The sequence below is a fragment of the Pseudomonas sp. 14P5.3.2 genome, assembly GCF_057799175.1.
In genome coordinates this window covers 1-90,855 of the sequence record NZ_JBYOKU010000025.1, presented here as the reverse complement: position 1 = coordinate 90,855, position 90,855 = coordinate 1, and the positions used below count along the sequence as shown (strand labels likewise).

At 60.9% G+C, this 90,855-nt stretch carries 71 protein-coding genes and 3 pseudogenes; 26 read left to right on the top strand and 48 right to left on the bottom strand.

The window, feature by feature from the left end; translation table 11 throughout:
- The 18 genes and pseudogenes from AC27VU_RS19695 to AC27VU_RS19610 all read right to left on the bottom strand — a co-directional run.
- Nucleotides 1–246: hypothetical protein (locus AC27VU_RS19695; protein ID WP_488724727.1), on the bottom strand; the 246-nt coding region annotated here is incomplete at its 3' end.
- A 680-nt stretch (nt 247–926) separates the two neighbouring features.
- Complete coding sequence (locus tag AC27VU_RS19690; protein WP_201137780.1) at nt 927–1,685, bottom strand: PIG-L deacetylase family protein; 759 nt, start codon at nt 1,683–1,685, stop codon at nt 927–929.
- A gap of 157 nt (nt 1,686–1,842) precedes the next feature.
- Nucleotides 1,843–2,529: a glycosyltransferase family 2 protein gene (locus AC27VU_RS19685; RefSeq protein WP_473019546.1), complete on the bottom strand. Its 687-nt coding sequence runs from the start codon at nt 2,527–2,529 to the stop codon at nt 1,843–1,845.
- Nucleotides 2,526–3,125 carry an SAM-dependent methyltransferase gene (locus AC27VU_RS19680; RefSeq protein WP_003224537.1) on the bottom strand — a complete coding sequence of 200 codons (600 nt, stop codon included), beginning with the start codon at nt 3,123–3,125 and terminating at the stop codon, nt 2,526–2,528. Before AC27VU_RS19680 ends, AC27VU_RS19685 begins: the two co-directional genes overlap by 4 nt.
- On the bottom strand, nt 3,122–3,895 hold the full coding sequence (locus tag AC27VU_RS19675) for a PIG-L deacetylase family protein (RefSeq protein ID WP_488724726.1): 774 nt from the start codon (nt 3,893–3,895) through the stop codon (nt 3,122–3,124). The genes AC27VU_RS19680 and AC27VU_RS19675 overlap by 4 nt, the downstream gene beginning before the upstream one ends.
- Nucleotides 3,892–4,890, bottom strand: a complete 999-nt coding sequence (locus AC27VU_RS19670; protein WP_488724725.1) for an acyl-CoA dehydrogenase — start codon at nt 4,888–4,890, stop codon at nt 3,892–3,894. The genes AC27VU_RS19675 and AC27VU_RS19670 overlap by 4 nt, the downstream gene beginning before the upstream one ends.
- Nucleotide 4,891: 1 nt before the next feature.
- Nucleotides 4,892–7,054 (bottom strand): glycogen debranching protein GlgX, encoded by a 2,163-nt coding sequence (gene glgX / locus AC27VU_RS19665; RefSeq protein WP_488724724.1) that lies wholly within the window; start codon nt 7,052–7,054, stop codon nt 4,892–4,894.
- Between the two features lie 249 nt (nt 7,055–7,303).
- Complete coding sequence (locus tag AC27VU_RS19660; RefSeq protein ID WP_488724723.1) at nt 7,304–7,627, bottom strand: DUF2934 domain-containing protein; 324 nt, start codon at nt 7,625–7,627, stop codon at nt 7,304–7,306.
- Between the two features lie 27 nt (nt 7,628–7,654).
- The gene (locus AC27VU_RS19655) at nt 7,655–10,423 is read right to left on the bottom strand and encodes a malto-oligosyltrehalose synthase (protein ID WP_488724722.1); all 2,769 of its coding nucleotides are present in this window, start codon (nt 10,421–10,423) and stop codon (nt 7,655–7,657) included.
- A complete protein-coding gene (gene malQ, locus AC27VU_RS19650; protein ID WP_103483311.1) occupies nt 10,420–12,498 on the bottom strand; it encodes a 4-alpha-glucanotransferase in 2,079 nt (692 codons plus the stop codon). The genes AC27VU_RS19655 and malQ overlap by 4 nt, the downstream gene beginning before the upstream one ends.
- Complete coding sequence (gene treZ / locus AC27VU_RS19645) at nt 12,495–14,297, bottom strand: malto-oligosyltrehalose trehalohydrolase (protein ID WP_488724721.1); 1,803 nt, start codon at nt 14,295–14,297, stop codon at nt 12,495–12,497. The genes malQ and treZ overlap by 4 nt, the downstream gene beginning before the upstream one ends.
- An 18-nt stretch (nt 14,298–14,315) precedes the next feature.
- Nucleotides 14,316–15,902, bottom strand: coding sequence for a glycogen synthase GlgA (gene glgA / locus AC27VU_RS19640; RefSeq protein WP_488724720.1), 1,587 nt, complete (start codon nt 15,900–15,902; stop codon nt 14,316–14,318).
- A gap of 601 nt (nt 15,903–16,503) precedes the next feature.
- A complete protein-coding gene (locus AC27VU_RS19635; RefSeq protein ID WP_488724719.1) occupies nt 16,504–17,457 on the bottom strand; it encodes a D-2-hydroxyacid dehydrogenase family protein in 954 nt (317 codons plus the stop codon).
- 13 nt (nt 17,458–17,470) lie between these two features.
- A complete protein-coding gene (locus tag AC27VU_RS19630) occupies nt 17,471–18,535 on the bottom strand; it encodes an alpha/beta fold hydrolase (RefSeq protein ID WP_003224556.1) in 1,065 nt (354 codons plus the stop codon).
- 86 nt (nt 18,536–18,621) lie between these two features.
- A complete protein-coding gene (locus tag AC27VU_RS19625; RefSeq protein ID WP_226499439.1) occupies nt 18,622–19,056 on the bottom strand; it encodes a YqaA family protein in 435 nt (144 codons plus the stop codon).
- Nucleotides 19,056–19,502 carry a DUF411 domain-containing protein gene (locus tag AC27VU_RS19620; protein ID WP_488724718.1) on the bottom strand — a complete coding sequence of 149 codons (447 nt, stop codon included), beginning with the start codon at nt 19,500–19,502 and terminating at the stop codon, nt 19,056–19,058. The genes AC27VU_RS19625 and AC27VU_RS19620 overlap by 1 nt, the downstream gene beginning before the upstream one ends.
- Before the next feature lie 328 nt (nt 19,503–19,830).
- Nucleotides 19,831–20,358 (bottom strand): annotated as a pseudogene (locus AC27VU_RS19615) (methyl-accepting chemotaxis protein); the annotation flags it as partial.
- 333 nt (nt 20,359–20,691) lie between these two features.
- Nucleotides 20,692–21,822: pseudogene (locus AC27VU_RS19610) on the bottom strand (HAMP domain-containing protein); the annotation flags it as partial.
- A 380-nt stretch (nt 21,823–22,202) separates the two neighbouring features.
- Here AC27VU_RS19610 and AC27VU_RS19605 point away from each other — a divergent pair.
- The gene (locus AC27VU_RS19605) at nt 22,203–22,730 is read left to right on the top strand and encodes a hypothetical protein (protein ID WP_003224565.1); all 528 of its coding nucleotides are present in this window, start codon (nt 22,203–22,205) and stop codon (nt 22,728–22,730) included.
- Nucleotides 22,731–22,778: 48 nt separating this feature from the next.
- Here the strand turns inward: AC27VU_RS19605 and AC27VU_RS19600 are convergent, their stop codons facing one another.
- Genes AC27VU_RS19600 through AC27VU_RS19580 form a run of 5 tightly spaced genes read right to left on the bottom strand, consistent with a single transcriptional unit; the run spans nt 22,779 to nt 29,840 of the window.
- Nucleotides 22,779–23,702, bottom strand: a complete 924-nt coding sequence (locus AC27VU_RS19600) for a GNAT family N-acetyltransferase (RefSeq protein ID WP_488724717.1) — start codon at nt 23,700–23,702, stop codon at nt 22,779–22,781.
- Complete coding sequence (locus AC27VU_RS19595; RefSeq protein WP_488724716.1) at nt 23,702–24,991, bottom strand: phenylacetate--CoA ligase family protein; 1,290 nt, start codon at nt 24,989–24,991, stop codon at nt 23,702–23,704. The genes AC27VU_RS19600 and AC27VU_RS19595 overlap by 1 nt, the downstream gene beginning before the upstream one ends.
- Nucleotides 24,992–25,039: 48 nt before the next feature.
- Complete coding sequence (locus AC27VU_RS19590; RefSeq protein ID WP_488724715.1) at nt 25,040–27,442, bottom strand: aldehyde dehydrogenase family protein; 2,403 nt, start codon at nt 27,440–27,442, stop codon at nt 25,040–25,042.
- Nucleotide 27,443: 1 nt separating this feature from the next.
- Entirely contained in the window at nt 27,444–28,574 is a 1,131-nt protein-coding gene (locus AC27VU_RS19585) for a LuxE/PaaK family acyltransferase (protein ID WP_488724714.1), read from the bottom strand.
- 9 nt (nt 28,575–28,583) lie between these two features.
- Complete coding sequence (locus tag AC27VU_RS19580; RefSeq protein WP_488724728.1) at nt 28,584–29,840, bottom strand: MFS transporter; 1,257 nt, start codon at nt 29,838–29,840, stop codon at nt 28,584–28,586.
- Nucleotides 29,841–30,394: 554 nt separating this feature from the next.
- Here AC27VU_RS19580 and AC27VU_RS19575 point away from each other — a divergent pair.
- Entirely contained in the window at nt 30,395–30,583 is a 189-nt protein-coding gene (locus AC27VU_RS19575; protein ID WP_003224577.1) for a hypothetical protein, read from the top strand.
- Nucleotides 30,584–30,601: 18 nt separating this feature from the next.
- On the opposite strand, the gene AC27VU_RS19570 is transcribed toward AC27VU_RS19575, so the two are convergent.
- Complete coding sequence (locus AC27VU_RS19570; RefSeq protein WP_045122427.1) at nt 30,602–30,979, bottom strand: fe2+ zn2+ uptake regulation protein; 378 nt, start codon at nt 30,977–30,979, stop codon at nt 30,602–30,604.
- 288 nt (nt 30,980–31,267) lie between these two features.
- Between AC27VU_RS19570 and pvdQ the strand changes: the two genes are divergently transcribed.
- A complete protein-coding gene (gene pvdQ, locus AC27VU_RS19565; RefSeq protein WP_488724713.1) occupies nt 31,268–33,613 on the top strand; it encodes a bifunctional acylase PvdQ in 2,346 nt (781 codons plus the stop codon).
- Between the two features lie 172 nt (nt 33,614–33,785).
- Nucleotides 33,786–36,458, top strand: coding sequence for a YncE family protein (locus AC27VU_RS19560; RefSeq protein ID WP_488724712.1), 2,673 nt, complete (start codon nt 33,786–33,788; stop codon nt 36,456–36,458).
- A gap of 131 nt (nt 36,459–36,589) precedes the next feature.
- Here AC27VU_RS19560 and AC27VU_RS19555 read toward each other — a convergent pair whose 3' ends face one another.
- Nucleotides 36,590–37,591: a FecR family protein gene (locus AC27VU_RS19555; RefSeq protein WP_488724711.1), complete on the bottom strand. Its 1,002-nt coding sequence runs from the start codon at nt 37,589–37,591 to the stop codon at nt 36,590–36,592.
- Nucleotides 37,592–37,743: 152 nt separating this feature from the next.
- Here AC27VU_RS19555 and AC27VU_RS19550 point away from each other — a divergent pair, with 152 nt between their 5' ends.
- On the top strand, nt 37,744–38,013 hold the full coding sequence (locus AC27VU_RS19550; protein WP_103483325.1) for a PepSY domain-containing protein: 270 nt from the start codon (nt 37,744–37,746) through the stop codon (nt 38,011–38,013).
- 55 nt (nt 38,014–38,068) lie between these two features.
- Here the strand turns inward: AC27VU_RS19550 and AC27VU_RS19545 are convergent, their stop codons facing one another.
- On the bottom strand, nt 38,069–42,871 hold the full coding sequence (locus AC27VU_RS19545) for a dermonecrotic toxin domain-containing protein (RefSeq protein WP_488724710.1): 4,803 nt from the start codon (nt 42,869–42,871) through the stop codon (nt 38,069–38,071).
- A 232-nt stretch (nt 42,872–43,103) separates the two neighbouring features.
- Between AC27VU_RS19545 and AC27VU_RS19540 the strand changes: the two genes are divergently transcribed.
- On the top strand, nt 43,104–44,141 hold the full coding sequence (locus tag AC27VU_RS19540; protein ID WP_262141369.1) for an Ldh family oxidoreductase: 1,038 nt from the start codon (nt 43,104–43,106) through the stop codon (nt 44,139–44,141).
- Nucleotides 44,142–44,307: 166 nt separating this feature from the next.
- Here the strand turns inward: AC27VU_RS19540 and AC27VU_RS19535 are convergent, their stop codons facing one another.
- Complete coding sequence (locus tag AC27VU_RS19535) at nt 44,308–44,625, bottom strand: ElaB/YgaM/YqjD family protein (RefSeq protein WP_003224594.1); 318 nt, start codon at nt 44,623–44,625, stop codon at nt 44,308–44,310.
- Nucleotides 44,626–44,778: 153 nt separating this feature from the next.
- Between AC27VU_RS19535 and AC27VU_RS19530 the strand changes: the two genes are divergently transcribed.
- Complete coding sequence (locus tag AC27VU_RS19530; protein WP_003224595.1) at nt 44,779–45,033, top strand: hypothetical protein; 255 nt, start codon at nt 44,779–44,781, stop codon at nt 45,031–45,033.
- 7 nt (nt 45,034–45,040) lie between these two features.
- Here the strand turns inward: AC27VU_RS19530 and AC27VU_RS19525 are convergent, their stop codons facing one another.
- The gene (locus AC27VU_RS19525; RefSeq protein ID WP_488724709.1) at nt 45,041–45,955 is read right to left on the bottom strand and encodes a LysR family transcriptional regulator; all 915 of its coding nucleotides are present in this window, start codon (nt 45,953–45,955) and stop codon (nt 45,041–45,043) included.
- 84 nt (nt 45,956–46,039) lie between these two features.
- On the opposite strand from AC27VU_RS19525, the gene AC27VU_RS19520 reads away from it, so the two are divergent.
- The gene (locus AC27VU_RS19520) at nt 46,040–46,963 is read left to right on the top strand and encodes a carbon-nitrogen hydrolase family protein (RefSeq protein WP_488724708.1); all 924 of its coding nucleotides are present in this window, start codon (nt 46,040–46,042) and stop codon (nt 46,961–46,963) included.
- Nucleotides 46,964–47,096: 133 nt separating this feature from the next.
- On the opposite strand, the gene AC27VU_RS19515 is transcribed toward AC27VU_RS19520, so the two are convergent.
- From AC27VU_RS19515 to AC27VU_RS19505, 3 genes are all read right to left on the bottom strand, one after another.
- Entirely contained in the window at nt 47,097–47,570 is a 474-nt protein-coding gene (locus tag AC27VU_RS19515; RefSeq protein WP_226499424.1) for an LEA/WHy family protein, read from the bottom strand.
- 65 nt (nt 47,571–47,635) lie between these two features.
- Nucleotides 47,636–49,102, bottom strand: a complete 1,467-nt coding sequence (locus AC27VU_RS19510) for a nucleobase:cation symporter-2 family protein (RefSeq protein ID WP_488724707.1) — start codon at nt 49,100–49,102, stop codon at nt 47,636–47,638.
- Nucleotides 49,103–49,375: 273 nt separating this feature from the next.
- Nucleotides 49,376–50,269 carry a LysR family transcriptional regulator gene (locus tag AC27VU_RS19505; RefSeq protein ID WP_473019568.1) on the bottom strand — a complete coding sequence of 298 codons (894 nt, stop codon included), beginning with the start codon at nt 50,267–50,269 and terminating at the stop codon, nt 49,376–49,378.
- Nucleotides 50,270–50,368: 99 nt separating this feature from the next.
- On the opposite strand from AC27VU_RS19505, the gene AC27VU_RS19500 reads away from it, so the two are divergent.
- From AC27VU_RS19500 to AC27VU_RS19485, 4 genes are all read left to right on the top strand, one after another.
- Nucleotides 50,369–51,460 carry a polyamine ABC transporter substrate-binding protein gene (locus tag AC27VU_RS19500; protein WP_488724706.1) on the top strand — a complete coding sequence of 364 codons (1,092 nt, stop codon included), beginning with the start codon at nt 50,369–50,371 and terminating at the stop codon, nt 51,458–51,460.
- 16 nt (nt 51,461–51,476) lie between these two features.
- A complete protein-coding gene (gene speB / locus AC27VU_RS19495; protein ID WP_488724705.1) occupies nt 51,477–52,436 on the top strand; it encodes an agmatinase in 960 nt (319 codons plus the stop codon).
- 399 nt (nt 52,437–52,835) lie between these two features.
- Nucleotides 52,836–53,954: a cell division protein ZapE gene (zapE, locus tag AC27VU_RS19490; RefSeq protein ID WP_003224608.1), complete on the top strand. Its 1,119-nt coding sequence runs from the start codon at nt 52,836–52,838 to the stop codon at nt 53,952–53,954.
- A gap of 174 nt (nt 53,955–54,128) precedes the next feature.
- The gene (locus AC27VU_RS19485) at nt 54,129–54,626 is read left to right on the top strand and encodes a GNAT family N-acetyltransferase (RefSeq protein ID WP_473019570.1); all 498 of its coding nucleotides are present in this window, start codon (nt 54,129–54,131) and stop codon (nt 54,624–54,626) included.
- Between the two features lie 83 nt (nt 54,627–54,709).
- On the opposite strand, the gene AC27VU_RS19480 is transcribed toward AC27VU_RS19485, so the two are convergent.
- Complete coding sequence (locus AC27VU_RS19480) at nt 54,710–54,919, bottom strand: hypothetical protein (RefSeq protein ID WP_488724704.1); 210 nt, start codon at nt 54,917–54,919, stop codon at nt 54,710–54,712.
- Between the two features lie 231 nt (nt 54,920–55,150).
- Between AC27VU_RS19480 and gorA the strand changes: the two genes are divergently transcribed.
- Nucleotides 55,151–56,509 (top strand): glutathione-disulfide reductase, encoded by a 1,359-nt coding sequence (gene gorA / locus AC27VU_RS19475; RefSeq protein WP_103521639.1) that lies wholly within the window; start codon nt 55,151–55,153, stop codon nt 56,507–56,509.
- On the opposite strand, the gene AC27VU_RS19470 is transcribed toward gorA, so the two are convergent.
- Complete coding sequence (locus AC27VU_RS19470; RefSeq protein WP_488724703.1) at nt 56,506–57,522, bottom strand: DNA-binding protein; 1,017 nt, start codon at nt 57,520–57,522, stop codon at nt 56,506–56,508. The two genes, gorA and AC27VU_RS19470, sit on opposite strands and share 4 nt — an antisense overlap.
- 177 nt (nt 57,523–57,699) lie before the next feature.
- On the opposite strand from AC27VU_RS19470, the gene AC27VU_RS19465 reads away from it, so the two are divergent.
- The 3 genes from AC27VU_RS19465 (at nt 57,700) to ahpF (ending at nt 61,033) form a co-directional block, all read left to right on the top strand.
- On the top strand, nt 57,700–58,638 hold the full coding sequence (locus AC27VU_RS19465) for a site-specific integrase (RefSeq protein WP_003224619.1): 939 nt from the start codon (nt 57,700–57,702) through the stop codon (nt 58,636–58,638).
- A gap of 136 nt (nt 58,639–58,774) precedes the next feature.
- Entirely contained in the window at nt 58,775–59,338 is a 564-nt protein-coding gene (gene ahpC, locus AC27VU_RS19460; protein ID WP_003224621.1) for an alkyl hydroperoxide reductase subunit C, read from the top strand.
- A 132-nt stretch (nt 59,339–59,470) separates the two neighbouring features.
- The gene (gene ahpF / locus AC27VU_RS19455; protein WP_488724702.1) at nt 59,471–61,033 is read left to right on the top strand and encodes an alkyl hydroperoxide reductase subunit F; all 1,563 of its coding nucleotides are present in this window, start codon (nt 59,471–59,473) and stop codon (nt 61,031–61,033) included.
- A gap of 179 nt (nt 61,034–61,212) precedes the next feature.
- Here ahpF and gloA read toward each other — a convergent pair whose 3' ends face one another.
- Entirely contained in the window at nt 61,213–61,734 is a 522-nt protein-coding gene (gloA, locus tag AC27VU_RS19450) for a lactoylglutathione lyase (protein WP_003224626.1), read from the bottom strand.
- Nucleotides 61,735–61,873: 139 nt separating this feature from the next.
- Here gloA and AC27VU_RS19445 point away from each other — a divergent pair, with 139 nt between their 5' ends.
- Complete coding sequence (locus tag AC27VU_RS19445) at nt 61,874–62,392, top strand: DUF4946 domain-containing protein (protein WP_045122752.1); 519 nt, start codon at nt 61,874–61,876, stop codon at nt 62,390–62,392.
- Nucleotides 62,393–62,609: 217 nt separating this feature from the next.
- Here AC27VU_RS19445 and AC27VU_RS19440 read toward each other — a convergent pair whose 3' ends face one another.
- The 3 genes from AC27VU_RS19440 to AC27VU_RS19430 form a co-directional block, all read right to left on the bottom strand.
- Complete coding sequence (locus AC27VU_RS19440) at nt 62,610–62,975, bottom strand: histone-like nucleoid-structuring protein, MvaT/MvaU family (RefSeq protein ID WP_003224630.1); 366 nt, start codon at nt 62,973–62,975, stop codon at nt 62,610–62,612.
- A gap of 234 nt (nt 62,976–63,209) precedes the next feature.
- Nucleotides 63,210–64,745, bottom strand: coding sequence for an EAL domain-containing protein (locus AC27VU_RS19435; RefSeq protein WP_488724701.1), 1,536 nt, complete (start codon nt 64,743–64,745; stop codon nt 63,210–63,212).
- A 117-nt stretch (nt 64,746–64,862) separates the two neighbouring features.
- Nucleotides 64,863–65,735 (bottom strand): LysR family transcriptional regulator, encoded by an 873-nt coding sequence (locus tag AC27VU_RS19430; protein WP_201137748.1) that lies wholly within the window; start codon nt 65,733–65,735, stop codon nt 64,863–64,865.
- Between the two features lie 78 nt (nt 65,736–65,813).
- Here AC27VU_RS19430 and AC27VU_RS19425 point away from each other — a divergent pair, with 78 nt between their 5' ends.
- Together AC27VU_RS19425 and hppD are read left to right on the top strand one after the other, a co-directional pair.
- Nucleotides 65,814–66,761, top strand: a complete 948-nt coding sequence (locus tag AC27VU_RS19425; protein WP_488724700.1) for a DMT family transporter — start codon at nt 65,814–65,816, stop codon at nt 66,759–66,761.
- A 245-nt stretch (nt 66,762–67,006) separates the two neighbouring features.
- Complete coding sequence (gene hppD, locus AC27VU_RS19420; RefSeq protein WP_488724699.1) at nt 67,007–68,083, top strand: 4-hydroxyphenylpyruvate dioxygenase; 1,077 nt, start codon at nt 67,007–67,009, stop codon at nt 68,081–68,083.
- Nucleotides 68,084–68,260: 177 nt separating this feature from the next.
- Here hppD and rarD read toward each other — a convergent pair whose 3' ends face one another.
- From rarD to AC27VU_RS19405, 3 genes are all read right to left on the bottom strand, one after another.
- A complete protein-coding gene (gene rarD / locus AC27VU_RS19415; RefSeq protein ID WP_262141355.1) occupies nt 68,261–69,142 on the bottom strand; it encodes an EamA family transporter RarD in 882 nt (293 codons plus the stop codon).
- A gap of 273 nt (nt 69,143–69,415) precedes the next feature.
- Nucleotides 69,416–70,429 (bottom strand): aldo/keto reductase, encoded by a 1,014-nt coding sequence (locus AC27VU_RS19410; protein ID WP_400505213.1) that lies wholly within the window; start codon nt 70,427–70,429, stop codon nt 69,416–69,418.
- A gap of 124 nt (nt 70,430–70,553) precedes the next feature.
- Nucleotides 70,554–71,864, bottom strand: coding sequence for an MFS transporter (locus AC27VU_RS19405; RefSeq protein ID WP_201137744.1), 1,311 nt, complete (start codon nt 71,862–71,864; stop codon nt 70,554–70,556).
- A 171-nt stretch (nt 71,865–72,035) separates the two neighbouring features.
- On the opposite strand from AC27VU_RS19405, the gene AC27VU_RS19400 reads away from it, so the two are divergent.
- The 5 genes and pseudogenes from AC27VU_RS19400 (at nt 72,036) to AC27VU_RS19380 (ending at nt 77,730) form a co-directional block, all read left to right on the top strand.
- Nucleotides 72,036–73,154, top strand: coding sequence for a sugar diacid recognition domain-containing protein (locus AC27VU_RS19400; protein WP_488724698.1), 1,119 nt, complete (start codon nt 72,036–72,038; stop codon nt 73,152–73,154).
- 225 nt (nt 73,155–73,379) lie between these two features.
- Nucleotides 73,380–74,522: a glycerate kinase gene (locus tag AC27VU_RS19395; RefSeq protein ID WP_003224644.1), complete on the top strand. Its 1,143-nt coding sequence runs from the start codon at nt 73,380–73,382 to the stop codon at nt 74,520–74,522.
- A gap of 353 nt (nt 74,523–74,875) precedes the next feature.
- Nucleotides 74,876–75,643 (top strand): annotated as a pseudogene (locus tag AC27VU_RS19390) (MCP four helix bundle domain-containing protein); the annotation flags it as partial.
- Nucleotides 75,638–76,501 carry a methyl-accepting chemotaxis protein gene (locus AC27VU_RS19385; protein WP_400496809.1) on the top strand — a complete coding sequence of 288 codons (864 nt, stop codon included), beginning with the start codon at nt 75,638–75,640 and terminating at the stop codon, nt 76,499–76,501. The pseudogene AC27VU_RS19390 and the gene AC27VU_RS19385, both read left to right, overlap by 6 nt.
- Nucleotides 76,502–76,542: 41 nt before the next feature.
- Nucleotides 76,543–77,730 (top strand): pyridoxal phosphate-dependent aminotransferase, encoded by a 1,188-nt coding sequence (locus tag AC27VU_RS19380; protein ID WP_488724697.1) that lies wholly within the window; start codon nt 76,543–76,545, stop codon nt 77,728–77,730.
- 143 nt (nt 77,731–77,873) lie between these two features.
- Here AC27VU_RS19380 and AC27VU_RS19375 read toward each other — a convergent pair whose 3' ends face one another.
- From AC27VU_RS19375 to AC27VU_RS19340, 8 genes are all read right to left on the bottom strand, one after another.
- Nucleotides 77,874–78,851, bottom strand: coding sequence for a 2-hydroxyacid dehydrogenase (locus AC27VU_RS19375; RefSeq protein ID WP_488724696.1), 978 nt, complete (start codon nt 78,849–78,851; stop codon nt 77,874–77,876).
- Between the two features lie 14 nt (nt 78,852–78,865).
- Nucleotides 78,866–80,164 (bottom strand): MFS transporter, encoded by a 1,299-nt coding sequence (locus tag AC27VU_RS19370; RefSeq protein WP_103521730.1) that lies wholly within the window; start codon nt 80,162–80,164, stop codon nt 78,866–78,868.
- Nucleotides 80,165–80,220: 56 nt separating this feature from the next.
- A complete protein-coding gene (locus AC27VU_RS19365) occupies nt 80,221–81,240 on the bottom strand; it encodes a sugar kinase (protein WP_488724695.1) in 1,020 nt (339 codons plus the stop codon).
- Nucleotides 81,233–82,015: a sugar phosphate isomerase/epimerase family protein gene (locus AC27VU_RS19360; protein ID WP_488724694.1), complete on the bottom strand. Its 783-nt coding sequence runs from the start codon at nt 82,013–82,015 to the stop codon at nt 81,233–81,235. Before AC27VU_RS19360 ends, AC27VU_RS19365 begins: the two co-directional genes overlap by 8 nt.
- Nucleotides 82,016–82,194: 179 nt before the next feature.
- On the bottom strand, nt 82,195–83,223 hold the full coding sequence (locus AC27VU_RS19355) for a LacI family DNA-binding transcriptional regulator (protein WP_488724693.1): 1,029 nt from the start codon (nt 83,221–83,223) through the stop codon (nt 82,195–82,197).
- A 166-nt stretch (nt 83,224–83,389) separates the two neighbouring features.
- Nucleotides 83,390–84,031 carry a DUF1345 domain-containing protein gene (locus AC27VU_RS19350; RefSeq protein WP_003224657.1) on the bottom strand — a complete coding sequence of 214 codons (642 nt, stop codon included), beginning with the start codon at nt 84,029–84,031 and terminating at the stop codon, nt 83,390–83,392.
- A gap of 176 nt (nt 84,032–84,207) precedes the next feature.
- A complete protein-coding gene (locus AC27VU_RS19345; RefSeq protein WP_488724692.1) occupies nt 84,208–87,306 on the bottom strand; it encodes a multidrug efflux RND transporter permease subunit in 3,099 nt (1,032 codons plus the stop codon).
- A gap of 15 nt (nt 87,307–87,321) precedes the next feature.
- A complete protein-coding gene (locus AC27VU_RS19340; RefSeq protein WP_488724691.1) occupies nt 87,322–88,479 on the bottom strand; it encodes an efflux RND transporter periplasmic adaptor subunit in 1,158 nt (385 codons plus the stop codon).
- 276 nt (nt 88,480–88,755) lie between these two features.
- On the opposite strand from AC27VU_RS19340, the gene AC27VU_RS19335 reads away from it, so the two are divergent.
- Together AC27VU_RS19335 and AC27VU_RS19330 are read left to right on the top strand one after the other, a co-directional pair.
- Complete coding sequence (locus tag AC27VU_RS19335) at nt 88,756–89,457, top strand: response regulator (protein WP_003224662.1); 702 nt, start codon at nt 88,756–88,758, stop codon at nt 89,455–89,457.
- A 4-nt stretch (nt 89,458–89,461) separates the two neighbouring features.
- Nucleotides 89,462–90,763, top strand: coding sequence for an ATP-binding protein (locus AC27VU_RS19330; RefSeq protein WP_488724690.1), 1,302 nt, complete (start codon nt 89,462–89,464; stop codon nt 90,761–90,763).
- Nucleotides 90,764–90,855 lie beyond the last annotated feature (92 nt).

Sequence of the window (90,855 nt, the reverse complement as noted above, 5' to 3'; positions counted from 1 at the left end):
CTCGAGTTCGCTCTTATTGATGATGGGACGCCCGTCGACCTCACGGCCATCGAGCAGCAGCTTGACGGTGTCGCCGATATCCTTTTTGGCCCAGGCGGGGATCAAGACAAGCATGCCGAGGTCAGGAAAGGCGAATACCGCCGCGCGGTTGATCCCCCACTGGCCGGAAGGCAGGAGGCGCCCGGGGACCCACGGGTCCAGCAGTGAATGGGGGGCAGAGATTCTCTTCTTGGGCTGAACGAGCATGGTCGGAACTCCGTGCGAACTGTCGGGAGACAAAGGGCGTGGAGTTATTCAGCGCTGAAGATGACGGCTCTGGCTACTGTCAGAAATTACAGGTAGGCGCTGTTTTCTGACGAGTGGTAAGGCACGGCCCGACGGATAAAAAGTCGCTTTCCGGCATCACTCGGCGCCTTCTGTGCGTGTCGTCGGCAGTGTCTGCAGGGCTTGAATGAGATGGTTGCCAGCCGTACCGGCCTCTTCGCGAGCAAGCCCGCTCCCACAGTTTTAACCGGGTGCTGCCGTAACTATTGGCTCAGCGCATATCGATGTGGGAGCGGGCTTGCTCGCGAAGGCGGTGTGCCAGCCAACACCTTAAGTGCCTGACACGACCTTTTCGCGAGCAAGCCCTTTCCCACAGTGTTAACCGGGTGTTGCCGTAGCCATTGGCTCAGCGCATATCGATGTGGGAGCGGGCTTGCTCGCGAATGCGTTGTGTCAGCCGACACCTTAAGTGCCTGACACGGCCTCTTCGCGAGTAAGCCCTTTCCCACAGTTTTAACCGGGTGCTGCCATAACTATTGGCTCAGCGCATGCCAATGTGGGAGCGGGCTTGCTCGCGAATGCGGTGTGCCAGCCGACACATTAAGTGCCTGACACGACCTTTTCGCGAGCAAGCCCGTTCCCACAGGGGGGAATGTATTTCTTCAGATGAGGACGATTTCGTAGGGCAAGCGCATCCGCTCGAGGATTACGCGTGGCAGCAGCGGCGCGATGCCGATCGCCGGTTCGCCTTTGAGCTGGCTGGCGTAGGCGTGGGTGGCGTGGCTTTTGCGCGCTACGGTCCAGGTGTCGAGTCGCAGTTTGCGCGCGCGTTCCCAGGGGATCAGGTTCTGATCGCGTTCCGGCCAGTGCCAGGCCCAGACTGGCACGTCATGGAAGGTCGCGCCGACTTGCGCTGCCGCTTTGGCACTGGCGCGGCCAACCGCTTCGTGGTCGTCAGTGCGATCGTCGCGCCAGGTGCTGAACACCACGTCGCCGGGACGCAGGTAGCGGGCGATGAAGTCGGTGAGGTCGGCCTCGCGGTCGAGCAGGGCGTTATCGGTAAACCCGCCGCGCACCCATTTCAGACTGTGCATCGGCAAGCCGAGACGGCGCAGGGCCTCGACGCTTTCCTGGGGACGGAACACGCTCAGGCGTTTTTCCGACCATTGCCGCGAGCCGGGATGACTGGCGCTGCCGTCGGTGATCGACAGCAATTGCAGCGGATGGCCGAGGCTGGCGAGCAGTTGCAGGAGCCCGCCGCAGGTCACCACTTCATCACCCGGATGCGGGGCGACGACGACGGCTCGGGCACCGGGGGGTACCAGACTGTGGGTATTGATGACGGGAATGTTGTCGAGCTGCGGGGCACTGTTCCATATCTGCGCCGGCAGCGGGTTTTCGCTGAGGAATAACGGTTTCATGGGTGTTACGTCCTTGTCGTCTCTGGCCCTCAGTCGTATCTGCACCGTGGAAAAGCAGGCGCGCTCGACCCGTGAAGGCGGATGGATTGCCGTGCGACGCTCCGAACCCTGGATTGCCGCGCAGCAGAGTATTGCTCATGCCAGCCGATTCGTCGCGTCACAGATCAATCTGATCCGCTTTTTTTTGGCCAAGCTGTGCCAGATTTCGCAGATAGTCACCAAATCCACCGCGTGCGCGACTGTCCAGACGGGCGCTGGTGCGCACTTGCGGGCGATGGCTCCAGGCGATGTCGGCACCGCACCGCTCCAGTCGCCGCACCAGTTGCACGTCCTCGTCGCAGGCCAGCGGCGGGAAGCCGCCCGCCCAGCGATAGGCGTCGGCACTGACCCCGAGGTTGGCGCCGTGGATGTGCCGGTGCCCGTCACGGGCCTGATAGTGACTGTGATAGCGGATTTGCGCGGCTTCGTCGAACGACTGATCCCAGTGTTCGACAGTCACCGTACCGCACACCGCGTCGGCGCCCAGCCCGAGCTGCGCCACCAGCCAGTCATCGGCCACCCGGCTGTCGGCGTCGGAGCAGGAGATCCAGCGCGCGCCGCGCTCCAGCAGGATCTGCGCGCCGGCGGCGCGGGCCTGGCCGACATTGCGTGCGTCGATGTGCAGGCTGCGCACCGGAAAGCGGTTGACGATCTGCGCCGAGCGGTCGGTGCAGCTGTCGAGCACCACCAGCACCTCGACCGGTTCGCCGGCCAGCAGCCCGTGTTTGCTGGCGCGCAGCGCTGCGCTCAGGCATTGCTCAAGCAGGTCTTCCTCGTTATGCGCCGGAATCAGAATACCGATCATCGCAGGCCCTCCAGTGCGGCCACCGAGCGCGGCTCGCGACTCCAGACTTCAAGGATGAAGTCCGCTTCCTGATGCAGCGCCAGACGCGGCAGCGGCAGTTGCTCATGAATCAGGTCATGCACCTGACGGGCATTGAGCGGGCAGCCGTCGATGGGCGGGCGCCAGTGGCAGGCCAGCAATTGCCCGTCAGCCGTCAGGGATTCACTGATGCGCCGGATCACTTCTGTCAGATCCTGGGCATCGAGGTAGTAGCCGATTTCGCTAAATACAATCAGGTCGAATTTTTCTTCTGGCCAGTCGCCGGGCAGGCGACTTTGGCGCACCTCGGCGTGGTCAAAAAGGCTCAATCGGGTACGCGCCAGATTCACCGCCGCACTGGCGGTGTCGCAACACAGCAGACGGTCACAGCGGCCAGCGAGTTCGGCGCTGAGTTCGCCATTGGCACAACCGGGTTCGAAGATCGCCCGATAATGTGCGCGGGGCAGGGCCGCGAGGGTGATCGCGCGTTTGCGCTGTTCGTACCAGCGCTCGCGGAACGCCCAGGGATCATCGTTGGCGCTGAACAGACCTTCGAAGTAACGATCATCGACGCTCATAGGAACACCACTTCAAACGGTTGCAGCAGACGATCCAGCACGTACGGCGCCAACACCGGTTGCAGCCCGGCTTGCGGGTCGCCTTCCAACTGGCTGGCGAACGCATGCACCGCGTGGCGTTTGCGCGCCACTTGCTCGGGTGACAACAGAATCTTGCGTGCGCGCTGCCACGGCACCGACGCGTCTTCGGGAGAGGCCCAGTGCCAGGTCCATACCGGCAATTCGTGGCAGGTGGCGCCGACCCGGCGTGCGGCTTCGATACTGGCGCGACCGGCGGCTTCGTGATCGCAGTGGCCGTCCTCGCACCAGGTGCTGAACACCACGTCGCCGGGGCGCAGGTGGCGTTCGATGAACGCGACCAGCGACGACTCATCAGCGGCGACCTGGCTATCAGTGAAACCGCCGCGCAGCCATTTCATCCGGTGCAGCGGCACGCCGAGGCGGCGCAGGGCTTCGGCCGATTCCTGCGGTCGCACCACGCTCAGGCGTTCCACCGGCCAGCGCTCGGAACCGGGATGACTGGCGCTGCCATCCGTGACCGAGATCAGTTGCAACTGACGCCCGGCGGCGGCCAGCAACTGCAACAGGCCGCCGCAGCCAAGCACTTCGTCATCCGGGTGCGGGGCGACTATCACCGCGCGGGCACCCGGAGGCACCAGACTGAGGACATCGACGCTGTCCAGCGCCGCCAGGTGCCGGGAGTGTTGCCATTGCAGCAGGGAAGTACCCTGGTGGCCGATGATCGGATCGGGTTTGTTCGCGGCATTCATAGCGTCCAGGCCTCCTCGGGGTGTTCGGCCAGCGACTGGCCGAGCGCGGCGAGGTCACGCTCGGCATGGCTCTGGCGCAGGAACACCGGCAGATCAGCGATCAGCCGGGCGAAGTGCCGATCCTTGCAGAACGGCCCGGCACCCAGCGCACGCCCGACGTCGCGCATCGCTTGCTCAGCGGATTGCTCGACCACTGCGCGGGCACGCCGCGCCAACAGTGCGGCATCGGCCTCGGGATGCGCATCAATGTGCAGGGCACTGAAACGCAGTACATTCGCCGCCGCGTACAGCGCCGCATCGACCGCCCCGAGATGGGCGAGGGCGTGCGGCTCCTGGCGTTGCGCGCAGTGTTGCCGCAGTGCTTCGGCGATCTGCCGCGCCGCGCCGTACCAGCACGCCGCGATGCCGATCCCGCCTTGCCAGAAGCCCGGACGATTCAGGTAGTCGCCGGGTTCGCCGATAGCCTGGGCTTCAGCGCCGTCGAATAACACTTCGACGCTGCCGGTGGCGCCCATGCCGACCGCTTGCCAGCCCTGATCGGTAATGGTCACGCCCGGTTGATCCAGCTCCACCGCGACCAGTTGCTGACGGTCTTCGGCGTCCCACGCGGTGAGCAGTGCATGGCTGAGCACCGCCGCTCCGGAGCACCAGGCCTTGCGCCCGTCGAGGCGCACCATGTGCCCGGCCGGTCGCACCTGCACCCGAGCCTGCGGTGGTTCAGCCGCCCACATGCCCCAGGTGCTGCCCGGGGTGGGCGAACCACCGAGTTGTTCGATGATCGCCAGTGCGTCGGTGTGGCCTTCGTAGAGTTTGCACAAGCCCAGATCATGCCCGCCGACTTCCGCCAGACGTTGAAAGCGCTCCAGCGTGCGGCCGCTGCCCGGTAACGGCAACTGATCCAGACCGGCCTCGACCAGCGCCCGCAGGCAATGGCCGAGTGCGGCGGTGTCGTGATAGTCCGGCGGGCGGCGCGCCAGATAACTGTGCAGGTCCATATCAGTCTTCTTCTTCGCGTTGCAGTTCGAACAGCAGCAGCGAACGGCCGGTGACCGAATACTCATGGCCGAAATCGAAGCGTTCCTGACCGCGAATCGATGGCTGATTGGTGTCGATCATGCAGGTCCAGAAACTGCCTTCCGGCACTTCCGGCAGGCTGAAGTTGACGATGTCATGGTGGGCGTTGACCACCAGCAGCAACGTCGCATCGGCACCCTTGCGGCGGATCCCGGTTTCCTGTGCGCGACCGTCGAGGAGCATGCCCAGGCAGCGGTTGTGCGCGTCGTGCCAGTGTTCGGTGGTCATCTCGGTGCCATCCGGCGCAAGCCAGGTGACGTCCTTGACGCCGATGTCCTCGTTGTACTCGCCGACCAGGAAACGCCCACGGCGCAGGATCGGATAGGCCATACGCAGCTTGATCAGGCGTTTGACGAATTTGAGCAGTGCCTTGCCGTCCTCGCTGAGATCCCAGTTGACCCAGCCGATCTCGCTGTCCTGGCAATAGGCGTTGTTGTTGCCGTCCTGGGTGCGGGCGAATTCATCGCCGGCAACGATCATCGGCGTGCCCTGCGACAGCAGCAGCGTGGCGAAGAAGTTGCGCATCTGCCGGTGGCGCAGTGCGTTGATCTCTGGATCGTCGGTCGGGCCTTCGACGCCGTGGTTCCACGACAGGTTGTTGTTGCTGCCGTCCTGGTTGTTTTCGTCGTTGGCCTCGTTGTGCTTGTCGTTGTACGACACCAGATCGTTGAGGGTGAAACCGTCGTGGGCGGTGATGAAATTCACCGACGAGTACGGCCGCCGTCCACGCTGATTGAACATCTCGCCGGACGCGGTCATGCGGCTGGCGAAGTCGGCTACCTGGCCGTCATCGCCTTTCCAGAACGCGCGCACGGTGTCGCGGAATTTGTCGTTCCACTCGACCCAGCCCGGCGGGAAGTTGCCGACCTGATAGCCACCGGGGCCGCAGTCCCAAGGCTCGGCGATCATTTTCACCTGACGCAGCACCGGGTCCTGACGGCAGGCGACGAGGAAGCTGTGACGCTCGTCGAAACCGTCGTGATAGCGCCCGAGAATGGTCGCCAGATCGAAGCGGAAACCGTCGACGTGCATCTCGCTGGCCCAGTAGCGCAGCGAGTCGGTGACCATCTGCAGCACACACGGGTGACTGAGGTCGAGGGTGTTGCCGGTGCCGGAATCGTTGATGTAGAAGCGCTTGTCGTCCGGCATCAGGCGGTAGTAAGAGGCGTTGTCGATGCCGCGCATCGACAGGGTCGGGCCTTGCTCGTTGCCCTCGGCGGTGTGGTTGTAGACCACGTCGAGGATCACTTCCAGATTGGCCTCGTGCAGGTGCGCGACCATCTCCTTGAATTCGGCGATCTTGCCGCTGGCCAGGTAACGCGGATCCGGGGCGAAGAAGGCGATGCTGTTGTAGCCCCAGTAGTTGGTCATGCCCTTGTGCAGCAGGTGCTGGTCGTTGACGAAGGCATGGATCGGCAGCAACTCCACACTCGAAACGCCGAGTTTGCGGATGTGCTCAAGCACGTCATCGACCATCAGACCGGCAAATGTACCGCGCACGTTCTCTGGCACCGAGGGGTGACGCATGCTGATGCCGCGTACGTGGGTTTCGTAAATGATCGTCTTGTCCCACGGCACGCTGACCCGATGGTCGTTGCCCCAGGTGTGCGCCGGGTCGATGACCTTGCACTTGGGCACGAACGGCGCGCTGTCACGTTCATCGAAGCTGAGGTCGGCGTCGGGATGGCCGATGGTGTAGCCGAACAACGCCTCGGACCATTTCAACTGGCCGACCAATTGTTTGGCGTAAGGGTCGATCAGCAGTTTGTTGTGGTTGAAGCGATGACCATTGGCCGGGTCATACGGGCCATAGACGCGGTAGCCGTAGATCAGCCCCGGATGGGCGTCGGGCAGATAGCCGTGGAAAATCTCGTCGGTGTATTCCGGCAGTTCGATACGTTCGAGTTCGACTTCACCGGCATCGTCGAAGATGCACAATTCGACCTTGGTGGCGTTGGCGGAAAACAGCGCAAAGTTCACCCCCAGACCATCCCAGGTTGCGCCGAGCGGGAAGGGCAGGCCTTCACGGATTCTCGATGGCTCAGCGTGCGCTGCGGGCTCGGCCTTTTTTTTTGGACTGGACATGATTGCTCCTGCAAAACGGGTTGGTTCGGATAACGGATCAACTGTGGGAACAGAATCTGTGGTGAGGGGATTTATCCCCGATGGGTCGCGCAGCGGCCCTGCGACTGCTTCGCAGCCGATCGGGGATGAATCCCCTCACCACAGACATCTCTCCCTGACAGGGGTTGTTTGGGGTTTCTTGAGGACGAGTTGGCCCTCGGTGGCGAGCGAACTCGCCACACGGTGATTCAGTTCAATATTCCGGGTGGGTCAGTTGGCCGGGGGCTTGCGTGGGGCGCGCGGCTTTTTCTCGGCGGGCTTTTCACCCGGCGGTACGACTTTGGCGGCACCGGCCGGTTTGGCTTTGGCCGCCGCCGCCGGAGGCTTCGGCTTGGCCGCCGGGGCCTTGCTGTCGGGGCCTTTGCCGGCGGCTTTGCTGCCAGCGGCTTTGGGCGACTTCTTCGGCGCCAGAGCCTCGGCTTCGGCCAGTTTGCGCGCCATTTCCCAATGACGCGCTTCATGACCTTCAGGTTTGCCCTCGGATTCCCAGATCTGATAGGCAAACTCGCGGATGCGTTTATCGTCGGTACTCATCGCAATGCTCCTGAACTGAACTCGTCGTTACGTAAAGAGTTGGATAAACAGATTGACCGGGAAATCCCCCAGCGCGGCGCTGACGTTCAGCTCCCTGTTTTTTGTGACTGCGCGGCTGTAAAAAAGTCCCTTCAGGTTTGTGTCAGAGGCGGCGAACGGTAAAACCACTCGCGTATCGCCCCAGCGCAGCGCATCCACCCGCGGCACGGCACTGTTTTCCAGCAACGTCGCGCAGCGGATCGGCACGATCACGATGGCGTAGTCGCCCTCGTGCTCACGGGCGAACGCGAGCACGTTGTGCGCCTGCTCGCCCAGCACCTCCAGGGCCTGATAGGTGCCCCGGCGAAACAGCTCGGCGTGTTCGGCGCGCAGGTTCAGCACTTGGGCGATCAACGCTTGCTTGATGCGCCCGTCACGCCAGTTCGCCAGCAGTTCCTCAAGCGGCGCGTGCCCGTCCAGGGCCTGCTCGCGCGCGGCGTAATCCACCGGCCGGCGGTTGTCCGGATCGACCAGGCTGAAGTCCCAGAACTCGTTGCCCTGATACAGATCCGGCACCCCCGGCACGGTCATACGCAGCAAGGTTTGCGCCAGACTGTTGAGGGCGCCGGCCGCAGCGATGCTGTTGACCGTCTTGCTCAGCGCGGCGCGCAGCAGCTCGCCTTCTGCACCGGTGAGCAGTCGTTGGGTGAACGTCTGCGCTGCGTTTTCGTAGGCCTCGTTGGGCGCACTCCAGCTGCTTTGCAGCTTGGCTTCGCGCAGGGCTTTCTGTTGCCACTGCCAGATGCGCTCGGCGTATTCGCTGAAACCTGATTGATCGTCGTCACGCAATTGCAGCGGCCAACTGCCCAGCAGCGCCTGATAAAGGATCAGTTCATCGCCGGACGACGGCACTTGATCATCGTCGCGCAACGGCCGGGCGAGGGCACGCCACAACTCGACCTGTTCGGCGTACCAGTGGCCGCGTTCGCTGAGTATCGCCAGGCGGGCGCGGGTGTCCTCGCCGCGTTTGTGATCGTGGGTCGCAGTGGCCAGCAGGTTGTCGGGGAACGCCGCCAGCCGTTGCTGATTGACCGCATGGAAGTCGCTGACCGGTGCGCTGAACTGCTCGGTGTTGTAGCCGACGTCATTGCGCGACAGCAGCACCGCCGAGCGATACAACGCGGTGTCCTCCACGGCTTTGGCCGCTGCCGGCGAAGTCAGTTGCTGGAAACGTACGCAGGCGTGCTTGAGGATCTTGCGCGAGCGCCCGCGCGGCTTGTGCCGCCAGGGCGTGCCACCGAGCCAGGCCGCCACGCAGTCGAGCACCGGCCAGTCGCCTTCGCCCAGCGTCTGCCGCGCGCCGTCCATGGCTTGCTGGAAGAATTGTTCATCCTGCGCCGAGCGACCGAGCGCGCTGATGTAAGTGCGATACACCGGGAAATGCACGATCAGCGCCTGCAACACCCGACGGATCGCGCCGAGGGTCAGGTCACGGGTCATCAGGTCGTCGCGCGCCACTTGCAGCAGCGCCTGGGCAACGCTTTCGCAGTCGCTGGCCAGCGAGCCGTTGAGGATCTGCTGGCGTGCCAGTTGCGCTTCTTCGATAAACGCCGCCGGGCGCTCGGTGCGCCGTTGCCACAGATCGCCGAGCACGTATTCACCGTCGGGATCATGTTGCAGCAACGACAGTTGATTCATGAACTCGTAACCGGTGCTGCCATCCACCGCCCAGTCGGTGCGCAGGGTTTCGCCGGCGCCGAGAATCTTCTCGACGTAGATCGGCAAGTGCCGGCCCGGCGCGAGAAAGTCGAGGCGTCGCCGCAGTTTTCGGCAGTAGCCACGCGGATCGGCGAGGCCGTCGATGTGGTCGATGCGCAAACCGTCGACCAGCCCCTCGCTAATCAGCTGGAAGATCTTGCCGTGGGTCGCTTCGAACACGGCCGGGCGTTCGACGCGCAAGCCGCCGAGTTCGTTGATGTCGAAAAAGCGCCGCCAGTTGATGTCATCCGCTGCGGTGCGCCAACTGGCGAGACGGTAGCTTTGGCGCTCGAGCAACTGGTGCAGCTTGTCGAAGCCTTCTGCGGTGGTGGAGTCGTAATGCGCGAGACTTTCCGTGATCGCGGCGAGGACCTGCGGATCGCTCGCCAGCTCTTTCAGTTCTTCCTTGAGCGGCATCGCCAACGCATGCGCGTCGGTCTGGTAGCTGAGAGTACTGAAACGATCGGCCAGGGATTTCAGCGCCTCGACTGGTTTTAACAGCTCGCCGTAGTCATTCGGGCAGATCGGGAAGTGGTGGTCGTAATGCTCGACGTGGAAGCGTCCTTGCTGCGCATCGAAGCGCAATTTCAGCGTGCCTTCCTGCAGGGCGATGCCGTAATCGCTGCCAAGAAACGGCAGCAGCAACTGGCCTTCCATCAACGGGTCCGGCGAGTGCCACTGGATGTCGAAGAACTCGCCGTAAGGACTCAGTCGGCCCCATTCCAGCAGATCGAGCCACCAGGGGTTATCGCTGCCGCCGACGGCCATGTGGTTGGAGACGATGTCGAGGATCAGCCCCATGTTGTGTTCGCGCAGGGTGCTGACCAGACGCCGCAGCGCCGGCTCGCCGCCGAGCTCCGGGTTGACTTGGGTCGGGTCGACCACGTCGTAGCCGTGTATCGAACCGGCGCGGGCCGCGAGCAGCGGCGAGGCATAAATGTGGCTGATGCCGAGGCGGGCAAAGTACGGCACCAGCGGCACTGCCTGTTCCAGGGTGAAGCCCTTGTGAAATTGCAGGCGCAGGGTCGCGCGCAGTGGCTGGATGAGCGTCTGGTTCATTGGTCACGCTCGGCAGCTTGCAGGCGCGCGCACGCCAGCAGTTCCAGACGCCGCGCAGCATCGACGCCATCGAGCAACGCTTCGCTGTTGCCAGGCAGGCGCCGCGACCAGTTCGGATGGCTGTCGATGGTACCGGGCAGGTTGGCCTGTTCGTCGATACCCAGCGCGTCCTCCAGCGGCAGCAGCACCAGCGGCGCGCGGGTATGACCGAGGAAGCGCACGCTGGCATCGACCACTTGATCGGCTTCGTGGGACTCTTCGCGAAAGTTTTGCGGGTCCTGACTCAGCGCACCGCGCAGGCCTTCGCGTTCCCGCTGACGATGACGGCGCCATTCGATTTCACCGTTGGCATCGACGAAGCCCAAACGCGAGTTCCAGTCGATGTCGCGGCCATGCCACCAGCCGTTGAGCGTCGGCAGGTCGTGGGTCGTGGTGGTCGCCAGGGCGTTATCCGGCCAGTCGAGAATCGGTTTGAAACGGGTGTTGTCCTGTTCGAACAGCAGCACACGCATGCCGAGTATCGAGCGCGCACTGAGTTTTTCCCGCAGGCCGTCGGGCACGGTGCCGAGGTCTTCACCGAGGACAATGGCCTGGTGCCGATGGGATTCGAGGGTCAACAGCCGCAACAGATCGTCAAACGGGTAATACAGATAAGCGCCATCGGCCGGTGCGGCGCCGTTGGGGATCACCCACAGGCGTTGCAGGCCCATCACATGGTCGATGCGCAGCCCGCCGGCATGGGCGAAGTTGGCGCGCAACATGTCGATGAAAGCGCGAAAGCCGTTGCGGATCAGGCCTTCGGGGGAGAACGCGGAAATCCCCCAACCCTGACCGGAGCGGTTGAGAATATCCGGCGGTGCACCGACGGTGAGTGAGGCAAGCAGTTCGTCCTGAAAGCTCCACGCCTGGCTGCCAGCGCCGTCGGCACCGACTGCCAGATCAGCGATCAGGCCGATGCGCATGCCGGCGCCGCGCGCAGCGGTTTGTGCACGCTCCAGGCAACGATGAATCAGCCATTGGCAAAAGGCGAAGTAGCCGATGCGCTCGGCGTATTCTTCGGCAAACGCTTCGAGGGCGGCGCCACGCGGTTCGTGCCAGTGCTCCGGCCACTGCCGCCAGTCGAGGCTTTCGCCACGGTCGGCACGCATTTCCTGAATGGCTTCGAAGCGGCAGTGATTTTCCAGCGCTTCACCACCGGCATGGCGGAAACTGGCGAAGTCGGCATGCAACGGATGCTCGCCCGCGACAAAACCGTCGTACAAGGCTTGCAGCAATTTGTACTTGGCATCGGCGGCGGCAGGCCAATCGATCAGTTTGAGGTCTTCCAGTTGCCTGAATTGCTCGGCCAGACCGCTGGCGTCGATCGCATCGCGCAACGCCCGTTCGCCAAGTATCGCGCCCGGTGCGGCATACAGGGAATTGAGGAACAGCCGGCTGGACGGCGAATAGGGGCTGTAGCGCCCGGTATCGGCGCTGAACATCGCATGCAACGGACTGATCGCCAGCGCATCGGCGCCGCGCTCGCCGGCCACCCGGGCCAGCTCTTCCAATGCCTGGGTGTCGCCGAAACCGCCGTCGCCGGGGCGGCGCAGACCGTACAGTTGCGCGCTCAGGCCCCACACACGGGGGATCGGATTGTCCACCGCATCGCCAACGCTGAAGCAACGCTCCGGCGCCACGGCCAAGGTGAAATACTGATCGGCGATGTGCACCTGTTGATAGCCGACCGGGATCAGCCCCGGCAGCACGGCTTCGGCGTCGAGCTTGAGGTTCAGCCGCGAGCCGTCTTCCAGATGGATTTCGCACGGGGTTTCAGGTTCGAAGTAGCGGGCCAGATCAACGCCGACGCCAACGTCTGCAGTCAGCAGGGGGGGCAGGTGGCGATCCTGCTGCACCTGTTGCAGTTGCAACAGGCTGGCGTCGATTTCCTGGGCGGTATTGGCCGGATGGCCCAGGCCGGTGAGGACATTGCGCAGTACTGCCGGGGCGACTTTCTGCGGACGGCCGTTGGCGTCGATCCAGTCGACGGCAAGGCCGGCGCGGCTTGCGAGTATTTCCAGTTGCGCATCGCTCATAGGCGCTCTCCATCCAGAGGTTGCAAGGGGGTTGCGGCCGTGAGGCTGACAAGCGCGCAATACGGGGCGAGGATGCCCGGTTCCGACAAATCGTCTGCAGGCGGCTGCTGAAACAACCACACGGCGTCGGTCTGTGCAGGGTTGACCACTGGCGTATCGCTGAGGTTCAGGTCAATTCGCAGCTGACTGCCATCGCCCAGGCGCCAGCGCGCAGTGACCGCGCCGAAGCCGAGCATGTGCGCGCCCAGCGCCTGGGTGCCGGACAGATTGGGAATGATGTATTGATGGCGCAATTGCAGCAGTTGCCGGTACAGCGCGAGGGTTTCCTGCTGTTTTGCGGTGCCGCTGCCAATCAGTCGGGGCTGCGAGGCATGGAAGGTCTCCTCGGCATTCGGGTCGGGGATCTGCTCGCGTTTATGCGGATCGGTAAACGCGGCGAACCCGGAAAACTCGTTGCGACGTCCCTCGCGCACCAATTCGGCGAGTTCGCCGTGGTGGCTGGTGAAGAACAGAAACGGTTGCTCGGCGGCGTATTCATCGCCCATGAACATCAGCGGGATCATCGGCGATAGCAGCAACAGCACCGTGGCAGCCCGCAGTGCCCGTGGATCGGCGAGGTGATGCAGGCGCTCACCGAAGGCACGGTTGCCGATCTGGTCGTGGTTCTGCAGGAACAGCACGAAAGCGGTGGAGGGCAGGTGTTCGCTGGGTTCGCCCCGGGGTTCGCCGTGGCGGGTGATATGGCCCTGGAACACGAAACCCTGGCTCAGACAGCGCGTCAGTTGTTCCGTAGGTTGCAGCGCGTAGTCGGCGTAATAGGCGTCGGTTTCGCCGGTCAGCAGCACATGCAAGGCGTTGTGGCCGTCATCGTTCCACTGCGCGTCGTAGTCGTATTCGAGCAGGCTCGACTGGTTGAGCTCGTTCTCCACGGTCAGCCAGACGTGGCGAGCCGGATCAGTCTGCTGACGAATACGCTGGGCGAGTTCGGGCAGGAAGTCCGGACTTTCTATCGCATGCACCGCGTCCAGACGCAGGCCATCGAAGCGATATTCAAACAGCCACATCAGCGCGTTTTCGATGAAGAACTCGCGAACTTCATCGCGGCGAAAATCGATTGCGGCGCCCCATGGGGTCTGTTTGTCTTCGCGGAAAAAGCCCTTGGCGTAGCGGCCAAGGAAATTGCCGTCGGGGCCGAAGTGGTTGTAGACCACGTCGAGAATCACCGCCAGACCATGGCCATGAGCGCTGTCGATCAGGTGCTTGAGTTGTTCCGGGGTGCCATAGGAGGCTTGCGGAGCGAAGGGCAACACGCCGTCGTAGCCCCAGTTGCGGGTGCCGGGGAATTGCGCCAGCGGCATCAATTCGATAGCGGTGATGCCCAGTTCGGCGAGGCGCGCCAGATGCTGTTCGACTTCGGCAAAGCCGCCGAGTGCGCCGACGTGCAACTCGTAAATCACCGCTTCGCTCCACGGCCGACCATTCCAGGTGGTGTGGCGCCATTGATAGGCCAGCGGATCGACCACCACGCTGTAGCGGTCAATGTCGCCGTCCTGAGCACGGGAGGCCGGGTCGGGCACCTCCAGTTCGCCATCGATGTTGAAGCGGTAACGGGTGCCCGCCGGGCACCGGGTCTTGATCACGAACCAGCCATCGGCCTGCGGCAACATCGGCAGCGACTGGCCATCTTCAAGTTCGACACTGACGTAAAACGCATCCGGTGCCCACAGCGCAAACTGAGTGTGTTCGGCGTCCTGCATGATCGCGCCGTGGGGCCAGTTTTCTTGGGTCCGTAACGGCATCGTGAAAAGCTCCGTGAGTTATTTGTGGCCGGCTTTACCCAGCGCCTTGGCGACCAGTTGTTCGTAGAGCTCGGCATAGGGTTCGACCGCTTTGCACCAGTTGAACGGCGCGGCCATCGCCCGGCAGCGCATGGCGTTGAGCAAGTCGGGGAAGGCGAATACCTTGAACGCGCGGCTCAGGGCTTCGCGGTAGCTGTCGGCCGTGGATTCGTCGAAGAGGAAACCGGTGACGCCATTCTCGATGGTGTCGGCCAAGCCGCCAGTGTTGCGCGCCACCGGCAGCGAGCCGAAACGCTGGGCGTACATCTGGCTCAGGCCGCAGGGTTCATAGCGCGAGGGCATCAACAGGAAATCGCTGCCGGCGAACATGCGCCGGGCGTCGGTCTCATTGAAGCCGATGCGCACGCCGATCTGCCCGGGGAAGCGCAGCGCCAGTTCGCGCATGGCCTGTTCTTCTTCCGGCTCGCCACGGCCGATGATCGCGATCTGGCCGCCGTTCTGCACGATGTACTCGGAGACTGCTTCAGTCAGGTCCAGGCCTTTCTGATAGACCAGGCGCGAGACCACGGCAAACAGCGGGCCAGTGGAGTCTTTCAAGCCAAACAGTTCACGCACATGGGCGGCGTTGACCGCTTTGCCTTCCCAGTCGCCGATGGCGAACGGCGCAAACAGGTGCGGATCAGTGGCCGCGTCCCAACTCTCGTCGATGCCGTTGGGAATGCCGCTGAGCAAGCCTTGCTGGGTCTTGGCGGCGAGAAAGCCATCCAGACCGCAGCCGAAATCCGGGGTGGTGATTTCCTGGGCGTAGGTGGCGCTGACCGTGGTGATGTGGCTCGAATAGGCCATGCCGGCCTTGAGGAACGACATTTTGCCGTAGAACTCCATGCCTTCCTGTTGCAGGGCATGGGTCGGGATGCCGAGTTCCGGGCACGAGCCGAGGCTGGTCACGCCTTGATAAGCCAGGTTGTGAATGGTGAACAGGGTCGGCGTGCGCTGCCCGCGCCAGTGCATATAAGCAGGGGCCAGGCCGGCCGGCCAGTCGTGGGCGTGCACCAGATCCGGGCACCAGTGAATTTGTGCGAGGTTGGCGGCGATGTCGGCAGCGGCCAGGCCCAGGCGGGCGAAACGAATATGATTGTCCGGCCAGTCGCGGCCGTTGTTGGCACCGTAGGGCGAACCTTCACGTTCATAGAGTTCAGGGCAGATCAGTACGTAGATCACCAGCCCGTCCGGCATGTCCATGCGGCCGATCTTGCACGGTGGCAACGCGGCATGGCCGCCGAGTTCGCCGATGATATGGATCGGGTTCTCGCTGTGCATCACCTGCGGATAACCGGGGATCAACACGCGCACATCGTGCAGGTGCGCCATGGCGCGGGGCAGGGCGGCGGAGACGTCACCCAGACCACCGGTCTTCACCAGATCGGCGATTTCCGAGGTCACGAACAACACTTTCTTCTTGTTGGGATTCTGGCTGGCGACCGGCGTCAGCGTTTTGGTGCCCGGGACGTTGATCGACCGGCTGCCGGGAAGACTCACCGTGCTCGATTCGCCAACCGCCTGCTGAGCACGCTCTCCCTGAATATCCAATGCCGCACTGATCATATGAATCTCCCGTCTCGTTGATCTGTTTCTTGTCTGGAACAAGCCATATCCATGGCCAAATCCTGTGGCCGGGCGCAAACGCGCCACGCATCGGTGAGCAAACGCTACCCAACACGCGCAAGCAGAATGGGTGAAGGGGGCGTTGCAAGGATTGCACCAGTCACGTTGCCCCTGTGTTGCAGATGACCAGCCGCTTCACGCAAAAGTTTCGACTTTTTTTACGTGCAGTGACCGACTGGTCTAACCCCGCGAAAATCAGTCTAGGCCAGATCCTAGAGCGGGCGAGAGCAAATGGGTAAATTGTTCGACAATCGGTTTGCAGGCATTGAAAGACGTGGTGTGCAGGGCTGAACGCACCGACGAAGTGCAGGTTTTTTTCTATGGAAGGGCCAAAACGGTGACTGGCCGGTCACGTTTCTGTGCTGGCGGGGAAGGAAGCTGCACTGTTGTGGTGCGGGCAGTTTGTTGATGTGTTGTCTATTAAGGCCCCTTCGCGAGCAAGCCCGCTCCCACAGTTGATTTGTGTACGACGCATTTCCAATGTGGGAGCGGGCTTGCTCGCGAAGGCGTCAGTCGGGCCACCGCCGTCCAGCAATGACGATCAGTTCAACAGGCGCAGCGGGCTTCCCGCCGCCCAAGCCTGAATATCCTCGATCATCTGCGAAAAGAACTGTTCATAGTTCTGCCGACTCACATACCCCACATGCGGCGTGGCCAGCACATTCTCCAGTGTGCGAAACGGGTGCAGTTCAGGCAGCGGCTCCTGATCGAACACATCCAGCGCCGCCCCGGCGATCTTGTGTTTCTGCAATGCCTTGATCAGCGCCGCTTCATCGACGATCGGCCCGCGCGCGGTATTGATCAGCAACGCGGTGTGTTTCATCCAGTCCAGCGCCTGCGCATCGACCAACCCGCGGCTGCGTTCGCTGAGTACCAGGTGCACCGAGAGCACGTCGGCCTGCTCGAACAATTCCTGCTTGCTGACGTAGGTCACGCCGGCCTGCTGCGCGCGCTCGGCGGTGAGGTTTTCGCTCCAGGCAATCACGCGCATGCCGAACACCTGACCGAATTGCGCGACCTTCTGGCCAATGCTGCCAAGACCGAGGATACCCAGGGTCTTGCCATGCAAGTCGCCGCCCAGCCCTTGCTGCCAGCCACCGGCGCGCAAGGAGTTGGCTTCATTCACCAGGTTGCGCGTGGCGGCCATGATCAGTGCCCAGGTCAGTTCCGGTGCCGCATGCTTGTAGCTGTCGGTGCCGCAGACCTTGATGCCGAGGCCGGCGGCCGCCTGCATATCCAGCGCCGCGTTGCGCATGCCGCCGGTGACCAGTAGCTTGAGGTTCGGCAGGCGCTGCAGCAGATCCTGGTCGAAACGCGTGCGCTCGCGCATCACGCAGATCACCTGGTACTTGCCCAGTCGTTCGGCCAGCACGGCGTTGTCCGCCGGGTAGTCATGCACGAAGCTGACTTCGCCGATGCTGTCGAGCACCGACCAGTCGACCACGCCCCGTGCCACGTCCTGCCAGTCATCGATTACTGCAATCTGCACCGCCATCAGCCTTACCTCATCAACGAACGGGATTGGAATTGTTCAGCCAGCCGAGCAAGGCCTGATGAAATTTTGCCGGTTCTTCCATCTGCGGCGCGTGGCCCAGGCCGGGGAATTCCACTAGCGTCGACTGTGGGATCAGCTTGGCGACCTGCTTGCCGAGCACGTCATAGTGACCGATTTTCGCCTTGACCTCGGGGGAAGCGAGATCCTTGCCAATGGCCGTGGTATCAGAGGTGCCGATCAGCAACAGGGTCGGCATCTTCAGGTCCTTGAACTCGTAGTACACCGGCTGGGTGAAAATCATGTCGTAGATCAGCGCCGAGTTCCACGCCACCCGGGTTTTTCCCGGGCCATTGCTCAGGCCGGCAAGCATGTCGACCCAACGGTCGAATTCGGGTTTCCAGCGGCCGTCGTAATAGGTGGTGCGCTCGTAGTCACGAATGCCTTGGGCGGTGACTTTCAGTTCGCGCTGATACCACTGATCAACGGTGCGATAGGGCACGCCAAGGGCTTTCCAGTCTTCCAGACCGATCGGATTGACCAGCGCCAGTTGTTCGACCTGATCCGGGAACAGCAGCGCGTAGCGCGTGGCGAGCATGCCGCCGGTGGAGTGGCCGAGCAGCGAGGCTTTCTGGATGCCGAGCGTCTTGAGCAGGCGATGAGTGTTGGTCGCCAGTTGCTGGAAACTGTATTGATAGTTGTCAGGTTTGCTGGAGGTGCAGAAGCCGATCTGATCCGGCGCGACGACCCGGTAACCGGCCTCGCTCAAGGCCTTGATCGAACTGTCCCAGGTGGCGGCGCAAAAGTTCTTGCCGTGCATCAGCACCACGGTGCGACCGTTGGCCTTGCCTTGGGCGGCAACGTCCATGTAGCCCATCTGCAGGGATTTCCCCTGTGACTCAAAGGCAAAGTGCTTGAGCGTGTAGGGGTATTGGAAACCTTGCAGTTCCGGGCCATAGGTCGGGGCGTCGTTCGGGGCGTTGTCGGGCGCCGCTTCGCCGGGCACGGCCGCCTGGGCCAATAGCGGCAGCGCTGCGCTGAGGAACAGGCCGGGCAGCCAGCGTGTGAGCGTGACGGACATAAGGGCAAACTCCATGGAAATCGACCGATGCTGGAACGCCCGGATTAGGGCGACGTTAACCACAGGCAACGCCGTGGCGTGAATGTTCAACCGAGCCAGCCCAGGGTCAGCATCGCCACCACGGCGTAGCGCGCAGCTTTGGCCAGCGTGACGATCAGCAGAAAGCGCCCCAGCGGTTCGCGCATGACGCCGGCGATCAGGGTCAGCGGATCGCCGATCACCGGCAGCCAACTCAGCAGCAGCGACCAATGTCCGTAGCGCTCATAATGTTTGCGCGCGGTGGCCATGTGTCTGGCGTTGACGGGAAACCAGCGCCGATCCTGAAAGCGTTCGAGGCCGCGTCCCAGCCACCAGTTGACCAGCGAACCGAGGACATTGCCCAGCGTCGCCACGCCCAGCAGGCCCCAGAGCCAGTAACGGTCACTGGCGATCAGACCGACCAGCAGCGCTTCGGATTGCAGCGGCAACAGCGTCGCAGCGCCGAACGCCGCCGCGAACAGCCCGACGTAACCGGCAGCCATCAGTGGCCCGGGTAGTCCGCCACCACCACATCCGTGCCGTCCTTTTTCAGGCCGATCACTTGATAGGCATCGCTCATACCGTCCATTTCCATGCCCGGCGAACCCATGGGCATACCCGGAGCGGCGATACCCAGCAGATCGTCGCGTTTGCTCAGGGCCAGCACTTGTTGAGCCGGCACATGGCCTTCGACGAACTTGCCGTTGATCAGCGCGGTATGGCAAGAGCCGAGGCGCGGTGGCACGCCGTGTTGCTGCTTGAAGCTGCTCATGTCGCTTTCGACGTGATCTTCGACTTTGAAGCCGTTGGCTTCGAGATGGCTGATCCATTTCTTGCAGCAGCCGCAATTGGCGTCGCGATGCACTTCGATCGGGATCAGCTCGGCGGCCTGGGCCAGGGAGGACAGGAGCAGGGCGCTGAGGGCGGCCAGTCGCAGGGAGGTTCGCATGGTGGGCTCTCGACAAGGATGACGGTCAAAAAGGAAAGTATTTTGACCGGATTATCCTGCCGGGCATCAACGGAGTGTTTCAAGTTGATACAAGGCAGGCTGGCAGGATGATCATGGATCAAGCCTGACAGCCTGCTGAGCGGGAGATTACAAATCTGTCAGGCGGAATGGAGATGCGCTCTGTGGCGAGGGAGCTTGCTCCCGCTCGGCTGCGTAGCAGTCGCCAATCGGTCAACTTCGGCTTCCTGTTTATTCCGCTGCCAGAGTTGGGGCCGCTTCGCGACCCAGCGGGAGCAAGCTCCCTCGCCACAATAGACTGGTAGGGGAATCAACGGACTTTGAACCGCCCCATGATCGCGCTCACCCGGTTGTTGGCTTCGAGCAACTGACGGGTATTGAGTTCGCTGGCCTGGCCGCTGTGCACCAGTTCTTCGACCATGTGGCGGATCTGTACCATGCTGCGGTTGATCTCTTCGGTCACCGCGCTTTGCTGTTCGGCAGCGGTGGCGATTTGCGTGCTGAGGCTGTTGATGTGGCTGACCGAACCGGCCATTTCATCCAGGCCTGAGTTGACCCGGGCCGTGGCGTCAGCGGCGGATTGGCAACTGGCCTGCGTGTTTTCCATGGCGGCGACCGACGAACTCACGCCTTGGGTCAGGCGGGTCAACATCTCGTTGATTTCCGAGGTGCTGGCCTGGGTGCGGGCGGCGAGGGCGCGGACTTCATCGGCCACTACGGCAAAGCCGCGACCCTGTTCACCGGCGCGCGCGGCTTCAATAGCAGCGTTGAGTGCCAGCAGGTTGGTCTGCCCGGCAATCGCGCCGATCACCCCGAGAATTTCGGTGATGCGCTGCGCATCCTGCTGCATGTTTTCGACTTTCTGGGTGGCACTGGCCACTTCGTCGATCAAGGCCACCACACTGTTGGTCGCTTCCCCGACCACCACCCGCGAACGGTCGGCGTTTTCGTTGGCGCGCTGGGTGAACGCTGCGGTTTCAGCGGCGTTCTGCGCAACGCTTTCGGCGGTCGAGCTCATCTCGGTGATGGCGGTGACGGTCTGATCAGTCTCCGAAGCATGGCGCAGCAGGATCTGGCTGGTGTTGGCCGACGTACGCTGCAGGTCATCGAGGCTCGAAGCCATGGCACCGGTGGCCTGCGTCACTTCGCCGATCATGTTTTGCAGATAGGCAATGAAGGTGTTGACCGAGTGGCCGATGGCGCCCAGTTCGTCTTCGGCGCGGATGGTGATGCGGCGGGTCAGGTCGGCATCGCCGCTGGACAGCGAGTCGATGTTGGCCTTCAGGGCTTTCATCCGCGAAACCAGTTGGCGGATCGCATAGACCTGCAACAGCACCAGCAGGATCACCAGCGGAATCTGCAACAGGCTCAGGCTGCTGAGCACGTCGTCGCGCTGGGCGGTAAGCATCTTGGTCGGCAGGGCGGTGGCGAGGAACCACGGCGTGCCTTCGATCGGGCGCATGAAGAAGGTGCTGGCTTCGCCGTTGTTGTCAAACTCGACGCGTTGCGCCTGATCACGGTTTTGCAGGCCAGCCTTGACCTGACTGGCGAAGGTCGAGCCGGCAGCGAGTTCACTGATGTTCTTCAGCACGATCGGGCCGCTGATGCGCGAGCTGTTGCTGATGATCTTGCCGTCGGCCTCGACGATCAGCATTTCGGCGTTCAGGTCTTTTTCCTTGCGCGCCACCAGATCGTTGAAGAAACCCAGCGTCACGTCGATGGTCGACACACCCCATGCCGCGCCGTTTTTCTGGATCGCCATGGCGCAGTTGGTGCGCGGTTCGGCGCTCGCATCATCCTTATAGGCCGCAGCCCAGGCGCACTGGCCGCGCGGGGTCTGCATACCGCCCTTGTACCAGCTCTGGTCGTAGTAGTTGGGGGCGGCGTCGCTGTTCCAGAACGTGTTGACCGCCAATTTGCCCGAGGCGTCGCGGTGCCAGAAGGTGCTGAATTTGTTGCGCCCGGCCTCGCGCTGGCCCGGCAATGGCCAGATCCCGCCACCGAAAACTTTCTGCTCGCCGTATTGATCCACCAGCCCCGGCAGCACCGTATCGATGGCCGCGCTGTCGAGCAGCGGAATGGTCTGGGTAATGCTGCGCTGCTGTGACTGCACTTTGTTCAACTCGCCCTGAATCTGTTCGGCGACTTCGGCGATGCGATTGAGCACTACCTGTTCTTCAGTCTGGCGAAGCTTGGGCGCGACCAGTTGGCTGATACCGACCACGGTCAGCACCGACAGCAGCAGGATGAACAGAACCAGAAACAACGTGTAGCGAGCCTGAATGGTGCGGAATGCGGGCATGGATACCGGTCCTTGAGCTGCGATTTTTTATTGTGGGTCGAGGGAAAAACGGCGGGATTACACCAGCGTATCGTCGGCGAACGGCGAAGCTTTAGGTACTTTCGTGCAAGAAAGCGATGGGCTGACAGAAGGGCGTATCGACCTCGATACAAATGAATTCACCGGCACGTCAATCGGCGTGAAAAAGGAATCGGCAGCTATCGTCAAACTGCCATGAAGCCGCGCCACAGTGAACCTCTGGCGATTTGTATCGAGAATGTACAGAAATTGTAAGCGACCGCACTAAAAGGGTTGGTGCCATCACTGGGCCGGTAGATACTTCCCGGCATTCGAGTGGTCCAGCAAGGACATTTCATGGTTATTTCACAGGGAGTCTTCTCATGACGATCGGCATTGTCGGCGGCTGGGAGAGCAAGGCAGGGGTGCTGGTTCGCAATACAGGCGCGAAAAAGCAGGTGGCGCAGAGCGTCAAGGTGCAACAGATGCTGACCATGGTTGGCAACGATCCGAACGCGCTGAACACCGCTGAAATGGACAAGCAGGGCCTGCGCAAGAACATCAAGGGCTTTGATCCGGCGAACACCTCGGTCAAGCAACTGGGCAATCTGAGTGCCTTCCTGCGTGGCCGCGGGCTGATTTCGGAGATCACCTCCTTTACGTTGATGAACGCCGGCGACAAGTTCGACCGGTTCGGCGTGACCAAAGACGTCGATGCCAAGTTCAATGCGCTGGAGTATTTCGCCACCCAGCTCGACGCGATCCAGACCAATGGCCTCAATGGCAATGCGTACGGCAAGAACCTGATCCCCGAATACAAAAAGGCGATCTACGTGCTGCAGAACCTGAAAACCTACGGTGAAGGCAACGCGCCGAAACCTGTGGACCAAGGCGTCAAAGCCAAGGCATAAGCCGATCAAAAACGGCCCACCCATACGCTGGGTGGGCCGTTTTCGTTTCTAGCCCTGAAACCCTTCGCCGGTCTGCCGAATATGATCCTGCAAACGCTGCATGTGCGGGCAGTGCAACGTCAGCGTGGACGGCTGACAGCCGCGATGAAACAGCGCCAGCCAGCCTTCGCTGCGTTCATCGGGGACAATCCCGGTGAAGGCGAAACCTGCAGCCGCGAGTTGTTGCAGTGAGCTGGAAAACCCTTGGGCGAGTCTGAGCCGGATCGAAATCAGCCAGTGCGCTGGCAGTTGCACCACTTGCTTGAGCAAGCTGTCATCGAGCTCTTTGAGCACCATGTCATAGCGCCCCAATGCGCGTTCGAAATGCACCCTCGGACCTTTCCACGGCGCGGCTTTATCGCTGGTCCCGAAAGCTGATTCCAGATGCGACATCAATTCCCGGCAATCCTGTGGCCAGGCCAGTGCCGGCAGCGGGCGACGATAGCCGTCTATGGTGCGGTGGCCGACAACGATCGTCTCACGCCCCGGCCCGCCGAACGGAGAGGGTGCGTAGTCCGGCAACAGTCCAATGCTGTGGAACCCGAGACCGGCGGCCATGCGCTGTGTGTAGGGATGGTGCGTGACCTGTTTGATCGTGACGCCCTGGCAATCAAGCGCCTGTGCATGAATCAATAACTGCTGGCCCAACTGTGTGGCGATGTTTTGCCCGCGAGTGTCCGGGTGCACCACCGTCAGTGCCAGTTCCGCAAGAAAGCTTCTGCCAGACTGGCGAAACAACGTGGCGTGCCCGCAGATTTTCTCGTTCACCACCGCTACCAGCGAGTGCCAGCGGCCGTCGTTGTGGTTCTGGCTGATCATGCAGGGCAGATACACGTGCGGTTGAGGGTAATGATCGCCGTAGACTTCCTCGAACAGGCGACTGACGGCCGGTGCGTCAGCGATGCGGTAGCGTCGCAGGGTTACCGTGTCCATCATTCTCGCCTCGGGCGCGGGTTTTCATAATCGCGCCGGTCGACGACCCGCTGACGCTTGCCGGAACGTGGATGACAAGTCAGTTCATCGCCTGCACAAGCGATGACGTGCAGATCGAGCAACTGATCGTTGTGCAGAGTCCCGATCAGCGGGTATTGGTCGATCAGCGCACGGCGCAGTCTTGAGGTTGTCAGGGAAATGTCATGCGTCAGCGTACCCGGCACCCACCGCAGGCTCAGCAGGTCTTTTTTCCCCTGCTGTTCGATGACCAGTTGCCAGTTGTCGCTGGTGCCGACGCTTTGCACCAGATCGCCAATATCTCCCGTGTCCAGGCTCAGTACACCTATTCGAACGCGCTGGCTGCTCATGCTGCGCCCCATCAGGGCGAATTTGCGCATCGGGGTTCCGCTTGGTTCGCGCCAGCACGCCAGGTCGCCGACGGGGTAGCGGATCACCGGCATCAGGCGACGGGTGAGGTTGGTCACCACCAGCCTGCCGTTGCGGTTGCATTCTTCGATGACCTCACCGCTCACTTCATCGATGATCTCCAGCCGATTGTGCCGCTCCAGCATCCGGTGTTCGCCCAAGGCGCAATCGCGGGCACTGATGCCGATCAGCCCGGCATCGACGCTGGCGTAGCCGATGGAGGCGATACGCGCGTTCGGGAACACCCGATGGAGCAATTGCAGTTGCGCGGCGAACAGGCTTTCACCGCCGTAGAGCAGGGTTTCGACACCCTCCAGCACAAGTGACTGACGCTCAAGCCAAGCGGCCAGTTTCAACAGTTGTGCCGGTATGCCAGCCAGCACATTGATCTGGTAGGCAACGATCGAGTCGACCAGTACCGCGCTGTCGACGGCTCCGGTGAAGGGAAACTCGCTGACGGCTGTCTCGACATGGGCCAGGGCGTCGTGGACGAATATGAAACTGGCATACAGATCCCCGACGAAAAACAGGTTGGCAACCCGGTCCCCGGGGTTCAGTTGCGCCGTGAGGTGGCTGCCGAAATCGTGTACCAGGGTTTGCCATTCTGCGCGGGTAAATAGCGACAGTTTGCCCGCGCCAGTGGTGCCTCCGGTCTTGAAGATCAGCGCATCGTTCTGCGGGCCTGTCAGCACCGGCCATTGCTGCGGATTCTGGCTACCTAGCCAGTATTGCTCAGGGTCAATCTCGGGCAGTTCGCTCAAGGCGCTGATGGGCATTGCGACTGCCTTGAGGTGTTCGCGGTAATACGCGGAATGTCGGCGGACGTAGCCGAGCAAGTCGTTCAATTCAACGGTCGTGTTCATGGTTTTTTCTTATAAAAGTGGCGGGTGGCCGCGTGCAGGTCTCTGCTGTCAGCGGCGCGTATCAATCACTGTCGGCGTTTTGCCGCTGTGCCTGTTTCGAGCGAACTGCTCAATCGCACATTGCTCGATGTCGACCGTCAGCAATCCGCTTTGCATCAGCGTGGTCAGCGTCAGGTAATTCTGCAGTCGTTGCCGCGCCTGTTCCGGTGCCAGCGGGCAGCGCAGGCGCATGCGTTCCAGGCCATCCGGGCCGTGATCGAGGACCAGTTGAAACGGCGCCTGCAGGTGCTGCGCCAGCGTCGCCAGCGAAATGAAGTCGGTGCCGATGCGCAGCAGCTTGCCGTGGCGTTGCAGCAGTTCGAAGCGCGGCGAAGTCAGGCCGCAGGTGCACGGGCCGGGGAGCCAGCGCCCGCTGTCACCGATGTCATAGCGCTGCACGGACTGGCCCTGACGTGCCCGAGTGGTCACCAGCAAACGCCCGTGTTCGCCATTACTGACTGGCGTGTCCTGATCGAAATCGACGATTTCCAGATGCTGAATCTCGCTCATCAGGTGAAACGCGCCATCTGTCGTGGCCTGGCAGGCATGGCCGATGGGGCCGGCATCGACGCTGCCGTAAATCGCCGAGCGGATCAGGCTCACACCGCAGCTCTGCAGCAATTCGCGGGTTGGCTCACTGAGGTGTTCGCCGCCGAGAAAGACTTTTTCGATGCCGCCATAGCGCCGCAATGTTTGCTGTTCGTTGAGGAACAGCCGGTGCAGGGTGGCGGGCATGCCGATCAGCACGGTGATCTGCTGTTGCTCGATCATCTGCGCGATCTCCCGGTAATCGTCATCCGCTGGCGCGCTCATTGGCCAGTGCCGGGCTTGCAGTTGCTCCAGCACCTTGGCAAAACTGGAGAAGCCGCCGTACAGCCCGCCGCTGAAGAACAGGTTCATCACGCGGTCCCGCGTCGGGGCCAGGCCGGCTGCCAGCAAACCATCGGCGGCGGCACGCATCTGACGCTGGAAATCGTCGTAACTGAAACCCGAAAGCACGGGGGTGCCACTGCTGCCCCCAGAGCGAAAATACAGCTGCGCCTGCGGGTGCGGCGGTCGATCGATGAACGTGTCCTTGTTCATGATCGGCACGCCGGCCAAGGGCGGCGGCGATGGCTGGCGATCCAGCGTGGCGTGGTGCGCCAGTGAATTCGGCGTCAGGCTGACCGACACTCGGCGGCTCAGACGCTGCAAGGCGTAGACGCCGTCATGGGGTTCGCCGTCGTAGCCATCGTGGATGGCGCCGATCGGCACGATGCGGCTAACACCGGCTGCGATCAGTGTCTGCGAAAGCTCGGCGATCTGCGTCTCCGGGCACAGCAGGGCACAGCTTTGCAGCACGTTGCGCCACGGCAGCAACGTAGCGGTCAGCAGCTCGCGGGGCAGGGGCTTGAGCAACAGGCTGCGAAACAGCGCCGACGGTTCGAGCTGGCGGTCATGGCTCCAGATCACGCGCCACCCCGGCGTGCTCCAGACCCGGCCGGTATGCCCGGCAAAACTCTGGGCCAGCCGCGCCATCGCCGTGCAGGTGGTGATTTGCGAAGCCTCTTCAAGCGTCGGTGTGAGGGCCGGCCACTGCCCGGCGCGACGCTCGAACGCGACGGCCAGTTGTACACCGATGTCGCTCAACACCGCTGCATCGTCACTGTCCACCAGCAACCATTGCGGGCTGGAGCAGGCTTGCTGATCGAGGCGGCAGACCTCATCGACGATGGCATCGAGTACGGCGGGCGAGACTGCGTCCGGGGTCAGATAGGCGAAGCTGATGCGGTGCCCCCAGTCGATCCAGCGACAACCTGGCGGCACCTGTTGGCGAATGGCTTGCAGCGCGGTTTCGCCTCCCCAGGCCGCGACGCCGTTGGCGTGCTTGCACAGTTGGCCGATTTGTCCGGTACTCGTCGGCAGGACTGCCACGTGACCGTTGAGTTGCCCGCTCGGGTCGCAGTCGAGAAACGCCTGGAACAAGCGTGCGGTAAAGCCGCCGTCGCTGCTGCTGGGGCGCAGCCAGTTGACGTTACCGCTCAGCAGACTTTCGATTACCGCACAAAATGCCAGCAGCGGCGCATTGGCGGGCGTGATGTGCACCACCAGGCCCAATGGGCTCCAGCGTTCGAAACGCGACTGGCGATAGTCGATGCGGCGCAGAGAGTCGGGTTGCAGGCCGAGCTCGCGATCAAGCTTGGTTTGCAGCGTGGCGGGCTGGCAGAAATCGATCAGGGCCTGGCGTTGTCCGGCATCAAGCGGCAGTTCCGGTTCTTCACGTTGCAGGCGTTTGGCGAATGCCTCGGCAGTTGCGAGCAGCGTGCTGATTTCAAGGGGGGTCTGCAGCCGATTGGGCAGCTCCAGGTGAAGTTGCTGCAAGGCGCTTTCGAGGTTGCAGTCGGTGTGCAGCTTTCCGTTGATCAAGTACATGTCAGTGCCTCCCCAGCAGTTCGGAAGCAGCCATGGCGCAGCTTCTGGCGGCTGCGGTGCCGGCGCGGCCATGCAGGTGGAACCAGTCGCTCGCCAGACCGCAACCGCAGCTTGTTCCAGGATGCAGCGTCGCCAGGTCGCTCATGACCACCGCGTGGGCCGGGCTTGAGGAAATGTAGGGTGAGACCAGACTCAGCAGGCCGGATTGCCCATAGGGCAGAACTGAAAAGTCCACGGGGTTGCGCACGTAAACTTTCGCGTAGACCGGGACGTGAAAGCGATGATGGGCGCATTCGATGTAAGGCACCGCGTGTTCGACGGCGCCATAGCCGTCGCGACAGTCCCGGGTATTGATGCCCAACTGTTGCTGGATGCGCGCGTACAACGCTTGCTTGGGGACTTCTTCGGCGGCACGGGTTTTCCAGCCACCGCCGAAAAATGCCAGGGAGCCTGCCGGCAACTGCATATCCGGCACATCCGTGGCGCGCATGCGTTGCAGGGTCTCCCAGAGAAACGCCGGGAAGCCGAAAATACGCACCGGCAAGCCTTCTTCGGCAAATGCCTGCAGGGCCGCGATCACACCGAACAGATCAAACTGGTGACCGTCGCCGTTACGACGCAAGGCGTAAACCACCCGATTGGCGGGAGCAAAACCGCACAGGAACTGATCGGTAAAGGACGTGCCCAGGGTGTTGGTCTGTTCTGGCTCGTAGCTCAGCAGCAAGTAGTTGCACGGTGCGTGCGGTGTTATCCAGCCGTACTGCGCGAATATCCGCTCGACCATGAACTGCGCTGCGCCGAGGCTGCGGGCGTCATAGCGCATGCGACTCTTCTGCCCGCTGGTGCCGGAAGAGGTCAGTTCCAGAGCGTCCGCGCCAGTCGGGCTGAGCAGCCGGTGTTGCTTGAAGAAATTGGCGAAAATCGGTGGCAGTTGCGACCAGTCGTCCAGCGTGTCGAGATCATCGACATCGATTGAGTGGGCGCTCAGCCAATGGCCGTAGCCAGGCGTATGGCGAGCGTGGAACCGGGTGATTTCGCTCATGGCCTGATTGAACAGACCCGTGGGTACGGAGTCCGGGCAATAGGGCTTCGGCAATGCGCAGAGCGCGTCGCCATGGGGGAATCGAGTCATCGAATATCCTTATTGATGTGCGTTGGGCGCCGCGGGTGTCGCAGGGTTGTGGCGCAGAAGACGGTAGAGCAGGGGCAGGCACAGCAGGCCGCCGAGAGCTGCCCACAGGCAGAAGGATTGCAGGTTGTCGCCGCCGCCAACGATGGCAATGAGCGAACCGCCGATGCCCATCACGGCAATCGACAGCATGCCGATCATGGCCGAGACCAGACCTTTGCCATCGGGGCTGGAGAACAGCGCCAGCCGGTACAGTGCGGCGTTACTCATGCCCAGCCCCAGCGCATACATGGCCAGACCGGCGACGGTCAGTGCCAGGGAAGTCGGACTCAGGGCCGCGCCGATCAGCATCAGCAGTCCGAGACAGAATGGCCACAATGCCAGACCAATCACCCGAACCAGTGTGTGCCCGGTGAGCAATCGATCCAGCAGCAGATTGCCGACGATCACCGCCGAGAACACCGGGATCTGCCACACGCCGTATTCCAGCGCAGACAGCTCCAGCCGCTGCATGAGCAACACCGGCGCCAGACCGATCCAGGCTATCAATGGCAGGCTCATCAGGCCCAACGCCAGACTGCTGCCGACGAATCGGCGATTGCGCAGCAGTGCGAAGTAACCCCGGCGGATTTGCCTGAGCGAGAACGGCGCAGGGGCCTGTTGCTGGCCGTCGCGGCGCGTGACGCCGATCGTTTCCGGCATCCAGGCCAAGAGACCGAGCCAGACAACGGCACTGGCCGCTCCCAGACCGAGAAATATCTGCCGCCAGCTCAGCCATTCCAGCAGCAGGCTGCCGAGCAACGGACCAAGCAGCGGCGACAGCAGCGCCACATTGCCCAGCAGTGCCATGAGCCGCACCGCATCGGCTTCGCAGAATACTTCCTGCAGCGCCGGGTAGCTGACGGCGACGACGAATCCCAGGCCCATGCCTTGTATCAGACGCAGCACATTGAACGCTTCAATGCGCTGCGTCATGACCGCGGCGCTGCACGCCAGGCCAAACAGCGCACAGCCGAGCAATAGCGAGCGACGTCTGCCGTAACGATCAGAGAGCGGGCCGATCAGCCATTGCAGGCACACGCCGCCGATCAGATACAGATTGAACGCATTGGGTACGTGACGGGCATCGGCGTTGAACTCCTCAGTGACCGTCAACATGGCCGGCATGATCATGTCGCTGGCCATGTAGGTGAGCAGTTCAAAAGCGGTAATGGCCAGGCAGAATCCAACTGTCTGCACGGGCGCCATTACGATCAAGGTTCTCTGCATAAACATCCCTGTTCCAGTGAGCGAGAAAGTTTGCAGAGACTAGAGGCAGAGTCGTCGCAGCATCCAATGCTTTGCTGCGACATGAAATTTCAAATACTTACAGCGTATTTAAGTGAATCAATACGCGTGTTGAACAGCCGTGACTGGCCGGTCGGCGTGCCAATAAAAATGCCCGCTGGCGGGCGGGCATGGTTGCTCTGAAAAGACTTTTACTGCTGCTCTTCCGGTGCTTTCAGACACACCGAGATGCGAACAATCCTGTTCTATCGATGGTAATAACCGGGACCTTCCTGGTAGCGATGGTGGTCGTCATGCCAGCCTCCGTGAGGGAAGAAGAAGCAGCCACTCAAGGTCAGGATGGCAAGGAGGGGAATCAGCCAGGTGATTCGACGGAACATTTCAAAATCCTCATGGTTACGCCGTCATGAAGCCAAAACTCTTCATCGGCTGTAACATGTGACCGCGTTCGTCCCGGCCCATCCCCGCAACACGGTATGTGCATGGCATGCAGCCGGATACAAACCGGATACATTTGAAAGTTTCAGGAACCCGCAATGACTCAGAAGCAACGTTTGAAATACTCGATCCTGATCGCCCTGTCGGTGCTGGCGATCATGCTCGGCCTGTCCTGGCTACAGAACGCCGGGATGATCAGTCAGAAGATGTTCCAGTACATCGCCATCGGTGTGGCGGTGGTCGTGGTGGTGATCAACGCGGTGATGCGCCGCAAGGTCAAACCCTGACGGCGATCGCGGGACGCTTCAATCGTGATTGAGCACGGCAGCAGCCTGTGGATGCAGGCTGTAACTCTTGTCCGGGTTGAAGGTGACCACGCCTTCGGCACACAGACGCTTCAACACTTCGCGCACGCTGAGGAAGGACAACGGAATATCCAGGTCCAGCAACTGGCTGTGCACGCCGCGCACACCAAGGCGCCGTTCGCTTTGCGCGGCGACCAGCAAGGCGTCGATGACTTTCAGGCGAATCAGGCTGGTGCGCAGACCGAAGCTTTTGAGCAGCAGGCGAATGCGCTCATTGCCTTGTCGCTCGGGGCTGGGTGCGAAACTGCTCGCGCGGGGACTCATGGAAGCTCCTTGTGACGCCTGGCTACCGTCCGTTGGTAGTTGCGAGTTGTACATGGGATTACTCCTTTCAGAGCCTGGTCAGGAAACGTTTTGGCTGCTCTCAGTAAACAAGACGTTTCAGCACGACAAATCATGAAAGAAAATATGTAGAAATTTTGTCGCTTATTCGTTGTTTTCCCGTCATCGCCGGCCGGTCGCTTGGGCAAACAGGCTAAATATTTTTTTACCGTATTCGTTTCCTGAACAGCCATCTTGCGCCCGGGCGCAGGAATCAACTTCAGACCGGGTCTGACGCTCGCGCAACGCAGGCGTCGATTCGTGTCCCATCGATCAGGAGCGAGTGTGATTATTTCCAGGCAGTTAACCGGGCTGGCCCTCGCCGGCGCGTTTCTCGGACTCAGTCTGTCGGCCCATGCGTTAAGTCCCGCCACACAAACCCATGCTGATATTCGCCGCACCTCATTTGGCGTGCCGCACATTCGCGCGGAAAACGAGCGCGGACTCGGGTTCGGCATCGGTTACGCCTATGCGCAGGACAACCTGTGCCTGCTGGCCAACGAGATTGTCACGGTCAATGGCCAGCGCTCGCGCTATTTCGGGCCGGATCAGTTCACCGTCGAACAACGCGAAAATCGCGTCAGCGACCTGTTCTTCACCTGGCTCAACACCCCCGCAGCGGTGAAGGCCTTCTGGGACGCGCAGCCTGCTCAGGTGCGCGATCTGGTGGAAGGTTATGCCGCAGGCTACAACCGCTATCTGGCCGAGCGCCGCCAGCAAGGCCTGCCGCAGCAGTGCCAGGGGGAGTGGGTGCGTGATATCGCCGCCGAGGATCTGGTGAAGCTCACCCGCCGCTTGCTGGTTGAAGGCGGGGTCGGGCAGTTCGCCGAAGCACTGGCCGGTGCGACGCCGCCGCAAGCCACGGCACAGGTCGGTAGCCATGCGCAGGCTTATCAGTTGGCGGACGCGCGCATGCAGCGCTTCGCCCTGGATCGCGGCAGCAACGCCGTGGCGGTCGGCAGCGAGCGTTCGTTCAACGGGCGCGGCATGCTCCTGGCCAACCCGCATTTTCCGTGGGTCGGCGGCATGCGCTTTTACCAGATGCACCTGACCATCCCCGGCAAACTCGACGTGATGGGCGCCGCCTTGCCGGGGCTGCCGGTGATCAACATCGGTTTCAACCAGCATCTGGCCTGGACCCACACGGTGGATTCGTCGAAGCACTTCACCCTGTATCGCCTGCAACTCGATCCCAAAGATCCGACGCGCTACCTGCTCGATGGCAAATCGCTGCCGCTGAGCAAGCAGACGGTGACCGTGCAGATCAAACAGGCGGACGGGCAGGTGGTGCCGGTTTCGCGCGATGTCTACAGCTCGCAGTTTGGCCCGATCGTGCAATGGCCGGGCAAGCTCGACTGGGACCATCAGTACGCTTACAGCCTGCGCGACGCCAACCTGGAAAATGATCGCGTGCTGACGCAGTGGTACGCGATGAATCAGGCGTCGAGCCTCAAGGATCTGCAGGATTCGGTGCACAAGATCCAGGGCATCCCGTGGGTCAACACCCTGGCCGTGGATGACAAGGGGCAGACGCTGTACATGAACCTGTCGGTGGTGCCGAACGTCAGCGCCGACAAACTGGCCAAGTGCAGCGACCCGCGCATCGGATTGCAGATGATCGTGCTGGATGGCGCCAACAGCGCCTGCGCATGGGATATCGATCCGCAAGCCGCGCAGAAGGGCATTTATGCCGCCAGCCAGTTACCGCAACTGTTGCGCAAGGACTTCGTCCAGCACTCCAACGATTCCGCGTGGCTGGCGAACCCGGCACAACCACTGACCGGGTTCTCGCCGCTGATCAGCCAGGACGGTCAGCCACTGGGGCTGCGTTCGCGGTTCGCACTGGAGCGCCTGAGCACGCTGGGTAAAAAAGGCCCGGTGGCGGTGAAGGATCTGCAACAGATGGTGATGGATGACAACGTCTATCTGGCGACTCAGGTGCTGCCCGATCTGCTGAAATTCTGCGCTGCGGATCTTGGTGCGGACGCGGCTTCGTTGAAGCCGGTTTGCGTCAGCCTCAAGGGCTGGGATGGCCGGGCGAATCTGGATTCGGGTATCGGCCTGGTCCATTTCCAGAACATCATGCAAACCCTGCAAAAGTCGCCGGATGTCTGGCGCGTGGCGTTCGATCCGAAAGACCCGCAACACACCCCGCGCGGGTTGGCGATCGAGCAACCGGCGGTGAGCAAGGCATTGCGTGAAGCAATGCAGGCATCGCTGCAAACCACCACGAAAATGGGCCTGAAAGCGGACACCCGCTGGGGCGACATTCAGGTGGTGAGCAGCGGCGGTCAGCAAACCGCGATTCACGGCGGGCCGGGTACGCTGGGGATCTACAACGCGATTCAGAGTGTGCCGCGTGAAGACGGCAAACTCGAAGTGGTCAGCGGCACCAGCTACCTGCAAGTGGTAACCTTCGACGACAAAGGCCCGCACGCTCAGGGGCTGCTGGCGTTCTCGCTGTCCAGTGACCCAGAGTCGAAATACTCCCGGGACCAGACCGAGGCCTTCTCGAAGAAACAGTGGAGCGTGTTGCCGTTTACCGAGCAGCAGATCACGGCTGATCCGCAGTATCAGGTGCAGACCGTGCGTGATGCTGCCGGCAAGAGTGCCGAGGTGGTTGCGCAGTAAGTCATCCTGAACGAAAAAGCCGCTGTTTCCAGGGATGGGTCAGCGGCTTTTTTGTGAAGGACATCACTGCCATTCGTCGAAAACCTGATAGCACCTGTCAGATCTGACAGGTGCGCAGTCCGCAAAAAAGCGCTCTGATGAGACGGATCTTCTTTCTACAGGAGCTTCGTCCATGGCCACATCTCATTCCTCCGGCAAGACCGCTGGTCAATTCGAACCACTGAGAATCAAGGGGCAGACCAAGCCAGTCATCGGAGCGGAAATTGGCGTGCCGCTGGCCGCACTTGAACGTGTAGCCGATGGAGAGGTCGCTTATGTCGAGGTAGATCCGCCGTCAGGAGGCGATCCCTGGGAGGTGAACGACATCGTTCTGCTGCGGCTTGAGGGCGAAGCCGAAGTCCTCGACCGCGAGCCTGTACGCGATCCCGATAAGGTGCTGACCCTGCGCATTCCCGAGGAGCGTTTACATCCGGACAAGGTCCACGGTTTGTCTTGTGAGGTCATTCGTGGCAGCGACAGCATCGGTACATCCGAACCGCTGGCGGCTCTTTACAACCGAATCCGCCCCGGTGGGAAGGATCTGTCGACCGTGCCCGGTGGCCACTCCGAGCTGCAGTTGTTGCTGCCCGACTCGATAAAGAATGGGGTCGGCCCCGACTTTGCCAGTGCCGAGATCTGCGTCGCCTACCCGTATTGCCGGGCCTACGATCGCATCAGACTGAAGTGTAACGACGAAGTCCTCGAGGTCGATGTTGGCCCGCATCAAGCGCCTCAACCGCCGAATCCCGGTTCTGAAGTGCCGATCACGTTCTGTTTCACAGTGGAGCGCATCTACCTCGACCACGCGAGGCAAGAGGATCACAAGCTGAATTTTTCCTTCACTGTTACTGACCAGCTCGGCAACGGTCCGGATACTGAAGCACCATGCTCGCCGGTCGTGACTGTGGAGGAGGATCTGGATGGTTTGCGTCTACCGATGGCGATCCTGCTGGAAAGAATGGAAGACCTGCCCGAGGATGACGCCAGCATCATCGAGTTGGTGAAACTGGCGGGCCAACCGCTGCTGCTGATCATCGTAACCACGGACACGCGCTTCGTCGTAGGCTACGGCGTTGTAGCGACCTACACCGCGAAATTGCCCGGCCAGCCGGACGTTGTCGTGGACGTCCGCGGCACAGTGGAGGTCGACGAGTCCGAAGAAAAGCTACTTTGCATTCTCGAAGTACCCAACGCCAAGGTGATTGCCGACAGCAGCGTGACGGTGACCTATGAGTTGCGTAAGCCTGATGGCGAACTGGTCGGTGTGTCCAGACCGGCCTCAGCGCAAGTGATCGGAGGAACAACGGATAAATTGCTGCCACCGTTTCTGGTGCCGGCGGTCGAGCCGATCGACCGATTGGCGTCCCCGGACGGGGTGACCGCGTGGCTGTTGCAAGTGAAAGACAAGCCGGTGTGGCTGGAATATGTGGGCAGGGACAAGGACGACAAAGAGGTCATTCATCGAGATCGCGCCGGTGAGCCAAATTATTCGGCAGACGGTTTCAGCCGTGTGCTGCCACTGGCCTGGCTGAAGACGTTGAAGGATGGCAGTTCGTTGCGGATCGTGTTCAAGGTGAATCTGGACGGGGTGGCGAACAGTGCGACGGCGACGGTTTTTCCGGTGCGGGTATATACGGTTAAAACGGCTGGGAACGAAAAGCCGGTTATCAGCGATGTGGAAGCTGGAGGGGTTTCCATTCCACCTGGGGGAAGTACGGCGGCCGTACGCGTCAAAGTAATCGGCACAGGGGCTGCGCTGAAACAGGTGCAAATTCTGGATGGCGGGAGCGTGATAGCCACGGCTGATGTTTCTGACGCGGGAGTCTGGAGTGAATTCGTGACCCTGGCACTGGGCGAGCATTCTTTGACTGCGAAGGCGTTGTATGGGGAGGGGGAGGTTTCGGAGCCGCCACGTACGCTTGATATCGTATCTATCCCCGTCGGGATGATTAATATTGGTAGTAATTTAGGTTCTGTTGCTATCAGTCCGGATGGTACACGCGCCTACGTAGGTCATAACGGGGGCGGGTCGGTATCAGTTGTCGATCTTACTAAACAGACAGTTATCAAGAGTATTAACGTAGGAAAAGCTCCTGGCGGGGTGGCTGTCAGCCCTGACGGCAGTGTCCTCTATGTATGCAATTACAACAGCGGCAATATGTCTATCATCGATACCGAAATGTTTACGGTACAGACCATTGTGGTTGGAAGTCAGCCTAGTGGTATTTCGCTCAGTCCAGACGGGAAGCTTGCATACATTTCAACTCATGCGTCTAACTTTATTACAGTGGTTGATACAAAGCTTCTGCATATAGTCAACTCAATACGAATTACGGGCGGGTTTAATGATTTCGCTATAAGCTCGGATGAAACGCGTGCTTTTTTGAGCGATTATTACGGTGGTGGAGTGAAAGTCATCGATCTAGTGAACTCGAGGGAGATTAAGAAAATTTTGGTAACTGGCGGCCCAGGGGGGCTTGCAATAAGCAAGGATGGGGAATTTCTATTTGTCGGTACCCACGCTATGGTCCTGGTTTTTGATGTGAAGAAATTAGTGGAGGTTAAACGTATTGATCCGGGTACTCAATATTTGGGCCGCAAAGCGGTAGCAAGTCCTGATGGGAAGTTTGTGTACATACTCGATGCCGCTGCTCTTCAAGTCGTTAATGCGCAAAATAAAAATTTTGTTCGTCGCATTTCTTTAAGCGGGGGAACGCCTGTTTCATTCGCTATAAGTCCTGATACCTCCAGAGCGGTTGTCACCTTTCAGAGTGGAGGCATTGAGGTCGTTGTGATTGGTTATTAGCTATTTTGGAATTTAGGTCAATTATGCAGGTTGAGTCATTTTATATGCTGCTTGCATTTCATGAGTACTTGATTGGATAGCTCTATGTAAATCCACATTCAGCTATTTTTTCCATATCCTACAAGCGCAACTCAGCTTTTCGGCGGGTTTCGTGGCATCGAGTTGATCACCGGATCACCCTCGGTGTTGCGCGTCAGGTACACCGGCAGCACTTTGGGCAGGGTGTTGACGAGGCCGCTCAGTTCTTTGATGTTGTAGACGCCGCCGACGCGGATCGCGCCGGTGTTGGCGTCAGCCAGTTTCAGCGGTTTGTTCAGGTAGCGATTGATCAGCGGCAAGGCGTCGTTCAGTGCCAGGTTGTCGAGGACCAGTTTGCCGCTGCGCCAGGCCAGTGAACTGTCATTGTCGTAGGTCTGGCTGATCTGTGGCGTGTAGTCGCCATGCCGGTACTGCGCCTGCATCGACGGGCCGAGGCGCAGGCCGTCGCCGGGCAATGCCGTGTTACTGGTGACCAGTACCGAGCCTTCGATCAGGTTGACCCGCACCTGATCTTCATAGAGCCAGACATTGAAGCGGGTACCGGTCACGCGGATCTTGCCTTCGGCGGCTCGGACCACGAACGGGTGGCTGAGGTCGTGGCTGACTTCGAAAAACGCTTCGCCCTTTTTCAGCGTGACCCGGCGCTCATCCTTGTAGTTGCTGAAGGTCAGTTCGGTGTTGAGGTTGAGCTCGACCTGACTGCCGTCCTTCAAGGTGACCTGATGAACATTGTCGCTGGCTTCGAAGTGCTGATAGCTGTTGGGCAGCCAGCCGAGGTTCCAGCCGCTGTAGGCGGCCAGCGGTAATGCGAAGGCGCAGACGCTGGCGGCGATGGCATAGCGACGCCAGGCCGGGACCGGTTTGTTCAGCGGCACACTCGGGGGCGGCTGCGGACGCGGCAAGTGTTCGGCAACGTCCCAGATTTCCAGCATGGCTTCATATTCGAACGCATGCAGCGGATGAGCATCGCGCCATTGCTCGAAAGCCAGACGCTCCTCGGCGGAGCAGTCGGCAGCGTGCAGACGCATGCACCAGTGCGCGGCGGCATCGGTGATCGCATCGTATTCGGCTTCCGAGAGGGATTCTTGGGTCATTGACTCGTCCTGATTTGCTGCATTCTAACCTTGCGGGCAACGCGCCGAGAACATCCATCATGGCAATTGCCCATCAAAGTGGAACTTATTTTTCCGTCAGACGCCCAAAAACAGGACATCCGACGAACATCATCCACAAATGGAGTGAAAAAATGATCAAAAAAACCTTTGCCGCTGTTGTTGCCACTGCTGCCTTGTTCAGTGCCGGTGCCGCGATGGCCGATCGTCCCGGTGCGGGCTGGGTCACCATCGAAAAGGCGATCGAGATCGTGAAGACCAAGGCCGGTTACGTCGAAGTCTATGAGATCGAAGCAGATAACGATGGCTACTGGAAAGGTGAGGGCCGCAAGGCGGATGGCTCTGTTTATGAATTCCGTATCGATGGCGCGTCGGGCAACGTACTGCGCGATCAGAAAGACTGATTTCCACGGTCAATAAACCATGCGCAGGCTGCACAGGCCTGCGCATTTTTCATTTTCAGGGCACGCTGCCGGGGCTGGCGACCGGGTCGAGTTGCCGTCCTATCTCGCAAATCAGAAAGGCGATCGAATCGGCGTTGCGCAAGATCGTGTCGATGCGCGGGTGCGGGTTCGCCGGGTCGAGGAATGCCGTTCGCGCCTCCTCTATGGTGGGGCTGCGCGTGACCTTGAGAATTTCCTTGCCGACATGCGCAAGGCCCGGGATTTCATCCAGGCTGAGCCACTCCTGAAATTCGTCACTCCAGCGCGAGAACAGCTCTTCGCGCGGCGTGCCCAGTGACAAGGCCTCGCGCTGGAATTGGGTCTGGTTGTGCTTCATGGCCGCGCCGTAGCCGGTCACCGTGGAAATCAGGTCAACGAACGGGCGCCGGGCCTCAAGACTGGCGATGTCCACGGCCTTGTTGGCCTGATGGGCCAGTTCATGGATCAACGTCGAAGCCCGTGCATGCCCTTCGACATTGAACGGCTCAGTCAGGCCGACCTTGTACCAGTCCAGATCCTGATGGAAAAACTTCTCGGTGAAATGCACTTGCTTGCGCGAGTCGTCATCCAGCACAAAAGCAATCAGCCCGGTATTGCGATAGCGGTTTGAGCCGACGACAAAACGATCACCGTCCAGCAGATCCTCGGTGGGGTCCACCAACGCCTTGCAGACCGGAACGATGGCCTGTTTGAGCTTGTCGAGAATGGCGGTATCGATCTGTTGCGCATCGAAGAACGACTTGAGGAACGTATCCAGGCGAGTGCCGCTGCCCTGGTGCCTTTGCTGCGCCAGATTGTGCAGGCAGTTGAACGCGTAGAACCGTGCCAGATCCACGGCCTCGGTGAGCATGCGCGCCTTGTCCGGGTGGCGGGCGCGGATCTGTTCCATGCCCTGAGCCTCGATGTTCAGCCAGATCCGGCGTTCGCGATCGTTGGCGTAGCGGTTGTACATTTTCGACATGGCCTTGCCCAGATGCACCGTATGTCGATCCGGGTCCAGCACCAGTTTGCCTGACGTGGTGTGTTGCAGCACCGGGCCTGGCTGTTCCGCGCCCTTGATTTGCCAGACCGCGCCCGGCTTCTCCACGGGATAGACTTTTCCGGCCACAGGCGCATAGGTCTGCCGCGTCGCAAGATCGGTATAGGTGCCGTTCGCCGCCACCGGCGTCAGGTCTTTGAGCGCAACCTCCGTTGCCTCGAAGGGTTGCAGCGAAGTGCGTAGCGGGTCAGTGGTGTGGATGTGTTGCAGATCCGGCGCACCGAGCACGCTGGGCTGTGGAGCCGACGGCGTCAGCGTCCGGGCCTCGAGGGTCGACTCCAGTGACAGGCGCCCGAGGGAAACCATCTGCACTGTGCCAGCGATGAACGCCTCGAGTGCAAGCTTCCAGTGGTGATCCTGCAACGCCTCGGCCGAGGTCATGAAGTCCTTGAAGCTTTGCCAGAGAAACTGCACATAGGCCAGTTTGCCCGGCAGCAGGCCCCAGATCAGTTTGATCCCCTTGCTGAACAGGTTTTTCGCCGCCTCCCAGTCCTCCTGCGCCGAAGGCTGGGCGTGGCTGGCGAGCAATTTGGGCAGCAACGCGAGATTGTCGCTGAACAGCTGCCGCAGCAGGTTGCCCTGAATCGGATTCGACGCCAGAGTCATTTCACTGGTCTGGCCGACACTGCTGCTGAATAACGCCTTGAAGATCGACTGCTGAGCCTGCGGCAAACGCCGTAACAACAGGTCTTGCAGGGCGCCCGGAATGTTCAGTGCGGCGATCAGCGCGGCTTCGTTCTCGAACTCGCTGAAGGCCTGTTCACCGTGATACGGCGTATAGAGCACCAACGGTCCGACATGGCCGGCGCCCGGGCCGACCAGGTACATGCCCAGGGCTTTGACCGCCGCCGCGCCGCCGGTTTTGATCAGCTCCAGCGGGCGGATCAGCGCATGGGCACCTTGCACCGTGGCGCGGGCGATGGCGTCCGGCATGTCGAGCACTTGGGCGATCAGCCCGTAGGCGGCAGCAGACAGACGCTGCTGCAGTTTCAACTGATGGGCATGTTGCAGCAGTTGCCACGGTAATTGGCGCAGAAAACGCTGTTGGCGCTGTTCGGCCTCGGTGTCGGTGGTGGACAGGGCGGTCGTGATCTTGCCGGCGAATGTCGTGGAAATCTCCAGGGACAGCAATAGGCTCCTGACTGCCTGACGGTCGAGGCCAGTCGGCAGCGCAGCGGTGGTGTTCGACGCCACGGTAAACGCGATGTGCTGGGCGATGTGGCTGTAGTTCAAGGCGAAATCGGTGAGGCTCATGTTTGGGCCGGCCAGGGTCAGGGCTGGGATGATCCGCACTTGCTCGGGATCGAGGTTGTGCGCCTGGAACCGGGCGCCCAGCAGGGTGGTGAGGGTCTGCTGAATGTGCCCGCGCACGGTCGGCAAGGCATGCAGGTAATCCTTGTCATCGCTGACGCTGGCGCGCCATTGCTCCAGCAGCTCCAGGTGCAACTGCTGCTCCTCAAGTGAGGCCATGCCCAGCCAGCCGGGCAGGGAGTGCCGCTCGCCGAGCGCCCGGGCCAACGCACTGGCCCGCTCCAGATTGGTGTTGATCGGGATCTCGGCCAGGGATTTCAGCGCCTGCTCCTGCTTGAGCGCGGACAACTTCAGTTGACGGAGCCGATCACAGCGCTCGAGAAACTGCTTGATCGCCGTTTGCACGCGATCCTGCAGGACGTTATCGGTAATCAGGTGCAAAGGGCCGAGGCGATAGTCCTGATGCAAACCCTCATGCAGCGGCGAGAGGTTTTCCAGCAGTACCTGACGTTTTTCCGGATTGCGCAAGCGCCGGTCCAGGGCCTTGCGGGCACTGTCGACGGAGCTGAAGGCTTCCAGGCCCATCGCCGGCGTCCACAGCACCGCAATTCCCGAGTGTTGTTCATCGAGGCCGCCGCGTTCCGTCAGCAGAACGCAGCTGGCCAATGGCAGCGCCTCTGTCTGGCCACTGCCGAACAAAGTCAGCGACCAGGCATCGGGGCGGAAACCATTGAGTCCGCGGCGCTGGGCGCGATCCGCCAGGGCGGGGTCGAACACGGTGTCGACGATGGCCTGGACCTGGCGATTCAGGCTGCCGTCGAGTACGCGCAAGCGTGCCTCACCACAGACACCGACGAACAGCGTGTGCGCAAACTGCTGCATGAGCTGTTGCAGATAGCGGCGTTGCAGGACTTGCGAGCCAATTGGCTGCGCGGCGAAACGGCTGCTGATTGACGGCAGGATACTGGCGAATTTCCTGACTTCGGCTGCAGCAGCGTCGGCCAGCAGCATTGAGGGTAACTGGCTGCCGCCGAGCACTGGCCGGGTGCTCCAGCGCCCACGGGTATCGAGGGCCAGCAAGCGATCATGGATCATCGAGCGGATGTCCAGCGCCTTGTCGAACAGCGCGGGAATGTTCACCGCGTCGTCGCTGTGGCGGAACACCTGCAAGGCATATTCGATGTTCTGTCGCTGCTTGGTGATGATGCCTTCGAACAGCACGCTGAAGATGTCGCCGGCGATCATTTCGCCGGACACATGGGGTTTGTCGAAGCCGAGGAAACGCTGGCGCTCCTCCAGGTTAAGCAAGCCATAGAGCTCGTCTTCGTGCCCGGTACTGGCGAATTTGGCGAGCAAGGTGTCCTTGAGATCGCCGTAGTCCTTGAGGATCTGCAAGCCATGGGACGGGGTGTAAAGGCAGGCATCGGTGTGGCTGATCATCAGCGAGCCGGCCAGTTCGACGAAGTTGGCCTGGTATTCCCACAGACGCACCGTTTCCAGGGTGGCACGCCGCCCGGGGTGCTCGTTGGCCTCGATCCAGGTCAGCAAACTGTCGAATTTTTCGGCCTCGATGATCCCGGCTTCGCGTTTGAGCAGAATGTCGGCCAGGGCCTGTTGCCGGATCGTTTGACTGAACAGGCTGCGGCGCGGCATGCCGTCTGCGCAAGCGTCATTCCAGTATTGCTCAAGGTGTTGATAGAGCAGCACCAGCAGTTTGCCGGAGACGGTTTTGACCGCCTGTTCCCAATGCGTCTGATCGCTGGCCAGCGCAGGTCGGCGCGGGTTGGAAAACCTGTGCGTCTGGCCCTGCGCCCAGCCGGGGTGACGATAGTGCCGGAGCACCGCGTTGGCCAGTGACAAGGTGTCGAGCCGGTGTCCCTGATCACCGGGAGCGGCGCCGGCGTAGAAGCTGACCTGTGTTTGTGCTTGATCCGCGCCGGGCATCCGGGGGCTCAGTTGCTGGTCGAGAAGCGTTTCAAGCAAGGTTCCCAAGCCAGGCAGATTCAGCAGTTCATGGAGCAAGGACTGGGCGTTGAGCTGCTGACAGTGCTCGATGGCGCTCCGTTGCTCGTCGAATATGTCGCCCTCGATGAGCTGGTAATTCACGCTGATACGGCCTTTCTCCAGCAGGCGCTTGCGCTGTGACACGGCCAGAAATGCCAGCAATCGATCCGCTTCGTCGGCCTGATTGACTCGCTGTTCAAGGTGTTCGGTCACGGCGCGGAAGGTGTCGAATTTCTTCAGGCCGTCGAACGGCGTGTACAACATGAAGCCGCGATCCTCCGGCGTGGGGCTGAGAATGAAACTGCCGGCCAGGGTTACGCTGGGCGGGTCTTCGCTGTCGAGCAGGATGCGGTGAGCCAGCATCGGCGGGGTTTGCTGGTTGCGTAACAGATGGGTCGAGAGTTGCGCGTGCGTCAGCCACCGGAAATCCTGCGACGACAGCCCATGGGCAGTGCCCAGCGCAGGCCACAGTCCAGGTGAATCCAAAAAAGAGCAGAACAGCAGCGGGGGAGCAGGTACGGGCATCATCGCGTCTCGATCAGGGCACCCTTGGGGGCACCGGTGAATTGAGACGCCAGCCTAAAAGCCGAACGGGTGACTAAGGTGGTACATAGTTACCGCACAGGCGACATGCAAATGTGGTGGCTGCGTCGCGCTGCACCGCAATGGTTGACAGCACCCGTACCGGACGTGGTTAATCGGTGAGCAAGCTGTTCGTACGCTGTTGTTCCCTCCAATAATTAGTCTGGAGCTTCAGATGTCTGCGCCACACGAATCCGTGTCTTCTCCTGCGTCCACGCTCTCGCTCGAAGCGCTGACGCATCTGCTTGAAAAGATTTTTCTGCGCCATGGGACGTCGGCGTCCGTCGCCCGCACCCTGGCTGCCAACTGCGCCAGTGCCGAACGCGACGGTGCGCACAGTCATGGCGTGTTCCGCATTCCCGGCTATGTCTCGACGCTCAACAGCGGTTGGGTCAATGGCCAGGCGGTGCCGCAAGTCGAAGACGTTGCCCCCGGTTTTGTGCGGGTCGATGCCGGCAACGGTTTCGCCCAGCCAGCGCTGGCCGCCGCTCGGCCGCTGCTGGTGGAAAAGGCGCGCAATGCCGGGATCGCGGTGTTGGCGATTCGTAATTCCCACCACTTTGCGGCGCTGTGGCCGGATGTCGAGCCTTTCGCGGATGAGGGGCTGGTGGCGCTCAGCGTGGTCAACAGCATGACCTGCGTGGTGCCGCATGGCGCCGACCGGCCGCTGTTCGGCACCAATCCGATTGCCTTCGCTGCGCCCCGGGCCGGTGGCGCGCCGATTGTTTTCGATCTGGCGACCAGCGCTATCGCTCATGGCGACGTACAGATTGCGGCGCGCAAGGGTGAACGGTTGCCTGCCGGGATGGGCGTGGACAGTCTCGGTCAGGCGACCCAGGATCCGAAAGCGATTCTTGAGGGGGGCGCACTATTGCCGTTTGGCGGCCACAAAGGTTCGGCGCTGTCGATGATGGTCGAGTTGCTGGCGGCTGCGTTGACGGGCGGCAATTTTTCCTTCGAGTTCGACTGGTCGAACCATCCCGGCGCCAAGACCCCGTGGACTGGGCAGCTGCTGATCGTCATCGATCCGAGCAAATCCGCCGGACAGAGTTTTGCCGAGCGCAGTCAGGAGCTGGTGCGGCAGATGCATGGGGTAGGGTTGAAGCGCTTGCCGGGTGATCGTCGGCATTTGCAGCGCGCACGGTCGCTGGCGGAAGGGATTGTGCTGGATGAGCAGACGCTGGGGCAGTTGCGGGAGTTGGCCGGGGAATAATTGTCAGATAACCAATGTGGCGAGGGAGCTTGCTCCCGCCGGATTGCGAAGCTGCCCCCTTTGTCTACTTGAGAATAGGGGGACTGCTGCGCAGTCCAGCGGGAGCAAGCTCCCTCGCCACAGGTTTACTGCCTGATCCCACAGAATGGGATCAGGCAAATGTCACTTAACGACGACCGAGCAACAAGCCTACGACCAGACCAAAACCGGCGGAAATCGCCACGGTTTGCCACGGATGGCCGCCAATGTAGCTTTCAGTGGCTTCGACTGCCGGTTTGGTGCGCTCACGCACGCTCGACACGGAATCCAGTGCCTGTTGCAGCTTCAGGGCGATTTGGCCGCGCAGGGTTTCGGCTTCCTCGCCGACCAGGGAGGCGCTGCTCTTGAGCAGTTTGTCGGACTCTTCGATCAGCGCCTGAAGTTCGCTGAATGCCTGATCCTTGATTTGGTCTTCGGCAGCTTGCACGCGGGATTTGCGGGCCATTGGGTGACTCCTTGCAGATGGATGAACAGTGATTAATGGAGTGTGGCGCTGACTGAAAAGTTGCACTGATTTTAGGTGCGAAAGAAAAACCTGCGCGGGAGATTTCCGCTGAGCGTGTAAGATGTCGCCATTTTACGCAGCAGGTATTTCCCCATGAGTTTCAATCTGGCCGACAAATCCCTCGCCGAGCGCGCTGCGCTGGAAGACGAGAAATCCCGTCTGTTCGAACTCTGGCAGAACAATCTGGGCAAAGCCAAAGGCGAAGCCGCGCGGTTGTTTGGCGAACGCTCCAAGCGCAAGGGCAAATGGGCCGAGTGGGTACGCGCCGAGCTTGATGGCATGTCCCCGCCGGAATTCGCCAACATGGTACGCAGCGAGGTCAATCGACTAATGGCGGCCAACAAGTAACAGCGCGTCAGTCGCTGTTGAAACACCCGACAATCGCCTCGCGCACCTTGATCACCACCGGATCGATCTGCGTGCTGGTGCGCCAGCCCAGTTCGATCGGGTAACGCGGCAACGCCAGCGGGCAGGGCAGCAGCGCCAGCCCGCTGAGCTCGGCAATGGCTCTGGCGGCATGGCTCGGGATGGTTGCCACCGCGCCGCTGCCCTTGAGCAAATGCGGCAACGCGGCAAAGTGCGTGGTCGACGCGCAGACCCGCCGGCTCAGGCCCAGCGCCGCCAGGCCTTCATCGGTGATGCCGATAAAGCCGCCCGAGGACACCAGAATGTGCTCGCGGGCGACGAACTCCGGCAAATCGATGTTCTGCTGGCCGGGCGCCAGACTGCCCGGATCGACCAGGCACGCATAATCCCCTTCACCCAGCACCTGACGGCTGAGCAGACGTTCGGCGAACCCACCGGCGGTGATCGCCAGGTCGATGCTGCGCTCCATCAGCGCGCGGGCGACGATCTGGCTGTGGGTCTGACGGAAGATCAGCCGTAGCTTGGGCGCGTTGCGAGCGATGGCTTCGATCAGGCGCCGACCATAGGCAATTTCAAAATCATCCGACAGGCCCACGGTGACCGACCGGCCGTCGTAGTGATGAGCCGCCGGATCGACCATCGCCAGGCTTTGCCGGCATTTGTTCAGTGCCTCGCTGACTACCGGTTTCAGTTGATTGGCCTTGAGCGTTGGCGCCAGTCCCCGGCCGGTGCGCACGAACAATTGATCGCCATACACCTCGCGCAACCGGCGCAACGCTGCGCTGACCGCCGATTGCGTCACGCCCAGACGCAGCGCCGCACGGCTGGCGCTGGATTCTTCATGCAAGGCTTCAAAGACTTTCAGCAGGTTGAGGTCGACGGTTGCGATATTCATTTGGCTCATATCATTCAGCAGTGAATCGGTGTTTATTCATGATCCCGCGCCGCCGCAGAATCGGCAACACTTGAACCCGATGGAGTGACCGCAATGCCCAAATCAATCGTCGCCGCCCTGCAGATCGGCGCCTTGCCTGGTGGCAAGGGTGAAACCCTGGAACAGATCCTCAGCTGGGAAGACGCGATCAGCGAGTCCGGCGCGGCACTGGTGGTGATGCCTGAAGCGTTGCTCGGGGGCTATCCGAAAGGTGAGGGCTTCGGCACGCAGCTGGGTTATCGCTTGCCTGAGGGGCGTGAGGCCTACGCCCGCTACTTCGCCAACGCGATTGACGTGCCGGGAGCAGAAACCGAGGCACTGGCCGGTTTGTCGGCGCGCACCGGGGCCAATCTGGTGATCGGCGTGATCGAGCGTGCCGGCAGCACGTTGTATTGCACGGCGCTGTATTTCGATCCGCAGGCAGGGCTGGTGGCCAAGCATCGCAAACTGATGCCGACCGGCACCGAACGGCTGATCTGGGGCAAGGGTGATGGCTCGACGCTGCCGGTGCTCGACACTCAGGTCGGTAAACTCGGCGCGGTGGTGTGCTGGGAAAACATGATGCCGCTGCTGCGCACGGCGATGTACGCCAAGGGCATTGAAGTCTGGTGTGCGCCGACCGTGGACGAGCGCGAGATGTGGCAGGTCAGCATGCGCCACATTGCCCACGAGGGTCGCTGCTTTGTGGTCAGCGCCTGTCAGGTGCAGGCCTCGCCGAACGCGCTCGGCGTGGAGATTGCCAACTGGCCGGCGGATCGTCCGCTGATTGCCGGGGGCAGCGTAATTGTCGGGCCGATGGGCGATGTGCTGGCCGGGCCATTGCGCGGCGAGGCGGGGTTGCTCACGGCGGAGATTGATACCGATGAATTGGTTCGTGCGCGCTATGACTACGATGTGGTCGGCCACTATGCGCGGCCGGATGTGTTTGAGCTGAGTGTCGATGAGCGGGCCAGACCGGGGGTGCGTTTCACCGCATAACCTCAGAACTGACACATACCCTGTGGGAGCGAGCTTGCTCGCGAATGCGTCAGATCATCCAACATCATCGTTGAATGTCACACCGCTTTCGCGAGCAAGCCCGCTCCCACAGGGGCGAAGTGTGTGCAGTGGGTTACCACGTCGCAGCAGTGGCTTTCGGCAAACTCAGCTTGCCACTGTCGACAAAACGCATCGTGCCGAACACCCCGCCGGCCAATTTGCCGCGCAGTACGTAGGGCAGGTTGTCGAGGGTTTGTGTCTGGCTCAGGCCGAGGGTCTGGCGCAATACCGAGAACGCGGAAACACTGACCGGTACGCTGACCACGGTTTCCGAGAAGCGCGGGATCGAGCCGACCTGATCGCTCACGCCCGAGGCCAAGGGACGGCCATTGACCTCCAGATCCAGGGCGATGCCGGTGTAGTCGATCGCGGTTTCGTTGGGGTTCTGCACCCGCAACTTGAGGGCGAAACGCACTTCCAGATCCTGACTCGGCAACGGTTCGAGGCCGACCACGTTGATGTTCACCGGATCTCGGTTGGGAAACAGCGCGCAGGCGCTCAGGGACAACAGCAGCAGGGACAGGATGACGGCGTGGACGCGGCGCATAAACAGTCTCTCAACAAAAAAGGGCTGAACCGTTGCCGGCTCAGCCCTTTTTTCATGGCGCAGCGTCAGCGGTTCAACTGTGCGACCGCCGCAGCTGTTGCAGGTTCAGCTTTGGCCGGCATATCGGGGTTTTCCATGACCTGCAGAATCGACGCTTCCGGATCGAAATCGTCTTCTTCCAGCTCAATGAATTCTTCCGGCAGGAAGATATTCAGCACGATAGCGCACAACGCACCGACGGTGATCGGCGATTCGAAGATGTTGCGCAGCGCTTGCGGCAGTTCTCGCAGCACTTCCGGCACGGCGGCGATGCCCAGGCCCATGCCGACCGAGATCGCCACGATCAACATGTTGCGCCGATGCAGGCCAGCCTCGGCGAGGATCTTGATTCCGGCCACGGCCACGGTGCCGAACATCACCAGTTCGGCGCCGCCGAGCACCGGTTTGGGCATCAGTTGCAGCACCGCGCCGATCATCGGGAACAGCCCCAGCAACACCAGCAGGCCGGCGATGAAGAACGCCACGTAGCGACTGGCCACGCCGGTCAGCTGGATCACGCCGTTGTTCTGCGCGAACGTCACCATCGGCATGCTGTTGAACACCGCTGCCATGGCCGAGTTGAGGCCATCGGCGAGCAACCCGGATTTGATCCGGCGGATGTACAGCGGGCCTTTGACCGGTTGCCGCGAAATCATCGAGTTGGCGGTCAGGTCACCGGCCGCTTCCAGCGGCGAAACCAGGAAGATCACCGCCACCGGCACGAATGCCACCCAGTCGAAATTGAAACCGTACTTGAACGGCACCGGCACGCTGACCAGCGGCACTTCGGGCATCGAGGCGAAATCCACCGTGCCCATCAGCCACGCGACCACGTAGCCGAGGGTCAGGCCGATGACGATCGCGCCCAGGCGCAGAAACGGCACGTCGACACGGTTCAGCACAACGATAGTGCCGATCACCAACGCCGCCAGAAACACATGGCTGGCCGCGCCCAGATCCGCCGCACCGAAGCCGCCGGCGATGTCGGTCATCGCCACTTTGATCAGCGACAGGCCCATCAAGGTGATGATGGTGCCCGTGACCACCGGGGTGATCAGCATCCGCAGTTTGCCGATGAACTGGCTTAGCACCACTTCGATGAACGCGGCGAAAAAGCACACGCCAAAAATCGTCGAGAGAATTTCATCGGTGCCGCCGCCCCGGGCCTTGACCATGAAACCGGCGCTGAGTATCACGCTGATGAAGGAAAAACTGGTGCCTTGCAGGCACAGCAAACCGGAGCCGACCGGGCCGAAACGCTTGGCTTGAACGAACGTGCCGAGGCCCGAGACGAACAGTGCCATGCTGATCAGGTATGGAATTTCGCTCTGCAGCCCCAGGGCGCCGCCCATGATCAGGGTCGGGGTGATGATGCCGACGAAGCTGGCCAGCACGTGTTGCAGCGCGGCGAACACGGTGGCGGTGAGGTGCGGACGGTCGTCGAGGCCGTAGATCAGATCGTTGTTGCGCGGGGCTTTTTCAGAGGCGGTCATGGTGATTTTGCGCGCCGTGAGGCGGGGCCGGGTCAGAAAATGGAGGCGCAGGATGCCGGAAGAGGGCGGCGAGGGCAACGAGCAAAAATTGCCTGAAAGGTCAGGTTTTATTGGTGCTGGTGGTACCCACGCGCACTGACACACATTGTTGTGGCGAGGGAGCTTGCTCCCGTTCGGCTGCGTAGCAGTCGTAAAACACTGTTGACTGGATAATGCAGAGGGCTGCTTCGCAACCCAGCGGGAGCAAGCTCCCTCGCCACCAAAGCTTAGAAGTCATGTAAACGCGCTGAGTAAATCCTCCTCAAACGCCTTCTGCGCATCCCCCGGCACCTGCGCTCGATGCCGGGCCAGATGAAACGCCACTTCGAAACTCAATTCCCCAGGCCGCAGCGCGCGCAGCAAGCCCTTGTTCTCCCAGACTCGCGCGTAGTGATCCGGCAGATAATCGACGTGCTTGCCAGAGAGAATGAAAGCCAGGGTGCCTTCGACCTGTTCCGAACGCGCCGAAAAGCGCTTGTCCGGGAACGGCTCGCCACTGCGCATGAACCGATACGGATGATCCACCCGGTCGCAGGCCTGCAACGCCGCGTCATCCGGCTCATCGACGCTGAACAGTGGATGCCCCTGCGCGCAATACAAATGTTGGGTTTCCCTGAACAGTTCGCGGTAATCGAAAGCGCTCTGCACTTGTGAGAAATAACCGATGGCCAGGTCCAGCCGCTGTTGCAGCAGCAGACGCTCCATCTCCCCGGGCATTGCGCTGATCAACTCGATGCGTACCGACTCATCGCGTTCGCGAAAGCGCCGGATCGCATCCGCCACCCGCAGCAGCACCGACTGATCAACCGCCTCGGACAAGCCCAGCCGCACCTCACCGATCAAGCGTCCGGCAACGCCGTTGGATTGATGACGGAAGGTTTCGATGGATTCGAACAGCGTGCGAATGGCGATCAGCAACTGTTCGCCCTTGGGCGTCACGCTGAAACCGCCCTTGCCGCGACTGCACAGGCGATAGCCGAGGCGGGTTTCGAGTTTGGCCATTTGCTGGCTGATACTTGACTGGCTCAGGCCCAGTTCACCTTGCGCCGCACTGAAGCCGCCACATTCCACGACCCGCACAAACAGGCGCAGCAACTGCAAATCGACGTCGTGAAGCTGACCGAGCATTACATTACTCCGGGATAAAGTCAGGTTAACAAACTTGATATTTCTGCAATGTATCCGACGGAGCATCCTGCCACCACTTCCTCCGGTCAGGTGTTCGTCATGGCTCCCGTGTTCAAACTGTGTTTTCCCGCGCTGTTGTTGTCCGTGGTCATCCAGGCACAGGCCGAGGATAAAACCCTCAACCTCTACAGTTGGGCCGATTACGTGCCGGCGCAGACCCTGCAGCATTTCGAGCAGGAAACCGGCATTCATGTGCGCTACGACACCTTCGATACTTCCGAGGTGTTGGAAACCAAACTGCTGACCGGCGGCAGCGGCTATGACGTGGTAGTGCCGTCGTCCAGCGTTCTGGCCCGTGGCTTGGCAGCGGGCGCACTGAAGGAGATTCCCCACGAAGGCCTCAAGGGATACGCCAACCTTGATCCCGATCTGCTGGAGAAACTCGCTGCCGTCGATCCCGGCAATCGCTACGCCGTGCCCTACACGTGGGGCACGCTCGGGCTGGGGTTGAACGTCGAAGCGGTGAAAAAACGCCTGCCGGATGTGCCGCTGAACAGCCTCGATCTGCTGTTCAAGCCCGAGTACGCGAGCAAACTCAAGGACTGTGGGATTGCCGTGCTCGATTCGCCGCAGGAAGTCATTGGTCTGGCGCTGCATTACTTGGGTAAAGATCCCTACAGCACTGACAAGAATGATCTGGCAGCCGCCGAAGCCTTGTTGCAGAAACTCCAGCCTTCGGTGCTGTATGTCGCCACCGGCCGGCAGATCAACGACCTGGCCAATGGCAGCGTCTGTCTGGCGTTGACCTACAACGGTGATGTGAGCATGGCTGCCGATCAGGCGCACAAGGCCAACAAACCGTACGAAGTCGCCTACCGGATACCGCGCGAAGGCACGTTGATCTGGCAAGACAACCTGGCCATTCCCAAGGACGCGCCAAACCCGCAAGCGGCGCGGGCGTTCATCGAATTCATGCTGCGCCCCGAGTCGGTCGCCGAGCTGACCAATACGCTGTTTTTCGCCACCGCCAACCAGGCCGCGACGCCGCTGGTGAACGCGGCGGTGCGCAATGACCCGGACATCTATCCGCCCGCCGAGATGCGTGAACGCCTGTACGCCGACCGCAGCATGAGCCTCAAGGACATGCGTCAGCGCACGCGTCTGTGGACCACTTTCCGTAGCCATCAATAACAAAAGGAGCACACCGATGGACGTGCCGATGCTCAACGACCAAGCCCTGACCCGCGACAGCCTGTACGGCACTGCCGCCGAAAGCACCTACGCCGGGATCACCAGTTTCATGCGTCGCCGCTACAGCCGGGATTTGCGCGGCGTCGATGTGGCGGTCAGCGGGGTGCCGTTCGACACCGCCACCAGCAACCGCCCGGGCGCACGCTTCGGGCCACGGGGGATTCGCGCCGCGTCCACCGGGATTGCCTGGGAACGGCATTGGCCGTGGGCATTCGATCCGTTCGATCATCTGGCGGTGATCGACTACGGCGATTGCGACTTTGATTACGGCTCGCCGCATACCATCCCGGAAAGTATCGAGGCCCACGCCGAGCGCATTCTTGATGCCGGCAGCGCCATGCTGACGTTTGGCGGCGACCACTTCATCACCTATCCGCTGCTCAAGGCCCATGCGCGCAAACATGGTGCGCTGTCGCTGATCCACTTCGATGCGCACAGCGACACCTGGCCGGACGAGGGCGGCAAGCGCGTCGATCACGGCACCATGTTCTGGCATGCGGCCAAGGAAGGGCTGGTGGATCCGTCGCGTTCGGTGCAGATCGGTTTGCGCACCACCAATGACGATCACCAGGGGTTTGCGGTGCTCGATGCCCGACAAGTGCATCGACGTGGCTGCGAGGCGATTGTCGAGGCGATTCGCGCACGGGTCGGCGACCACCCGGTGTACCTGACGTTTGATATCGACTGCCTGGATCCGGCCTTTGCACCGGGTACCGGCACTCCGGTGTGTGGCGGGTTGAGCACGGTGCAGGCACTGGAAATTCTTGGCGGTTTGCGCGGAATCAATCTGGTGGGCATGGACGTGGTGGAAGTGGCGCCGGCGTATGACCATGCGGACGTGACATCGCTCGCAGCGGCAACGCTGGCGATGGAAATGCTCTGCCTCTACGCCGCCCGACACAAAGTCGACCGCTGACACCCCACAGGGATCTTTATTCCAGGCAGTTGCTGCACGCTGTTGTGAGGCCGCGAGATATACAGTCGATCTTTGCCCCCCACAAAACCCATGTGGGAGTGGGCTTGCTCACGAAAGCGGTGTGTCATTCAACGATGATGTTGGCTGCCCCAACGCCTTCGCGAGCAAGCCCGCTCCCACAGGGGTGTTGTATTCCAGGCAGTTGCTGCACGCTGTTTTGAGGTCGCGAGATATGCAGTCGATCTTCGACTCCCCACAGGACCCATGTGGGAGTGGGCTTGCTCACGAAAGCGGTGCGTCATTCAACGAAGATGTTGGCTGCCCCGACGCCTTCGCGAGCAAGCCCGCTTCCATAAAAGGGCACCTGTTTTTCAGGGACATCGTGGCATACTGCCGCGCATGACTTTCGACTCTCCCTTAAGCGCCTGGCAACACGCGATCGAGCACAAGGGTTTCATCCAGGATGAAGCCCAGGAGCACGCGGTCTGGGCCCTGCAAAAATGCCATGAAGCCTTGCACGCCGGCGCCCGTTCGGTCACGGGCGTGTACTTGTGGGGTCCGGTCGGGCGCGGCAAGACGTGGTTGATGGATCAGTTTTATCAGAGCCTGCGGGTGCCGGCCCGACGTCAACACTTTCATCATTTCATGGGCTGGGTGCATCAACGCTCGTTCCAGCTCACTGGCATCGCCGATCCGTTGCGGGCGTTGGCCAAAGAGTTGGCGGCGGAAGTACGGGTGTTGTGCTTCGACGAACTGTTCGTCAATGACATCGGCGACGCGATCATTCTCGGGCGGCTGTTTCAGGTGATGTTCGACGAAGGCGTGGTGGTGGTCTGTACCTCCAACCTGCCGCCGGACGAGCTCTACGCCGATGGCTTCAACCGTGATCGGTTTGTCCCCGCGATTGCCGCGATCAAGGCGCACATGCAAGTGGTGGCGGTGAACGGTGCCGAGGATCATCGCCTGCATCCGGGTGCGGGTCAGCAGCGCTATTTTGTCGCTGCGCCGGGACAGGGCAGTGCTCTGGAGCAGGTCTTCCAGTCACTCAACGCCGGGCAGCCCGCCAGCGCCGAGCCGGTGCCCGTCGGCCATCGTGTGCTGAACGTGGTGCAGGCCAGTGCGACGGTGCTCTGGTGCCGCTATGCCGATCTCTGCGAGCAACCGTTTGCCGCAATGGACTTCATCGCGCTGTGCGACAGCTATCGATCTATTCTGTTGAGCGACGTGCCGAACCTCAGTGCGCAAAAACGCGAAGGGCGAATCGCCCGTGGTACCGAGGACGGCTCGGCGCAGGTGGTGGCCGGTGATCGCGAACTGCCGCAGCTGTCGGTGCACGACGACGGTGTACGCCGCTTCATTGCCTTGGTCGACGAGTGCTACGACCGTAAGGTCCCGCTGTACATCGAGGCTCAGGTGCCGATGGAAGCGCTGTACACCGAGGGTTACCTGGAATTCCCGTTCCGGCGCACCCTCAGCCGTTTGCAGGAGATGCAACTGCAGCGATTTGCCGAAGCCTGAGTCAGGAGGGCGCACTCACCACCTCGCTTGACCAGGCCGAACCAAGGCACTGATATGCGAGCAGTGACGCCCTTTTTGTTCTTCCCGGGTTGTCGCCCACAACAGGCTCGCGTTAAGGTCGAGCAGCCTTTCAGGTGCGCACCTTGCACGCCGGGGCCACGACCGGGGATGGAAATGGATTCCACAGAAATTCTTGTGCTACAAGCCAGCTACACCAATCCAGTGCACGCCGAAGCCATCGGCATCGTGCTTAATCATTACGCAGAAGATCCCATGGGCGGCGGCCATTCGATTGCCCCCGAGCTGCTGCGTCGCCTGCCTGAAGAGTTGGCGCGCAGGCCGCACGCGTTCAGCGTACTGGCGTTCGTCGGCGGTGAGCCGGCAGGGCTGGTGAATTGTTTTGAAGGTTTCTCGACGTTCGCCTGCAAACCGCTGGTCAATGTTCACGACGTGGCAGTGGTGAGCAAATTTCGCGGCCTCGGGCTGAGCCAGAAGATGCTGCGCAAGGTCGAGGAAATTTCCCGTCAGCGCGGCTGCTGCAAGATCACGCTGGAGGTGCTGGAAGGCAATGCGGTGGCGCAGAATGCCTACAGCAAGTTCGGTTTCGCCCCGGGGATGTTCGACCCGGATCATGGCCGCATGCTGTTCTGGATCAAGAATCTGCCGACATAAAAAAAGGCGCCCGGTCAGGGCGCCCAACTGTCATCTCCGAGGCCAGAGCGGAGCCATCGGAGGTCCATCGGTTGCTCAATGAATCAGTTGCGATAAGACTCGGTGACTTGCGCGGTCTGGTCGTTCGGAACCTTCAGTTCCGCAGCTTTGCTATCGCTCTGCTGTTCGTTTTGCGCGTGGTAGACCGGGAAGTTGTCGTAGTAATGTCGCATGCGTTCGGCGCCGCCTTCGGCAAAGGCGCTGGCGGAGCCGAGGGCGAGTAGCCCGGTGAGAATAGCGGTGATGGTTTTCATGGTGCCTCCTACTGAAAAACGTGGGAGCCGTTCGTCCATGAAGCAGATCTCGAAGCACAGTGTCCCGGGTGGAAATTAACTCGGGGTTAAGCGACGCTCTTCGCGCCGATGGCGTGGGCATTCAACCGCAGGAAATGTTCCCCGATAGCACCGACCTCGGTGAAAAGCTGCGCGCAACGTTTGCCCAATGAACGGCGGCGGGTATGCTGATGGCCTGCCGAGGAGATAGAAATGGCCTACGATTTTGACCTTTATGTAATTGGTGCCGGTTCCGGCGGTGTGCGCGCTGCACGTTTTGCAGCCGGTTTTGGCGCGAAAGTGGCGGTAGCCGAGAGCCGTTACCTGGGAGGCACCTGCGTCAACGTTGGCTGCGTGCCGAAAAAACTGCTGGTGTACGGCGCACATTTCGCCGAAGACTTTGAGCAGTCGTCCGGCTTCGGCTGGAGTCTGGGTGAAGCGAATTTCGACTGGGCGACCCTGATCGCCAACAAAGACCGCGAGATCAATCGCCTCAACGGCATTTATCGCAACCTGCTGGTCAACAGCGGCGTGACCCTGCACGAAGCCCACGCGAAGATCGTCGGCCCGCACGAGGTCGAGGTCAACGGTGAGCGTTTCACCGCGAAAAACATTCTGATTGCTACCGGTGGCTGGCCGCAGATTCCGGAAATTCCGGGGCACGAACACGCGATCAGTTCTAATCAGGCGTTTTTCCTTAAAGAGCTGCCGAAGCGGGTGCTGGTGGTCGGTGGTGGTTACATCGCTGTCGAGTTCGCCGGGATTTTCCACGGTCTGGGGGCGAACACCACACTGCTGTATCGCGGTGATCTGTTCCTGCGTGGCTTCGATGGCTCGGTGCGCAAGCATCTGCAGGAAGAACTGACCAAGCGCGGCATGGATCTGCAATTCAACGCCGACATCGCGCGTATCGACAAACAGCCAGACGGCAGCCTGAAGGCGACTCTAAAGGATGGTCGCGTACTGGAAGCCGACTGCGTGTTCTACGCCACCGGGCGGCGTCCGATGCTGGACAACCTGGGCCTGGAAAACACCGATGTGCAACTCACCGACAAGGGCTTCATCAAGGTCGACGAGCAGTACCAGACCAGCGAACCGTCGATTCTGGCGCTGGGTGACGTGATTGGTCGCGTGCAACTGACGCCAGTGGCACTGGCCGAAGGCATGGCGGTGGCGCGGCGTTTGTTCAAGCCTGAGCAGTACCGTCCGGTGGATTACAAGATGATCCCGACTGCCGTGTTCAGTCTGCCGAACATCGGCACTGTCGGTCTGACTGAAGAGGAGGCGCGGGAGGCGGGCCACGAGGTGGTGATTTTCGAGAGTCGCTTCCGCCCGATGAAGTTGACCCTGACCGAGTGTCAGGAGAAAACCCTGATGAAGCTGGTGGTCGACGGCAAGACCGACAAAGTTCTCGGCTGCCACATGGTCGGGCCCGACGCGGGTGAGATCGTCCAAGGCTTGGCGATCGCGCTGAAGGCTGGCGCGACCAAACGTGACTTCGACGACACGATCGGGGTTCACCCGACGGCCGCCGAAGAGTTCGTCACCATGCGTACACCGGTCGGCGCTTAAGTTTCCTTCGCTTTGGCTGTGTCTGGCGCTGCCGCAACGGTAGCGGCCAGACGCAAGCTATCCTCGAGGCTGGTCTGAGTCTTGGTCAGTTCCTTTTCCAGTGACTGATTGAGCAACAGCTGATCGTCAATGTTCTGTTTCAGCGTCTGACTTTCCAGCAGGGCCACGCGCAAGCGTTCCTGGAGGAGGGTACGTTCGTTGTCGACGCGAGTCGCTTGCTCCAGCAACTGATCCTGACGCTGATTGCTGTGCTTGAGTTGATCCTGTACCAGGCTCAGCTCGCGCTGGGTGCCACGGTTTTCGGTGAGCAGGCGCTCGTTGTCACGGTGCAACTGGGTGATCTCGTCCTGACGTACCAGCGCACTTTGTTGCGCCTGGCGCAATTCCATCTGCAATTGCTGGAGCTGCCCTTCGTGACGGGCCTGTTCCTGCTCGCGCTGCTCTTTGCTGGCGTTGCGGTAATGCTCAAGGGCATCGCGGGCGTGCAGGTGTTTCTCTTCCAGTGAGCGGATCTGCTCGTCCTTGTCCTGCAGGCGCAACTCGAAATCGGCCAGTGCCTGATTGAGTCCGGCGTTGCGGGTTTGTTCGGTCTGCAACATCGAGCGGGTTTCTTTCAGTGCCTCGGATTCCCGTGCCAGTGCTGCGCCTTGAATGTCGTGCTGTTGTTCCAGTTGCTCGAGTGCCTGGCGCACCTGCTTGAGTTCCGCTTCCAGGGTTTCGCGCTGCTCCTCGAACTGCTCGCGCGCTTGTTCGATCGGCTCTTGCGCCTGTTCTTTCAGACGCTGGGCGAGACGCGAGACCAGTGCGGTCAGCTCGTCATTGATCGGTTCGGCAGACGCTTCGACCGGTTGGCTGCCGTCATCCAGCTCTTTCAGATAGCGATGGATCGTGGTTTTCGAACCGGTGTTGCCCAGTTCGATGCGTACTGCATCGATGCTGGGGTGTTCGCCCCGGGCGAGAATCGCCGCACGCGCGATCTGCACCACTGCTTTGTTTACGCCACCACGGGCCATATGAACTCCTACCGTTTCGTACTGTGGTACATGCCACCAAAGAACGCAGTGTACCACGCTGAAAATAAAGTTAAATGCTTGATTAATCACAGGCGGGATATACTGGTATTACCCAATGTCAGATGCCTGAATTGGTTTTATCATCCGGAAATCAGTACGCCTGCGAGAACACTGCCCATGAGCGAGATCGATCGCTATCTGCAAGCCGCCACCCGTGACAACACCCGCCGCAGCTATCGTTCGGCGATCGAGCATTTCGAAGTGAAGTGGGGCGGGTTCCTGCCGGCGACGGCCGACAGCGTGGCGCGTTATCTGGTCGAGCATGCCGGCGTGCTGTCGATCAATACGCTGAAGCTGCGCTTGTCGGCGCTGGCGCAGTGGCACAACAGTCAGGGCTTTGCCGATCCGACCAAGGCGCCGGTGGTGCGCAAGGTCTTCAAAGGCATTCGGGCGCTGCATCCGGCGCAGGAAAAACAGGCCGAACCGCTGCAACTGCACGATCTGCAGCAGGTGGTCGACTGGCTGGAGCAGGAAGCCAGCAATGCCAGACAAAATCAGGATCGCCCGCAGTTGCTCAAGGCCTATCGCGATCGGGCACTGATCCTGTTGGGGTTCTGGCGTGGCTTTCGCAGTGATGAGTTGTGTCGTCTGCAGATCGAGCATGTGCAGGCGCACGCCGGCAGCGGCATCACTCTGTATCTGCCGCGCAGCAAGGGCGACCGCGACAACCTCGGGCAGACGTATCAGGCGCCGGCGCTGCTCAAGCTGTGCCCGGTGCAGGCTTATATCGACTGGATCACCGAGGCGGCGCTGGTACGCGGTCCGGTGTTTCGCGGCGTCGACCGCTGGGGACATCTGAGCGATGAGGGCTTGCACGCCAACAGCATCATTCCACTGCTGCGTCAGGCGCTGGAACGCGCCGGCATTCCGGCCGAGCGCTACACCAGCCATTCCCTGCGCCGCGGCTTCGCTACCTGGGCGCATCAAAGCGGCTGGGATCTGAAATCTTTGATGAGTTACGTTGGCTGGAAGGATATGAAGTCAGCCATGCGCTATGTTGAAGCCAGCCCCTTTCACGGGATGGCTCGGATTACGGATAAGCCGGCTTCGTCGTAGATATCGTTTTCTTCTATTAATACAGTCAGCTAATAGCGAAAACAAATCAGCAGCATCAGGTTTGCCAATGAGCCATCCGTCGAGTGAGTGGGTAGGATTCACCCATCGAATTCACAACCCTGACGGAGAGTCATCAATGCCTATCATCAACAGCCAAGTAAAACCGTTCAAAGCTACCGCGTTCAAAAACGGCGACTTCGTACAAGTCTCGGACGCTGACCTGAAAGGCAAATGGTCCGTAGTGTTCTTCTACCCAGCCGACTTCACTTTCGTTTGCCCAACCGAGCTGGAAGACCTGGCCGACAACTACGCTGCGTTCCAGAAACTGGGCGTGGAAATCTACAGCGTTTCGACCGACACCCACTTTGCTCACGCTGCCTGGCACAACACTTCGCCAGCGATCGGCAAAATCGAATACACCATGATCGGCGACCCGACCCACGTCATCTCCCGCAACTTCGACGTGCTGATCGAAGAAGCTGGCCTGGCTGACCGTGGCACCTTCGTGATCAACCCTGAAGGCCAGATCAAAATCGTTGAACTGAACGATGGCGGCGTTGGCCGTGACGCTTCCGAGCTGCTGCGCAAAATCAAGGCTGCTCAATACGTTGCTGCTCACCCAGGCGAAGTTTGCCCAGCCAAATGGAAAGAAGGCGAGGCCACTCTGGCTCCGTCCCTGGACCTGGTCGGCAAGATCTAAGTCTGTGACGCACGCAACACAGGGCGGGACTCCGCACCTACTTCAGTAAGCTGCACCGCCCATTAAAAAAGCCCGGGCGAGATTCGCTCGGGTTTTTTTTCGCCTCGAATAAACACACAGGAGATCGCCCGTATGTTGGACGCCAATCTTAAAGCCCAGTTGAAATCGTACCTGGAACGGGTCACTCAGCCGATCGAGATCGTTGCTTCCCTCGACGACGGTGCGAAATCCCGGGAAATGCTTGACCTGCTGAAAGACGTTGCCAGTCTTTCGAGCCAGATTACCTTGATCGACAGCGGCACTGATGCCCGCAAGCCGTCGTTCTCGATCAATCGTCCGGGTGCCGACATCAGCCTGCGTTTCGCCGGCATCCCGATGGGCCACGAATTCACATCGTTGGTGCTGGCCCTGCTGCAAGTCGGCGGCCACCCATCGAAAGCCAGCGCCGAAGTGATCGAACAGATCCGCGCGCTCAAGGGCGAGTTCAGCTTCGAAACCTACTTCTCGCTGTCGTGCCAGAACTGCCCGGACGTGGTTCAGGCGCTGAACCTGATGGCCGTGCTGAACCCGAACATCCGTCACGTCGCCATCGACGGCGCGCTGTTCCAGGACGAAGTCAACGATCGCAAGATCATGGCTGTGCCGAGCATCTACCTCAACGGTGAGAACTTTGGCCAGGGCCGCATGGGTCTGGAAGAAATCCTCGCCAAGCTCGACACCGGTGCCATTGAGCGTCAGGCCGAGAAAATCAGCGCCAAAGAGGCCTTTGATGTGCTGGTGGTCGGCGGTGGCCCGGCCGGTGCTTCGGCCGCTATCTATGCCGCCCGTAAAGGCATCCGCACTGGTGTCGCGGCCGAGCGTTTCGGCGGTCAGGTGCTGGACACCATGGCCATCGAGAACTTCATTTCCGTGCAGGAAACCGAAGGCCCGAAACTGGCCACGGCGCTGGAAGAACACGTCAAGCAGTACGACGTCGACATCATGAACCTGCAACGCGCCGACAAGCTGATCCCGGGCAAGAACGGCGAGCTGCACGAAGTCCACTTCGCCAGTGGCGCGACCCTGAAAGCCAAGAGCGTGATTCTGGCGACCGGCGCACGCTGGCGTGAAATGAACGTGCCAGGCGAGCAGGAATACCGCAACAAAGGCGTGGCGTACTGCCCGCACTGCGACGGTCCGCTGTTCAAAGGCAAGCGTGTGGCGGTGATCGGCGGCGGTAACTCCGGCGTTGAAGCGGCCATCGATCTGGCCGGTATCGTCTCCCACGTGACCCTGCTGGAGTTCGACGTACAACTGCGTGCCGACGCGGTACTGCAACGCAAACTGCACAGCCTGCCGAACGTCACCGTGATCACCAGTGCGCAAACCACTGAAGTCACCGGCAATGGCGAGAAGGTCAACGGCCTGCGCTACAAGGATCGCAAGACTGACGAACTGCGCAGCGTCGAGCTGGAGGGGATCTTCGTACAGATCGGCCTGCTGCCGAACACCGACTGGCTCAAAGGCACCATCGAGCTGTCGCCGCGCGGTGAAATCATCGTCGACAACCGTGGCGAGACGTCGATCCCGGGGATCTTCGCGGCGGGCGACGTGACCACTGTGCCGTACAAGCAGATCGTGATTGCTGTGGGCGAGGGCGCCAAGGCTTCCCTCAGCGCGTTCGATCACTTGATCCGTACGTCGGCACCGGCTTAAACATCAGTCGCTGAAACGAAAAAACCCATGAGCGATCATGGGTTTTTTTATGCCTGACACAAATCCAATTGCAGGAGCGGGCTTGCTCGCGAAAGCGTCCTGTCAGCCAACACCTGCGTTGCATGACTCACCGCTTTCGCGAGCAAGCCCGCTCCCACAAAGGCTTTTTATGCAGTCAGTTACAGCGGCGCAGGCTGGATGATTTCAACCCAGTAGCCATCCGGGTCCTTGATGAACGCCAGGCTTTTCATGCGGCCATCGGTCAAACGCTTCTGGAAATCACAGCCCAGTTCTTCAAAACGTGCACATGCCGCAACGATATCCGGAACCGAGATACAGATGTGGCCGAAACCGCGCGGGTCAGTGTTGCCGTTGTGATAGGCGAAGTCGGCATCGTTTTCAGTGCCGTGGTTGTGGGTCAGTTCGAGGATGCCGGGAATCGACTTCATCCACTCGGTGCGGGCAGCAGCGTCGGCCGGGATCTGCGCCTTGTCGACCAGTGCGAGGAAGTACAGGCTGAACTCAGCTTCCGGGAAGTCACGTTTTTCCACCAGCGAGAAACCCAGCACGCGGGTGTAGAAGTCCAGCGACTGGGTGATGTCCTTCACGCGCAGCATGGTGTGGTTGAAGACGAAGTTGCGGGTTGCGCTGTCTGGAGTGGCGGTGACGCCGGGGAAAGTGTTCAGTTCGTGCAGGCTCATAGGCCCTCCGTAACAATGGGGCGAGTGAATGGGCGCAATGATACGCATGCGGGGCGGCATCGCCAAACCGAATGCGCGGCTTGCTCTGTGGACGGCCGGGCCTCAGACTTTGCAGCTCAATCTGCGAGTGCCTCTGGTAATGATCCGACCGTTCAAAGCGCTGTTCGTTTGCCTTTTCTCGTCTTTGCTTGCCGCTCCTGCGCTGGCGGACCAGCCGAGTATCACTTGGCCTGCTGGCTGGGAAGTGGAGGCGCTGCCCGATCAAGCCCCTCAGGTTTCGCGCCAGCGCGCGGTGAAAACCGATACCGACGGCAATCAGGTCATGGTGATGGAGTTGACCATGACTCAGGTGGAGGCAGGTCACCAGGTCAACGTGGCGGGTGTTCTGCTGGAAATGCGCAAATCGATACAGAAGGATTTCTTCCAGGGCGGCTATCAGAGTGTTTGCAACAAGGTACACCCGGCGAAGCTCGGCTCTTTGGACGCGCAGGAAACCACCTGCACGATCACTGAAAACGGTCGACATGTGTTGTCGCAAACTTTGGTTGCTGCGGCCGCAGCGGATAAGGCTTATGTACTTTCTTACGCTGGGCAGGCCGAGGTTTATAAGGCAAGCGCCGAGGAAATAGTCGCAGTGAGAAACAGCTTGAAACTTTAAGCGTCTGTTTGCACCTCGACCGGTTTAGATACTCGAAGGAATTAAGCACAAAGTTTAGCAGCGATTACGATTGCAACATCCCGGCGCAAAATGTTTAGCCTCGCGGCTTGTGTGTGTTAAGGCGGATTGATAACTAGCGCGGGGGAAATCGTTGCTTTTGTTAGATATTGTCGAAAAAAAGCCCCGCATAAAGCAGGGCTTGGTTGTTGACGCAAGATTAGCCGCGCAACCAGGAATCAACGGTAGCTGCACCGTACTGTTCCTTCCAGGCTTTCAGGCCACGGTGGTTGCCGCCCTTGGTTTCGATCAGTTCACCGGTGTGCGGGTTTTGATAAACCTTGACCACGCGAGCACGGCGGGTTTTTGGTGCGGCGGACACTTGCAAGCCGGACTTGGACGGGTTCGGATCGAGGATGGCGATGATGTCTTTCAGGCCTTTGCCGTAGGTTTTCATCAGCCCCTGGAGCTTTTCTTCGAATTCGATTTCTTTCTTGAGCCCGGCATCGTTCTTCAGCGATTCCAGCTGCTTGAGCTGTTCCTGAAGGGCCTTTTCAGCTGCACGAAATTCAGCGAGTCTGGACAATATCTTTACTCCAATAGTGTGTTTGGCTGATACCAACCGCAAACAAAGCTATAAGCCAAGAGCCTTGAAGCGACTCGGTGATAATGGCTCACCTGCCAATCTTGCACAGGCTGAAAAAATTGTAGTAGTTAATGCGCCAAGAGTAAATCCTGATCTTGTCGTCATGTAACAACAGTGGTGTTTTGTATCAATTTGGTGCGTCCGATCGCAGTGCCGGGGTTAATTTGTTTTTAGTTAATGGTGACTTAATGCATCGATGAAGTCGGCGCCGGGCATGGGTTTTCCGAACAGATAGCCCTGCAGGAAGTTGACGTGGTGTGCAGTCAGATAGTCAGCCTGTGCCTGAGTTTCTACACCTTCGGCAACAATACCCAGATCGAGCTTGGCCGAGAGCTCGATAATCGTGTCCAGAATATGTCGCGATAATGCGTCGATCCCGATCATCGCGACGAAGCTTTGATCAATCTTGAGAAAGTCCACATTGAATTTGCGCAGGTAACCCAGGCTTGAATGCCCGGTGCCAAAGTCGTCGATGGCGATCATCACACCCAGCGTATGCAACTGCTCGAACAGTTGGTGCGTGATGTCGCTCGGCTCGATCAGCTCACGCTCGGTCAACTCCAGCACCAGGCTAATGCTGTCGGGCGCGAACGCAGCGAGAAACTCGCGACAGTCTTCGACCAGTTGCAGATCGTGACAGTGACTGGCGGTGATGTTGATACCGATGTGAAACGGTTTGTTGAAACCTGCAGACAACGGGCCGAGCAGGGCGGCAGTCTGCTGCATCAGGGCGCGGGTCATGGGCACGATCAGGCCCGAATGTTCGGCAAACGGGATAAACATGTCCGGGCGCACCAGACCTTCTTTCGGATGTTTCCAGCGCATCAGCACTTCGGCACCGGACCACTTTTTACTGTCGCCATGCACCACTGGCTGGAAATAAGGGATGAACTCGCCTGCCTCCAGGGCGCGCAGCATTTCATGGCTGGGTGAGGTGGAGCGCCGCTGCAGGACGTGGCCGATAGCACCGGAGATGATCCCGAAAAAAATCAGCAGGCTGAACAGCGGCGGGTATTCGTCGGCCATATAGCGCCAGGTTTCGCCCTGCGGGAAGCCTGCGGCGACGCTGAAGGCATAGCGCGAAGACACCAACATACTTTGTGCCACCGGCAACGGCGGCAGGTTGCCTTGATGCACCTTGCCATCGGCGGACAGCCAGTTGTCGCCAACCTGCAGCAACAGCAGCGTCTGTCGGCCAATCAGGCGCAGGACGTTGCTCAGGTGATAGCCATCGAGCGTGGTCAGCGCGCCGCCACGACCTTCGCTGAGCCGATACACCAGCAGCGCGGTATTGGGCGTAACGGGATTGCCGTTCATCAACCACAGCTTGCCTTGGGTGTAGTCGCCCGGGTTCACGGCTTCCTTGTACTCACCGAACAGCGAGCTGCAATAGAGATTGTTGTCCCACACCAGATTGGTCGAGCGCACGAAAGGCCGACGGGTCACCTGTTCACGCAACGCCAGTTTGACGCTGTCGCAGGGCTGGCCGGCCAATGGCAGCAGATCGCTGGCGGCCTGGGCGGTGTTGTCGAGCATCAGTTCGACCTGACGCAACGCCTCATCGGCGGTGTTCTGCGTGCTCTGCTGCAAGGTGCGCTCGGCTTGCATATACAGAATCCCTGTGCCCAGAAGCACCGGCAGCAGGGCGCAAAGCAGGGTCACAATCATGCGCACGCTACGTTTGCGGCGGGGTCTGACAGTCAACGGCATGGGCACATCCTGTTGCAATGGAAGGGGAAACTCTCGAATGCAGGCCTGGCAACGGCGCGCCTGTGAAACACCGCGGAGTCAAGAGGCATGATAGATGGCCGTTGGCGCTTGCGCTGCTCAAGGCGAGTTGAGCTGCGTGGCGAGTTCGATAAAGGCCAACGTCGCCGGCGAAGCCTGACGTTGATCGAGCACGGCGAGGCCGATCTGGCGTTGCACGGCGGGTACCAGCGGCTTCTTCACGTAACGCGGCGTCGCATCGTCCGGCAACGAGCATTCGGCCACGACGGTAATTGCGTCACCCCGGCCCACGACGTCCAGGGTGCTGAGCAATTGCGAGCAGCGATAGCGGATCTTCGGTTGCAGGCGCGCGGCAGTGAACAGGCGCGAAACCAGCTCCGATGAACCGGCTTCGGTCAGGACAAACGGATCGGCACACAGATCCTTGAGGCTCAGCGCGGTGCGTTTTGCCAATGGATGATCGGCTGGCAGCAGGGCAACCATCTGGTCTTCTGCCAAGGCAAAAGTGTCGAAACGCTCCTGAGGCAACACCACAAAACCGATGTCGATCCGCCGCTCTTCCAACCACTGGATAACCTGCCTGTCCGGCCCCTCATCTATGTGCACTTCAATGCCCGGATGCGCCTGGCGATAGCGCTGCAAAATCGTCGGCAGCAACTTGATCGATGACGTCGGGCCGAACGAGCCGATGCGCAACGTGCCGCTTTTCATGCCCCGCGCATCGGCCGCCTCCTGACGCAGGGTGTTGGCCAGACCAAGCATGGCCCGTGCGCGCTGCAGCAATTGCTCGCCGATGTCGGTGAGTTCGACTTGCGACTGATGGCGGTGTAGCAGTTCGACGCCCAGTTCCTCCTCCAGCGACTTCATCGCGTGCGACACCGCTGACTGCGAAATTCCCAGGCGATGGGCGGCGAGGGTGAAACCGCGCAGTTCAGCGACCAGCGAGAAGATCTCCAATTGAGTGAGGGTCATGAGTATTTGCTCATTTTACGATGAGGTTAAATGAGGTGAATGATACGCCATCTTTCCAGCTGCATTTCCTGGAGCATCATGCGCAACCTCGAGCAAATCCACGCAACGACCTCCGAGCGGCCGGTTTATCTGACTCTGGCAGCGGTGACCATGATTTGGGGCGGGACCTTTGTCGCCGGGCGTTTTCTGGCGGGCAGTCTCAGCCCGCTGTTCGCTGCCAGCCTGCGCTTCCTGCTCGCCAGTGCGGCGTTGCTGGGGTTCCTGTGGCTGGCGCGCATCCCGCTGGCACGACCGACGTCCCGGCAATGGCTGCAACTGTTGTTGCTGGGGTTCTTCGGGATTTTCTTCTATAACCTGTGCTTCTTTTATGGCCTGCAATACATCAACGCTTCACGGGCCTCGTTGATTGTTGCGTTGAATCCGGCCGTGATCGGTCTGGCCTCGTGGTTGTTGTTCAAGGAGCGCATGGGGCGGATCAAAGTCGCCGGTATTGCGATCTGTATCGCTGGCGCTGGCCTGGTGATCGTCAGCCGTAATCCGCAATTGCTTGCCGCGACGCCTGACGCGTGGATCGGCGATCTGTTGATTCTTGGTTGTGTGTTGGGTTGGGGCGTTTACTCGCTGTTTTCACGGGGGCTGAATCAGTCACTCGGCCCGGTGCAGACCGTGACGCTTTCCGTGCTGATCGGCACAGTGATGCTCTGGACGCTGGCGGCGTTGCGCGGCGAGGTAAGCTGGGTCGCATTGATCAGCCTCGGTACGCCGCAGTGGTTGAGCCTGATCTACCTGGGTGTGCTCGGCTCGGCGCTGGCCTACATCGGCTACTACGACGGTATCCGCAAAATCGGCGCGACCCGTTCCGGCGTGTTCATCGCCCTGAATCCGCTGACAGCCGTGGTTCTCGGCGCGCTGCTGCTCGGCGAACAACTGACGTTGAGCCTGTATCTGGGAGGCGGCCTGGTGCTGGTGGGTATTTACCTGTGCAACAAACCCCTTGCACCGATGCGAAAAAGGCGGATTTTATAGAGAGGGCAGACAACCCTATTTACGCTGTGTAGAATCGGGTTACGCATACAATAATAATCGTCTTCTGGCAGCAGAAGCCTCGCCCGCAAGAGCCTTGGGTCGACAATGAAGATATTCGGGTTTCAACTGATCTACGGTGACTTCCTCGCCCGCAGTGTGCGAGGCATCTCCTGCGCACCACCCAGCGATCTCAGCATTACTGACAAATAACCCTGGTTAATTGATAAGAATGATGAGGCGTCACCATGGCAGATTTATACGAAAACCCAATGGGCCTGATGGGCTTTGAGTTCATCGAGTTCGCATCGCCGACTCCTGGCACCCTGGAGCCGATCTTCGAGATCATGGGCTTCACCAAGGTCGCAACCCACCGCTCCAAGAACGTGCACCTGTACCGTCAGGGCGCGATCAATCTGATCCTCAACAACGAACCCAATAGCGTCGCTTCGTACTTCGCGGCCGAACACGGCTCTTCGGTGTGTGGCATGGCGTTCCGCGTCAAGGATTCGCAAAAGGCCTACAGCCGCGCGCTGGAACTCGGCGCCCAGCCGATCCACATCGAAACCGGCCCGATGGAACTAAACCTGCCAGCGATCAAAGGCATCGGCGGTGCGCCGCTGTACCTGATTGACCGTTTCGGCGAAGGCAGCTCGATCTATGACATCGACTTCGTGTTCATCGAAGGCGTTGATCGCAACCCGGTCGGTGCCGGCCTGAAGATCATCGATCACCTGACCCACAACGTGTATCGCGGGCGTATGGCTTACTGGGCCAACTTCTACGAGAAGCTGTTCAACTTCCGCGAGATCCGCTACTTCGACATCAAGGGCGAATACACCGGCCTGACCTCGAAAGCGATGACCGCACCGGACGGCATGATCCGCATCCCGCTGAACGAAGAGTCGTCCAAGGGCGCCGGGCAGATCGAAGAGTTCCTGATGCAGTTCAACGGCGAGGGCATCCAGCACGTGGCGTTTCTCACCGACGATCTGGTCAAGACCTGGGATCAGTTGAAGAAGATCGGCATGCGCTTCATGACCGCGCCGCCGGACACCTACTACGAAATGCTCGAAGGCCGCCTGCCGAATCACGGCGAGCCGGTGGATCAACTGCAATCGCGGGGCATCCTGCTCGACGGTTCGTCGAACCCGGACGACAAGCGCCTGCTGCTGCAGATCTTCTCGGAAACCCTGATGGGCCCGGTATTCTTCGAATTCATTCAGCGCAAGGGCGATGATGGTTTCGGCGAGGGCAACTTCAAGGCCCTGTTCGAATCGATCGAGCGTGATCAGGTGCGTCGTGGTGTGCTGACCACCGAGTAATCCGCCACTAGAATGAAAAAATCCCGGCTTGCAGTCATGCACAGCCGGGATTTTTTTGCGTCAGCAAAACTGTGGGAGCGGGCTTGCTCGCGAATTCGGTCTTTCGTTCAAGGTCTTTGTTGACTGACCTGACGCTTTCGCGAGCAAGCCCGCTCCCACAGTAGTCTTGTATTGCTTTTAAGAGCGGCGTTGTCGCATCAAGTGCTTGAAGCCTTCGAAAATCAATACCACCACCGCCAGCCAGATCGGAATGTAAGTCAGCCACTCACCCGCCTTGATGCTTTCGCCAAGCAACAGCGCCACACCGAGTAGCAGCACCGGTTCCACATAACTGAGCAAACCAAACAGGCTGAACGGCAACAAGCGGCTGGCAATGATATAGACCACCAGCGCCGATGCACTGATCAGGCCGAGCAGCGGAATCAGCCACAGCAGCCCCGGATACTGATCGAACACGCCAAAGCCTTGCTCGCCACCGCGCACAAACCAGTAGGCCACCGGCAGCATCAGCGTCATGTCGACCCATAGACCGCCAAGGTTGTCAGTCTTCAAGCGTTTGCGCAGCACGAAGTACAGTGGATACCCGACCACGACTACCAGCGTCGCCCAGGAAAAACCGCCGACCTGATACAACTCGTTCGCCACACCCAGAATGGCAAAGAACACCGCGATCTTCTGCAGGTACGACAGGCTGTCGCCGTACACAATGCGCCCGGTCAGCACCATCGCCAGCGGCAACAGGAAATAACCCAGCGACACGTCGAGGCTGTAGCCATTGAGCGGCGCCCACATGAACAGCCACAACTGCACGCCGAGCAAACCGGCCGAAACGATCAGGCCGCCGATCAGCTTCGGATAGCCCGCAACCCGCCGCAGCAGCTCCAGTACCCGCCGCCATTCACCGGACACCAGCATGAACACTGTCATGCACGGCACCGTCAGCAGCATCCGCCAGCCGAAGATCTCTACGCCGCTCAACGGGGTGAGCAGCGAGGTGTAGTAATACATGACGGCAAACAGCACCGAGGCTGAAACCGATAGAGCGATACCTTTAGACAAACTGTCCTCGCGGGTGGGTGATCAAACAGGGCGCGCAGGATACGTGGTTTTTGTGCTGAATATTGGCCGAGTGATCAATATTTCCCACATCTTGAAGATAAGCACAAAACCTGTGGGTGTGACTCAGCTCGCGAAGAAGGGGCAGACTCCAAATCTTTAGTGACGGGGCCAACGCTTTCGCGAGCAAGCCCGCTCCCACAGTGAATGGGTGTCGAGTACCAGGTTTGCATCCAGCGACAATCCCTTGTGGGAGCGGGCTTGCTCGCGAAGCGTTTAGCCCTGATGCGGTTTACGGCCCGACACAAAATGGCTCACATCGTTGAACCCCGGCGTTGACGCATGCCCCGGTGTCACCAGCGAGTCGATGAACGCTTCATCTTCCGCGGTGATCTTCACCGCTTGCGCCTTGGTGTACGCGTCCCACTGTTGTTCGGTGCGCGGGCCGACGATCGCCGAAGTCACGGCGCTGTTGTTCAGCACCCAGGCAATCGCGAACTCGACGATACCGACCCCACGGCCCTGGGTATATTGCTGAATCTGCTGGGCAATGCGTAGCGATTCCACCCGCCATTCGGTTTCCAGAATGCGCTTGTCCTGGCGCCCGGCGCGGCTGTTGGCGTCCGGGGTCACGTCGGGTGCGTATTTGCCGCTGAGCACGCCACGGGCCAGCGGGCTGTAAGGCACCACACCCAGACCGTAGGTTTGCGCAGCGGTGATCTGCTCGGTCTCGGCCTGGCGGTTGACGATGTTGTACAGCGGCTGGCTGATCACCGGGCGATCGACACCCAACTGGTCAGCGATACGAATCACCTCGGCAATGCGCCAGCCGCGATAGTTCGACAGGCCCCAGTAGCGAATCTTGCCCTGGCGAATCAGATCGCCAATCGCCGACACGGTGACTTCCAGCGGCGTATTGTGGTCTTCGCGGTGCAGGTAATAGATGTCGAGGTAGTCGGTGCCGAGGCGCGTCAGGCTGGCCTCCAGACCATTGAAAATGTGCTTGCGGCTCAAGCCGCTGCGGTTCGGCACGCCGTCCGCCGGGCCGAATCCGACCTTGGTCGCCAGCACCCATTCGTGACGGTGTCGGGCGATCGCCTCGCCGACGATTTCCTCCGAACGGCCGTTGGTGTAGACGTCGGCGGTGTCGATAAAATTGATGCCCTGATCCCAGGCCTTGTGGATGATGCGCAGCGAATCCTCTGCGCTGGTCTGCTCGCCAAACATCATCGTGCCGAGGGTGAGGGTGGACACCTGCAACCCCGAGTGCCCCAGTGTGCGGTAGCTCATGCCGAAATCCTTTTGTCGGTGGGAAAACTCCAATCAAATACCAGAAGCATCCCACGGGGCAAAGTGAATTATCGGCTGAGCAATCCGCCTGCAATAAACAAGGGCAAAAAAGATCGCAGCGTGTTTACGCCCGCAACGTGCGCGTCATGCGCAGCGCCAGCAAGCTCCCGCCGACGATCACACCCGCCAGCAGATACAACGCCGCATCGGTCGAACCGGTGCTGTCCTTGACCCAACCCACCAGGTACGGGCTGAGGAAACCGGCCATCTGCCCCATCGAGTTGATCAAGGCCAGACCTCCGGCCGCCGCGCCCGCGCTCAACATTGCGGTCGGCACCGGCCAGAACATCGGCAGACCGGTCAGCGCGCCCATGGTGGCAATGGTCAGACCGAGGATGGCGATGGCCGGGTTGGCGGCGAAATTCACCGCAATCACCAGGCCGATGGCGCCCATCAGCATCGGCACAACAAGGTGCCAGCGACGTTCTTTGCGCAAGTCCGCCGAGCGCCCCACCAGCAGCATGAACACCGCCGCCAGCAGATACGGAATCGCGCTCAGCCAGCCGATCACCAGGTTGTCGCTGAAGCCGAGGTTCTTGATGATCGACGGCAGCCAGAAGTTGATTGCGTACACGCCGCTCTGGATGCAGAAGTAGATCAGGCCGAAGGCCCAGATCGCCGGGTTCTTGAACACCGCGATCAGCGAGTCAGAGGTGGTTTTCGGCTTGTTCGCCAGGTCTTCGGCCTGGTCCGCCTCAAGCACCGCGCGTTCATGCGGGCTTAGCCACTTGGCGTTGGCAAAGCTGTCGCTCAGCAGGAAATAGGCGAGGGCGCCGAGGATGACCGTCGGAATACCTTGCAGCAGAAACATCCACTGCCAGCCCGCCAGTCCACCTTGCCCGGCGGCGAAGTGGTTGAGGATCCAGCCGGAAAACGGACTGCCGAGCAGGCCGGAAACCGGGATCGCCGACATGAACAGCGCCATGATCCGCCCACGGCGGAACGTCGGGAACCACTGCGAGAGGTAGAGCACCACGCCCGGGAAGAACCCGGCTTCGGCCGCACCGGTAAACAGGCGCAGGGTGTAGAACTGGGTCGGGGTGGTGACGAACAACAGGCAGGTCGACAGCGTGCCCCAAGTGATCATCATCACGGCAATCCAGCGTCTCGGACCGAATTTGGTCAGCGCCAGGTTGCTCGGTACACCGCACAGCACGTAGCCGATGAAGAAGATCCCGGCGCCGAGGCCGTACACGGTTTCGCTGAATTTCAGCGCGTCGAGCATCTGCAGTTTGGCAAATCCAACGTTGACCCGGTCGAGGTAGTTGAACAGGTAGCAGATGAAGATAAAGGGGATCAAACGCAGGGTGATGCGTTTGTAGACGGCGTTTTTACCGGCGTCGATGGTCTGGGTAGCTGCGGCGCTCTGCGACATGGCGGCTCTCTCTTTATTATGATTTTTTGCGATGCACAGGTTAACGTTGATCGCCCTGAGAGTCTCGGCCACCTGTGGCCGGATTGTCTTTGTGCCTGAGCACAGGGTTTGCCGCCAGACCCTGTGCGGGTGAACAACCGTCCGCGCCTGTTTTAAAGGATTCTAGTCGTTATGTTCGAACTCGATCACGATCTTGCCCAGGATATCGTCGACCGGGCCATGGCCATTTTGCCGTACAACGTCAACGTCATGGACAGTCAGGGTCTGATCCTCGGCAGTGGTGAGCCGGAGCGCATCAACACCCGTCACGAAGGTGCGCAATTGGTGCTGGCCAACGGGCGAGTGGTGGAGATCGACGCGCAAACCGCCGTGCATCTGAAAGGTGTGCAGCCGGGGATCAACCTGCCGCTGTTGCTCGATCAGCGCTTGATCGGTGTACTCGGAATTACCGGCGAACCGGAGCAACTGCGCACCTACGCCGAGTTGGTGCGCATGACCGCCGAAATGCTGGTCGGCCAGCGCAATCAGCAGGCCGAACAGCAATGGCGGCGGCAACGTTGCGATGACCTGCTGGCGTTGCTGTTGAGCGAAGCGGGGGACTCGCCACGCTTGGTCGATGAGGCGCAGCAGATGGGCCTCAAGCCGCAACTGACCCGGGTGCCGTATCTGTTCGAACTGGGGCTGGAGCACGGGCCGGGGCAGACCGTCGAGGCGTTGAGTGCATGGTTGACCTCGCGGTATCCGGACAGCTGGTGCGTGAGTTCGGCCAAGTCATCACTGCTGTGGTGCCGTCCGGCGAGCCAGACCGTTGAGCATGATCGCTTTCTGGAAAAACTCGATGGCCTGGGCTGGAACATTCTGCGCATCGCCGTGGGCGGGCAGGCGGACGGGTTGGCAGGGTTGCGCCGCTGTTATCGGCGGGTCGGCGATCTGCTTGCCTATGGCCGGGATGTGTTGCCGCACTCGCGCTTGCTGACTCTCAACCGCTATCGCTTGCCGGTGATGCTCTGGCGCCATCGCAACGATGATGCGCTGGATGAATTGCTCAAACCGCTGCGCAAGGTCATCGCCAAGGACGGCAACGGCCAATTGCTCGCGACCCTGCGCAGTTGGTGTGAACATGATGGGCAGAGCCAGGCGTGCGCCGATGCGCTGGGCATTCATCGCAACAGCCTGCGTTACCGGATGGAGCGGATTGCCGAGTTGAGCGGGGTTGATCCGTTGCGGCTGGACGGGATGTTGGCGTTGTACCTTGGCGTGCAATTGCTGCCGCAGACTGATCCGGGTTGATTGGGTGTTTTCACCGACGCCTTCGCGAGCAAGCCCGCTCCCACAGGAGGAACGCATTCCAGGGTGGGAGCGGTCTTGCTCGCGAAGAGGCCGGTACATCCAGCGCATATCTCGCTGGGCTTTTGTATAAATGAACAACAATCGCCAACCCCGCTTGTGCAGCGGACAGGCGTCAATGCGCATGCCGACTGGCAGCATGATGAGCATTGGAACTGGAGAATTCGCATGAAAATCGTCATCGCCCCCGATTCGTTCAAGGACAGCCTGAGTGCCCAAGGCGTTGCCGAAGCCATTGCGCTGGGGCTGGCGCAAGTCTGGCCGCAGGCGACATTGGTCAAGTGCCCGATGGCCGACGGTGGCGAGGGCACAGTGGAGTCGATTCTTGCCGCGTGTGAAGGTGAACTGCGCCGCACCCGGGTGCGCGGGCCGCTGGGTACGCCGGTCGACGCCGCATGGGGCTGGCTGCCGCACAATCACACCGCGATCATCGAAATGGCTGAGGCCAGTGGTTTGCAACTGGTGCCTACGGGGCAGCGCGATGCCTGCATCACCAGCACCTTCGGTACCGGTGAACTGATTCGCGCCGCGCTGGATGCCGGCGCGCAACGGGTAATTCTGGCGATCGGCGGCAGCGCCACCAATGACGGCGGCGCCGGGGCCATGCAGGCGCTCGGGGTGAAATTGCTCGATGCGCAAGGCCAAGCGCTGGTGCCGGGCGGTCTGGCGCTGGCGCAACTGGCGCGACTGGACTTGAGTGAACTTGATCCACGTCTGAAGCAGGTGCGCTTCGACATCGCCGCCGACGTCAACAATCCGCTGTGCGGGCCGCACGGTGCCTCGGCGATTTTCGGCCCGCAAAAGGGCGCGTCACCGGTCCAGGTGCAGCAACTGGATCAGGCGCTGGGACACTTCGCCGAGCTCTGCGCGCAAGCGTTGGGCAAGGACGTTCGCGATGAACCGGGCAGCGGGGCGGCAGGTGGATTGGGCTTTGCGGCGAAGGCGTTTCTCGGTGCGCAATTTCAGGCCGGCGTTGAAGTGGTGGCCGAGTTGGTGGGGCTGGCCGAAGCGGTCAACGGCGCCGATCTGGTGATCACCGGAGAAGGGCGGTTCGACGCGCAAACCCTGCGCGGCAAGACCCCGTTCGGCGTGGCGCGAATCGCCAAGCAACACAATGTCCCGGTAATCGTCATCGCCGGCACCTTGGGTGAGGGTTATCAGGAACTCTACGAGCACGGCATCGACGCCGCATTCGCCGTCACCAGCGGCCCGATGACCCTGGAACAGGCCTGCGCCGAGGCTCCGCGTTTGTTGCGTGAACGTGCGACTGACATTGCCCGGGTCTGGCAGATGGCCAAACTCAATAGCTGACGCCCTGAAGATGTTGTGGCGAGGGAGCTTGCTCCCGCTCGGCTGCGCAGCAGTCGTCAACCCGCCTGATGCGGAGAAACTGATGATACGTGGTGGCAGGTTATAGGGCCGCTTCGCAGCCCAGCGGGAGCAAGCTCCCTCGCCACAGAAGTAGGGCAAGCTTCAACGGTGTTTCAGTGGTGAAACACCTTGAAAAATATTTTCGCTTTACACGAAATCTTCCTAAAGCCCAGCCGATACAGAGATCAGGCGCACACAGATTCCCTCGAATGGTGACGCCGGACTGAACCCGCCCCAGGGGTCAGTGATGACGGCAAGGACGCTCGCAGCTACCTCTATCCGAGAGTCCAACCATGTCCTTGCGTAACCTGAATATCGCGCCCCGTGCCTTCCTCGGTTTTGCCTTTATCGCCTTGCTGGTGATTGTCCTTGGTGTGTTCGCCGTCAATCGCATGTCGACCATCCGCCAGGCCTCCATCGACATGGAGACCAATCAACTACCCAGCGTTGCCTACCTTGGCAAAGTGACTGAAAACGTTCTGCGTCTGCGGATTCTCTCGTTCCGTGTGCTGATCAATCGTGAGCCGGCAGCGTTGCAGGATGCTCAGGGCCGTATCAACGAACTGGTGGACAAAGTGCGCAGCGCCCAGGCCAGCTACGCCGCACTGCCTGCCGGTGGTGAAGAATTGGCGCAGTACAAGGCCTTCGCCGTGACACTGGACAACTACCTGCAAGCGCAAAACCAGATGATGGAACTGTCGCGTCAGGACAAGATCGAGGAGATGCGCACCCTGATCAACACGCGCATCAAGGACGGCACCGATCAGATGGGCGAGCAGCTCAACAAACTGATCGCAATCAACTCCGCTGACGCGAAAACCGCCTCCGGTCAGGCCGGCGAGCACTACGACAGTGCCGTGACCGGCATCGTTATCGTTGCTGTCGTCGCTGCGCTCGCTACGGTATTGCTGGCCTTGCTGCTGACTCGCAGCATCGTCACACCGCTCAATCGCGCAGTGGCAGCCGCACAAACCATCGCCAGCGGCAACCTGAGCAAAACCATCGAAGTCGATGGCAAGGACGAAGCTACGCAGTTGCTGCAGGCTCTGGCCACGATGCAGACCAACCTGCGCAAAACCATCGAACAGATCGCCGGTTCCGCCACCCAACTCGGTGCCGCGGCCGAAGAGTTGAGCGCTGTCACCGAGGAAGCCTCCCGTGGCCTGCAACAGCAGAACAACGAAATCGAACAGGCCGCCACCGCCGTCAACGAAATGACCGCCGCCGTGGAAGAGGTGGCACGCAACGCGGTGTCGACGTCCGAAGCCTCGAACCAGTCGACCCAGGCCGCCCGCGAAGGTCGCGATCAAGTGGTGAAAACCGTCGACGCGATCCAGACCATGACTCATGACGTGCAGAGCACTGCGCAAATGATCGAAGGCCTCGCCGCGCAGGGCCGCGACATCGGTAAAGTGCTGGACGTGATCCGCGCCATCGCCGAGCAGACCAACCTGCTGGCCCTCAACGCGGCGATCGAAGCGGCGCGTGCCGGTGAGGCCGGACGCGGTTTCGCCGTGGTGGCGGACGAGGTGCGTGCCCTGGCGCATCGCACCGCGCAATCGACCCAGGAAATCGAAAAAATGGTCGCCGGCATCCAGAACGGCACCGGCGAAGCGGTTTCGTCGATGCAGCAAAGCAACCAGCGCACCCAGACCACCCTGGAAATGGCCCGCGCTGCCGGTGTGGCGCTGGAACAGATCACCCAGTCGATCCACCAGATCAACGAACGCAACCTGGTCATCGCCAGTGCCTCTGAAGAACAGGCGCAGGTCTCGCGTGAGGTCGACCGCAACCTGGTCAATATTCGCGACCTGGCCACGCAATCGGCCGCCGGGGCCAACCAGACCAGCGCCGCCACTCATGAGCTTTCGCGTCTGGCGGTGGATTTGAATGCGATGGTGGCGCGGTTTGTGATTTGAGATAGGGTGAAGGCTGGAGACCGCGCAATCAGGAGACGTGCATGCGCTATTCAGCCTTGACCCAACGAATCGCCGGGGAGGGAGCAGCGGCCTGGCAGATTCACGACCGAGCGCTGGAGTTGCGCGCCGAGGGCGTCGATATCCTGCTGCTGAGCGTGGGCGATCCGGATTTCGACACGCCACTGCCGATCATCCACGGCGCCATCGATAGTCTGCTGGCGGGCGATACGCATTATTCCGAAGTGCGTGGCCGGTTGGCGCTGCGCAAGCTGATTGCCGCGCGCCACCAGCGGCGCAGCGGTCAGGTGGTGGATGCCGAGCACGTGATCGTGCTGCCCGGCGCGCAATGCGCGGTGTATTCGGTGGCTCAGTGTCTGCTGGACCCGGGGGACGAGGTGATCGTCGCCGAGCCGATGTACGTGACTTATGAAGGTGTGTTCGGCGCCTGCGGTGCGACGGTGGTGCCGGTGCCTGTACGGCCGGAAAACGGCTTTAGAGTCGATCCCGCCGATGTCGCGGCACGAATCACGCCGAAAACCCGTGCCCTGTTGCTCAACAGTCCTAACAATCCCTCCGGCGCGAGCTTGTCGCTGCTGATCTGGCAAGAACTGGCGGCGCTGTGCGTGCGCCACGATCTGTGGCTGATCAGTGACGAGGTCTACAGCGATCTGCTCTACGAAGGCGAGCACATCAGCCCGGCGAGCCTGCCGGGCATGGCCGAACGCACGGCGACCATCAACAGTCTGTCGAAATCCCATGCCATGACCGGTTGGCGCATTGGCTGGTCGATCGGCCCGAAGGTGCTGGCCGAGCATCTGGTGAACCTGTCGTTGAGCATGCTCTTCGGTCTGCCGGATTTTGTGCAGAAAGCAGCGGAGGTCGCGTTGGCAAGCGATCTGCCGGAGGTGACGCAGATGCGCGACGAGTATCGATTGCGCCGCGATCTGGTGTGCGAGCGCTTGCGTGGTTGCCCGGGGTTGCAACCGATCCGCCCGGATGGCGGGATGTTCGTGATGGTCGATGTGCGCCAGACCGGGTATGGCGCGCAGGCATTTGCCGAGCGGTTGCTGGAAGGGTACGGGGTGTCGGTGTTGGCCGGCGAAGCGTTCGGGCCGAGTGCGGCGGGGCATATTCGCATCGGGCTGGTGCTGGACCGGGTGAAACTGGCCGATGCCTGTGCGCGGATTGCGTTGTGTGCGGCGCAGCTGTTGCAGGCGCGTAGTGCCTGACAGTGTTGTGTTGCCTGAACTGGCCTCTTCGCGAGCAGGCTCGCTCCCACAGTGGATGGGTGTGTACATAATGTTATCTGTACACACCGAACCCTGTGGGAGCGGGCTTGCTCGCGAATGCAATCTGCCATTCAGCACATTTTTCAGCCCTGCCAAGCCGCCGGATTCACCAGGTTTACAGGCTTCTCCCCAGCCAAAGCCTGCAACAGATTCTCCACCGCACAGCTCGCCATCGCCTCGCGCGTCTCATGCGTCGCCGAACCCATATGCGGGGTCGCCACCACATTGTTCAGCTGCAACAACGGCGAATCATGATTCAGCGGTTCACGCTCGAACACATCCAGCCCCGCCGCGCGAATCCGCTGATGGCGCAACGCGTCGATCAGCGCTGCCTCATCCACCACTTTGCCGCGAGAGATATTGATGAAGATGCTTTCCGGGCGCATCAGCGCAAACTGCTCGGCGCCGATCAGGCCTTCGGTTTGCGCGGTCAGCGGTAGGGTCAGGCAGATGAAATCGGCCTCTTGCAGCAGCGCTTCAAGACTGCGGTACTGCGCCGCAAAACGCGACTCGACCGCCGGTTTGCGTGACTGACTGTGGTAAAGCACCGGCATGCCAAAACCGAAATGCCCACGCTGCGCCAGCGCCTCGCCGATGCGCCCCATGCCGATGATGCCCAGGGTCTTGCCGTGCACATCGGTGCCGAAATGCGCCGGGCCGATGTTGCGATGCCACTGGCCGCTGCGCACCATATTCGCCAGCTCGACTACGCGCCGGGCCGTGGCGAGGATCAGCGCGAAACCGGTATCGGCGGTGGTTTCAGTGAGCACGTCCGGGGTGTTGCTGAGGAGGATCTTGCGCCGCGTCAGGTAATCGATGTCGTAGTTGTCGACGCCCACCGAAACGCTGGCAATCGCCTGCAGTTGCGGCGCCAGGTTGAGCAACGCCGCGTCGAGTTTCAGGCTGGCGCCAAGCAAACCGTGGGCGCCGGGCAGGGCGTCACGCAGTTTCATCAGGCCGTCAGCGTCGAGGCTTTCGATCAGCGTCACTTCACACTGTTGCTGCAGACGCGACATCAGCGCTGGCGACAGTTTTTTGTACAGCACGACATGTTTTTTCATGAACAAAAATCTCTTCAGGAATGCGCCGGCACGGGACGCGTGACAACGGCTTTGGCCACGACGCGGTCACTGGCGCCGGGCTTGAGAAAAATCGTCAGCACCACAGACAGCAGCAGCGCGCCGCTCATCAGCAGGTACGAGGCACCGGGCGAACCGGTGGAGCTGTTCAGGTAACCGACCAGATACGAGCCACCGAACGAGCCGAGCGCGCCCATGCTGTTGATCAGCGCCATGGCACCGCCGGCGACGTTGGCCGGCAGGATCTCCGGAACGATGGCGAAGAACGGCCCGTACGGCGCGTACATGCAAGCACCGGCGATTACCAGCAGCGTGTACGACCACCAGAAATGCTCGGCGCCCAGAGCGTAGGAGCCGTAGAACGCAATGGAGGCGATTAGCAGCGGCGGCCAGACGAAGCGTTTGCGTTTTTGCAGTTTGTCCGAGCCCCACGACACCGCGAGCATGCCGATCACCGCTGCCAGATACGGCAGCGCCGACAGCCAGCCGGCCTCGATCATGTCCATCTGCGCGCCAGCCTTGAGGATCGACGGCAGCCACAGCACGAAGCCGTAGACGCCGATGCTCCAGCAGAAAAACTGCAGCGCCAGAATGATCACCTTCGGCGAACGGAACGCTTCGGCGTAGTTCTTCACCGCTTTGATCCCGACCTGTTCGGCGGCGAGGGCGCTTTCCAGATCGTGCTTTTCCTGCTCACTCAGCCACTTGGCCTGAGCGGGACGATCATCGGCCAGTTTCCACCAGATAAACGCCCAGATTACCGCCGGCAAACCTTCGATGATGAACATCCAGCGCCAACTGAAGTGTTGCACCAGATAGCCGGAAACCACCGACATCCACAACATGGTCACCGGATTGCCGAGGATCAGGAAGGTGTTGGCCCGCGAGCGTTCGGCACGCGTGAACCAGTGGCACAGGTAGACCAGCATCGCCGGCATGACCGCGGCTTCGACCACGCCGAGCATGAAGCGGATCACGATCAGCCAGTAGGCGTTGGAGACCACCCCGGTCAACGTGGCGAGGCCGCCCCAGAAGATCAGGCTGAAGAAGATCAGCTTCTTCACACTGTGCTTCTGCGCGTAGATCGCCCCCGGCACCTGGAAGAAAAAATAACCGAGGAAGAACAGCGCACCGAGCAATGAAGAAAGACCCGGGGTGATCATCAGGTCGGCGGCCATGCCGGACGCGGCGGCAAAGCCGTAATTGGCGCGATCCAGATACGCCAGGCTGTAGGTGATGAACACGATGGGCATGATGTACCACCAGCGGCGGGCGGCGAGGGTTGCGGTTTTCATGGTGTTGCTCCTGAGCTTGTTGTTTTTGTCGCAGCAGGTTCAAATTTTTGCGGTGATCAAGCGGGCCTCTTCGCGAGCAAGCTCGCTCCCACAGGGGAATGCATTTCAAATGTGGGAGCGAGCTTGCTCGCGAAGGCGGTTTCGAATTCAACGATGAGTTCAGACCGGGTCGGCAACCCCTCCATATCCCCGCGACTCTGCACCGCCCGACTGCCAATCCAGTTCGCGCGCTGCACGGCCTCGGCAAAACTGTGATGCTCCAGCAGGGCGCTGATCATGCCGACCGCAAAACCATCACCCGCACCCACGGTGTCGACCACGTTGGCCACTGGTACCCCGGCGATAAACCCCTGATCCAGTTGCGTGCGGTAATAGGCACCTTGCGGCCCGAGCTTGATCGCTACGGCTTCAGCGCCCTGATCGAGATAAAACGCCGCAATGTCCGCCGGATCTTCGAACCCGGTCAGCAGCCGACCTTCGCTCAAGCCCGGCAGTACCCAATGGGCGAGGGCGGCGAGGCGGTTGATCTCGCGGATCATCTCTTGCTCACTGGCCCACAGGCTTGGGCGCAGATTGGGGTCGAACGACACGCTGCGCCCGGCATGGCGCATGCGTGTCATCAGCTCGACAGACATTTCCCGAGCAGTGGCCGACAGCGCCGGTGGAATCCCGGTGGCGTGCAGATGACGCGCGCTGAGCAGGGTTTCGTTGATCGACTGCACGGACAGATGACTGGCCGCCGAACCGCGACGGTAATACTCGACCTGCGGGTCGCTGCCATCGTCGGTGCGCGACTTGAACTGGAAACCGGTCGGATGTGCGCTGTCGACCGCGACATGACTGCAATCCAGACCTTCGCTGGCCAACGTTTCCAGCACAAAGCGCCCCAGCGAATCGGCGCCAACGCGGCTCAGCCAGGCTACGTTGAAACCCAGGCGCGACAGACCAATTGCGACGTTGCTGTCGGCGCCGGCAATGCGCCGGTGAAAGTGTTCGACTTCGGCCAGATCACCGGTTTGTTCGGCGACCAGCATCGCCATGGTTTCGCCAAACGACAGAATATCGATGTCAGACATGGGCAGGCTCCAGACGGGATTGGCCGAGGCGGGCGAGGGCGGCGACGTGTTCGGTGGTCAACGCCACCAGGTCATCGCCCTGCAACGGGTATTCGGCGGCGCGCATAACGCCTTGGGCCATGTGCCGCAACAGTTGTTCCCACAAATGCAGATCGCTGACGGCGGGCGGCACCGCCACCAGTTTGCCGTCGGCACGGCGGGCCACGGCTTTGCAGTGCACATAGCCGACATGACGTCCGAGCAGGCGTGCGGCGTTGGTGGCGGACTGGTCCTGCCACTGCCAGTTGCCGATATCGAAAGTCATCTTGATCGGCAAGTTGTGCTGCTCGACCTCCGCGAAAAAACGCTGGAACGGTTCGATGCGGCCGCCCTGCAAAGTCTGGTCGTTTTCCACCAGCAGTTGCACCGGGCTGGCGCCGAGCAGCTGTTTCAGCACCTGCAAATCACAGTTGTCGGTGAAGTAACCGAGCGAGACTTTCAGCCATTTCGAGCCGAACGCCTCGGCGTGTTGCAGGGCGTTGATCAGTTCGGGATTGGGTCGCGCTTGACCGGCGAGCCACAGCTCGGTCGGCGAGGAATAGATGCTTTGCAGGCCCAGCGCCTGAGTGGCAGCTTGCAGTTGCTCGGGCACTTCGCGGGTCAGCAGCTCTTCGCGCCACTCGATGCGATCGGCACCGGCGGCGGCCAGCACGTCGATGAAGAAGTCCTGCCCGCGTTGGCGCACAAGTTCGGCGCCGTAGCTGGAAAGGCTGATGGAAACGGCGGGTTTATTCATTGTTATCTACCTCTGAAACCGGTTTCATTTTTGTTCAAAAAAATATCAGGTGGTTCTGTGATGGCCTTTCGGGCCTCATCGCTGGCAAGCCAGCTCCCACAATGTTCTGGGGGTATTGGATGGATTGCATTAACACCACAAACACCTGTGGGAGCTGGCTTGCCAGCGAAGGCGTCAGCTCAAACACCACCATTCCCTCGGGTAGACCCGCGCTCAACCAACACCGGTGCAAAATCCAGTCTGCGGGTGGGCTCAACATCCCCCCGCAAGCGCTTGAGCAAACACTCAAACGCCCGCGCGCCAATCTCGGCTGTCGGCTGGGCGAGGGCGGTAATTCCGCTGCCGACCAACGGGTACCAATCCAGGTCATCCAGGGCAATCAGCCCGACATCTTCGAACAACCGGCAACCGACTTTGCGTAAGGCCAGGGTGCAGGCCAGCGCCGCCACGCCGTTGGCGCAGAACAGTGCTTTGGGGCCGGTAGCCGTCGAGTTCAAGAAGTCTTGCAGATGCGTAGCGAGTGCGTCGCCGGTTTCCAGCACCGCCCCGGTCAACCCGGAGCGCTGGGCGATCTGCGTCTGAAAACTGCTGACCCGCTCGATCCGCGAACTGGTGCCGTCATAAGGTTCGGTCACCAGCAACACATCGCGGTAGCCGCGCTGTTCGAGGTGCGTCAGCGCCATCTCGACAGCCTGCGGGTTGTTCAGTCCGAGCATGTCGCTGTCGAGTCCTTCGACCTTGCGGTCCACCAGCACCAGCGGCATTTCCCGGTGCAGTTCGTGCAGTTCGTCACGGTGATGGCCGAGGGTGTTCACGATCAGCCCTTCGATGTTGTACGAACGCAACAGCGCCAGGTGTTGGCGTTCCTGCTCGTCATCGCGGTCGGTGTTGCACACCACCAGGCTGTAGCCATGCGCACGGCAGGCGGTTTCCACCCCGTGCATGACGGCAATCGAATAGGGGTTGCGGATATCGGCCACCAGCATGCCGATCAGGCGCGTGCGCCCGCGTTTCAGACCACGGGCCATCTGGTTCGGGCGGTAGCCCAGTTCGGCGATGGCTTGTTCGATGCGCAGGGCAGTGGCATCAGAGAGCAGCGCACGGTCATCGCCGATAAAGCGCGAGACACTGGCCTTGGAGACACCGGCGTGTTCAGCGACATCAAGCATCGTCACGCGACTGCGCTGGGCGGCGGAAAAGTCATTCACGGTCTGAAACCTTGTTATTGGATTTATCCGTTTCAGGCGCCTTGATGGCGCTGAAACCGGTTTCAGGAAACACCAGAAGCCGACGCTCCGTCAAGTGAATGCGCGTGGTACTTCAACTTGGCGCCGACGGGCGGCGCTCAGCGTTATTGAAATATCCGCGCCATCGTCAGCCAAACAGGCCCGCAGCAATATTGATCGAAAAGCCCAGAATAGCGGTGTTGAAGACGAATCCGATCAACGATTGCGCCAACACGATTTTGCGCATGTCTCGGGTGCCGACGCCGACATCGGCGGTTTGCACGGCCACGCCGATGGTGAAGGAGAAATACAGGAAGTCCCAATAATTGGGCGTGGTCAGACCTTCAGCGAAACGCAGAGCCGGTTCCTTGCCATCCCAGGTGTAAAACAGACGGGCGTAGTGCACGCAGAAAATGACACCGATCAGCAGCCACGAACCTACCACGGTGACTGCGGTGAACGCGTAATGCAGAAGTTTGTGATGGGTATCCAGATCCTTGGTGCCGGCCAGCTCCAGGGTGATGGCGGCCAGGCTGGCCAACGCCGCGATACACACCACGAACAGCACCAGTCCGGCGTTTTCGTCCTCGACGACGGCGATGCGTTTGACGTCTGGCGCTTTGGCGCGAACGGTCAGCCAGAACATCAGGATCAGGTAGGTCCAGACGCCGGCGTTCCAGCCGATGAGGATTTTGCTGACGACGGAGTCGGCAGGCACCAGAAGACCGGTGGCAAGGCCAACCAGAGCGGCGGCTGACAGGCGAGGGTGGGTGCGGGCGAGGAAGCGCATGGAGACTCGATGGGCCAGGATGTCTTTACACCTTAGCCCAGCGACGTCCGGGATGACCACTGACTTGACTGTTCAAATGACCTTGTGGGAGCGGGCTTGCTCGCGAAAGCGGTGTGTCAGCCAGATGAATGTTGACTGACACGACGCCTTCGCGAGCAAGCCCGCTCCCACAGGGTTCAGTGGTGTTTGCTGAAGCGTTGTACGAGCTTCATGACCACCACGAAGAACAACGGCACAAAGATCACCGCCAGCGTCGCGGTGATCATCCCGCCGATCACCCCGGTGCCAATGGCCTGCTGGCTTGCCGAGCTGGCGCCGGTGGCGATGGCCAGCGGCACTACGCCAAGAATGAATGCCAGCGAGGTCATGATGATCGGCCGCAGACGCAGGCGCGCTGCCTGCAACGTCGCATCGATCAGGTCATGGCCTTCGTCATACAGACTCTTGGCGAACTCGATGATCAGGATCGCGTTCTTTGCCGAAAGACCGATGATGGTAATCAGCCCGACCTTGAAGAACACGTCGTTGGGCATCCCGCGCAAGGTCACCGCCAGCACTGCGCCGAGCACGCCCAGCGGCACCACCAGCAGGACCGAGGTCGGAATCGACCAACTCTCGTACAGCGCCGCCAGACACAGGAACACGATCAGCAGCGACAGACCGAGCAGGATCGGCGCCTGACTGCCGGACAAACGTTCCTGCAGCGACAGACCTGTCCACTCCTGACCCAGGCCTTTCGGCCCTTGGGCGACCAGCCGTTCAATCTCCGCCATGGCCTCGCCGGTGCTGTGTCCGGGCGATGGCTCGCCGGAAATCGCAATCGCCGGGTAACCGTTGTAACGGGTCAACTGCGCCGGGCCTTGAGTCCATTTCGCCTGGACGAACGCCGACAGCGGCACCATGTGCCCGGCGTTGTTGCGCACGTGCATTTTCAGCAGATCATCGACCTGACTGCGCTGATCGCCTTCGGCCTGCACCACCACCCGTTGCATCCGGCCCTGGTTGGGAAAGTCGTTGACGTACGAAGAGCCGATGGCAGTGGACAGCGCGTTGCCGATGTCGGCGAACGACACGCCCAGCGCGTTGGCCTGCTTGCGGTCCACCTCCAGTTGCACCTGCGGTGCTTCGGCCAGCGCGCTTTCGCGAACGTTCATCAGCACCGGGCTTTTTTCCGCGGCGGCGAGCAGTTCGCTGCGCGCCTGCATCAATGTCGCGTGACCGAGGCCGCCGCGATCCTGCAGACGGAATTCGAAGCCGCTCGACGTACCGAGGCCATCCACCGGCGGCGGCAACACCGCGAACGCCACCGCATCCTTGATCTGGCTCAGGGCGATGTTGGCGCGATCGGCAATCGAGGTGGCGGAATCATCATGGCCGCGTTCAGACCAGTCCTTGAGGGTGGTGAACGCCAACGCCGCGTTCTGCCCGCTGCCGGAGAAACTGAAACCGAGAATCACCGTGCTGTCGCCCACACCCGGTTCACTGGCGTTGTGCGCTTCGATCTGCTCCACCACCTGCACCGTACGGTTCTTGCTCGCGCCCGGCGGCAGTTGAATGTCAGTGATGGTGTAACCCTGATCCTCAACCGGCAGGAACGAGGAGGGCAGGCGCACAAAGCACACGCCCATGCCGATCAGCAGCACGCCGTAGATCAGCAGATAACGCCCGCTGCGCTTCAGCGCGTAGCCGACCCAGCCTTGATAGCGATCGGTCAGTTGCTCGAAGCGGCGGTTGAACCAGCCGAAGAATCCCGACTTCTCATGATGCTCGCCCTTGGCAATCGGCTTGAGCAGCGTGGCGCACAGTGCCGGGGTCAAGGTCAGGGCAAGGAACGCCGAGAACAGGATCGAGGTTGCCATCGACAGCGAGAACTGCCGGTAAATCACGCCCACCGAACCCTGCATGAACGCCATCGGAATGAACACTGCCACCAGCACCAGGGTGATGCCGATGATCGCCCCAGTGATCTGCTTCATGGCCTTGCGCGTGGCTTCTTTTGGCGACAAGCTTTCGCTGGCCATGATCCGCTCGACGTTTTCCACCACAACGATCGCGTCGTCTACCAGAATGCCGATCGCCAGCACCATGCCGAACATGGTCAGCACGTTGATCGAGAAACCCAGCGCCAGCATGGTGGCGAAGGTGCCCATCAGGGCCACCGGCACCACCAGCGTCGGGATCAGCGTGTAGCGGATGTTCTGCAGGAACAGAAACATCACCGCAAACACCAGCAGCATCGCTTCGCCGAGGGTGTAGACGACTTTGGTGATCGAGACTTTGACGAACGGCGAGGTGTCATACGGAATCTTGTATTCCACGCCCGCCGGGAAGTAGCGCGACAACTCGTCCATCTTCGCCCGGATCAACGTGGCGGTCGCCAAGGCATTGGCCCCCGGCGCCAACTGCACGCCGACGGCGGTCGACGGTTTGCCGTTCAGGCGCGTACCGAACTGGTATTCCTGGCTGCCGATTTCGACCCGTGCGACATCCTTGATACGCACGGTGGAGCCGTCCGGATTGGCCTTGAGCACGATGTCGGCGAACTCTTCCGGCGTCGACAACTGCCCCTTGACCAGAATCGTCGCGGTGATTTCCTGCGAGGACGGATTGGGCAAGTCACCAATGCTGCCCGCCGAGACCTGTGCGTTTTGCGCAACGATGGCGGCATTGACGTCGGCCGGGGTCAGATTGAAACCGATCAGCTTCTGCGGGTCGATCCAGATCCGCATCGCCCGTTCGGCGCCATACAACTGCGCCTTGCCGACGCCGTCGATGCGTTTGATCTCGTTCATCACGTTGCGCGCCAGATAATCACTGAGCGCCACGTCGTCGAGCTTGCCGTCGCTGGACGTCAGGGTGATCAGCAACAGGAAGCCGGCAGAGACTTTCTCCACCTGCAAGCCTTGCTGGTTCACCGCTTGCGGCAGGCGCGACTCGACCACCTTGAGGCGGTTCTGTACATCGACCTGGGCCAGTTCCGGGTTGGTGCCGGGCTGGAAGGTGGCCTTGATCGTCGCGCTGCCGAGGCTGCTTTGCGATTCGAAGTACAGCAGGTGATCGGCGCCGTTGAGCTCTTCCTCGATCAGGCTGACTACGCTTTCATCGACGGTCTGTGCCGATGCGCCGGGGTATACGGCGTAGATTTCGATCTGCGGCGGGGCGACGTCGGGGTATTGCGCCACCGGCAATTGCGGAATGGCCAGCGCACCGGCCAACAGGATGAACAGGGCGACGACCCAGGCGAACACCGGGCGATCGATAAAAAACTGCGGCATATGAAAACGTCCTGCTTACTGACCAGAGGTCTGGGCAAGTGGAAGAGGGGTGTCGTCGATCTGCACCTTTTCGCCGGGACGGGCGTGTTGCAGGCCTTCGATGACAATGCGGTCGCCGGGCTTGAGGCCGCCGGTGACGATCCAGCGGTCGTTCTGCACCGCGCCCAGTTGCACCGGCTGCTGGGAGACGCGCATCTGCTCGTCGACGGTCAGCACCTGGGCGATACCCGCGCTGTCACGCTGCACCGCACGCTGCGGCACGGTGATGCCATTCTGCACGGTCGCTTGTTGCAGGCGAACGCGGATGAAGCTGCCCGGCAGCAGGTCGAGGTCAGGGTTGGGGAATTCGCTGCGCAGAATGATCTGGCCGGTGCCCGGATCGACGCTGATGTCGCTGAACAGCAGTTTGCCCGGTAACGGATAGAGGCTGCCGTCATCCTGAATCAGCGTGGCCTTGACCTGATCCTGACCGACTTCCTGCAACTGCCCGGAACGGAACGCGCGACGCAGTTCATTCAGTTCACGGGTCGACTGGGTAAGGTCGGCATAGATCGGGTTGAGCTGCTGAATCAGCGCCAGTGGCGTGGTTTCGTTCTGCCCGACCAGCGCACCTTCGGTGACCAGGGCACGGCCGACGCGTCCGGAAATCGGCGCGGTGACGGTGGCATAGCCCAGATTCAACTTCGCACGCTCTACCGCTGCTTTATTGGCCGCCACGTCGGCGGCAGTTTGCCGGGCATTGGCGCGGGCGTTGTCGTAATCCTGAGCGCTGATGGCCTTGTCGTCGATCAACTGCGCGTAGCGTTGCTCCTGCAGCTTGGCCTGGAACGCATTGGCTTCGGCCTTGCGCAGCGCGGCTTCAGCGCTGTCCAGGTCAGCCTTGAACGGTGCCGGGTCGATGCGGAACAGCACGTCGCCCTTTTTCACGTCGCTGCCTTCGCGAAAGGTGCCTTGCAGCACCACACCGGCCACCCGGGCACGCACTTCAGCAATTCGTGGCGCAGCGATGCGCCCGCTCAGTTCGCTGCTGATCGACAGGGGGCGGGCCTCGATGGTCTCGATCCGCACGGTGGCCGGCGGCGCTTCCTCTTCAGCCTTCGAAGACGAATCACAGGCGCCCAGCAACAGCGCAACGGCGATGAGGCCGAGCCCGGCCAGCAGATTGTTCGACATGTACTACCCCCAATATTGAAGCCCGCATCCTAAGGCCAGACGCCGAGGGTAGCGGTGAAGCTTTGTAGGCGCTGTGTGAAATTGTGTAAGGGTTTTACTCAGGGACGGGTGAGGGCGTATATCCTTTACGCCTTGAAATTTATTGCGACAGATAAACCGCCATCGCGAGCAGGCTCACTCCTACATTGGAACTGTGCCAGACACGAACCTTGTAGGAGTGAGCCTGCTCGCGATGAGGCCCGAACAGTCGCCACTGCACTTTCCTTGGAACACCCCATGCCCAACATCCTCCTGGTCGAAGACGACACCGCCCTCGCCGAACTGATTTCCAGCTACCTGGAGCGCAACGGTTATTCCGTCAGCGTGATCGGCCGTGGCGACCATGTGCGCGAACGGGCGCGGATCAATCCGCCGGACCTGGTGATACTCGACCTGATGCTGCCGGGCCTCGACGGCCTGCAGGTCTGCCGCTTGCTGCGCGCCGATTCGGCAACCCTGCCGATTCTGATGCTGACCGCCCGCGACGACAGTCACGATCAGGTGCTGGGCCTGGAAATGGGGGCCGACGACTACGTCACCAAACCCTGCGAGCCACGGGTTCTGCTGGCCCGGGTGCGTACTTTGCTGCGGCGCAGTAGCCTTGGTGAGCCGATGACGGTCAATGACCGGATCGTCATGGGCAATCTGTGCATCGACCTGTCCGAGCGCACCGTGACCTGGCGCGAGCAGCCGGTCGAGCTGTCCAGCGGCGAATACAATTTGCTGGTGGTACTGGCCCGGCATGCCGGGGAAGTGCTGAGCCGCGATCAAATCCTGCAACGCCTGCGCGGCATCGAGTTCAACGGCACTGATCGCTCGGTGGACGTGGCGATTTCCAAGCTGCGGCGCAAGTTCGACGATCACGCCGGCGAGGCGCGCAAGATCAAGACCGTGTGGGGCAAGGGTTACCTGTTCAGCCGTTCCGAATGGGAATGCTGAGCTGATGTTCAGAATCCTGTTTCGCCTGTATCTGGTGACGATCGTCTCCTACAGCGCGGCGATCTATCTGGTGCCGGACCTGGTGATCATGGCGTTCCGCGAGCGCTTCATCACCTACAACCTCGACTACTCGCGAGGCCTGCAATCGCTGATCACCCGGCAGTTTCACGCAGTGCCGCAAGACCAGTGGCCAGCGCTGGCGCAGTCGATGGACAAGGACTTCCTGCCGTTGCACATCGCCCTGGCGCGCATCGACGACGCCGATTTCACCGCCCCCGAGCAGGCACGTCTGCGCGCTGGGGAAAACGTGGTGCGCATTGGCGATTGGGGATGGCGCACCTTGGCGGTTACGCCGCTGAACGATGACGTCGCCGTGCAAATGGTGGTGCCGCCGGATCCGCTGGACGTCAACCTGTTGTACTGGAGCATCAACGTGCTGATCGGCGCGAGCATGCTCGCCTGCCTGCTGTTGTGGATTCGCCCGCACTGGCGCGACCTGGAGCGGCTCAAGGGCGCTGCCGAACGCTTCGGCAAGGGCCACTTGAGCGAGCGCACGCAGATCCCGGCCAGCTCCAACATCGGCAGCCTGGCCAACGTGTTCGACACCATGGCCGGCGACATCGAGGATCTGCTCAATCAGCAGCGCGACCTGCTCAATGCGGTCTCCCACGAATTGCGCACGCCGCTGACCCGGCTGGATTTCGGTCTGGCCCTGGCGCTGTCCGATGATTTGCCGGCGACCAGTCGCGAGCGCCTGCAAGGGCTGGTCGCACACATACGCGAACTGGATGAGCTGGTGCTGGAATTGCTGTCTTACAGCCGCCTGCAGAATCCGGCGCAATTACCGGAACAGGTAGAGGTGTCGCTGGATGAGTTCATCGACAGCATTCTGGGCAGCGTCGATGAAGAGCTGGAATCGCCAGACATCGTCATTGATGTGTTGCTGCATGGCCAGCTCGAACGCTTTTCGCTGGATCCGCGCCTGACCGCCCGGGCGATCCAGAACCTGCTGCGCAATGCCATGCGCTATTGCGAAAAACGCATTCAGATTGGCGTGCAGGTCAGCGCCGATGGCTGCGGGATCTGGGTCGACGATGACGGCATTGGCATCCCGGATGACGAGCGGGAACGGATTTTCGAACCGTTCTATCGCCTTGATCGCAGTCGTGATCGGGCCACCGGTGGCTTTGGCCTGGGCCTGGCGATCAGCCGCCGGGCGCTGGAGGCGCAGGGCGGGACGTTGACGGTGGAAAGTTCACCGTTGGGTGGGGCGCGGTTCAGGTTGTGGTTGCCGAACCTGGCTTGACCCTAAACCTGTGGGAGCGGGGGTGTGGGGGGGGGGGGGGGAGGGGGGGGGGGAGGGGGGGGGGGGGGAAGGGGGGGGGGGGAGGGGGGGGG

What these genes read in the sequence shown, in the direction of transcription:
- AC27VU_RS19690 (WP_201137780.1), bottom strand. Translation starts at nt 1,685, where the DNA reads ATGAAACCGTTATTCCTCAGCGAAAACCCGCTGCCGGCGCAGATATGG.
- AC27VU_RS19685 (WP_473019546.1), bottom strand. Translation starts at nt 2,529, where the DNA reads ATGATCGGTATTCTGATTCCGGCGCATAACGAGGAAGACCTGCTTGAG.
- AC27VU_RS19680 (WP_003224537.1), bottom strand. Translation starts at nt 3,125, where the DNA reads ATGAGCGTCGATGATCGTTACTTCGAAGGTCTGTTCAGCGCCAACGAT.
- AC27VU_RS19675 (WP_488724726.1), bottom strand. Translation starts at nt 3,895, where the DNA reads ATGAATGCCGCGAACAAACCCGATCCGATCATCGGCCACCAGGGTACT.
- AC27VU_RS19670 (WP_488724725.1), bottom strand. Translation starts at nt 4,890, where the DNA reads ATGGACCTGCACAGTTATCTGGCGCGCCGCCCGCCGGACTATCACGAC.
- glgX (WP_488724724.1), bottom strand. Translation starts at nt 7,054, where the DNA reads ATGTCCAGTCCAAAAAAAAAGGCCGAGCCCGCAGCGCACGCTGAGCCA.
- AC27VU_RS19660 (WP_488724723.1), bottom strand. Translation starts at nt 7,627, where the DNA reads ATGAGTACCGACGATAAACGCATCCGCGAGTTTGCCTATCAGATCTGG.
- AC27VU_RS19655 (WP_488724722.1), bottom strand. Translation starts at nt 10,423, where the DNA reads ATGAACCAGACGCTCATCCAGCCACTGCGCGCGACCCTGCGCCTGCAA.
- malQ (WP_103483311.1), bottom strand. Translation starts at nt 12,498, where the DNA reads ATGAGCGATGCGCAACTGGAAATACTCGCAAGCCGCGCCGGCCTTGCC.
- treZ (WP_488724721.1), bottom strand. Translation starts at nt 14,297, where the DNA reads ATGCCGTTACGGACCCAAGAAAACTGGCCCCACGGCGCGATCATGCAG.
- glgA (WP_488724720.1), bottom strand. Translation starts at nt 15,902, where the DNA reads ATGATCAGTGCGGCATTGGATATTCAGGGAGAGCGTGCTCAGCAGGCG.
- AC27VU_RS19635 (WP_488724719.1), bottom strand. Translation starts at nt 17,457, where the DNA reads ATGGCGGTGCAGATTGCAGTAATCGATGACTGGCAGGACGTGGCACGG.
- AC27VU_RS19630 (WP_003224556.1), bottom strand. Translation starts at nt 18,535, where the DNA reads ATGTCCGTCACGCTCACACGCTGGCTGCCCGGCCTGTTCCTCAGCGCA.
- AC27VU_RS19625 (WP_226499439.1), bottom strand. Translation starts at nt 19,056, where the DNA reads ATGGCTGCCGGTTACGTCGGGCTGTTCGCGGCGGCGTTCGGCGCTGCG.
- AC27VU_RS19620 (WP_488724718.1), bottom strand. Translation starts at nt 19,502, where the DNA reads ATGCGAACCTCCCTGCGACTGGCCGCCCTCAGCGCCCTGCTCCTGTCC.
- AC27VU_RS19605 (WP_003224565.1), top strand. Translation starts at nt 22,203, where the DNA reads ATGACGATCGGCATTGTCGGCGGCTGGGAGAGCAAGGCAGGGGTGCTG.
- AC27VU_RS19600 (WP_488724717.1), bottom strand. Translation starts at nt 23,702, where the DNA reads ATGGACACGGTAACCCTGCGACGCTACCGCATCGCTGACGCACCGGCC.
- AC27VU_RS19595 (WP_488724716.1), bottom strand. Translation starts at nt 24,991, where the DNA reads ATGAACACGACCGTTGAATTGAACGACTTGCTCGGCTACGTCCGCCGA.
- AC27VU_RS19590 (WP_488724715.1), bottom strand. Translation starts at nt 27,442, where the DNA reads ATGTACTTGATCAACGGAAAGCTGCACACCGACTGCAACCTCGAAAGC.
- AC27VU_RS19585 (WP_488724714.1), bottom strand. Translation starts at nt 28,574, where the DNA reads ATGACTCGATTCCCCCATGGCGACGCGCTCTGCGCATTGCCGAAGCCC.
- AC27VU_RS19580 (WP_488724728.1), bottom strand. Translation starts at nt 29,840, where the DNA reads ATGCAGAGAACCTTGATCGTAATGGCGCCCGTGCAGACAGTTGGATTC.
- AC27VU_RS19575 (WP_003224577.1), top strand. Translation starts at nt 30,395, where the DNA reads ATGACTCAGAAGCAACGTTTGAAATACTCGATCCTGATCGCCCTGTCG.
- AC27VU_RS19570 (WP_045122427.1), bottom strand. Translation starts at nt 30,979, where the DNA reads ATGTACAACTCGCAACTACCAACGGACGGTAGCCAGGCGTCACAAGGA.
- AC27VU_RS19560 (WP_488724712.1), top strand. Translation starts at nt 33,786, where the DNA reads ATGGCCACATCTCATTCCTCCGGCAAGACCGCTGGTCAATTCGAACCA.
- AC27VU_RS19555 (WP_488724711.1), bottom strand. Translation starts at nt 37,591, where the DNA reads ATGACCCAAGAATCCCTCTCGGAAGCCGAATACGATGCGATCACCGAT.
- AC27VU_RS19550 (WP_103483325.1), top strand. Translation starts at nt 37,744, where the DNA reads ATGATCAAAAAAACCTTTGCCGCTGTTGTTGCCACTGCTGCCTTGTTC.
- AC27VU_RS19545 (WP_488724710.1), bottom strand. Translation starts at nt 42,871, where the DNA reads ATGCCCGTACCTGCTCCCCCGCTGCTGTTCTGCTCTTTTTTGGATTCA.
- AC27VU_RS19540 (WP_262141369.1), top strand. Translation starts at nt 43,104, where the DNA reads ATGTCTGCGCCACACGAATCCGTGTCTTCTCCTGCGTCCACGCTCTCG.
- AC27VU_RS19535 (WP_003224594.1), bottom strand. Translation starts at nt 44,625, where the DNA reads ATGGCCCGCAAATCCCGCGTGCAAGCTGCCGAAGACCAAATCAAGGAT.
- AC27VU_RS19530 (WP_003224595.1), top strand. Translation starts at nt 44,779, where the DNA reads ATGAGTTTCAATCTGGCCGACAAATCCCTCGCCGAGCGCGCTGCGCTG.
- AC27VU_RS19525 (WP_488724709.1), bottom strand. Translation starts at nt 45,955, where the DNA reads ATGAGCCAAATGAATATCGCAACCGTCGACCTCAACCTGCTGAAAGTC.
- AC27VU_RS19520 (WP_488724708.1), top strand. Translation starts at nt 46,040, where the DNA reads ATGCCCAAATCAATCGTCGCCGCCCTGCAGATCGGCGCCTTGCCTGGT.
- AC27VU_RS19515 (WP_226499424.1), bottom strand. Translation starts at nt 47,570, where the DNA reads ATGCGCCGCGTCCACGCCGTCATCCTGTCCCTGCTGCTGTTGTCCCTG.
- AC27VU_RS19510 (WP_488724707.1), bottom strand. Translation starts at nt 49,102, where the DNA reads ATGACCGCCTCTGAAAAAGCCCCGCGCAACAACGATCTGATCTACGGC.
- AC27VU_RS19505 (WP_473019568.1), bottom strand. Translation starts at nt 50,269, where the DNA reads ATGCTCGGTCAGCTTCACGACGTCGATTTGCAGTTGCTGCGCCTGTTT.
- AC27VU_RS19500 (WP_488724706.1), top strand. Translation starts at nt 50,369, where the DNA reads ATGGCTCCCGTGTTCAAACTGTGTTTTCCCGCGCTGTTGTTGTCCGTG.
- speB (WP_488724705.1), top strand. Translation starts at nt 51,477, where the DNA reads ATGGACGTGCCGATGCTCAACGACCAAGCCCTGACCCGCGACAGCCTG.
- zapE (WP_003224608.1), top strand. Translation starts at nt 52,836, where the DNA reads ATGACTTTCGACTCTCCCTTAAGCGCCTGGCAACACGCGATCGAGCAC.
- AC27VU_RS19485 (WP_473019570.1), top strand. Translation starts at nt 54,129, where the DNA reads ATGGATTCCACAGAAATTCTTGTGCTACAAGCCAGCTACACCAATCCA.
- AC27VU_RS19480 (WP_488724704.1), bottom strand. Translation starts at nt 54,919, where the DNA reads ATGAAAACCATCACCGCTATTCTCACCGGGCTACTCGCCCTCGGCTCC.
- gorA (WP_103521639.1), top strand. Translation starts at nt 55,151, where the DNA reads ATGGCCTACGATTTTGACCTTTATGTAATTGGTGCCGGTTCCGGCGGT.
- AC27VU_RS19470 (WP_488724703.1), bottom strand. Translation starts at nt 57,522, where the DNA reads ATGGCCCGTGGTGGCGTAAACAAAGCAGTGGTGCAGATCGCGCGTGCG.
- AC27VU_RS19465 (WP_003224619.1), top strand. Translation starts at nt 57,700, where the DNA reads ATGAGCGAGATCGATCGCTATCTGCAAGCCGCCACCCGTGACAACACC.
- ahpC (WP_003224621.1), top strand. Translation starts at nt 58,775, where the DNA reads ATGCCTATCATCAACAGCCAAGTAAAACCGTTCAAAGCTACCGCGTTC.
- ahpF (WP_488724702.1), top strand. Translation starts at nt 59,471, where the DNA reads ATGTTGGACGCCAATCTTAAAGCCCAGTTGAAATCGTACCTGGAACGG.
- gloA (WP_003224626.1), bottom strand. Translation starts at nt 61,734, where the DNA reads ATGAGCCTGCACGAACTGAACACTTTCCCCGGCGTCACCGCCACTCCA.
- AC27VU_RS19445 (WP_045122752.1), top strand. Translation starts at nt 61,874, where the DNA reads ATGATCCGACCGTTCAAAGCGCTGTTCGTTTGCCTTTTCTCGTCTTTG.
- AC27VU_RS19435 (WP_488724701.1), bottom strand. Translation starts at nt 64,745, where the DNA reads ATGCCGTTGACTGTCAGACCCCGCCGCAAACGTAGCGTGCGCATGATT.
- AC27VU_RS19430 (WP_201137748.1), bottom strand. Translation starts at nt 65,735, where the DNA reads ATGACCCTCACTCAATTGGAGATCTTCTCGCTGGTCGCTGAACTGCGC.
- AC27VU_RS19425 (WP_488724700.1), top strand. Translation starts at nt 65,814, where the DNA reads ATGCGCAACCTCGAGCAAATCCACGCAACGACCTCCGAGCGGCCGGTT.
- hppD (WP_488724699.1), top strand. Translation starts at nt 67,007, where the DNA reads ATGGCAGATTTATACGAAAACCCAATGGGCCTGATGGGCTTTGAGTTC.
- AC27VU_RS19410 (WP_400505213.1), bottom strand. Translation starts at nt 70,429, where the DNA reads ATGAGCTACCGCACACTGGGGCACTCGGGGTTGCAGGTGTCCACCCTC.
- AC27VU_RS19405 (WP_201137744.1), bottom strand. Translation starts at nt 71,864, where the DNA reads ATGTCGCAGAGCGCCGCAGCTACCCAGACCATCGACGCCGGTAAAAAC.
- AC27VU_RS19400 (WP_488724698.1), top strand. Translation starts at nt 72,036, where the DNA reads ATGTTCGAACTCGATCACGATCTTGCCCAGGATATCGTCGACCGGGCC.
- AC27VU_RS19395 (WP_003224644.1), top strand. Translation starts at nt 73,380, where the DNA reads ATGAAAATCGTCATCGCCCCCGATTCGTTCAAGGACAGCCTGAGTGCC.
- AC27VU_RS19385 (WP_400496809.1), top strand. Translation starts at nt 75,638, where the DNA reads ATGCAGACCAACCTGCGCAAAACCATCGAACAGATCGCCGGTTCCGCC.
- AC27VU_RS19380 (WP_488724697.1), top strand. Translation starts at nt 76,543, where the DNA reads ATGCGCTATTCAGCCTTGACCCAACGAATCGCCGGGGAGGGAGCAGCG.
- AC27VU_RS19375 (WP_488724696.1), bottom strand. Translation starts at nt 78,851, where the DNA reads ATGAAAAAACATGTCGTGCTGTACAAAAAACTGTCGCCAGCGCTGATG.
- AC27VU_RS19370 (WP_103521730.1), bottom strand. Translation starts at nt 80,164, where the DNA reads ATGAAAACCGCAACCCTCGCCGCCCGCCGCTGGTGGTACATCATGCCC.
- AC27VU_RS19365 (WP_488724695.1), bottom strand. Translation starts at nt 81,240, where the DNA reads ATGTCTGACATCGATATTCTGTCGTTTGGCGAAACCATGGCGATGCTG.
- AC27VU_RS19360 (WP_488724694.1), bottom strand. Translation starts at nt 82,015, where the DNA reads ATGAATAAACCCGCCGTTTCCATCAGCCTTTCCAGCTACGGCGCCGAA.
- AC27VU_RS19350 (WP_003224657.1), bottom strand. Translation starts at nt 84,031, where the DNA reads ATGCGCTTCCTCGCCCGCACCCACCCTCGCCTGTCAGCCGCCGCTCTG.
- AC27VU_RS19345 (WP_488724692.1), bottom strand. Translation starts at nt 87,306, where the DNA reads ATGCCGCAGTTTTTTATCGATCGCCCGGTGTTCGCCTGGGTCGTCGCC.
- AC27VU_RS19340 (WP_488724691.1), bottom strand. Translation starts at nt 88,479, where the DNA reads ATGTCGAACAATCTGCTGGCCGGGCTCGGCCTCATCGCCGTTGCGCTG.
- AC27VU_RS19335 (WP_003224662.1), top strand. Translation starts at nt 88,756, where the DNA reads ATGCCCAACATCCTCCTGGTCGAAGACGACACCGCCCTCGCCGAACTG.
- AC27VU_RS19330 (WP_488724690.1), top strand. Translation starts at nt 89,462, where the DNA reads ATGTTCAGAATCCTGTTTCGCCTGTATCTGGTGACGATCGTCTCCTAC.